This is a genomic window from Streptomyces sp. NPDC029216, assembly GCF_040648015.1.
Lineage (GTDB): Bacteria > Actinomycetota > Actinomycetes > Streptomycetales > Streptomycetaceae > Streptomyces.
Genome location: NZ_JBEZWL010000016.1, coordinates 1 through 92,403, shown reverse-complemented (window position 1 = coordinate 92,403; position 92,403 = coordinate 1). Strand labels below are relative to the sequence as shown.

The 92,403-nt window shown below is 73.7% G+C and carries 82 protein-coding genes and 2 pseudogenes; 36 read left to right on the top strand and 48 right to left on the bottom strand.

The window, feature by feature from the left end; all coding sequences use genetic code 11:
• Window positions 1-1,325 (bottom strand): annotated as a pseudogene (locus tag AB0F18_RS09515) (hypothetical protein); the annotation flags it as partial.
• A 775-nt stretch (window positions 1,326-2,100) separates the two neighbouring features.
• Between AB0F18_RS09515 and AB0F18_RS09510 the strand changes: the two are divergent.
• Window positions 2,101-2,613, top strand: a complete 513-nt coding sequence (locus AB0F18_RS09510) for an SRPBCC family protein (protein ID WP_362056688.1) — start codon at window positions 2,101-2,103, stop codon at window positions 2,611-2,613.
• A 4-nt stretch (window positions 2,614-2,617) separates the two neighbouring features.
• On the opposite strand, the gene AB0F18_RS09505 is transcribed toward AB0F18_RS09510, so the two are convergent.
• Entirely contained in the window at window positions 2,618-3,817 is a 1,200-nt protein-coding gene (locus AB0F18_RS09505) for a PLP-dependent cysteine synthase family protein (protein ID WP_362056686.1), read from the bottom strand.
• A 199-nt stretch (window positions 3,818-4,016) separates the two neighbouring features.
• On the opposite strand from AB0F18_RS09505, the gene AB0F18_RS09500 reads away from it, so the two are divergent.
• Window positions 4,017-4,562, top strand: coding sequence for an ATP-binding protein (locus AB0F18_RS09500; protein ID WP_362056684.1), 546 nt, complete (start codon window positions 4,017-4,019; stop codon window positions 4,560-4,562).
• A gap of 37 nt (window positions 4,563-4,599) precedes the next feature.
• On the opposite strand, the gene AB0F18_RS09495 is transcribed toward AB0F18_RS09500, so the two are convergent.
• Window positions 4,600-5,925: an ROK family protein gene (locus AB0F18_RS09495; protein WP_362056682.1), complete on the bottom strand. Its 1,326-nt coding sequence runs from the start codon at window positions 5,923-5,925 to the stop codon at window positions 4,600-4,602.
• Between the two features lie 41 nt (window positions 5,926-5,966).
• Window positions 5,967-6,623, bottom strand: a complete 657-nt coding sequence (locus AB0F18_RS09490; RefSeq protein ID WP_362056680.1) for an alpha-ketoglutarate-dependent dioxygenase AlkB — start codon at window positions 6,621-6,623, stop codon at window positions 5,967-5,969.
• A gap of 37 nt (window positions 6,624-6,660) precedes the next feature.
• Between AB0F18_RS09490 and AB0F18_RS09485 the strand changes: the two genes are divergently transcribed.
• Window positions 6,661-7,404, top strand: a complete 744-nt coding sequence (locus AB0F18_RS09485; protein WP_362056679.1) for a maleylpyruvate isomerase family mycothiol-dependent enzyme — start codon at window positions 6,661-6,663, stop codon at window positions 7,402-7,404.
• 101 nt (window positions 7,405-7,505) lie between these two features.
• On the opposite strand, the gene AB0F18_RS09480 is transcribed toward AB0F18_RS09485, so the two are convergent.
• From AB0F18_RS09480 to AB0F18_RS09455, 6 genes are all read right to left on the bottom strand, one after another.
• A complete protein-coding gene (locus tag AB0F18_RS09480) occupies window positions 7,506-7,973 on the bottom strand; it encodes a hypothetical protein (protein ID WP_362056677.1) in 468 nt (155 codons plus the stop codon).
• A gap of 2 nt (window positions 7,974-7,975) precedes the next feature.
• Window positions 7,976-8,473, bottom strand: a complete 498-nt coding sequence (locus tag AB0F18_RS09475) for a hypothetical protein (protein WP_362056675.1) — start codon at window positions 8,471-8,473, stop codon at window positions 7,976-7,978.
• Between the two features lie 29 nt (window positions 8,474-8,502).
• Window positions 8,503-9,795, bottom strand: a complete 1,293-nt coding sequence (locus AB0F18_RS09470) for a hypothetical protein (protein WP_362056673.1) — start codon at window positions 9,793-9,795, stop codon at window positions 8,503-8,505.
• A 10-nt stretch (window positions 9,796-9,805) separates the two neighbouring features.
• On the bottom strand, window positions 9,806-10,270 hold the full coding sequence (locus AB0F18_RS09465) for a hypothetical protein (protein ID WP_362056671.1): 465 nt from the start codon (window positions 10,268-10,270) through the stop codon (window positions 9,806-9,808).
• 90 nt (window positions 10,271-10,360) lie between these two features.
• On the bottom strand, window positions 10,361-11,332 hold the full coding sequence (locus AB0F18_RS09460) for a spherulation-specific family 4 protein (protein WP_362056669.1): 972 nt from the start codon (window positions 11,330-11,332) through the stop codon (window positions 10,361-10,363).
• Window positions 11,333-11,520: 188 nt separating this feature from the next.
• On the bottom strand, window positions 11,521-12,219 hold the full coding sequence (locus AB0F18_RS09455; RefSeq protein WP_362056667.1) for a TetR/AcrR family transcriptional regulator: 699 nt from the start codon (window positions 12,217-12,219) through the stop codon (window positions 11,521-11,523).
• Window positions 12,220-12,380: 161 nt separating this feature from the next.
• Between AB0F18_RS09455 and AB0F18_RS09450 the strand changes: the two genes are divergently transcribed.
• The gene (locus AB0F18_RS09450; RefSeq protein WP_362056665.1) at window positions 12,381-12,839 is read left to right on the top strand and encodes a nitroreductase/quinone reductase family protein; all 459 of its coding nucleotides are present in this window, start codon (window positions 12,381-12,383) and stop codon (window positions 12,837-12,839) included.
• A gap of 111 nt (window positions 12,840-12,950) precedes the next feature.
• On the opposite strand, the gene AB0F18_RS09445 is transcribed toward AB0F18_RS09450, so the two are convergent.
• Entirely contained in the window at window positions 12,951-14,141 is a 1,191-nt protein-coding gene (locus tag AB0F18_RS09445; RefSeq protein WP_362056696.1) for a geranylgeranyl reductase family protein, read from the bottom strand.
• Between the two features lie 336 nt (window positions 14,142-14,477).
• Between AB0F18_RS09445 and AB0F18_RS09440 the strand changes: the two genes are divergently transcribed.
• Both AB0F18_RS09440 and AB0F18_RS09435 read left to right on the top strand, forming a co-directional pair.
• Window positions 14,478-15,842, top strand: a complete 1,365-nt coding sequence (locus tag AB0F18_RS09440) for a dipeptidase (protein WP_362056663.1) — start codon at window positions 14,478-14,480, stop codon at window positions 15,840-15,842.
• Between the two features lie 114 nt (window positions 15,843-15,956).
• Window positions 15,957-16,664 carry an MBL fold metallo-hydrolase gene (locus tag AB0F18_RS09435; RefSeq protein WP_362056694.1) on the top strand — a complete coding sequence of 236 codons (708 nt, stop codon included), beginning with the start codon at window positions 15,957-15,959 and terminating at the stop codon, window positions 16,662-16,664.
• Window positions 16,665-16,883: 219 nt separating this feature from the next.
• Here AB0F18_RS09435 and AB0F18_RS09430 read toward each other — a convergent pair whose 3' ends face one another.
• Window positions 16,884-17,921 carry an NUDIX domain-containing protein gene (locus tag AB0F18_RS09430; RefSeq protein ID WP_362056662.1) on the bottom strand — a complete coding sequence of 346 codons (1,038 nt, stop codon included), beginning with the start codon at window positions 17,919-17,921 and terminating at the stop codon, window positions 16,884-16,886.
• 191 nt (window positions 17,922-18,112) lie between these two features.
• Between AB0F18_RS09430 and AB0F18_RS09425 the strand changes: the two genes are divergently transcribed.
• Window positions 18,113-19,102 carry a LacI family DNA-binding transcriptional regulator gene (locus tag AB0F18_RS09425; RefSeq protein ID WP_362056692.1) on the top strand — a complete coding sequence of 330 codons (990 nt, stop codon included), beginning with the start codon at window positions 18,113-18,115 and terminating at the stop codon, window positions 19,100-19,102.
• On the opposite strand, the gene AB0F18_RS09420 is transcribed toward AB0F18_RS09425, so the two are convergent.
• Window positions 19,092-19,286, bottom strand: a complete 195-nt coding sequence (locus AB0F18_RS09420) for a hypothetical protein (protein ID WP_362056660.1) — start codon at window positions 19,284-19,286, stop codon at window positions 19,092-19,094. The two genes, AB0F18_RS09425 and AB0F18_RS09420, sit on opposite strands and share 11 nt — an antisense overlap.
• A 164-nt stretch (window positions 19,287-19,450) precedes the next feature.
• On the opposite strand from AB0F18_RS09420, the gene AB0F18_RS09415 reads away from it, so the two are divergent.
• Window positions 19,451-21,700 (top strand): WD40 repeat domain-containing protein, encoded by a 2,250-nt coding sequence (locus AB0F18_RS09415; protein WP_362056659.1) that lies wholly within the window; start codon window positions 19,451-19,453, stop codon window positions 21,698-21,700.
• Window positions 21,701-21,753: 53 nt separating this feature from the next.
• Here the strand turns inward: AB0F18_RS09415 and AB0F18_RS09410 are convergent, their stop codons facing one another.
• From AB0F18_RS09410 to AB0F18_RS09390, 5 genes are all read right to left on the bottom strand, one after another.
• Window positions 21,754-23,052 (bottom strand): aldolase, encoded by a 1,299-nt coding sequence (locus AB0F18_RS09410; RefSeq protein WP_362056657.1) that lies wholly within the window; start codon window positions 23,050-23,052, stop codon window positions 21,754-21,756.
• Window positions 23,053-23,223: 171 nt separating this feature from the next.
• Window positions 23,224-24,186, bottom strand: coding sequence for an electron transfer flavoprotein subunit alpha/FixB family protein (locus AB0F18_RS09405; RefSeq protein ID WP_362056655.1), 963 nt, complete (start codon window positions 24,184-24,186; stop codon window positions 23,224-23,226).
• 56 nt (window positions 24,187-24,242) lie between these two features.
• Entirely contained in the window at window positions 24,243-25,028 is a 786-nt protein-coding gene (locus AB0F18_RS09400) for an electron transfer flavoprotein subunit beta/FixA family protein (protein WP_362056653.1), read from the bottom strand.
• 214 nt (window positions 25,029-25,242) lie between these two features.
• Window positions 25,243-25,788, bottom strand: coding sequence for a flavin reductase family protein (locus AB0F18_RS09395; RefSeq protein ID WP_362056651.1), 546 nt, complete (start codon window positions 25,786-25,788; stop codon window positions 25,243-25,245).
• A 243-nt stretch (window positions 25,789-26,031) separates the two neighbouring features.
• On the bottom strand, window positions 26,032-26,379 hold the full coding sequence (locus AB0F18_RS09390; RefSeq protein WP_362056649.1) for a thioredoxin family protein: 348 nt from the start codon (window positions 26,377-26,379) through the stop codon (window positions 26,032-26,034).
• Between the two features lie 240 nt (window positions 26,380-26,619).
• Here AB0F18_RS09390 and AB0F18_RS09385 point away from each other — a divergent pair, with 240 nt between their 5' ends.
• On the top strand, window positions 26,620-27,342 hold the full coding sequence (locus tag AB0F18_RS09385) for a lysophospholipid acyltransferase family protein (protein WP_362056648.1): 723 nt from the start codon (window positions 26,620-26,622) through the stop codon (window positions 27,340-27,342).
• A gap of 194 nt (window positions 27,343-27,536) precedes the next feature.
• Here AB0F18_RS09385 and AB0F18_RS09380 read toward each other — a convergent pair whose 3' ends face one another.
• The 5 genes from AB0F18_RS09380 to AB0F18_RS09360 form a co-directional block, all read right to left on the bottom strand.
• A complete protein-coding gene (locus tag AB0F18_RS09380) occupies window positions 27,537-28,136 on the bottom strand; it encodes a transglutaminase family protein (RefSeq protein ID WP_362056646.1) in 600 nt (199 codons plus the stop codon).
• Window positions 28,137-28,219: 83 nt separating this feature from the next.
• The gene (locus tag AB0F18_RS09375; protein WP_362056644.1) at window positions 28,220-29,296 is read right to left on the bottom strand and encodes a low specificity L-threonine aldolase; all 1,077 of its coding nucleotides are present in this window, start codon (window positions 29,294-29,296) and stop codon (window positions 28,220-28,222) included.
• Window positions 29,293-30,054 carry an SDR family oxidoreductase gene (locus tag AB0F18_RS09370; RefSeq protein WP_362056642.1) on the bottom strand — a complete coding sequence of 254 codons (762 nt, stop codon included), beginning with the start codon at window positions 30,052-30,054 and terminating at the stop codon, window positions 29,293-29,295. The genes AB0F18_RS09375 and AB0F18_RS09370 overlap by 4 nt, the downstream gene beginning before the upstream one ends.
• Window positions 30,055-30,080: 26 nt before the next feature.
• Complete coding sequence (locus AB0F18_RS09365; RefSeq protein ID WP_362056640.1) at window positions 30,081-31,487, bottom strand: DUF6421 family protein; 1,407 nt, start codon at window positions 31,485-31,487, stop codon at window positions 30,081-30,083.
• 161 nt (window positions 31,488-31,648) lie between these two features.
• A complete protein-coding gene (locus AB0F18_RS09360) occupies window positions 31,649-32,803 on the bottom strand; it encodes an LLM class flavin-dependent oxidoreductase (RefSeq protein WP_362056638.1) in 1,155 nt (384 codons plus the stop codon).
• Between the two features lie 49 nt (window positions 32,804-32,852).
• Here AB0F18_RS09360 and AB0F18_RS09355 point away from each other — a divergent pair, with 49 nt between their 5' ends.
• The gene (locus tag AB0F18_RS09355; protein ID WP_362056636.1) at window positions 32,853-33,491 is read left to right on the top strand and encodes a PadR family transcriptional regulator; all 639 of its coding nucleotides are present in this window, start codon (window positions 32,853-32,855) and stop codon (window positions 33,489-33,491) included.
• A 191-nt stretch (window positions 33,492-33,682) separates the two neighbouring features.
• Window positions 33,683-34,375, top strand: coding sequence for a glycerophosphodiester phosphodiesterase family protein (locus AB0F18_RS09350; RefSeq protein ID WP_362056634.1), 693 nt, complete (start codon window positions 33,683-33,685; stop codon window positions 34,373-34,375).
• Between the two features lie 57 nt (window positions 34,376-34,432).
• Here the strand turns inward: AB0F18_RS09350 and AB0F18_RS09345 are convergent, their stop codons facing one another.
• Window positions 34,433-34,972, bottom strand: a complete 540-nt coding sequence (locus AB0F18_RS09345; RefSeq protein ID WP_362056632.1) for a GNAT family N-acetyltransferase — start codon at window positions 34,970-34,972, stop codon at window positions 34,433-34,435.
• A gap of 142 nt (window positions 34,973-35,114) precedes the next feature.
• Here AB0F18_RS09345 and AB0F18_RS09340 point away from each other — a divergent pair, with 142 nt between their 5' ends.
• From AB0F18_RS09340 to AB0F18_RS09330, 3 genes are all read left to right on the top strand, one after another.
• On the top strand, window positions 35,115-35,675 hold the full coding sequence (locus AB0F18_RS09340) for a DUF5134 domain-containing protein (RefSeq protein ID WP_362056630.1): 561 nt from the start codon (window positions 35,115-35,117) through the stop codon (window positions 35,673-35,675).
• A gap of 112 nt (window positions 35,676-35,787) precedes the next feature.
• Complete coding sequence (locus tag AB0F18_RS09335; protein WP_362056628.1) at window positions 35,788-36,723, top strand: M56 family metallopeptidase; 936 nt, start codon at window positions 35,788-35,790, stop codon at window positions 36,721-36,723.
• Window positions 36,724-36,849: 126 nt separating this feature from the next.
• Entirely contained in the window at window positions 36,850-37,473 is a 624-nt protein-coding gene (locus tag AB0F18_RS09330) for a helix-turn-helix domain-containing protein (protein ID WP_362056626.1), read from the top strand.
• Between the two features lie 9 nt (window positions 37,474-37,482).
• On the opposite strand, the gene AB0F18_RS09325 is transcribed toward AB0F18_RS09330, so the two are convergent.
• Window positions 37,483-38,970, bottom strand: coding sequence for a hypothetical protein (locus tag AB0F18_RS09325; protein WP_362056624.1), 1,488 nt, complete (start codon window positions 38,968-38,970; stop codon window positions 37,483-37,485).
• 77 nt (window positions 38,971-39,047) lie between these two features.
• On the opposite strand from AB0F18_RS09325, the gene AB0F18_RS09320 reads away from it, so the two are divergent.
• The 3 genes from AB0F18_RS09320 to AB0F18_RS09310 are packed head-to-tail and all read left to right on the top strand — an operon-like array spanning window position 39,048 to window position 41,573.
• Window positions 39,048-39,704, top strand: coding sequence for a DUF305 domain-containing protein (locus AB0F18_RS09320; RefSeq protein ID WP_362056622.1), 657 nt, complete (start codon window positions 39,048-39,050; stop codon window positions 39,702-39,704).
• A 54-nt stretch (window positions 39,705-39,758) separates the two neighbouring features.
• A complete protein-coding gene (locus AB0F18_RS09315; RefSeq protein WP_362056620.1) occupies window positions 39,759-41,117 on the top strand; it encodes an FAD-dependent oxidoreductase in 1,359 nt (452 codons plus the stop codon).
• A gap of 36 nt (window positions 41,118-41,153) precedes the next feature.
• Window positions 41,154-41,573, top strand: a complete 420-nt coding sequence (locus AB0F18_RS09310) for a hypothetical protein (protein WP_362056618.1) — start codon at window positions 41,154-41,156, stop codon at window positions 41,571-41,573.
• 1 nt (window position 41,574) lies between these two features.
• Here the strand turns inward: AB0F18_RS09310 and AB0F18_RS09305 are convergent, their stop codons facing one another.
• The 3 genes from AB0F18_RS09305 to AB0F18_RS09295 all read right to left on the bottom strand — a co-directional run bounded on the left by AB0F18_RS09305 (window position 41,575) and on the right by AB0F18_RS09295 (window position 43,714).
• Window positions 41,575-42,135 (bottom strand): hypothetical protein, encoded by a 561-nt coding sequence (locus AB0F18_RS09305; protein ID WP_362056616.1) that lies wholly within the window; start codon window positions 42,133-42,135, stop codon window positions 41,575-41,577.
• Entirely contained in the window at window positions 42,132-42,491 is a 360-nt protein-coding gene (locus AB0F18_RS09300; RefSeq protein ID WP_362056614.1) for a helix-turn-helix domain-containing protein, read from the bottom strand. Before AB0F18_RS09300 ends, AB0F18_RS09305 begins: the two co-directional genes overlap by 4 nt.
• Before the next feature lie 122 nt (window positions 42,492-42,613).
• Window positions 42,614-43,714, bottom strand: coding sequence for an NADH:flavin oxidoreductase/NADH oxidase (locus AB0F18_RS09295; protein WP_362056612.1), 1,101 nt, complete (start codon window positions 43,712-43,714; stop codon window positions 42,614-42,616).
• Between the two features lie 223 nt (window positions 43,715-43,937).
• Here AB0F18_RS09295 and AB0F18_RS09290 point away from each other — a divergent pair, with 223 nt between their 5' ends.
• From AB0F18_RS09290 to AB0F18_RS09265, 6 genes are all read left to right on the top strand, one after another.
• The gene (locus tag AB0F18_RS09290) at window positions 43,938-45,026 is read left to right on the top strand and encodes an exo-alpha-sialidase (protein WP_362056610.1); all 1,089 of its coding nucleotides are present in this window, start codon (window positions 43,938-43,940) and stop codon (window positions 45,024-45,026) included.
• Between the two features lie 46 nt (window positions 45,027-45,072).
• Window positions 45,073-45,624 carry a GNAT family N-acetyltransferase gene (locus AB0F18_RS09285; RefSeq protein WP_362056608.1) on the top strand — a complete coding sequence of 184 codons (552 nt, stop codon included), beginning with the start codon at window positions 45,073-45,075 and terminating at the stop codon, window positions 45,622-45,624.
• Between the two features lie 82 nt (window positions 45,625-45,706).
• Window positions 45,707-47,206 (top strand): Y4yA family PLP-dependent enzyme, encoded by a 1,500-nt coding sequence (locus tag AB0F18_RS09280; protein ID WP_362056606.1) that lies wholly within the window; start codon window positions 45,707-45,709, stop codon window positions 47,204-47,206.
• The gene (locus AB0F18_RS09275) at window positions 47,203-48,522 is read left to right on the top strand and encodes a pyridoxal-phosphate dependent enzyme (protein WP_362056604.1); all 1,320 of its coding nucleotides are present in this window, start codon (window positions 47,203-47,205) and stop codon (window positions 48,520-48,522) included. Before AB0F18_RS09280 ends, AB0F18_RS09275 begins: the two co-directional genes overlap by 4 nt.
• Before the next feature lies 1 nt (window position 48,523).
• A complete protein-coding gene (locus AB0F18_RS09270; RefSeq protein WP_362056690.1) occupies window positions 48,524-49,723 on the top strand; it encodes an aminotransferase class V-fold PLP-dependent enzyme in 1,200 nt (399 codons plus the stop codon).
• A gap of 60 nt (window positions 49,724-49,783) precedes the next feature.
• Window positions 49,784-50,566, top strand: a complete 783-nt coding sequence (locus AB0F18_RS09265) for a class I SAM-dependent methyltransferase (RefSeq protein WP_362056602.1) — start codon at window positions 49,784-49,786, stop codon at window positions 50,564-50,566.
• Window positions 50,567-50,575: 9 nt separating this feature from the next.
• Here the strand turns inward: AB0F18_RS09265 and AB0F18_RS09260 are convergent, their stop codons facing one another.
• Window positions 50,576-51,253 carry a uracil-DNA glycosylase gene (locus tag AB0F18_RS09260; protein ID WP_362056600.1) on the bottom strand — a complete coding sequence of 226 codons (678 nt, stop codon included), beginning with the start codon at window positions 51,251-51,253 and terminating at the stop codon, window positions 50,576-50,578.
• A 186-nt stretch (window positions 51,254-51,439) separates the two neighbouring features.
• Between AB0F18_RS09260 and AB0F18_RS09255 the strand changes: the two genes are divergently transcribed.
• Entirely contained in the window at window positions 51,440-52,360 is a 921-nt protein-coding gene (locus AB0F18_RS09255) for a hypothetical protein (RefSeq protein WP_362056599.1), read from the top strand.
• Window positions 52,361-52,490: 130 nt separating this feature from the next.
• Here the strand turns inward: AB0F18_RS09255 and AB0F18_RS09250 are convergent, their stop codons facing one another.
• The 3 genes from AB0F18_RS09250 to AB0F18_RS09240 form a co-directional block, all read right to left on the bottom strand.
• A complete protein-coding gene (locus AB0F18_RS09250; RefSeq protein WP_362056597.1) occupies window positions 52,491-53,567 on the bottom strand; it encodes a lactonase family protein in 1,077 nt (358 codons plus the stop codon).
• Between the two features lie 54 nt (window positions 53,568-53,621).
• The gene (locus AB0F18_RS09245) at window positions 53,622-54,761 is read right to left on the bottom strand and encodes a nitric oxide synthase oxygenase (protein WP_362056595.1); all 1,140 of its coding nucleotides are present in this window, start codon (window positions 54,759-54,761) and stop codon (window positions 53,622-53,624) included.
• Window positions 54,762-55,024: 263 nt separating this feature from the next.
• Entirely contained in the window at window positions 55,025-56,530 is a 1,506-nt protein-coding gene (locus AB0F18_RS09240) for an FUSC family protein (RefSeq protein WP_362056593.1), read from the bottom strand.
• 338 nt (window positions 56,531-56,868) lie between these two features.
• Between AB0F18_RS09240 and AB0F18_RS09235 the strand changes: the two genes are divergently transcribed.
• Complete coding sequence (locus AB0F18_RS09235) at window positions 56,869-58,500, top strand: FAD-dependent monooxygenase (protein ID WP_362056591.1); 1,632 nt, start codon at window positions 56,869-56,871, stop codon at window positions 58,498-58,500.
• A gap of 22 nt (window positions 58,501-58,522) precedes the next feature.
• On the opposite strand, the gene AB0F18_RS09230 is transcribed toward AB0F18_RS09235, so the two are convergent.
• From AB0F18_RS09230 to AB0F18_RS09215, 4 genes are all read right to left on the bottom strand, one after another.
• Entirely contained in the window at window positions 58,523-58,945 is a 423-nt protein-coding gene (locus tag AB0F18_RS09230) for a universal stress protein (RefSeq protein ID WP_362056589.1), read from the bottom strand.
• A 10-nt stretch (window positions 58,946-58,955) separates the two neighbouring features.
• Entirely contained in the window at window positions 58,956-60,476 is a 1,521-nt protein-coding gene (locus tag AB0F18_RS09225; protein ID WP_362056587.1) for an APC family permease, read from the bottom strand.
• Between the two features lie 87 nt (window positions 60,477-60,563).
• On the bottom strand, window positions 60,564-61,157 hold the full coding sequence (locus AB0F18_RS09220) for a histidine phosphatase family protein (protein WP_362056585.1): 594 nt from the start codon (window positions 61,155-61,157) through the stop codon (window positions 60,564-60,566).
• A 65-nt stretch (window positions 61,158-61,222) separates the two neighbouring features.
• Window positions 61,223-62,641, bottom strand: a complete 1,419-nt coding sequence (locus AB0F18_RS09215) for a deoxyribodipyrimidine photo-lyase (RefSeq protein ID WP_362056583.1) — start codon at window positions 62,639-62,641, stop codon at window positions 61,223-61,225.
• Window positions 62,642-62,695: 54 nt separating this feature from the next.
• Between AB0F18_RS09215 and AB0F18_RS09210 the strand changes: the two genes are divergently transcribed.
• Window positions 62,696-63,175 carry an Lrp/AsnC family transcriptional regulator gene (locus AB0F18_RS09210; RefSeq protein WP_362056581.1) on the top strand — a complete coding sequence of 160 codons (480 nt, stop codon included), beginning with the start codon at window positions 62,696-62,698 and terminating at the stop codon, window positions 63,173-63,175.
• A gap of 46 nt (window positions 63,176-63,221) precedes the next feature.
• On the top strand, window positions 63,222-63,899 hold the full coding sequence (locus AB0F18_RS09205) for an HAD-IA family hydrolase (RefSeq protein ID WP_362056579.1): 678 nt from the start codon (window positions 63,222-63,224) through the stop codon (window positions 63,897-63,899).
• Between the two features lie 148 nt (window positions 63,900-64,047).
• Here the strand turns inward: AB0F18_RS09205 and AB0F18_RS09200 are convergent, their stop codons facing one another.
• A complete protein-coding gene (locus AB0F18_RS09200) occupies window positions 64,048-65,499 on the bottom strand; it encodes an MFS transporter (RefSeq protein WP_362056577.1) in 1,452 nt (483 codons plus the stop codon).
• Window positions 65,500-65,600: 101 nt separating this feature from the next.
• Between AB0F18_RS09200 and AB0F18_RS09195 the strand changes: the two genes are divergently transcribed.
• Window positions 65,601-66,455, top strand: a complete 855-nt coding sequence (locus tag AB0F18_RS09195) for a helix-turn-helix domain-containing protein (RefSeq protein ID WP_362056575.1) — start codon at window positions 65,601-65,603, stop codon at window positions 66,453-66,455.
• Window positions 66,456-66,476: 21 nt separating this feature from the next.
• Here the strand turns inward: AB0F18_RS09195 and AB0F18_RS09190 are convergent, their stop codons facing one another.
• A complete protein-coding gene (locus AB0F18_RS09190; RefSeq protein WP_362056573.1) occupies window positions 66,477-67,337 on the bottom strand; it encodes a hypothetical protein in 861 nt (286 codons plus the stop codon).
• Window positions 67,334-72,514 (bottom strand): caspase family protein, encoded by a 5,181-nt coding sequence (locus AB0F18_RS09185; RefSeq protein WP_362056571.1) that lies wholly within the window; start codon window positions 72,512-72,514, stop codon window positions 67,334-67,336. Before AB0F18_RS09185 ends, AB0F18_RS09190 begins: the two co-directional genes overlap by 4 nt.
• A gap of 175 nt (window positions 72,515-72,689) precedes the next feature.
• Between AB0F18_RS09185 and AB0F18_RS09180 the strand changes: the two genes are divergently transcribed.
• The gene (locus tag AB0F18_RS09180) at window positions 72,690-73,766 is read left to right on the top strand and encodes an FAD-dependent oxidoreductase (protein WP_362056689.1); all 1,077 of its coding nucleotides are present in this window, start codon (window positions 72,690-72,692) and stop codon (window positions 73,764-73,766) included.
• 106 nt (window positions 73,767-73,872) lie between these two features.
• Here the strand turns inward: AB0F18_RS09180 and mltG are convergent, their stop codons facing one another.
• Both mltG and AB0F18_RS09170 read right to left on the bottom strand, forming a co-directional pair.
• Complete coding sequence (gene mltG, locus AB0F18_RS09175) at window positions 73,873-74,793, bottom strand: endolytic transglycosylase MltG (RefSeq protein WP_362056570.1); 921 nt, start codon at window positions 74,791-74,793, stop codon at window positions 73,873-73,875.
• Between the two features lie 62 nt (window positions 74,794-74,855).
• The gene (locus tag AB0F18_RS09170; RefSeq protein WP_362056568.1) at window positions 74,856-76,733 is read right to left on the bottom strand and encodes an ABC transporter ATP-binding protein; all 1,878 of its coding nucleotides are present in this window, start codon (window positions 76,731-76,733) and stop codon (window positions 74,856-74,858) included.
• Between the two features lie 85 nt (window positions 76,734-76,818).
• Here AB0F18_RS09170 and AB0F18_RS09165 point away from each other — a divergent pair, with 85 nt between their 5' ends.
• The 4 genes from AB0F18_RS09165 to AB0F18_RS09150 all read left to right on the top strand — a co-directional run bounded on the left by AB0F18_RS09165 (window position 76,819) and on the right by AB0F18_RS09150 (window position 84,009).
• Window positions 76,819-77,289 carry a MarR family transcriptional regulator gene (locus AB0F18_RS09165; protein ID WP_362056566.1) on the top strand — a complete coding sequence of 157 codons (471 nt, stop codon included), beginning with the start codon at window positions 76,819-76,821 and terminating at the stop codon, window positions 77,287-77,289.
• Window positions 77,290-77,368: 79 nt separating this feature from the next.
• Window positions 77,369-80,305, top strand: a complete 2,937-nt coding sequence (locus AB0F18_RS09160) for an FAD-binding and (Fe-S)-binding domain-containing protein (RefSeq protein ID WP_362056564.1) — start codon at window positions 77,369-77,371, stop codon at window positions 80,303-80,305.
• Window positions 80,306-80,380: 75 nt separating this feature from the next.
• Window positions 80,381-82,231, top strand: a complete 1,851-nt coding sequence (locus AB0F18_RS09155) for an ABC transporter ATP-binding protein (protein WP_362056562.1) — start codon at window positions 80,381-80,383, stop codon at window positions 82,229-82,231.
• Window positions 82,228-84,009, top strand: a complete 1,782-nt coding sequence (locus tag AB0F18_RS09150; RefSeq protein WP_362056560.1) for an ABC transporter ATP-binding protein — start codon at window positions 82,228-82,230, stop codon at window positions 84,007-84,009. Before AB0F18_RS09155 ends, AB0F18_RS09150 begins: the two co-directional genes overlap by 4 nt.
• 59 nt (window positions 84,010-84,068) lie before the next feature.
• On the opposite strand, the gene AB0F18_RS09145 is transcribed toward AB0F18_RS09150, so the two are convergent.
• On the bottom strand, window positions 84,069-84,860 hold the full coding sequence (locus AB0F18_RS09145) for a metal-dependent hydrolase (RefSeq protein ID WP_362056558.1): 792 nt from the start codon (window positions 84,858-84,860) through the stop codon (window positions 84,069-84,071).
• Window positions 84,861-85,005: 145 nt separating this feature from the next.
• On the opposite strand from AB0F18_RS09145, the gene AB0F18_RS09140 reads away from it, so the two are divergent.
• The 3 genes from AB0F18_RS09140 (at window position 85,006) to AB0F18_RS09130 (ending at window position 88,981) form a co-directional block, all read left to right on the top strand.
• Complete coding sequence (locus AB0F18_RS09140; RefSeq protein WP_362056556.1) at window positions 85,006-87,519, top strand: DUF3516 domain-containing protein; 2,514 nt, start codon at window positions 85,006-85,008, stop codon at window positions 87,517-87,519.
• An 82-nt stretch (window positions 87,520-87,601) separates the two neighbouring features.
• Window positions 87,602-88,504 carry an acyl-CoA thioesterase II gene (locus tag AB0F18_RS09135; RefSeq protein ID WP_362056554.1) on the top strand — a complete coding sequence of 301 codons (903 nt, stop codon included), beginning with the start codon at window positions 87,602-87,604 and terminating at the stop codon, window positions 88,502-88,504.
• 75 nt (window positions 88,505-88,579) lie between these two features.
• Window positions 88,580-88,981, top strand: coding sequence for a YchJ family metal-binding protein (locus tag AB0F18_RS09130; RefSeq protein WP_362056552.1), 402 nt, complete (start codon window positions 88,580-88,582; stop codon window positions 88,979-88,981).
• On the opposite strand, the gene AB0F18_RS09125 is transcribed toward AB0F18_RS09130, so the two are convergent.
• The 6 genes and pseudogenes from AB0F18_RS09125 to AB0F18_RS09100 form a co-directional block, all read right to left on the bottom strand.
• On the bottom strand, window positions 88,945-89,772 hold the full coding sequence (locus AB0F18_RS09125; RefSeq protein ID WP_362056550.1) for a DUF6397 family protein: 828 nt from the start codon (window positions 89,770-89,772) through the stop codon (window positions 88,945-88,947). The genes AB0F18_RS09130 and AB0F18_RS09125 overlap by 37 nt on opposite strands.
• Before the next feature lie 117 nt (window positions 89,773-89,889).
• Window positions 89,890-90,288: a roadblock/LC7 domain-containing protein gene (locus AB0F18_RS09120; protein WP_042809302.1), complete on the bottom strand. Its 399-nt coding sequence runs from the start codon at window positions 90,286-90,288 to the stop codon at window positions 89,890-89,892.
• 288 nt (window positions 90,289-90,576) lie between these two features.
• Window positions 90,577-91,221, bottom strand: coding sequence for an ATP/GTP-binding protein (locus AB0F18_RS09115; protein ID WP_362056548.1), 645 nt, complete (start codon window positions 91,219-91,221; stop codon window positions 90,577-90,579).
• On the bottom strand, window positions 91,221-91,712 hold the full coding sequence (locus tag AB0F18_RS09110; RefSeq protein WP_362056546.1) for a DUF742 domain-containing protein: 492 nt from the start codon (window positions 91,710-91,712) through the stop codon (window positions 91,221-91,223). The genes AB0F18_RS09115 and AB0F18_RS09110 overlap by 1 nt, the downstream gene beginning before the upstream one ends.
• A complete protein-coding gene (locus AB0F18_RS09105; protein WP_362056544.1) occupies window positions 91,709-92,158 on the bottom strand; it encodes a roadblock/LC7 domain-containing protein in 450 nt (149 codons plus the stop codon). The genes AB0F18_RS09110 and AB0F18_RS09105 overlap by 4 nt, the downstream gene beginning before the upstream one ends.
• A pseudogene (locus AB0F18_RS09100) lies at window positions 92,158-92,403 on the bottom strand (sensor histidine kinase); the annotation flags it as partial. The pseudogene AB0F18_RS09100 and the gene AB0F18_RS09105, both read right to left, overlap by 1 nt.

Sequence of the window (92,403 nt, the reverse complement as noted above, 5' to 3'; positions counted from 1 at the left end):
GCCCGTACGGGGGCGTGGTGACCGCCCGCTTCGGCGAGGAGGGCACCGAACTTCCGGTGGGCGCCCCGCTGATCACCGTGGCGGTGGAGGCGGTGTGCGACGAGGGCCAGGGCGAGCACGCAGCCGCCCTGGCCGAGCATGAGCACCCCGAAGGCGAAGTCGCCCGGGAGCCGCCCCGCCGAGGTCCAGCCGGGCCGGGACCAGCCGGCGTAGACGAGGACGGCGGCCAGCAGCGCGAGGGCGCCGACGGGCAGCAGGGTGACGGCGGCCCGGTCGAGCCGGTGGTCGGGCCGCGCCTCGGTGCGGCCGCGCCGGCAGACCACCCACAGCACGGTCACGGCCCCGGCCGCCAGCAGCACCTCCACCGCCCAGCCGGCGACGGCCAGCACGGGACCGGTGGCGTCGGCCCCGCGGTCGTACCGGACGGCGGGAGCGGCGACGGCGACGCCCACGGTGAGCAGCCCGGCGGCAGTATGAGCGGCCCGCAGCCGCGCCACGATCCGCCGCCCATACCAAAACCCGGGCCGCCCAAGCGGCGCGTCCCCATACCCGGGCCCCTGCGGAACGCCAACGCCACGCGGGGCATCGGGATCCTGCGGGCCGCCGGGGCCACGCCGGGTATGGGGGCCCTCCGGGACGCCGGTCCCCTGCGGAACCCCCGGGCCACGCCGGGAGTCGGGGCCGTCCTCGTCGTCCGGCCCCAAGGGGGCGGCACCGCTGCCCCCCGGCGCGGCGGGGTCCTCTGCCCCCGCGGCGCCGGTGGGTGGGGGCTGGGACTCGTAGGCGCTCCAGGTGCGGGCCGACAGGAACCAGAGCAGCCCGGTCAGCGCGGCGGGGACGAGGGCCCCGAGCGCGAGGCGCCGTCCGGGCTGGGCCCACCAGCCGCCGGGCCGCAGGAAACCGAGCCAGGAGCGGGTATCGGTACAGGCACCGACGCCCGCGCACTGCCAGGCGAGGAGGTCGAGGGCCACCTCGCAGGCGGCCGCGACGAGCAGCACGGTGAGGCTGAGGGCGAGGAGCCGCACCAGGAGCCCGTACAGGCGCACCCCGCACGACGGTGGCGCGGCGGGCCGGGCCCAGTGGGCGAGGTTGGCCACCATGAAGGGCAGGAGCAGCAGCCACAGGGCGCGGGCGCCATTGCCGGAGGTGAGCCGGGACCAGCAGTAGGCCTCGGGGACGGGCCGCCCCGCGTACCGCTCGGGGTGCGCCTCGGCATCGGCGTCCTCGGCGCGGCGGAACACGGCGGCGGTGGAGTCGCCCGTCACCCGGACGGGGTGCGGATCGCGGAGCAGCTCACCGGGCCCGGCTCCGGCGACCCCGTGCACGAAGAGTTCGAGCGCGAGCGGAGCCCCCGACGACGGCCCGGCCGCCCCTCCCCGGCACGGCGGCGCCCCACCCGCCAGGGCGGCGTCAAGAACGGCAGGCAGCGGAACCCTTCCCGGCAAGGCAGCGTCGGTAACGGCGCCGGCGCCGGGCACCGGCCCCCTGCCCGGCGGGGCGCCTACGGCAACGGAGGGCACCGACCCCCCACCCGGCCGGGCGGCATCGGGGGCGGTACCGGGCAGCGGTTCCCCTTCCGGCGGGCCGCCGTCGGCAACGGAGGGCAGCGGCCCCCCGCCTGACGGGGCGCCGTCGGCAACGGAGGGCAGCGGTTCCTCGTCCGGCGGGGCGGCGTCGGGGGTGGTGGGGTGGGGCATCGGCGGCCTCCGTGGGAGGGCGGCGGGGCGGGGTCCGCGCCGGGGCGGCCGGGCGGGCCGGTTCCAGGATCCCGCTCGAAGCCGCCGCTGCCCAGGCCCCGTTCGCGTGAAGGCGGTATGCCCGGTCGGCGGGGCGCGATCCCGCACACGGCCCCCGGCGCCGGGCTGCGCAGCGCGCTCCCGCACACGGCACCCCGGTGCGCCGGGCCGCGCAGCGAACCGGCAGCCCCGGTGCGCCGGGTCGCGCAGCGAGCCCGCAGCCCCTCCGCGCCCTCCCGGCGCCCGGGGCCCCCAAGGGCCGTCCAACCTCCGGACCCCTGCGGACATCTGACGGCCAGCCAGCTATCGTGACGCCAGCGCACCGCACGCGCCCGCCACTCGCCACGCCCCAGGGGGTAACGCCATGGCCCGCCGACTCCGCCCCGTGGGGCTGGACTTCCTCGCACACGCGCCGGTGCGTCTGGTCTTCACCGCCAGGGCGGCGGCCGCGCCCGAGCCGCTGTACCGGGCGCTCGCCGAGGAGGTGACGGGCTGGCCGGACTGGTTCGGGGCGGTGTCGCTGGCCCGGCCCGCCCGGGGCGGGGCCGGCCGGGAGGTCAGGCTGCGCGGCGGGGTCCGGTTCCAGGAGACGATCGTGGCCGCGGAGGCCGCGCGGCGCTACGCCTACCGGGTCGACGAGACCAACGCCCCGGGTGCGCGCGCCCTGTTGGAGGAGTGGCTGCTGGCCCCGGCCGCCGGGCCCCGCTCCCCCGGCGACCGCTCCCCCGGCACCCTCGTCCGCTGGACCTTCGCGGCCGACGGCCCGGCCCCCTTCCGGCTGGCGCTGGCGGCCGCCCGCCCGGGGCTCGGCCACTCCTTCCGTACGGCGGTGCGCACGCTCGACGCCCGGCTGGCGGCGGCCCCGAGCCGCAACTGAAGCCTCAGGCCTGCGGCTCGCGCCACTCCCCGGTCTCCAGCAGCGTCTCGATCGTCTTCGTGTACGGCGCGATGTCGAGGCCCTGCGCCGCCAGCCACTCGTCCGAGTAGTACTTGTCGAGGTAGCGGTCGCCCGGGTCGCAGAGCAGGGTCACCACGCTGCCCGTCCGCCCCTCCGCCACCATCTCGGAGACGATCTTCAGCGCGCTCCACAGGCCGGTGCCCGTGGAGCCGCCGGCCTTGCGCCCTATGGCCAGTTCGAGGGCACGGCAGGCGGCGACGCTCGCCGCGTCCGGGACCTTCATCATGCGGTCGATGGCGCCCGGCACGAAGCTCGGCTCCATCCGGGGCCGGCCTATGCCCTCGATGCGGGAGCCGCAGTCGCTGCTCGCGTGCGGGTCGTGGTGCGTCCAGCCGTCGAAGAAGCAGGAGTTCTCCGGGTCCGGGACGCAGATGCGGGTGTCGTGCTGCATGTAGTGGACGTAGCGCGCGATGGTCGCGGAGGTGCCGCCGGTGCCGGCCGTCGCCACGATCCAGGCGGGCTCGGGGTAGCGCTCCAGGCGCAGCTGCTGGTACATCGACTCGGCGATGTTGTTGTTGCCACGCCAGTCGGTGGCCCGCTCCGCGTAGGTGAACTGGTCCATGTAGTGGCCGCCGGTGCGGGCGGCGAGGTCGGCCGACTCCTCGTACATCTTCATCGAGTCGTCCACGAAGTGGCATTCGCCGCCGTGGAATTCGATGAGCCGGCACTTCTCGGGGCTGGTGGTCCGCGGCATGACGGCGATGAACGGGACGCCGATCAGCTTCGCGAAGTAGGCCTCGGAGACGGCGGTGGAGCCGCTGGAGGCCTCGATGACCGGCCGGCCGGGGCGGATCCAGCCGTTGCACAGCGCGTACAGGAACAGCGAGCGGGCGAGGCGGTGCTTCAGGGAGCCCGTCGGGTGCGTGGACTCGTCCTTGAGGTACAGGTCGATGCCCCAGGCCTCGGGCAGCGGGAAGCGCAGCAGGTGCGTGTCGGCGCTGCGGTTGGCGTCAGCCTGGACCTTGCGCACGGCCTCCTTGAGCCAGGCGCGGTAGTCGGCGTCGCTGCGGTCGACGTCGACAGTGGTCGTCACCGCGCTCGCGGTCACTCGTCCGGCCGTACCCGCGGCCGTGCTCACGGCCGTGTTCGAGGCCGGCGTACCGGTGGTGCCGGTGGTGCTCATGCGCCTTGCTCCTTCGTCGGTTCCAGGGCCCCCTCCTTTCGAAATGTACCCCCCTCACCTGCACAAACGGTCACTTTGGGTTTCTATGCGGATCGCTTTCGGTCGCGTTCGGTTGCACGCGGCGCGACGGTGGGTGACCCTTGTGATTGCGTCACCGAGGGTGCAGCACCCGTAACACTGATGTCGGGGAGTCGCAGCCGTGATCACACATTCCCGCAGGCACTGCGTCGTCGAACTGCAGGCCCTTCCCGCGCGGATCGGTCAGGTCCGCAGGATCGTCTCCGCCCAACTGCGCCACTGGCAGCTCGATCCGCTCATAGACCGGGCTGCGCTCGGCGTGACGGAGCTGCTCAGCAACGTCCACCGCCACGCGCAGCCCGACAAGGTCTGCACCGTCGAGATCGAGCTCCGCCTCGGACGGCTCACCGTCTCCGTCCACGACAGCGATCCGCGCCTGCCGGTCCGGCGCGATCCCGGCGGCCTGGAGACGTGCGGGCGCGGGCTGGCGCTCGTGGAGGCCGTGAGCGAGGCGTGGGGGGCGCGCCCCCTGCCGGACGGACCCGGCAAGGTGGTCTGGTTCTCCATGCTGGCCGCCCCCGCCCCGGCGGCGCCGTCGCACACGGTCCGTATCGGCGCGAAGAAGACCGTACGGGAGCCCGCCCGGGCGGTGATCGGCGCCGTGGACGCACAGCCCGTCGTGACGGGCGTGCCGGCGTCGGTCTCGGTCGGCACCAGGCCCGGCTGACGCACCCCGGCCCCGCCGCCACCCGGGGCCGGCCGGTTCAGGCCGCCGCGCCCAGCGTCCCCAGCGGATCGTCGAGCACCGGCTGCCAGGCCAGCTCCGCCGCCCCGACGAGGCTGTTGTGGTCGAGGGTGCACGGCAGGATCGGCACGCCGCCGCTGCGCCCCCACAGGCTCCGGTCCGCGACCACGGCGCGCAGCCGCTCCGGGTCCGCGTACAGCAGCTCGCGGTGGAGCCCGCCGAGGATGATCCGGTCCGGGTTCAGAATGTTGACCAGGCCCGCCAGGCCCAGACCGAGCCGGTCGATGAGCTCCTCGGCGGCCGCTCGTACCGACGGCTGCGCGTACTCGGCGCGCAGCAGCTCACGGGCCTGCTGGAGCAGCGACACCTCGGGGCCGGGCGTACGGCCCGCCGCGGTGAGGAAGGCCAGCGGGTCGGCCTCCACGTCCAGACAGCCCCGGCTGCCGCAGTGGCAGGGGCGCCCCTCGGGGTTGACCGTCAGGTGGCCGACCTCCAGGGCCAGGCCGGAGCTGCCGCTGTGCAGCCGTCCGTCCAGCACCAGCGCGCCGCCGACCCCGCGGTGGCCGGTGGCCACGCACAGCAGGTGCTGCGCGCTGCGGCCCGCGCCGTGGCGGTGCTCGGCGAGGGCCGCGAGGTTCACGTCGTTGCCGGTCAGGGCCGGTCCGTCGATCCCGGCCGCCTTCACGCACTCGGCGAAGATGGTCCGTACGGGAGATCCGGCCGGCCAGGCCAGGTGCAGCGGGTTGAGGGCCGTGCCCTCGGGTTCGGCGACCGCCGACGGCACCGCGAGGCCCGCGCCGATGCAGCGCCGCCCGGACTCGGCGAGCAGCGCCGCGCCCGCGCCGACGACCGCGCCGAGCACCTGCGCCGGGTCGGCGGAGACGGTGACCTTGCCGGGAGCGGTGGCCACGATCCGCCCGCCGAGGCCTACGAGCGCGGCGCGGAACCCGTCCGGGTGCACCTGCGCGGCCAGCGCCACGGGACCGTTCTCGTCGACGGCGAGCCGGTGGGAGGGCCGGCCCTGGGTGCCGCCGGCGCCGCCCGGGCGGGAGTCGACGCGGATCAGGCCGAGGGCCTCCAGCTCGGCGGCCACGGCTCCGGCGGTGGCCCGGGTGACGCCCAGCTCGGCGGTGAGGACCGCGCGCGTCGGGGCCCGGCCGGTGTGGACGAGCTCCAGTGCGGGGCCGAGGGCGCTGCGGCCCCGCTCCAGCTTGCTCTTCGTGGAAGCGGTGGAAGCGGTGGACGCGCCGGGCGTGGTGGAAGCGCTGGATCCGTTGCTTGCCGTGGACGCCGCCGACGCCGTGGTCGCGTCCCCCACCCCCGTCGGGGCCCCGTTGCCGTTCATGCTGCGATCCTCGCATGATCGGGTGGCGCGGAGCGCGCCGCCTATGCTCCGAGGCCGCCGACCCGCAGTGTGATGTTGAGCCGGCCGGTCAGGCCCAGGTCCGGCGGGGCGGTGCCGGGCAGGACCCGGGGCACCCCGTGGTAGGCCAGCCGGCTCGGGCCGCCGAAGACGAACAGGTCCCCGCTGCGCAGTTCCACGTCCCGGTACGGGCGGCCGCGCGAGGCGGTGTTGCCGAAGCGGAAGAGGCAGGAGTCGCCCAGGCTCAGCGACACCACCGGGGCCGGGGAACGCTCCTCGGCGTCCCGGTGCATGCCCATGCGGGAGTCGCCGCCGTAGAAGTTGACCAGGGCGATGTCGTACGCGTCGGCGGGCGGCGGGGGCGTGCCGTAGGCGGCGGTCACGGCCCGCCGGCCCAGCTCGGCGAGCCAGGCGGGCATCGGCTTGACCGGGGCGCCGTCGCCGTCGACGGCAGTGGGCGCGTATCCGTACGGGTACCAGTGCAGCCCCAGGCACACCTGCCGGGCGGTCATCGTGCCGCCGCCGGGGGTGCGGACGGTGCGCAGTCCGGCGGGCGGGCGGGCCCAGGCGCGGCAGGCGTCGAGGAGCTCGCACTGGCGCCGCGGCCCGAGCCAGTCGGGCAGGTGGACGGCGCCGGGTGCGATCTCGGTCCGCTCGCGCGGGAAGAGTTCACCGTCCACGCTTCCATTGTCAGGGGTGGCTGGCACACTCGGGAGCATGAAGATCACCGAGTACGTGGAGATGCTCGCGCGGGAAGGCGAGCTGCTGGCCGACGAGGCCGAACGGGCCGGTACCGACGCCGTGGTGCCCACCTGCCCCGAGTGGCGGGTGGCCGATCTGCTGCGGCACACCGGGGCGGTGCACCGCTGGGCGGCGGGGTACGTGGCGGACGGCCTGCTGGAGCCGGCGCCGTTCCCGCAGGCGCCGGAGCTGGCGGGGGCCGAGCTGCTGGCCTGGTTCCGGGAGGGGCACGCGGAGCTGGTCCGGGTGCTGACGGAGGCGCCGGAGGAGCTGCGCTGCTGGACGTTCCTGCCGACGGCCGCGCCGTCGCCGCTGGCGTTCTGGGCGCGGCGGCAGGCGCACGAGACGACCGTGCACCGCTTCGACGCCCAGTCGGCGCGGGGCGTGGCCTTCGACGCGGTGAGCCCGGAGTTCGCGGAGGACGGGGTGGACGAGCTGCTGACCGGGTTCCACGCCCGGCCGCGCAGCCGGGTGCGCACCGAGCAGCCGAAGCTGGTGCGGGTCCGGGCCGCGGACACGGGCGCGGTGTGGACGGTCCACCTGTCGAAGGAGCCGGCGCGGACGGTGCGCGGGGACACGGACGATCCGGCGGACTGCGAACTGACCGGTGAGGCGTCCTGGCTGTACGCGGCCCTGTGGAACCGCCTCCCGCTGACGGGCCCGGGGGTGACCGGCGACACGACGCTGGCCCGGCTGTGGCAGGAGACGGCGGGCATCTGACGGCGGGCATCCGGGGGCGGGAGCTCCGACGGCGGGGCGTCCGGCCTCCGGCGTCCGGCGTCCGGCGGTGGGGGCCCCGCCGGCCCCCACCCCCCGTCCCATCACAGCCGGAACAGCACTCCGCGCCAGGTCCATCCGGCGCCCAGGACGGCCCTCTGCAGGGGCACCCTCATGTCCCGTGTGCCGAAGCGGAACGTCTCGACCTTCTGCCGGCTGCCGTCCGCCGCCTTCCTGAACTCCCACTGCCGGTACACCGTGTCCGCGGGCCCGCGTCCGTACTGCCGGTTCGCGCCCTCGGACGTCGGCGCCCACCGCTCCTCGAGGACCCGGACGGCGTGCGCCCCGGCGTCCAGGCGCATCCGGGTCCTGAGGGTGACGTCCAGCGCCGGGATGACGCACTCCGCGACCAGATCGGCGCCGCCGTCCTGCGGGGTGGCCTCGCGCACGGTGAACCGTGCGTCGGGTCCGGCGGCCGCGAGCAGCGCGGCCCGGACCTCCTCGGCGGGCCGCGGTGCGACGCCGCTGCGCGGGTGGGCAGTGCCGGTGAGCTTGTCCCTGAGCCGCCCCATCGCTACGCCTCCGTCCCGGTGTCCGGGCGGACCGAGCTCACGAAGTCCTGGAAGTCGCCCAGGACTTCGTCGTGCTGGTCCGCGGTGGCGGTGAGGGCGAGCCGGACGACCGCGCGCCTGCGCGGGTCCGCGACGTCCGCCATGGACAGGTACACCTGGGACTGGACGAGGTCGCGGCGCACGCCGCCGGCGACGGCCGTGAAGGCCAGCCGCTGGATCAGCGCGGGTGCGTCGTCGGAGCCGACCGCCCGGCGGTGGACCACCTCGACCGGTCCGGCCGACCCGGCCAGGCGCCGCACGGACTCGTCGGCGAGCCCCTCCAGGGTCTCCTCCTCGGCCGGGAACCCGCCGTCGACGGTGATGTTGGCGGCGAAGCCGGCGTCCGGATGCGGATGGACCGCGGCGAAGGCCACCGCTTCGGGATCGAGCCCGTCCGGCCTGGCCGGGAGCCAGCCCTCCGGCAAGTCGAACTCGATCGGCACGGGCAGTGCTGCGGGCATTCAGGGCCGTCCTTCCGGGGACATGTGCATCAGTCGAACCAGCCGCCGACCGCGTGGGCCGCGTCGCCCAGCGCGTGGGCGGCGTCGCCGGCCGCTTTGGACACCTTGTGGGGGTCGACGGTGATCTCCAGTCCCACTTTGCCCCCGACGATGGGGGAGGCACCGAACTCGCCGCCGATCTTCCACTTGCCGGTGTCCTTGTCCTTCTTGTACCCCCACCAGCCTTCCGCCCCGGGTCCCGCCCAGCCCTCGGCGTTCGCGCCGACGCCGATCCCGAAGACCTCGGCGCCCGTGGCGACGGTGCCCTTGGCTCCGGCGAACGCCTTGAACCCGGCGGAGACCTCCTCCTTGGTCGCCTTGGCGCTGACGCCCACCTCGGCGCCGGCGAACCCCTCGGCCCGCGCGTAGCGGCCGACGTACTCGCTCTCGGCCCGGCCCTCGGCCAGGGCCCGTACGCCCACGGAGGCCTCGGCCTTGGCGGAGGCGCCCTGGTCGGTGAACCCGTAGTTGGCGGTGGCCCGCCCGCCGCCGTAGATGTCGGCGATCCCGGAGAGCTTCATCCCGTCCACGGTGGTCTGGCCCTGGGCGGTCTCGTGGAAGAGGTCGGCGTAGGCCTTGGCCGAGCCCTCCTTGCCGTACTTGGGGCCGCTGACGCTCGTGCCGGTCTTGCTGTCGGGCTTGGTGCCGACCTGGGTCTCGTCGGGCTTCATGGCCTTGGCCAGGTCGCCCTGGGCCCCGGCGTTGAACCCGTTGAACGTTTCGTCGGCGCCCTTGCCGAAGGCGTCCTTGTTGCTGTCGACGGTCGCCCGCGTCAGGGCGGTGCGGACGCCCTGGTCGAGTTCGGCGACGGCCTTGACGCGGTCGTCGATGTGCTGCTGCCACTTGGTGACGGCCTCGGCGACGGACTTCTGTCCGTCCGGGTCGTGGTGGTAGGCGCTGCGCTCCGCCGGGGTGAGACGGCCGTAGTCGAAGGCGACGCGGCCCTGTTCGGAGACGCTCATGCCGGCGGCCACGGCGTCGTCGCGGGCGCTCTCCAGCTTCTTCTTCAGGTCGGCGAGCTGGGTGTGCGCCTCGCGCAGCAGGCTGGCGACGGCCTTGGCCTGGATCTGTGCGGCGGAGTACTCGTACCGGGTGCCCTTGAAGGTGGTGTGCGCCGTTCCGGCGCTGATGCCGGTCCAGGCGGGGCCCATGGTGATCTGCTGGACGGTGTCGCCGTAGCGGCTCTCGACCTTGGCCAGTTCGGCGGCCATCGCCTCCCACTTGCCGGCGGCCGTCGTCAGCAGGCCCAGGTCCGTGGTCATGACCTCGTGGTAGTTCAGCACCGCGGCCCCCTCACAGGTCGTTCAGCTTCGACTGCGAGGCCAGGAACTGGCTGCGGATGCCGGTGTCGTTGCCGGCGAAGAGGCCCGAGGCGCCGCGCAGGGCGCTCTTCTCCGCCGACAGGCGGCCCATCAGGACCTTCACCTGCTTGTCCCAGGTCTCGGCCACGGTCTTCAGACCGGCTGCCGTCTCCCAGCCCTCGAAGCCCTTCTGGGCGGTGCTGGTGGCGTCGTCCGCGTGCTCCGTGGCCTTCTTGGTGTTGGGCTCCAGCTCGGTCTCTATGGTGCCGGCCGCCTCCTGCTTCTGCTTCGGTGTCGAGGCGAAGTCCCCGGGCCCGCCGCCGAGTCCGGGCACCGGGCCCGGCGCCGGCGGAGCGGACGGCTCGGGCGGCACGTGGTTCAACCGCATGCCGACCTGCTGGTCCGTGCCGGCCTCCGGCCCGCCGTCCGTCTGATCCCGGCCAAAATCGTCCGTCATGTTCACGCCTCCCCCGTCGGAAGGCCCTGATCATATGCATGGCCTCCGCACGCGTCGCAAACACCCGGCGTCCGGCGGGCGGCGGCGGTCCTAGCCGAGGGTGGCGGCGTAGCCGGTCTGGGAGCGGAACTTCCAAGTGGGGGACGTGTCCCAGGGGTTGGGCATCGCCGCGCTGGTCGCGTAGGCGTAGCCGGCGCCGCGGGCGAAGGCGGTCGCGAGGGTGGCGCGCATGGCGGCGGCGTCGGGGACGTCGTGGACGAGGTGCCAGAAGGCCGTGCCGCTCGGGTCGAGTTCGGCTCCGGGGCGGTAGCCGCCGACGGCGTCGAAGACGTTGCCGCCGGGCCAGCCGCCGGAGGTGTACGCCGCGTACGTGCCCTCGTAGGTGACGAAGACGTCGGCGGTACGGTGCCCGGGTTCCAGGTAGCAGTCGGCGGTAGCGGTGCCGGGGTTGTCGACGACGAGTTCGCGGGCGTCCGGGTCCACGGCGTGCACGGTGTCCTGGACGTAGCGGCGCAGGGCGGCGTAGTGGTCACGGGTGGCGTTGCCGGGGCCGCAGTCACGGCTGACGACGTCGAAGAAGATGCCGTCGACGTGGAGCCTGCCGTCGGGGGTCTTCAGGTAGTTGTCCACGGAGGCCCGGACGGCGGCGGGGTCGCGGTTGCCGCGGTCGGTGTGGACGTAGCCGAGGACCTTCGTCCTCTCGCCCGTGGCGGTGGTACCGGCGCGCAGGGCGTCCGCGCGGGCGAGCCAGGCGGAGCCGAACGGGGCGTCGCCGTTGCCGGGGTTGAGGACGACCACGGAGGCGGCGGGGCCGGTGGCGGTGAGCTCCGCCAGGACGGGGTCGCCGGCCCAGACGTAGGCGGGGACGGCGATCTCCAGGCCGCGCACGCCGGGTATGCGGGGTGCGGGGGCGGCGGCGGGGGTGGCCGCGGATCTGGGTCCGGAAGGCGGTCTGGAGGGCGGCTCCGCCGAGGCGGTCACGGCCGGCGCGGGTGCGGCGAGCAGCCCGGTCAGCAGGACGGCGTAGAGGGCCCTCAGAGCGCGGACGGGAGCCAGGGCCATGACGGTTCCTCCGGCGGCGGCAGGGACGACCCGAGGAACAGTAGACGCGCGGCCCGCCGGGGACGGCGGAACCGGCGACATCGGTATGAGGAACAGACAAACGATTCGTCACCTCATCCCGTGAAGCCCTGCCGATCCGCCTGCGGACGCCCCCGACGGACCCCCGCCGGACTCCCGCCGGACCCCCGTCAGACGGCCGGCAGGCCCACCGCGTGCGCGAGTTGGCCGGCCGCGTGTGCGAAGAAGGCGTCGCGTTCCTCCACGACCCGGTTGAACTGGCCGAACAGCTCGAAGGAGACGAGCCCGACGAGCTGCGCCCAGGCGGCGACGAGGGCGGCCGTGACCTCCGGGGGAAGGCCCGTGGCGAAGTCGGCCGTCATCCGGTCGGCCTCGGCGCGCAGCGGAGCGGGGAGCGGCGGCAGGGCGAGGCCGCGGCCCTCGTGGGCGGAGCGGGCGATGCCGATGAGGACGTTGGCGACGCGGGAGGCGGGACCGATCGTGTCCTGGGGCGCGCTGTAGCCGGGGACGGGGGAGCCGTAGATGAGGGCGTACTCGTGCGGGTGCTCCAGCGCCCAGGCGCGCAACGCCTCACAGACGGCGGTCCAGCGGGCGCGGGGCGGGGCTCCGGCGGCCAGGGCGGCTGCCTCGGCCGCCTCGGCGGCGGCGCCCACGCTGTCGTACGCGTCGATGATCAGCGCGGTGAGCAGCTCGTCGCGGCTCGGGAAGTAGCGGTAGAGGGCGGAGGAGACCATCCCGAGCTCGCGGGCGACCGCGCGCAGCGAGAGCTTGGCGGCCCCCTCGGCCGCGAGCCTGCGGCGCGCCTCGTCCTTGATGGCGGCGGTGACCTCGATACGGGCCCGTTCCCTGGCCCCTCGCACGGTGCTCATGCGGATCAGTGTGGCATACACGCGGAGCACTGCACAAAAATCGGAGCAGCGCACATTTTAGAGAGCAGTGCTCTTGTTTTGGCGCACCGCTCCATGCACACTGATCTCAAGCGAGAGCAGTGCTCTCGGAAACGTAGTCCGACACCGCCCCGGAGGCCACCGTGAACGCGCCCACCCCGCACTACATCCAGGCCGGCCGGCTCGAAACCCGCTTCAACTCGCTCTTCGGCAAGCTCGCCCGCCTGGGCATCAGCCTGGCCGGCACGGCGGAGCTGTCGGTGCGCGGCCGCACCTCGGGCACGATGCAGCGCATCCCGGTCAACCCGCACACCTTCGAGGGGGCCCAGTACCTGGTCTCCGCCCGCGGCCACTCCCAGTGGGTCCGCAACATGCGCGTGGCGGGCGGCGGCGAGCTGCGGGTGGGCCGCAAGGTCCGCGCCTTCACCGTCACCGAGCTCACCGATCCGGCGGAGAAGGCGGCCGTGCTGCGCGCCTACCTGGAGAAGTGGGGCTGGGAGGTCAACCGGTTCTTCCAGGGGGTCACCGCGAAGTCCACGGACGCCGAGCTCCGCGCCGCCGCCGGCGACCACCCGGTCTTCCGCATCACGGTGACCGGCTGACCCCCGGCGGACGGCCGCACCTCCCCACGGCGCCGCAGCTCCTACGACGCCCCACCGCCCTGTCGCCCCGCCGCCGTCAGCCCCCCGCCCGCCGTCAGCCCGGGCGCGCCGTCAGCCCCGGGCGCCGCGCGCCTGACGGGCGTCCATCAGGTGCAGCGCCTTGCGCGCCAGCGGGTACGTACGCACCAGGTCGGCCAGGGTCGTCGAGCCGCGGGTGATCCCGGCGAAGGCGTTCCAGGTGGGCCGCAGCCCCGTGATCACACCGTGCATCAGCCCCGGGCGGGACTCGAAGACGGTCAGCATCCGCTTGCCGACGCCCATCTCCACGCCCAGCCCCGCCTTGACCGCGAAGGCGTAGTTCAGTGCCTGGCGCCGCGCGTCCACCGCGTCCTGCGCCTCGGAGATCTTCACTGCCCACTCCCCCGCGAGCCGTCCCGAGCGCAGCGCGAAGGAGATGCCCTCACGGGTCCACGGCTCCAGCAGCCCGGCCGCGTCGCCCGCCACCAGCACCCGGCCGCGCGAGAGCGGCGACCCGGGCTTGCGGCAGCGGGTCAGGTGCCCGGAGGAGACGGCCGGTTCGAAGCCGGCCAGGCCCAGCCGGGCGATGAAGTCGTCCAGGTACCGCTTGGTCGCGGCGCCCTCGCCCTTGGCCGAGATGACCCCGACCGTGAGCGTGTCGCCCTTGGGGAAGACCCATCCGTAGCTGCCCGGGAGCGGTCCCCAGTCGATGAGGACGCGGCCCTTCCAGTCCTCGGCGACGGTCGCCGGCACCGGGATCTCCGCCTCCAGCCCGAGGTCGACCTGGTCCATCTCCACTCCGACGTGGGCGCCGATCCGGCTGGCGCTGCCGTCCGCGCCGACCACGGCCCGGGCCAGTACGGTCCCCCCGTCGGCGAGCACCACGGCGACCGTGCGCCGGTCGGGCACGGCCGCGCCGTGCTGCTCGACCCGGCTGACGGCCGTCCCCGTACGCAGCGTCGCGCCCGCCTTCTCGGCCTCCGCGACCAGCGCCGCGTCGAACTCGGGCCGGTTGATCAGCCCGAACAGCATGCGCTTCGAGCGCCGGGTACGGGTCAGCTTCCCGTCCAGGGAGAAGGTGACGGCATGGATCCGGTCCTTGAGCGGCAGCACGAAGCCCGGCGGGAGGGCGTCGCGCGAGGGGCCGATGATGCCGCCGCCGCAGGTCTTGTACCGGGGCAGTTCGGCCTTCTCCAGCAGCAGGACGCGCCGCCCCGCGGTCGCCGCCGCGTACGCGGCCATCGCCCCGGCCGGTCCCGCGCCGACCACGACGACGTCCCACACCTCGCCGGTGCCGTCGGCCGCCCCGTCCGCCGCCTCCGCGGCCAGGTCCCCGGCCCGCCCGCCGGCCTGGTCCCCGGTCTGGTCCCCGCTCTGGTCCCCGGCCCGGATCCCGTCCTCCGCGCCGCCCCGGCCCGCCTGCTCCGCCGCCGTGCCGGATCCGCCGTCAATGCTGTCGTCGCTGGTCACGATGTGCTGCTGCTCCTGATCACACGTTGCTCCGATGCCGTGAAGATCCTACGGCGCGCGTCCCCCTCGCTCCGCTGTGCGAGGATCGAGCGGACCCCGCCGTACCCGGCGTACACACCTCACAACGTCGCACCCACGAGGAGCGTGCCCATGTCGCAGAATCCGATCGCCGAGACCGTCGCCTCGCTGATGCCCCGCGCCAAGGCGGAGCTGACAGAGCTGGTGGCGTTCCAGTCGGTCGCGGACTGGGCGCAGTTCCCCCGCAGCGAGAGCGAGGGCGCCGCGAACTGGGTGGCCGACGCCCTGCGCGCCGAGGGCTTCCAGGACGTGGCCCTGCTCGACACCCCCGACGGCACCCAGTCGGTGTACGGCTTCCTGCCCGGCCCCGAGGGCGCCCCGACCGTCCTGCTCTACGCGCACTACGACGTGCAGCCGCCGCTGGACGACGCCGCCTGGATCTCCCCCGCCTTCGAGCTGACCGAGCGCAACGGCCGCTGGTACGGGCGCGGCGCGGCGGACTGCAAGGGCGGCTTCATCATGCACCTGCTGGCGCTGCGCGCGCTGAAGGCGAACGGCGGCGTGCCGGTCTCCGTGAAGGTGATCGTGGAGGGCTCGGAGGAGCAGGGCACCGGCGGCCTCCAGCAGTACGCCGAGGCCCACCCGGAGCTGCTGGCCGCCGACACCATCGTCATCGGCGACGCGGGCAACTTCCGCCTCGGCCTGCCGACGGTGACGGCCACCCTGCGCGGAATGACCCTGATCAAGGTGAAGCTCGACACCCTGGGCGGGAACCTGCACTCCGGCATGTTCGGCGGCGTCGCCCCCGACGCGCTGGCCGCGCTGATCCGCGTGCTGGACTCGCTGCGCGCCGCGGACGGTTCGACCACGGTGGACGGCCTGGCCTCGGACGCGGTCTGGGAGGGCCTGCAGTACCCGGAGGCGGACTTCCGCGCCGACGCGAAGGTGCTGGACGGGGTCGAGCTGATCGGTGAGGGCACCATCGCGGACCGGCTGTGGGCCCGTCCAGCCGTCACCGTGCTCGGCATCGACTGCCCGCCGGTGATCGGCGCGACCCCCTCGGTCCACGCGAGCGCCGGCGCGCTGATCAGCCTGCGCGTGCCGCCGGGCGTGGACACCGCCGAGGCCATCAAGCTGCTGGAGGCGCACCTGATCGCGCACACCCCGTGGAAGGCCAAGCTGGAGCTTGAGGTCGTCGGCCAGGGCCAGCCGTTCCAGGCGGACACCACCAGCCCGGCGTACGCGTCGATGGCCGCCGCCCTGCGCGAGGCGTACGACGGCCAGGAGATGCAGATCAGCGGCATGGGCGGGTCGATCCCGCTGTGCAACACCCTGACCTCGCTCTACCCGCAGGCGGAGATGCTGCTGATCGGTCTGAGCGAGCCGGAGGCGCAGATCCACGCGGTGAACGAGAGCGTGTCCCCGGAGGAGCTGGAGCGGCTGTCGGTCGCGGAGGCCCTCTTCCTGGTGAACTACGCGGCGTCCAAGAGCATCTGACGTCCGGTTGGTTGCCGATGTACGCCCAGGGCGCAGTGCGCCCTGGGCGTACTCCGCTCCCGGCGAAGTCGCGTGCGCGGGGCCGATCATGGTGTCTACGTTGGCGGCATGGACATGGATCTCGTCGAAGTACTCCCGAACCGGCTGCACATGCTGCGCTTCCCCATCGGCCAGGCCTACCTCTGGCAGGACCGTGCCGGGGAGGCCCTGACCCTGATCGACTCCGGCCCGGCCGGCGCCGCCGACCTGATCGAGGGGGCGATACGTTCCCTCGGGCTCGCGCCCGAGCGGCTGGAGCGGATCGTCCTGACCCACTGCCACCGCGACCACGTCGGCTCCGCCGGTGAACTCGCCGCCCGCCGGGGCGCGGAGGTTCTGGCCCACCGGCTGGACGCGCCCGTGGTGCGGGGCGAGCAGCCGGTGCCCGAGCCGGTGCTGCTGGAGTGGGAGGTCCCGCTCTACGCCCACGGCATGACGGTCCCCGAGGCCCCGCCGACGCGGGTCGACCGGGAGCTGGAGGAGGGCGAGGTGCTGCCGTTCGGCGGCGGCGCGGTGGTGGTCCACTCCCCCGGGCACACCCCGGGCAGCATCGGCGTCCATCTCCCGGAGCACGGGGTGCTGTTCACCGGGGACTGCGTCGCGGGGGTGGGCGAGGTGATGCTGGGCGTCTTCAACACCGACCGCGCGCAGGCCGTCGCCTCCTTCCAGCGCCTGGCCGCGCTGGCCCCGTCCGTGGCCTGCTTCGGCCACGGGGACCCGCGTACGCAGGACACGGCGCGCGCCCTCACCGAGGCGGCGTCCGCCGCCGAAGCCCTGGCCTGACCGTCGGCCCCGCGGCACCGTCCGGCCCGGCGGGCGGACGGCCGCCTGCGGCGCTGGTCCCCTACCCGCCCTTCCACCGTTCCCCAGGGCTCCGCCCCGGATCCCGCGCCTCAAACGCCGGCGGGGCTGGGATTTCGCGCAGCGAAGTTCCAGCCCGCGCGGCGTTTGAGCGCACCGGGGCCCGGGCGGAGCCCCAGGAAACGGCCCCGCCCGGCAGGGTTACGGCGTCGGCCGCCCCGCCTCCAGGTACAGCGCCCGCCCCCGCTCACGCGCACGCAGCGCCCAGCGGAGGCGTGCGTAGCGCTGCGGCGGCAGCATCCCCTCGGCCTCCCGCTCCGTGACGAAGCGCCAGGCCCGCAGCTCCGGCCCGGGCAGCCTCAGCCGCGCGGTCTCCGCCTCCGACAGCGGGCCCCCGTCGAACAGCAGCCGCAAGCCCCCGTAGGCCGGGGACCGCGGCGGCTCCCAGTCGACGACCAGCAGCTCCGGCACCCGGTCCAGCGTCAGGCCCAGCTCCTCCGCGACCTCCCGTACGCCCGCCCGCCCCGGCGCCTCCCCCGCTTCGACGACCCCGCCCGGGAACTCCCAGCCCGGCTTGTACGTCGGATCCACCAGGAGCACCCGGTCCCGGTCGTCGAAGAGCAGGACCCCCGCCGCCACCGTCTCCCGCGTCGGCTCCGGGGTCTGCACGATGTCGCAGACGGCCGCCGTGTCCGTCCGCACGGCCTCGGCGATCCGCTGCGCCGTCTCCCGTGCGTTCAGGTGCCCGTTGTCGATGACGTGCGCGTCGGCGGTCAGCCACCCCAGCGCCTGCCGGTACGCGGGGATGTGGTCGTAGGCCCACTGCCGGACCCGTACGTCCGCTTCCCCCGGGTCCCCGGGCTCCCGGCGGTTGGCTATGCGCTCGCGCAGGATCGTTTCAGCTGGGGCCAGCAGCACGTGCCGTACCGGGATCCGGCGGGCCGCGAGCCCCCCGAAGATCTCGTCCCGGTACTCCTGCCGCAGCAGCGTCATCGGTACGACGAGCACCCCGCCCAGCTCCGCCAGCATCGCCGCGGCCGCGTCGACGACGAGCCGCCGCCAGCTCGGCAGGTCCTGGTAGTCGTCGACCTCCGCGAGACGTTTGTGCGGCAGGAGCCGCCGCAGCGCGTCCCCGATGAGCTCCGGGTCGTACAGGGTGCTGTCCGGCAGCAGTCCGGCCAGTTCGCGCGCCGTGCTGGTCTTCCCGGCACCGAAAGTGCCGTTGATCCAGACAATCACGTCTACCCCTCTCCCATTGGCTCGCCTCCGAAGCCCCCAGTGGCTTGCCCGCCCCACCCTGCCACGGAAACCCGCTCTCCGGCCGAGTGCATATCCTCAAGGTCAGAGCGCCCCGCCCCGCCTCCGGAGGTTTCCCCGCCGTGCCGCAGAACCGCCCCGCGCCCGAGCCCCGTTACGGCAACCGGCCGACCATGAAGGACGTGGCGGCCCGGGCGGGCGTCGGCCTGAAGACGGTCTCCCGGGTCGTCAACGGCGAGCCGGGGGTGACCCCCGACACCGAACAGCGGGTCCAGGACGCCATCGAGGCGCTCGGCTTCCGCCGCAACGACAGCGCCCGCGTCCTGCGCAAGGGGCGCACCGCGACCGTGGGCCTGGTCCTGGAGGACCTCGCCGACCCCTTCTACGGTCCCCTCAACCGGGCCGTCGAGGAGGTGGCCCGCACCCACGGCGCCCTGCTCATCAACGGCTCCAGCGCCGAGGACCCGGACCGGGAGCGGGAGTTGGCGCTCGCGCTGTGCGCCCGCCGGGTGGACGGGCTGATCGTGATCCCGGCCGGCGACGACCACCGCTATCTGGAGCCGGAGATCCGGGCCGGGGTGGCGACGGTGTTCGTGGACCGGCCGGCGGGCCGGATCGAGGCGGACGTGGTCCTGTCGGACAGCTTCGGCGGCGCCCGGGACGGGGTGGCCCACCTGATCGCGGCAGGGCACCGGCGGATCGGGTTCATCGGTGACCACCCGCGCATCCACACCGCCACCGAACGCCTGCGCGGCTACCGCGAGGCGATGGCGGGTGCGGGCCTGCCGGTGTCCGGGTCCTGGGTCTCCCTCGGCTCGACCGCCCCGGACCGGGTGGCGGCGGCGGCCCGCGCGATGCTGGCGGACCCGGAGCCGGTCACCGCCGTCTTCGCCGGGAACAACCGGGTCACCGTCACCGTCGTACGGGCCCTCGCGGCCCTGTCCCGGCCCGTGGCCCTGGTCGGCTTCGACGACTTCGAACTGGCCGATCTGCTGCGCCCCGGAGTCACGGTGGTCGCCCAGGACCCGGCGGCCCTGGGCCGGGTGGCCACGGACCGCCTCTTCCAGCGCCTGTCGGGCACCGCCCTCCCCCCGTCCCGCATCGTCCTCCCGACCCGCCTGATCGCCCGCGGCTCGGGCGAACTCCCGCCGGTCACCGGATGAGCGACCGCAGCCCGGGCACGGCCCCGCCCGCGGCGGTGAGCCCGGCGAGGACGGCCAGGGCGGGCGGTGCCCCGCCGAGGTAGCCGAGCCCGCCGGTGACGAGGCCCACGAGCAGGGCGCCGAGGAGCACGACGGCGGAGTGCAGGGTCAGGAAGGGCGGATCGGTGTCCGGGGGTGTGGTCATGCCCCGATTGCACGGCCCTCCATGCCCGCGTGCCGCCCCCACCGAACGACCCGGAGCGCCTCCGGACACCGCCGGACACACCGCTGACCGGCGACGTTCCGCCCTGTTCGGGATTGTCCGGCGGAGCGCCCGGCACGGTCCTAACCTGTGCGGTGATGGGGAGCGTGCGTGCATTCAGCGAAGAACTGGAGTCGTTCGCGGCGGACTTGCGCCGGCTGCGGCTCGACCGGGGCAAGCCGTCGTACCGCGAACTGGCCGCCCGTGCGGCGAAGTCCCAGACCGGGATCCGGCTCCCGGTGTCCACCCAGAGCGACGCGTTCCGCGGTGACCGCCTTCCGGGGCTCGACAGCCTCATGGGCCTGATCCGGATCCTGCACGCCTACGACGAGTTCGGCCGGGAGCGGCCCGTCCCGCCGCACAACTCCCCGGAACTGGAACCCTGGCGCCGCCGCTGGCGCGACCTGGCCGCCCTGGACCGCGGCACGCCCGGGCCCGCCCACCCACCGGCGTCCACCCCGGCAGCCGACCCTCCCCCGCCGCCGGTTCCCGGGCGGGCGCCGCTGCCGGCCGGGGTGGCGGAGGACAGTGGTACGGAGTTCACGATCACCGACCGCCTGGTCGGCCACACACGTCTGGTGTGGCGGCTCGCCTTCTCCCCCGACGGCCGCACCCTGGCCTCCGCGGGGAACGACGGGGCCGTACGGCTGTGGCGGACCGGAGACGGCCGGGCCAAGGGCGTACTGGTCAGCGACAGGCCGTACGCGCCCCTGCTCCAGGTGTGCTTCTCCCCGTGCGGGGACCGGGTGGCCGCCCTGTCGGACGACGGCCGGGTGCACCTGTGGGACACCCGCACGTGCGCGCCCGACCCGCTTCCCGGCGGGTACCACCAGTGCAACGGCCTGGGCTTCGCGGCCGGCGGGCACCTGCTCGGCACCGCCGTGGCGGGTGGCGTGTGCCGGGTCGTGGACCTCGACACCGACACGGCGCGCGGTCCCGCCGACGCGCGCTACAGCGGGCAGGCGGACGCGCTCGCCTTCTCGGGGGACGGCCGGCTGCTGGTGGTCGCCGACGGATTCGCCGACGTCCGGCAGTGGGACACGGCCACGGGCGAGGCCGTCGGCGTGGCCCTGGCCGGCCACTGCGACAACGTCGAGGCCTTGGCGTACTCGCCCGACGGCCGTCTGCTGGCCACCGGGAGCCATGACACCACGGTCCGTTTGTGGGACGCGGCCACCGGAAGGCCGGCCGCGCCGCCCCTCTCCGGTCACGACAACGCGGTGAACGCCGTGGCCTTCTCCCCGGACGGATCGCTGCTCGCGACCGCGAGCCGCGACCGGACCGTGCGGCTGTGGGACACCTTCACGGGACGCCCGGCGGGCCCGCCGATGGCCGGTCACACCCTGGCCGTCAACGCGGTCGCCTTCTCCCCTGACGGGCAGGTGCTCGCGACGGCGGGCGACGACAAGACGATCCTGCTGCACCGGCGGCGCCCCGCGCGCGGGCGGGCGGCGTCCGCCGGCGCGGCAGCCGTGGCAGCGGCTCTGCGCGCCCACCGCGTGCTGCCCCTGCCGGCCCGCGAATCAGTCGGTCTCCCCCTGGACCAGGTGCGGTTCTCCCCCGACGGATCGCGGATCTTCGCCCTCGCGGGTACCCGGCACCTGGCCGTCTGGGACCCGGCGGAGCCGGGGCCGGCGCGCGCTCTGGAGGTTCCGCTCCACATGCCCCTCCGGGGGGTGGACTGCCCGGACGACCGGGACCCGGTCGTCTGGGCCTCCCATGGGCTGACCCCGCCGGCCGGCGGCCCCGCCGGAACCGTCCGGCTGTCCCTGGACGACCACATGTCCTACTCCGCGGACGGCCGGCTCGTGGCGGTGACGGACCACAAGGGGCAGGTGTCCGTCCTAGACACCCGGACCTTCACACCGCGCTGCGGGCCCCTGGACGCCGGTGATCCCGGGGCGGGGACCGACGTACGGTTCGCCCCGGACAGCCGGCTGCTGGCGCTTCTCGGCAGGGAGCTGCTGCTGTGGGACACCGAGCAGGCGCGGCCCGTGAGCAGGCGGCGGGCAGCACGGTGCTTCGCCTTCGACGCGTCGGCCCGGCTGCTGGCCGCGGTCGATGCCGAAGGCGGACCGGTCCACCTGTGCGATCCCTGGACGGGCGCGCCGGTGGGACATCCGCTGGACCGCCGCGGAGCCGACGTCGAAGACCTCGCGCTGTCGCCTGACGGCCGGCTGCTGGCCACCGTGGGGGGCGGCGGTCACCTGAAGCTGTGGAACGTCGTGCGCAGGCGCCCCGTGACCGAGGTGCCCGCGAGCGGGGTCACCTCCGTGGCCTTCTCACCGGACGGCACCCTGCTGGCCGGCGCCTGCTCGGACGGCTCCCTGCACCAGTGGCTGGTCGGCGCCCCCTGACGCGCGGCGAGGCCCGCCGGGGAGCCGGACGGACCTCGCGGGGCGGCTCGGGGTCAGGAGGTCGCCGTCAGCGTCGCCGAGCGGCGCGGGATGGCGAAGGCGTCCAGTTCGGCGCGGGTCAGGCCGGTGAGGGCGGTGACCTCCTCGGCGCCGACCGCGCCGCAGTCGAGGCCGCGGACCAGGTAGCCGGCCAGGGCCTTGGCGGTGGCGGGCTCGTCCATCACGTCGCCCTCGATCTTCGCCACGTACGCCTTCAGACGCGCGGCCGCGGCCTCCAGGCCCTCGCGGTAGAAGGTGAACACGGCCGCGTAGCGGGTCGGCAGGTGCGCCGGGTGCATGTCCCAGCCCTGGTAGTAGGCGCGGGCCAGGGCGCGGCGGGTGAGGCCGTAGTGGAGCCGCCAGGCCTCGTGGACCTGCTCGGTGGTGCCGACGGGCTTGACGTTCGTCGAGCCGTCCGAGACGCGTACGCCGGTGCCGGCGGCGGCCACCTGCATGATCGCCTTGGCGTGGTCGGCGGCCGGGTGGTCGCTGGCCTGGTAGGCGGCGGAGACACCGACGCAGGCGCTGTAGTCGAAGGTGCCGTAGTGCAGGCCGGTGGCGCGGCCCTTGGAGGCCTCGATCATCCGGGCGACCGTGGCGGTGCCGTCGGAGGCCAGGATGGACTGGCTGGTCTCGATCTGGATCTCGAAGCCGATCCGGCCCGGGCGCAGGCCGCGGGTGGTCTCGAAGGCTTCCAGCAGCTTGACGAAGGCGCTGACCTGCTCGGCGTACGTGACCTTGGGCAGGGTCAGGACGAGGCCCTCGGGGAGGCCGCCGTGCTCCAGCAGGCCGGAGAGGAAGATGTCGGTGGTGCGGATGCCGCGGTCGCGGACGTTGGACTCCATGCACTTCATGCGGATGCCCATGTACGGGGCGTTCGTGCCGTTGGAGAAGGCCTCCGAGACGAGGCGGGCGGCGCGGGCCGCGGCCTGGTCCTCCTCCTCGTCGGAGCGGACGCCGAAGCCGTCCTCGAAGTCGACGCGGAGGTCCTCGATGGGCTCGGAGGCCAGCTTGGCGCGGACGCGGTCGTAGACCGGGACGGCCAGTGCGTCGGGAATGCCGAGCACCTTCGCGAAGGTGGCGGCGTCCGGGGCGTGCTCGTCCATGGCCGCGAGGGCCTGGTCGCCCCAGGAGCGGATGGTGCCGGCGTCGAAGACGTCACCGGGTACGTAGACGGTGTGGATGGGCTGGCGGGTGCCGGGGTCGCCCGGGTAGTGGCGCGCGAGTTCCGCGTCCACCGGCGCCAGGGAGGCGCTGATGCCCTCGCTGACCGCGCCTGCGAGGCTCGTCGCCACCTTCTCCTGCTGACCCATCGTGCACTCTCCTCTTTTCCGCTTCACGGAAGCCTAGCTCCGCATAGCAGAATTTAGCCACGGGGTTCCGCTCCGTCAATGGTCCCTCCACCGGGTGGGACGAACGACTCGGGGCCGTGCGGTGACAATCACCACACGGCCCCGGAGGCAGAGGAAACGGCAGGTCAGGGATTAGCCCTTGCGCGCCTTGATCTCGCCCGTCAGCTGCGGGACGACCTCGAAGAGGTCGCCGACCACGCCGTAGTCGACGAGGTCGAAGATCGGGGCCTCGGCGTCCTTGTTGATGGCCACGATGGTCTTCGACGTCTGCATGCCGGCCCGGTGCTGGATCGCGCCGGAGATGCCGGTGGCGATGTACAGCTGCGGGGAGACCGACTTGCCGGTCTGGCCGACCTGGTTGGTGTGCGGGTACCAGCCGGCGTCGACGGCGGCACGCGAGGCGCCGACCGCCGCACCGAGGGAGTCCGCGAGCTCCTCGATGAGGTGGAAGTTCTCCGCGCCGTTGACGCCGCGGCCGCCGGAGACGACGATCGCGGCCTCGGTCAGCTCCGGGCGGCCCGTGGACTCGCGCGGGGTGCGGGAGACGACCTTGGTACCGGTGGCCAGGGCGCCGAAGGTGACGGCGAGCGCCTCGACGGCACCGGCGGCCGGGGCGGCCTCGACCGGGGCCGAGTTCGGCTTCACGGTGATGACCGGGGTGCCCTTGGACACGCGGGACTTGGTGGTGAACGACGCGGCGAAGGCGGCCTGGGTCGCGACCGGACCCTCGTCGCCGGCCTCCAGGTCGATGGCGTCGGTGATGATGCCGGAGCCGATGCGCACGGCGAGGCGCGCGGCGATCTCCTTGCCCTCCGCGGAGGACGGGACGAGCACGGCGGCCGGGGAGACGGCGTCGTACGCGGCCTGCAGCGCGTCGACCTTCGGGACGACGAGGTACTCGGCGAACTCGGGAGCGTCGGCGGTGAGGACCTTGACGGCACCGTGCTCGGCGAGCACGGCGGCGGTGGCCTCGGCACCGGCGCCCAGGGCGACGGCGACGGGCTCGCCGACGCGGCGGGCCAGCGTCAGCAGCTCAAGGGTGGGCTTGCGGACGGCACCGTCCACGTGGTCGACGTAGACGAGAACTTCAGCCATGGGACTGCTCTCCTGCTTTACGAGGTGTCTGGGGGCTACTGGGGAGGCCGGAGCCCCTAGATGAACTTCTGGCCGGCCAGGAACTCGGCCAGCTGCTTGCCGCCCTCGCCCTCGTCCTTGACGACGGTGCCGGCGGTACGGGCCGGGCGCTGCGCCGCGGACTCGACCACGGTGTAGGCGCCCTCAAGGCCCACCTCGTCGGCGTCCAGGTCCAGGTCGGACAGGTCCCAGGACTCCACCGGCTTCTTCTTGGCCGCCATGATGCCCTTGAAGGACGGGTAGCGGGCCTCGCCCGACTGGTCCGTCACCGAGACGAGCGCCGGGAGGGAGGCCTCCAGCTGCTCGCTCGCGGAGTCGCCGTCGCGGCGGCCCGTGACGGTGCCGTCCTCGACCTTGACCTCGGAGAGCAGGGTGACCTGCGGGACGCCCAGGCGCTCGGCCAGGATCGCCGGGAGGACACCCATGGTGCCGTCGGTCGAGGCCATACCCGTGATGACCAGGTCGTAGCCGGCCTTCTCGACCGCCTTCGCCAGCACCAGCGAGGTGCCGATCACGTCGGTGCCGTGCAGGTCGTCGTCCTCGACGTGGATGGCCTTGTCGGCGCCCATCGACAGCGCCTTGCGCAGCGCGTCCTTGGCGTCCTCGGGGCCCACCGTCAGGACGGTGATCTCGGCGTCGTCGGCCTCGTCGGCGATCTGGAGCGCCTGCTCGACGGCGTACTCGTCGAGCTCCGACAGCAGACCGTCGACGTCGTCGCGGTCGACCGTCAGGTCATCGGCGAAGTGCCGGTCGCCGGTGGCGTCGGGCACGTACTTCACACAGACAACGATCCTCAGGCTCACGCCGGCTCTCCTACCGCATCGTCTTTTACTGATACCGCTACTGATACCGCCTTGTGCAGGCAGCATAGGCGCCTTCCGGCGCGGATCCCGGTCGGGGCGGCCCCCGCTCCGAAGGGAATGTTACTCGTCAGTACACAGTGGGTCCTCCCAGGTTGCAAGGCCACTGAACTGTGATCTGGCCAACGCCGCCCGAACCCGCCCCAGCAGGGACGATTCAGTCGCGCAACGCGTTGAAGCGACCCTGGTGGTACAGCAGGGGCCGGCCCTCCCCCTCGGGGTCCCCCGCCACCGCCTCCGCGATGATCACACGGTGCGCCCCCGCGGGCACCCTCGCCACGACCCGGCACACCAGCCACGCCAGCACCCCGCCGAGCAGCGGCACGCCGTGCGGGCCCGGGGCCCACTCGGTGTCCGGTCCGAACCGGTCGGCCCCGCTGCGCGCGAAGAGCCCGGCCAGCTCCCGCTGGTGCTCGCCGAGTATGTGGACGCCGAGGTACTCGCCGTCGCGCACGGCGGGCCAGCTGGAGGCCCCGGTGCCGATGGTGAACGAGAGCATCGGCGGGTCGGCGGAGACGGAGTTGAGCGAGGTGGCGGTGAAGCCCGCCGGGCGGCCCCCGCTCTCCGCGGTGATCACCGCGACCCCGGCGGCGTGCCGGCGGAAGACGGAGCGGAGCAGCTCGGGCGAACCGGGAACCGGGCCGGGGCCGTCGGCGGCGGTGAGGGATGCGGGCGAGGCCGAGGGGGCCGTGGTGGCCGTCATGGAGGGCCTTCCTTCTGCCGCGGGGATCGCGGGAGGGCGGTCGGGGATCGGGGGTCGGGGGCGTTCAGCGATCCCAACAGCGCGCACTCGCGCACCGGGCGAGGTCCACGTGGACCCGCCCGTAAAGCAGGAGTTCATACCGCATGCCGCCAGCCTGGCGATCTCACGTGTACACAGTCAAGCCGCAGCGGGCAGATGTCAGGCGCGTCACGCTGTGTGCGGGGGCGCGTACCGGCGCACCGGTCACACGGCCGCACCCAGGGCGGCGATCACATCGGCCTTGCGCGGCATCCCCGCGGCCCGCCGGACGATCCGGCCGGTGCCGTCCAGGACGAACACGGTCGGGGTCTTCTCCACGCCCAGGGCGCGCACGAGTCCGAGGTTCCGCTCGGCGTCGATCTCGATGTGCGCGACCCCGTCCACCATTTCGGCGACCTCGGCGAGGATCCTGCGGGTGGCCCGGCAGGGCTGGCAGAAGGCGCTGGAGAACTGCACCAGGCTGGCCCGCTCCCCCGGCTCCCGGCCCAGTTCGGCGGCGCCGAGGCGCCCCGGTCCGGCCGCCGTTCCGGAGGCCTCCTCGTGCTCGGGCACGCCACGCTCCTGTCTACCCTGTCCCCATGTACGCACCACCCCGGCCGGGGCCGGAAGGTTCTCCCTGTCCGAGCGCCGGCCGCGCGCGGGACATTCCCCGCGTGACGAGGATCTCCCCGGCCGCGGGCGCCCGGACTGGCCACCGCGCCGCGTTTGGGGCACCATCCCCATGGTCGCGTACCTACGCTTCCGTAACTTCCGGCCGGGAGCACCTCCCCAGGCAGAAAGCGGGGTCTCCCCATGGCTGAGCTCGTCTACCCCCCGGTGATCGGCGCCGCGCACACGCTGTTCCGCGCGCTCGACATCCGCATCGACATGAAGGGCACCGAGAACATCCCGCGCAAGGGCGGGGCGGTCCTCGTGTCGAACCACATCGGCTACCTCGACTTCATCTTCGCCGGTCTGACGGCGCGCCCGCAGAAGCGGCTGGTGCGCTTCATGGCCAAGGAGTCGGTGTTCCGGCACAAGGTGTCGGGTCCGCTGATGCGCGCGATGAAGCACATCCCGGTGGACCGGCAGCAGGGTGAGTCCGCGTACCAGCACGCGCTGGACTCGCTGCGGTCGGGCGAGATCATCGGGGTCTTCCCGGAGGCGACGATCTCCCAGTCGTTCACCCTCAAGAGCTTCAAGTCGGGTGCCGCGCGCATGGCGCAGGAGGCCGGGGTGCCGCTGATCCCGGTGGCGCTGTGGGGCACGCAGCGGCTGTGGACCAAGGGCCGGCCGAAGAACCTCAAGCGCAGCCACATCCCGGTGACCATGCGGGTCGGCGAGCCGATCGAGGCGCCGAAGGACCAGTACGCGGGCGCCATCACGCGCCGGCTGCGCGAGCGCGTGCAGGAGCTGCTGGACGCGGCGCAGGCCGCGTACCCGGCCAAGCCGCAGGGTACCGAGGACTCCTGGTGGCTCCCGGCCCACCTGGGCGGTACCGCGCCGACGGCGGCGCAGGTCAAGGAAGCGGGCTGATCCGCCGCCCTCCTCCGACCGGCCCGTTTCCTGGGCCGCACATCGAGTGACCGAACGCGGAGGGGGTTCGCCGGCCTTCGCGGCGGCGGGGGTGTGCGACGGGCCGCTGCTGCTCGGGATCGCCGTGCTGCAGCTCGCGGCCGCCGCGCTGCACCTGCTGGTGGCGGGGCACGGGCGGGGGGCCGGGGACCGGGCTACAGGGAGGTCGGCAGGTTCCGCCACAGCTCCGGCCGGTCGGCGGACTCCTGAAGGGCCCTGAGCGCGGCGGGGTGCGGATCGGCGTACAGCTCGGGGTAGTCCCGCTCGCCGAGTTCCGGGCGTACGGGGAAGGCCAGCTGCTCGCGGTCGAGGCTGAACCGCGCGTCGACGCCGGGCTTGTTGCCGCGCGGGTCCACCCGGGACCAGCGCTCGGCGCCGGGCAGCCGCAGGGCCACCAGGCCGTGGACGGCCGGATTCGAGCCGTCGTCGTCGGCGAGCAGCTGGTAGCAGAGCCCCGCGGGGGTGCCCTGGGCGCGCAGCAGGGCGACGAGGGCGTGGGACTTGGCGTAGCAGATGCCGTTGCGGGTGTTCAGCACGTCGGAGGCGCGCCAGGAGACGCGCGGGTCGCCGGAGTCGGCGGAGTGCGGGATGGTGTCGCGGACGAACTCGAAGGCGGCTGCGGCGTATGAATATGCATCGCTGGTGGCGGTCCAGAGGGCGTCGGCGGTCTCCTGTACCAGGGGATGCCAGTGGTCGATGGCCTCACTGGAGGCCAAATAGGCGTGAATATCCGGGTTCTGTTGGATCAGTTGCATGATCCGCAGCATAGGCATGCCGCCGACCGCAGATCAATGGATTTGCGGTCGGCGGCATAAATATTCAGTTCTTGGGGAGGTGGCTATCGGGCCAGCTCCTCCTTGAGCGCCTGGAGGAAGCCGTCCACGTCCTCTTCCCGGGTGTCGAAGCTGCACATCCAGCGGACGTCGCCGGCGGCCTCGTCCCAGAAGTAGAACCGGTAGCGCTCCTGGAGCCTGCGCGTGACCTCGTGCGGCAGCCGCGCGAACACCGCGTTCGCCTGCACCGGGTAGAGGATCTCCACCCCGTCGGTCTCGCGCACGCCCGCCGCGAGCCGCTGCGCCATCGCGTTGCCGTGGCGGGCGTTGCGCAGCCACAGGTCCTTGGCGAGCAGCGCTTCCAGCTGCACCGAGACGAACCGCATCTTCGAGGCGAGCTGCATCGACATCTTGCGGATGTGCTTCATCTGCCGGACCGCGTCCGGGTTGAGCACCACCACGGCCTCGCCGAACATCATGCCGTTCTTGGTGCCGCCGTAGGACAGCACGTCCACCCCCACCGCGTTGGTGAAGGTGCGCATCGGCACGTCGAGCGAGGCCGCGGCGTTGGCTATGCGGGCGCCGTCGAGGTGCACCTTCATGCCCAGGGAGTGCGCGTGCTCGCAGATCGCCCTGATCTCGTCCGGGGTGTAGACCGTGCCGAGCTCGGTGTTCTGGGTGATCGAGACGACCTGGGGCATGGCCCGGTGCTCGTCCTCGAAGCCCCAGGCCTCCTGGTCGATCAGCTCGGGGGTGAGCTTCCCGTCCGGGGTGGGCACGGACAGCAGCTTGATGCCGGCCATCCGCTCGGGCGCGCCGCCCTCGTCCACGTTGATGTGGGCGCTCTTGGCGCAGATCACCGCGCCCCACCGGTCGGTCATGGCCTGCAGGGCGACGACATTGGCACCCGTGCCGTTGAAGACCGGGAAGGCTTCGGCGTAAGGACCGAAGTGACTGCGGAACACCCTCTGGAGGTGCTCGGTGTAGTCGTCCTCGCCGTACGAGACCTGGTGGCCTTCGTTGGCGAGGGCGACGGCCGCGAGCACCTCCGGGTGGACCCCCGCGTAGTTGTCGCTGGCGAAACCGCGCACGGCCGGATCGTGGTGGCGGCGGGCGTCGGTCTTGCCGTATTCGGTTCTCACGGTTGCGGAGTGAGCCACAGACGCTGTCCGTTCACATCGGAGGCGGGCCGCTCCCACACGCCGGCGATGGCCTCGGCCAGCTCCTTGACGTCGGTGAAGCCCGCGAACTTCGCATTGGGGCGCTCGGCGCGCATCGCGTCGTGCACCAGTGCCTTGATCACCAGGATCGCAGCCGCGGCGACCGGCCCCTCCTCGCCCCCGGCCTTGCGGAAGGAGTCCGCCATGGCCAGGGTCCAGGCCTCGGCGGCCGCCTTGCCCGCGTTGTACGCGGCGTTGTTGGCGACCGGCTTGTGCGCGCCGGACTGGCTGATCAGGACGTAGCGGCCGCGGCCGCTGCGCACCAGGGCGTCGTGGAAGGCGAGCGAAGTGTGCTGGACCGTACGGATCAGGAGCTTCTCCAGGAGGTCCCAGTCCGCGAGGTCCACGTCCGTGAAGGTCTTGCTCCCGCGCCAGCCGCCGACGAGGTGGACCAGGCCGTCGATCCGGCCGAACTCCTTCTCGGTGCGCTCGGCCCAGGCCTTGGTGGCCTCCAGGTCGAGCAGGTCGACGGTGTCGCCGATGACGGTGGCGCCCCCGTGGGCGTAGCGGGCCGCGTCCACGGACTCCGCGAGGCGGGCGGCGTCGGCGTCGGCCGCCACCACGGTGGCGCCCGCTTCGGCCAGGCGGAGCAGGGCGGCGTGGCCGGCGGGCCCGCCGGCGCCGGCCACGGCCACCACCGCTCCGTGCAGCGGGCCGTTGCCGTTCGCGGAGCCGTTCATCTGTGCAGCCTCCTGAGGGCGAGTGCTCACGCGGCGACCCGCGAGGCGTCGTCGGCGTTCCGGGGCGTGATGCCCTTGGTCGAGGCGATCACGCCCTTGAGCTTCTTGGCGAGGGCCTCGTAGAACATGCTGAGCGGAAACTCGTCCGGAAGCACGTCGTCCACGAGCTTCCGCGGCGGCTGCGTCAGGTCGAGGGCGTCGGGGCCCTTGGCCCACTTGGAGCCCGGGTGCGGGGCCAGGTAGGTGGAGACCAGCTCGTAGGCCTTGAACCAGTGGACCAGCTTCGGGCGGTCGATGCCCGCGCGGTACAGCTCCTCGATCTCGGCGCACAGCTGGTTGGTGACCTGCGGGGCCCGCATCCAGTCGATCTTCAGCTTGTTGTCCGTCCAGCGCACGACGTCGTGCTTGTGGAGGTAGGCGAAGAGCAGCTGACCGCCGAGGCCGTCGTAGTTGCGGTTGCGGTCGCCGGAGACCGGGAAGCGGAACATCCGGTCGAAGAGGACGGCGTACTGCACGTCGCGCCCGTGCTCGTTGCCCTCGGACTCCAGCTTCACGGCCTCCTTGAAGGCGGTGAGGTCGCAGCGCAGCTCTTCCAGGCCGTACATCCAGAACGGCTGGCGCTGCTTGATCATGAAGGGGTCGAACGGCAGGTCGCCGTGGCTGTGGGTGCGGTCGTGGACCATGTCCCACAGGACGAAGGCCTTCTCGCAGCGCTCCTGGTCCTCGACCATGCGGGCGATGTCCTCGGGCAGCTCGATGCCCAGGATGTCGACGGCGGCCTCGGTGACCTTGCGGTAGCGGGCGGCCTCGCGGTCGCAGAAGATGCCGCCCCAGGTGAAGCGCTCGGGGGCCTCGCGGACGGCGATGGTCTCCGGGAAGAGCACGGCGGAGTTGGTGTCGTAGCCCGGCGTGAAGTCCTCGAAGGTGATGCCGAGGAAGAGCGGGTTGTCGTACCGGGTGCGCTCCAGCTCGGAGAGCCACTCGGGCCACACCATCTTCAGCACGACGGCCTCGAGGTTGCGGTCCGGGTTGCCGTTCTGGGTGTACATCGGGAAGACGACGAGGTGCTGGAGACCGTCCTCGCGCTGGGCGGCCGGGTGGAAGGCCAGCAGGGAGTCGAGGAAGTCCGGCACCCGGAAGCCGTCCGCGGCCCACTTGCGCAGGTCGGCGACGAGCGCCTTGTGGTACTCGGCGGCGTGCGGCAGCAGCGGGGACAGGGTCTCGACCCCGGCCACGACGCGGTCGACGACGGCCTCGACCTCGAAGCGGGCGGGGACGCCCTCGGCCTCGAAGTCGATCGAGCCGTCCTTGGCCTGCCAGGGGCGGATCTCCTCCACGGCGGCCTTGAGCTCGGGCCACGCCGGGTGGTCCACCACCCGCGCCCCGGCGGTTATCACGGTCCCGCCGATGCCCGGCACAAGAGTTTCCGTCATGTCACTTCCTCCACAGGAGAACCTCGCGTTAAGACAGCGTATGCATGCGAGGCTCTCCCGCTCAAGAGGAAACTCGGGAAATCTTTCTGTAACACCCCCCACTCCACCGGAAGTCTTCCCGTGACTCACGGTGGAATCCACCACTCCGCCTAGTAATCGGCCTAGCATCCGGCCTCATCACAAGAGGGCGCGTTCACCCCTCCCCGGAAGTGCGGGATGACCTTCTCCCCCCACTGGCGCAGGGTCTCCAGACAGGCCTCCTGCGGCACGGTGCCCATCTGGACCAGGCACATCACCTCGTCGGCGCCGGCCTCCCGCAGCCGCTCCACGTACGCGATGGCCTCGCCGGCGCTCCCGTAGGCGTGGTCGGCGTGGAAGGTGGCCGTGGAGGTGGGCCGTACGGGGATGTCCTGCTCGTGCAGCCGGGCCACGACCTGCTCGGCGGCCCGGCGCAGCTCCGCCGCCTCGTCGGCCCCTTCCACCACGGCCTCGTCCGGGACGCCCGCGCCGCCGTACCAGTGCCCGATGGACTGCGCGAAGAACCGCTGCCCGCGGACGCCGATGCGGCGGGCCTCCTCGGGGTCGTCGAGCACGATGGTGGGGCAGAGCACGGAGAAGTGGTCGTTGACGGCGGTCGAGACGAACCGGCTGCCGTCGCGCTCCGCGCGCGCCGCGTCGTAGACGGCCCGCATCCCGGCGATGGACTCCGGCCCGGCGAAACCCATGACCAGGGCCCCGATGCCCAGCTCGGCGGCCTTCACCAGGGTCTCGGCGCGGCTGCACGCGAGGAACAGCGGCGGGTGCGGGGTCTGCGCCGGGCGCGGCAGGATCGGGTGCGGGTCGATGTCGATCAGTTCACCGTGGTACTCCAGCTCCTCCTCCCGCCAGGCCTTCCCGATGATCCGCAGCGCCTCCTCCACCTCGGCCTCGGCGCGGTCGCGGTCCACCCCGCACAGAGAGGTCTCCTGGAGCGTGCCCCCGCGCCCCGCGCCCAGGTCCAGGCGGCCGCCGGACAGCAGGTCGAGCATGGCCGCGCGTTCGGCCACCCGCACCGGATGGTTGAACCCGAAGGGCATGCACACGACGCCGTGCCCGATGCGTATGGTGTTCGTCCTGGCCGCGACGAAGCTCAGGAAGACCTCGGGTGCGCTCATGTGGGCGTACCACTTCAGCGAGTGGTGCTCGACGGCCCAGATCCGGTCGAATCCCATGCGTTCGGCGAACACCGCCTGCTCGACGCAGTCGCGGATGACCTGGTGCTCCCGCTCCACGGTGGGGTCGGCCAGCTGAGCCTCGAAGATCACGGAGAATTTCACGATGCCTCCAGAGATGCGTCCCGTGCCCGGTCTTGCTTCGATTAGAAATATGACTAGTAGTCATATCGCGAAGAAGCAAGACCTCCCGCCGACCGCGTGGGCGGTCCTGGGCCTGCTGTCCTTCCCCGGCGAGCGCACCGGGTACGAGCTCAAGAAGTGGGCGGACTCCTCCCTCCGCTTCTTCTACTGGTCGCCCGCGATCAGCCAGATCTACGCCGAACTGCGCAGGCTGGAGGAGCTCGGATACGCGTCCTCCGCGCGCTCGGGGCCGGAGGAGGCCCGCGCCAAGCGCCGTTACGCCATCACCGGCGCGGGCCGCGAGGCCCTCGCCGGCTGGGCGTCGGACACCGCGGAGGCGGGGCCGCCGGTGCTCAAGCACGGGCTGCTGCTGCGGATCTGGCTCGGACACCTGTCGGAACCCGAGCGGCTGCGCGCGATGGTGGCGGACCACCTGGAGCGCACCCGGGGCGAACTGGCCGCCGTACGGGAGGCCATGGCGCACGCAGCGGACGTACCGGAATGGGCCTTCCCCGCCCTGGCGCTGCGCTGGAGCGAGCGCCAGCACCTGGCCGAGCTGGAGCTGGGCGAGGCCCTGCTGGAGGACCTCGCGGAGGCCGCGAGGCGGGCCGGGACCGGCCCCGCGCGGGCGGGGCGTCAAGCCGGCGGGGACGCGCCCACGCCCGGGTGACGCGGCGGGGCGGCCCGGGCCCGCCGCACGGCTCACGGCCCCGGCGGGAAACGGGCGGACGGCTTCCGCGAGCCCCCTGCACGCCCGGTCCCAACGCACGCGGCGCGCACTAGCATGCGTCCTCACCGGGCGCGGCCGGTCGGGACACCGCGACCGCGCCGGGAGCCGCCGTCGACGGAAGCGAGAGAACCTTGACTTTCCTCACCATCGGTCACCGCGGGGTCATGGGTGTGGAACCGGAGAACACCCTGCGGTCGTTCATCCGAGCGGAACGCTGCGGGATGGACGTCATCGCGCTGGACGTCCGCCTCAGCAAGGACGGCGCCCTCGCCGTCCTGCACGACGCCGAGGTGGACCGCACCACGGACGGCGCGGGCGCCGTCGCCGACCTGACCCTCGCCGAGCTGCGCGAACTGGATGCCGGCCAGGGTGAACGCGTACCGGTCCTGGAGGAGGTCCTGGACGCCGTCCGGACGCCGCTCCAGGTGTCGGTCCAGGACCCGGCCGCCGCCGGGGCGCTGGTGGAGCTGCTCGTGCGCCGCGACCTGGCTGCCCGGGTGGAGGTGGCCTCGGGCGATGCGGAGGTGCTGGCCGGGGTCGCGCGCCGGGTCCCCGGGGTCCGGACGGCGCTGCGCGTGGATCGGCCCGGCGCCGACCCCGCGGAACTGGTGGCGCTCGCGCGGTCCGCGGGGGCCGCCACGGTCGCGGTCGACATCCGCCGGCTCAGCCTGGAGACGGTGGAGGCGGCGCACGCGGCCGGGCTGCGGGTGACCGGCTGGACGGTCAACACCCTGGACCGGCTCCGGCTGGCGCGCGCCCTCCAACTGGACGGCGCGGCCACGGACTTCCCGGAGATCCGCAGCACCGGCCGGTTCACGGCCTGAGCGCCTCCCGCCGCGCTCCGACGGCCGTGACCGCGGCTGCAGCTGCGGCTGCGGCCGTCAGAGCGCCTTGACCAGCAGCTCGAAGGCCAGGTCGTCGCGGAGCGGGATGCCGAAGCGCTCGTCGCCGTAGGGGAAGGGGCTCAGCTCGCCGGTGCGCCGGTAGCCGCGGCGCACGTAGTAGGCGATGAGCTCTTCCCGTACGTTCACCACGGTCATCCGCATCTCCGCGACCTTCCAGTCCTCGCGGGCGCGGCGCTCGGCCTCGGCCATGACCTCCTTGCCGAGGCCGGCGCCCTGGAGCCCGGGGCGTACGGCGAACATGCCGAAGTAGGCGTGGTCCCCGCGGTGTTCGAGCTGGCAGCAGGCGACGAGCTCGCCCGCGCGCTCGACGACGAGGAGGGTGCTGTCCGGGTCCGCGATGATCGCGCCGACCCCGTTCGGGTCGGTGCGCTGGCCGTCCAGGTAGTCGGCCTCGGTCGTCCAGCCGGCCCGGCTGGCGTCCCCGCGGTAGGCGGACTCGACGAGGGCCACCAGGGCCGGCACGTCCTCCTCCACGGCGCTGCGGAAGCTCAGGGCGGCGGGCTGGGCGGTGGACATCGGGCGCTCCGTTCACTGCGGCGGCAGATCAGCGGCATATGACATGCCGCGGGGGTCGCAGAGAGCGTAACCCGGGCCCGCGTGAAGGGGGTGTGAGCAGGGCATCCCTTCCCGTGACGCCGACGAACCGGGAGGTTCCGCCGTGCACGGATCCGCCACGCCCCTGTCCGCCTCCGCCGCCTCCGCGTGGCTGCTGGTCCTGCTCTGCGCCGTCAGCGGTGCGTACTGTCTGCTGCGGGCGCGCAGAACGGACCGCCGGGCGCGGGGCATGGCCGCGGGCGAGGCGGTGATGGGCTTCGGGATGGCGGCGATGGCCGTGCCTTCGGGGACCGGGCCGTGGGGGCCGCAGATCCTCCTGGCCGTCTGCTGCGGGGCCTCGGTGCACGCGCTGTGGCTGCTGCGCGGCGGGGTGCACCACGCGCACCACCTGGTGGGCACGCTGGCGATGGCGTACATGGCGCTGTCCATGGCCGCCGGGCACGCGCACGGCCGGGCGGCGGGGCTGCCGGTGGTGACCGGGGCCCTGCTCCTGTACTACGCCGGGTACGTGCTCCTCGGCGGGGCCCGGCTGGTGACGGCCGGGGGCGGGGCGCTGCCCGTCGCGGTGGGCGGCGGCGCGGGCACGGGATCGGCCGGGGAGCTGGTGCGGGCCTGCCGACTGGCCATGGGGACGGGGATGTTGGCGATGCTGCTGACCATGTGACGGGCCGCCGGACCGCGGCTCCTGGGGTGCGGTGCGCGCCGGAACGTGTCCTGCGTCACCAATGCCCCCGGCCCGTACCCGTAGGTAGCCCGGCGCTCATAGTCTGGCGGACATGATGGTCCCCGCCGCCCTTCTGTTGCTCGGCGCACTGACCGCGTTCCTCGCGCCCCGGCTCCTGGCCCGCGCCCAGTGGCCCGAGCGAGAACCCGTGGTCGCGCTGTGGGTGTGGCAGTGCGTGGTGGGGGCGGTGCTGCTGTGTCTGGCGCTGTCGATGCTGCTGAGCGCGGCCGCCGCCTGGCAGGCGGTACGGGGGCGGCTGTTCGCCGCGGCCCCGCACGGGGTGGCGGACGCGTACGGGCTGGGTGCGGCGGGCGGGGCCTGGGCCGTCGGTACCGCGCTCGCGCTGGCCTGCGGGGGGCTGTGGACCGGGGCGATGCTGACGCGGGAGGTGCTGCGGGCGCGGGCACGGCGGCGGGCCCGGGGGGCCGAACTGCGGCTGCGGGCCCCGCTGCTGCCCGGTGAGGACCCGTCGGCGGCGCGGCTCGTGGTGCTGGAGGGTCCGCGTCCGGAGGCCTGGTGGCAGCCGGGGCCGGCGCCCCGGCTGGTGGTGACGACGGCCGCGCTGGGCCGGCTCAAGGGCAGCCAGCTGGACGCGGTGCTGGCGCACGAGCAGGGACACGTGGCGGCCCGGCACGACTGGCTGCTGCACTGCTCGCGGGCGCTGTCGCAGGGGTTCCCGCAGGTGCCGGTGTTCGCGGCGTTCGAGGCGGAGATGGACCGGCTGGTGGAGCTGGCCGCCGACGACGTGGCCTCGCGCCGCTACGGGCGGCTGACGATCGCGCTGGCGCTGGTCGGGCTGAACGAGGACCGGGGCGTCTTCGGCCCCGCCTCCGCGCAGGCGCACGTGCCCGAGCGGGTGCGGCGGCTGCTGTCGGCCACGCCCCGGCTGTCGGCGGGGCGCAGGCTGAGGCTCACGGCGCTGGCCACCCTGCTGCCGGCGGTGCCGCTGGTGGTGGCTTTCGTGCCGGGCCTCAGCGCGCTGGCGTAGCGGGTCCGTGGAAGGTTCGGGCCGTGGCCGCGGGCGTGCCTGCCCGGGGCGATCCCCCGCGTCGCCCCGAGCAGACGGCTGCGCGCTGAGTATATTGGCCCGAAGCCAGTCAACGCAGGAGTAAGCATGTCCCCGCGCAGCGCATCGGTCAATGAAGAATTGCGCAGACGTTCCCGGGAGCGGCTGCTGCAGGCCACGGTCGAACTGGTTGCCGAACGCGGCTACGAGGCCACCAAGCTCGGCGACATCGCCGACCGGGCGGGCGCGGCCCGCGGCCTGGTCTCGTACTACTTCCCCGGCAAGCGCCAGCTCCTCCAGTCGGCGGTGCACCGGCTGATGCACCTGACCCTGGAGGAGGCCCTGGAGCGCGAGCCCCGTACGGACGACGGCCGGGAGCGGCTGGCCCGGGCGATCGACGCGATCCTGGGGCTGGCCCGCGACCAGCCCCGGCTGATGCGCACGCACATGGCCGGGATCCTCCAGGCGGAGGGGTTCATCCAGTGCCCGGAGCAGCAGCGGCTGGCGCAGCTGCTCCGGGACACCGTCACGCGGTACGGCTCGGCGGACGTGGACACCGACTACCCGATGCTGCGGGCGCTGCTGATGGGGGCGGTGGTGGCGGTCCTGCTGCCGGGGGCGCCGATGCCGGCGGCCCGGCTGCGGTCCGAGCTGTTCCAGCGGTACGGGCTGGAGTGGGAGCGGGGGTTCCCGCCGGACGGGGGGCCGCCCGGCGGAACGTTTCCCCTGTGAGGGGTCCGGTCAGTGGTACTCGGGCTGGCTCTGCACGTTGAGCCGGTCCATCCACACCCGCTTGGCGCTGTCGGTGCGCCGGTCGTCGAGCCGGAGCACGTCGAGGCCCTTGACGATGTCGTTCGAGTAGATGTGCCCGTTGTAGTAGTACGCCGACCAGGATCCGCCCAGGCCGAGCCGGTCGGTGGTCAGCGGGCCGCGCTCGAAGTAGCCGATCTCCCTGGGGCTGGCGGAGTCGGTGAAGTCCCATACCGAGACCCCGCCCTGGTACCAGGCCTGGACCATGATGTCGCGGCCGCCGCCGACCGGGACCAGCGAGCCGTTGTGGGCCACGCAGTTCTCGGTGTCGGCCTGGTGGCGCGGGATCTTGAAGTAGCCCCGGAAGACCAGTTTGCGCTGGTCGCCGCGGCCGGTGATGTCGTAGATCCCGTCGGCGCCCCGGTTGGGGCCGGTGGCCTCGTTGCAGGTGGCGGCGCCGCCACCGCCCAGCTCGTCGGTGAACACCACCTTGTCGGCCCGCTCGTTGAAGGTCGCCGAGTGCCAGAACGCGAAGTTCACGTTGTCCTGGACCCGGTCGATGACCCTCGGCTGCTCGGGGTCGCTGATGTCGAAGAGGATGCCGTCGCCCATGCAGGCGCCGGCCGCCAGGTCCTCGGACGGCAGCACGGTGATGTCGTGACAGCCGGTGGTCTTGGAGACCCCGGGGTTGGCGGGCGCGCCCGGGTTGCCGCCGTCCGGGAAGAGCACCGGGAAGCCGACGACGGCCGCCTGGGTCGGGGCCTTCCTGGGGACCTTGACCACCGAGATGCCGTCGTGCGGGGGCTGGCAGTCGGGGAAGGCCTCGCTGGGCGAGTACGAGGAGACGTACAGGTAGATGTCGCGGCCGCCCGGCACCAGCGTGTGGGTGTGCGATCCGCAGGCCGTCTCGACGGACTTGATGTACTTGGGGTTCTTCTTGTCCTTGATGTCGAAGATCTTGATGCCCTCCCAGGAGGACTTCTCCGTGGCGGGCTGCGAGACGCTGTTGCAGGAGTCGTCGCTGCGCGAGGAGTCGGTGGACAGGAAGAGCAGGTCGCCGGAGACCGAGACGTCGTTCTGGCCGCCGGGGCAGAGGACCTGCGTGACGACCTTCGGGGCCTTGGGGTCGGCGATGTCGTAGATCGTGAAGCCGTCGTAGTTCCCGGCGTAGGCGTAGTCGCCCTGGAACGCCAGGTCGGAGTTGACGCCCTTGAGGCTCGCGTCGGGGATGTTGGCCAGGGGCTTGATGTTGGCGCTGTGCACGATCTCGTCCTGGCCGGGGATCTCCCCGGGGGCGAGTTCGCGGTCCGGCGCGGCGGCGGCGCTCTGCCGGGAGCCCGCGCCCGGGGACGAGTCGCCGGGGTCGGGGCTGGCTGCCGCCGGTCCGGCGGCGGCGAGGAGCGTAGTGAGGAGTCCGGCGGCCGCCAGGGCCGCCCCCAGACTCCGGTGGCGCACTCTGACGGTGTGCAGCAAGGTCACTGTGCCTCCCGTGGGGGTCCTGCGCTCCGTTCCCGGTGGGGAAGCGGAACCTGGACCCCGGCAGTATCTTCCTTTCCATGGACATGGCAAACGCGTTACTCGGCCGATTCCTGGGGGCGGCGCTGGCCGCCTCGCTCCTCCTCCCGCTGACCGGCTGCACGGCCGGAGGCGACGGCCCGCGCGGGGCCGGCGACGGCCCGCCGGTGGTGGTCGCCCCGGGCAAGCCGGGCGAGAAGTCCCGCACCCTCTCCCCCGAGCAGGCCGCGAAACAACGGCCCGACGACAGCCCCAACGCCGCCGACCAGACGTACGTACGGCGCATGATCGAACACCACCGGCAGGCCCTGACCATGAGCGCCCTGGCCCCCGACAGGGCGTCGGCGGACGGGGTCAAACGCCTCGCCGAGCGGATCGCGGCCGCGCAGGGTCCCGAGATCGGCGCCATGGAGAAGTGGCGGGCCCGCTACCCGCAGCCGGGCGGCGACACCGGCGGGCACGACCACGGCGCGATGCCCGGCATGGCCACGGAGCAGCAGCTGCGGGAGCTGACGGACGCCCGCGGCGCGGACTTCGACCGGCTCTTCCTCAGACTGATGACCGCCCACCACGAAGGGGCGGTGACGATGGCGGGCGAGGCCCTCGCCCAGGGGAACAACGGTGCCGTCGAGGAGATGGCGAACGAGGTCGTGGCCGTCCAGACCGCCGAGATCCACCGGATGCGCGCGATGGGCTGACGGGCGCGGTGGCCGGTGGCATGCTGGGGAGCACCTGCGGGAGGGAGTTCCGCCGTGCTTCGTGTCGCCGTCGTCGGTTCGGGCCCCAGCGGGGTCTACGCCGCCCAGACACTGGTCGAGCAACGTGAGGTCCCGGGTGTACGGGTCGACGTGCTGGACCGGCTGCCGGCTCCGTACGGCCTCGTCCGGTACGGGGTGGCCCCCGACCACGAGAAGATCAAATCGCTGACCGGAAACCTGCGCTCCGTCCTGGAGGACGAGCGGATCCGGTTCCTCGGGAACGTGGAGGTGGGCGCCGGGCCGCTGTCCCCCGCCCGGATGCTGGAGCTGTACCACGCGGTGGTGTACTGCGTCGGGGCCGCGCGGGACCGGATGCTCGGGATCCCCGGCGAGGAGCTGGACGGGGTGCACTCCGCGACGGCCTTCGTGTCCTGGTACAGCGGGCACCCGGACGCGGGCTCCTTCGACCTGGGCGGGGTGCGCTCCGCGGTGGTGGTCGGGGCGGGCAACGTCGCGGTGGACGTGACCCGGATCCTGGCCCGGGGCGTACCGGAGCTGGAGCCCACCGACATGCCCCAGCCGGCGCTGGGCGCACTGGCGGCCAGCGGGGTGCGGGAGGTGTCGATGGTGGCCCGGCGGGGCCCCTCGCAGGCCAAGTTCACCACCAAGGAACTCCGCGAGCTGGGCACCCTCCCCGGGGTGGCCATCCGCGTGGACCCGGCGGAGCTGGCCCTCGACCCGGCGTACGCCGACCCGGCCGCGGCGGCGGCCCTGCCGGCGGTGGCCCGGCGCAACCTGGAGGCGCTGCGCGGCTGGGCCGAAGGCCCGGAACCGGGCGGCGACGGGCAGCGGGGCATCGCCCTGCGCTTCTACCTGCGCCCGGTGGAGGTGCTGGGCGGCCCGGACGGCCGGGTCCGCGGGATGCGCTTCGAGCGGACCGCTCCGGACGGCCGGGGCGGGGTGACCGGGACGGGCGCGTACGAGGACGTGGAGGCGCAGCTGGTGCTGCGCTCGGTGGGCTACCTGGGCGTGCCCCTGCCGGGCCTGCCCTTCGACCCCGCCACGGGGACCGTGCCTCACGCGGCGGGGCGGGTGGTGCGCGCGGGGCGCGCCTCGGTGGGCGAATACGTGGCGGGCTGGATCAAGCGCGGCCCGACCGGGGTGATCGGCACCAACCGCCCCTGCGCCAAGGAAACGGTCTCCTCCCTGCTCCAGGACGCCGGTGCGCTGGCCCGCCGCGAACGCCCCGGCGACCCCCTGGACGCCCTGCGGGCGGCGGGCCTGCGGCCGGTGGAATGGCCGGGCTGGCTGTCGATCGAGGCGGCCGAGGCGGAACTGGGCCGCTCCCTGGGCCGCCGCTCGGTCAAGATCCCCGACTGGGCGGGCCTCCACGCGGCGGCAGGCCTCGCGTAGGGTGACCGGTTCCGTTACCGGTCAAGGGAGTTGGGAATGCGAAAGGCGTTACGGCGAGGCGGGTCCGGGGCCCTGGCGGCGCTCGCCTGCGGGGCGCTGCTGGCGGGCTGCACCCAGAAGGCCGAGGTGACGCCGGGGCCGAAGCCCCCCACCGGCCCGACGGCCACGCCGACGGCCGCGCCACCGGAGGCCGCCGGGCTCGCGGAGCGCTACCGGGCGGCGGGCGGCGACCCGGACGTCTACGGCATCCAGCGGGAGACGGGCCCCGACGGTGTACCCCGCCTGATCGTCCGCACGCGCAACGCGGACGAGGGCGACGCCGTGTTCAGGAAGCAGCACGCCTCGATCGCCTCCTACCTGACCGCCAAGGAGGGCGTCCCGCTCACCGGCGGCTACCTGATCGACGTCTTCGGCCCCGACGGCCGGCTCCTGCACCGTATGGACACCCGTCCCTGACTCAGGTCGTCAGGGCGGCACGCGCCCGGAGCGCGGCCGCCTCTTCCGCTGTCACGGGGACTTGGATGCGGTACACGTCGCCGACCCGGAGCGTGTCCGGAGTGCTGTGTTCGCCGTAGGTGCCGATCACCGAAACGGCCACCCGGGACTCGGGCTGCCAGTACCGGCGGTAGTACGGCGTGTTCGCCTCGTACTCGGGGATCTCCACCAGGGGGACCCCGCGCCGTTCCAGCAGGCGCCGCAGCTTGTCGAACCGGAGCCGGGGCGTGAACCGGCCGTACCGGGTGCGCAGGGCACCGTCCACGAGGGCGCGGTTGCGGTGTGCGAGCCGGTGCACCTGGATGCTGATGTGGTGCCCCTCCCACGGTTCACCGGCGTGGGAGCGCTGCCAGTGGAACTCCACGAGCCCGTAGTCGCGCCACAGGATGCCGCGGCTGCCGTTCTCCCCGCAGTCCGCGCCGAACACCTCGGCGACGCGCTCGGGAGAGTCGGTAGGGCCCAGGCCGAGCACGGTCCCGGTGGTGACGGCGTCCACGTAGAACGCCAGGGAGTACGGGGTCATGCCTGGCGCTCCCCGTGCTGCCGCACCTCCTGGGCGGCGGCCGCCGTGAGGAGGGTGTCGAGGAGGCCGGGGAAGAGGGACTGGAGGTCCTCGCGGCGCAGGCCGTTCATCTTGGCCGTGCCGCGGTAGGTCTGGCGTACGACGCCGCTCTCGCGCAGGACGCGGAAGTGGTGGGTCGTCGTGGATTTGGTGACCGGCAGGACGAAGTCCGAGCAGGCCAGTTCGACCTCGCGGTCCGCGAGCTCGCGGACGATGGAGAGCCGGAGCGGGTCGGAGAGGGCGTGCAGCACCCCCTCCAGGCGGATCTCGTCCGGTTCGGGGTGGGCGAGGGCACGGGGCGCGTCACGTTCCGTCATGTCCTGCTCCACTCTTTCGGGTTCCGGCGACCGGGGTGCGGGCCGGGTTCCATCGTACGAGAACCTTCGTACGAATGGTTCGCGTGCGGCGCGGAGCGGGGGCGCCCCGCGCCGCACGCGGTTCACCAGGCGCGCTGGTACTGGCCGGGCACCACGGGCTCCGCACCCAGCTCGGCGGCGGCGCGGCGGGCCCAGTACGGGTCGCGCAGCAGCTCACGGCCGAGGAGGACGGCGTCGGCCTCGCCGTTGGCCAGGATCTTCTCGGCCTGCTCAGGCTCGGTGATCAGGCCGACCGCGGCGACCGGCAGCCCGGTCTCCTCCTTGACCCGGGCGGCGAAGGGCACCTGGTAGCCGGGGCCGGTCGGGATCTTCACGCGCGGGGCGAGCCCGCCGGTGGAGACGTCGAGCAGGTCCACGCCGTGCTCCTGCAGCAGGCCGGCCAGGCGGACCGTGTCGTCGGCGGTCCAGCCGTCCCCCTCCAGCCAGTCGGTCGCGGAGATCCGGAAGAACAACGGGAGCTCCTCGGGCCACACCGCCCGTACGGCGTCCACCACTTCGAGGGCGAAGCGGGTGCGGTTCTCGAAGGAGCCGCCGTAGGAGTCGGTGCGCCGGTTGCTGTGCGGGGAGAGGAACTCCCCGATGAGGTAGCCGTGGGCGCCGTGGATCTCGACGACCTCGTAGCCGGCGGCGAGGGCGCGCTGGGCGGCGGCCGCGAACTGGCCCGTGATCGTGTGGATCTCCTCGACGGTGAGCGCGTGCGGCACCGGGTGGCCCTCGTCGAAGGCCACGGCGCTGGGGGCGCTGGGCTGCCAGCCGTGCGCGTCGGGGCCCACCGGGCCGCCGCCCTTCCAGGGCTGGTCGGTGGAGGCCTTGCGGCCGGCGTGGCCGATCTGGATGCCGGGGACGGCGCCCTGCGACTTGACGAAGGCGGTGATCCGGCGGAGGGCCTTGACCTGGGTGTCGTTCCAGATGCCGAGGTCGTGGGGGCTGATCCGGCCCTCCGGGGAGACGGCGGTGGCCTCCTGGATGACCAGGCCGGTCCCGCCGGTGGCGCGGGCCGCGTAGTGGGCGAAGTGCCACTCCTGGGCCACGCCGGCGTTCGGGCCGAAGGCCTCGGCGCTGTACTGGCACATCGGCGCCATCCAGATCCGGTTCGGGATGGTCACCGAGCGGAGGGTGTAGGGCTGGAAAAGGGCGGCGAAGGCAGCGGGTGCGGCACTCATGGGGTTCTCCAGATGTCACCGGACGCGCACCGGGATCGGCGCGGCGCTAAGTACGAGAAACACCGTACTACGAAATCTCTCGTAGTACGAGACCTCCCGTACAAGCTGTCCGGCCACGCCGCGCGCGGTCTTCGGCCCCGCCTCGGTGGGCGCTGTCAGTGGCTGGGTGCAGACTGACTGGAAAGCTGCCGTAACAGGACAAGGACGTCCGGAGGTGTCGGCCATGACCGACGTGCTACTGCTCGCGGGGACCCGCAAGGGGCTGTTCATCGGACGGCGCCGGGACGCCGGCCCCTGGGAGTTCGACGGGCCGCATTTCAACGCGCAGGCCGTCTCGGCGGTCGCCATCGACATGCGCGGCCCGGCGCCCCGGCTGCTGGTCGGCGGGGACAGCTCGCACTGGGGGCCGTCCGTCTTCAGCTCCGACGACCTCGGCGCCACTTGGCAGGAGCCCGCCGCGCCCGCCGTGAGGTTCCCGAAGGACACCGGCGCCTCCCTGGAGCGGGTCTGGCAGCTGCACCCGGCCGGCGCGGAGGCCCCCGGCGTGGTCTACGCGGGGACGGAGCCGGCCGCGCTGTTCCGCTCGGAGGACCGGGGCGAGTCCTTCGAGCTGGTCAGGCCGCTGTGGGAGCATCCGACCCGCTCCGCGTGGATGCCGGGGGGCGGCGGCGAGGGGCTGCACACGGTGATCACGGACCCGGCCGACCCGGCCGCGGTGACGGTGGCGGTCTCCACCGCCGGGGTGTTCCGCACCCGGGACGGCGGCGCGAGCTGGGAGCCGTCCAACCACGGGGTCTCGGCGGTGTTCCTGCCCGACCCCCACCCCGAGTTCGGCCAATGCGTCCACAAGATCGCCCAGGACGCCGGGGACCCGGACCGGCTCTACCTCCAGAACCACTGGGGGGTCTACCGCAGCGACGACGCGGGCGCCGAGTGGACCGACATCGGCTCCGGCCTGCCCTCCGACTTCGGCTTCGCCGTCGCCGCCCACCCCCACCGCCCGGACACCGCCTACGTCTTCCCGCTCAACGCCGACGCCGACCGGGTCCCGGCCGGGCACCGCTGCCGCGTCTTCCGCACCCGCGACGCCGGCGCCACCTGGGAGCCGCTGACGAAGGGGCTGCCGGCCGGTGACCACTACGGCACGGTGCTGCGGGACGCCCTGTGCACGGACGACGCCGACCCGGCGGGCATCTACTTCGGCAACCGCAACGGCGAGCTGTACGCCAGCCACGACGACGGCGACAGCTGGCAGCTGCTGGCCGAGCACCTGCCGGACGTCCTCTGCGTACGGGCCGCCGTACTGAGCTGACCCGACCTCCCGCCCGGTCGCCGCCGCGTCTGGGAAGCTGACGGGCATGAACGCCCAAGCGCCCCCGGAACTGCGGCAGTCGACCCGGCCCGAGGAGGTCACCCCGCGCCTCAGGGAGGAACTCGTCGACTGCTGGGAGGCGGTGGTCAACTCCGGCGGCGCGGTCATCGCCGCCGAGTTCCCGCTGCCTCCCGTGAGCCGCTCCCACGTCGCCCCCGTCGTCGAGGGGCTCGTCCGCTCCCTCGACCCCCGGCGCAGCCGGCTGCTCGTCGCCACCCTCGGCGGCTCGCTCGCCGGCTGGCTCGTCCTGCGCCGCGACACCCACCCGCTCGTCGCGCACCGCGGCACGGTCAACCACGTCCAGACCCTGCCCCGGCTGCGGGGCCGCGGGATCGCCACCGCCCTGATGGACCGGGTCCCCGGTATCGCCCGGGACGAGATGGGCCTGGAGCGCCTGGCCATCGCCGTCCGGGGCGGCCTCGGGCTGGAGGACTTCTACGGGAGGCTGGGCTGGGCCGAAGTCGGCCGGTGGCCGGGCGCGTTGCGGGTCGCGCCCGGCGACGACCGGGACGAGATCCTGATGAGCCTGGTCCTCTGACAAAAATGCCCCGCGGGGGTTACGGTCTTATGACCGTTTGCCGACACCGGTACGCATTCCTCGGCGGAGAGGAACAGCTGGGATGAGCAACGACTCCTTGTACGGCGACCCTTCACACAGCGACCCCCTGTACCTGGAACCGAGGCTGGCGCCGCGCACGGCGGACCTCCTGCGGTCACCGGCGCTCCTGCACACCCTCGTCGACGCCCTCGGATCCCCCCTCAACGTCATCCTGCCCGACCAGATCGCCGACAACGTCCGCGGCTTCCGCGCGGTGTTCGCCCGCCACCAGCTCACCGGACGCGTCTACTTCGCGCACAAGGCGAACCGCTCCAGCGCCCTGGTCCGGCGGCTCACCACCGCCGGCGCGGCCCTGGACGCCGCCTCGCTCGGGGAGTTGCAGCACGCCCTGGGATCCGGGTTCGCCGGAACGGACCTCATGGCGACCGGCCCCAAGGACCCCGAGTTCCTCTGGCTCGCCGCGCGCAGCGGGGCCCTGGTCAACGCCGACGGCCCCGGGGAGCTGGAACAGGCGGCGGCCCTGGTGCGCGCGTACGGACTGCCGCGCCTGCGCGTCCTGGTGCGGCTGTCCGGGTTCGAGGCGACCGGCGCCCGGCGGCTCTCGCGCCGCAGCCGCTTCGGCACCTCGGTGAAGTCCCTGCACGGCCTGCTCGACGTCCTCGACCGCCACCGCCGTGAACTGGAGCCCGTCGGCGTCGGCTACCACCTGGACACCACCAGCGTGGAGGAGAAGGCGGTGGCGCTGGAGGGCTGCCTGCACGCGATGGAAGAGCTACAGGTCCGGGGCCACCGGCCGCGGGCCGTCGACGTCGGCGGCGGCTTCGGCGTGAACTACCTCGCCCACGCCGCCCAGTGGGAGCGCTACACCACCGAGCTCACCCGCGCCGTCCTGGGCGTCCGGCCGCCCCTGACCTGGGGCGGCCACGGCTACGGCCTGCGCGCCGAGAACGGCACCCTCCGGGGCGCCCTCGGCCTCTACCCGGCACACCGGCCCTCCGCCGGCGCCGGGTACCTCGACGAACTCCTCTCGCATCCGGCACCGGGCCTGGGCCGCCCCCTGGGCACCCTGCTCCTGGAGGGTCTCTACGACCTCTACGCCGAGCCCGGCCGAGCCCTGGCCGACCAGTGCGGGATCACCCTGGGCCGGGTCCTGGAGGTCCGGACCGGCGACACCGGGGAGACCCTCGTCCGGCTCGCGATGAACGCCGGCGACGTCAGCCTGGAGGACCACGGGGTCCTGATGGACCCGGTGGTCGTGCCGCGCACCCCTGACCCGGCCGGCGCGGCGGCCCCGGTGGCCGTGCACCTCATGGGCAACCTCTGCCTGGAATCGGACCTGATCACCCGCCGGACCGTGTTCCTGCCCCGGCCGCCGCGCCCCGGCGACCTCCTGGCCTTCGCCAACACCGCCGGGTACTGCATGGACTTCGGCGCCACCCGCGCCCAGGGGCAGGCCGTCGCACGCAAGGTCGCCGTCCACCGCGAGGACGGCGGCGACTGGCGCTGGTGCCTGGACGAGCAGTACTGGCCGCTCACACGTACGGGGGACGCACAGGGATGAGGTACGACAGCATCACCGAGGCCATCGGCGGGACACCGCTGGTCCGTATCGACCCGGCCGTCCACGGCCTGCGCCACATCGACCTCTACGCCAAGCTGGAGATGCTCAACCCCTTCGGCTCGCTGAAGGACCGGGCCGCCTGGAACATGACACGCGGCGAGCTCGCCGGCGCCGCCGACCGCGGCGAGACGATCGTGGAGCTGTCCAGCGGGAACACGGCCAAGGCCCTGGCCCTCATCGCCGGACTGCACGGGCTGCCGTTCAAGAGCGTCACCAACCGGATGCGCATCCCCGAGGTCAAGGACCTGCTCCTGCTGCTCGGCGCCGAGATCGAGGAGCTTCCCGGCCGCAGCGAATGCCTCGACCCCACCGACGAGGACGACCCGCTGACCCTCTTCCACCGGCAGCTGAACCTGCCAGGCAGCGCCCACCTGCACACGGACCAGTACTTCAACGCCCTCAACACCGAGGCGCACGCCTCCGGAACCGGCCCGGAGATCATCGCGGACCTGGACGGCCGGGCCCCCGACTGGTTCGTGGCCTGTGTCGGCACGGCCGGATCGTCCACCGGGGTGGCGCGGGCGCTGCGCGCGCACGACCCGGGGGTGCGCGTGGTCGGACTGGTCGGGCAGAAGTCGGACTTCATCCCGGGCATCCGCACCATCGACGAGGTGCAGGAGGTCGGCATCTTCGACCCGGCCACCTACGACACCCTGGAGCCGGTGTCCTCCGACGAGGCCATCGAGGGGATGCTGACGCTGCTGCGCCGCTGCGGCCTGCTCGCCGGGCCCACCGGCGGGGCCGCGTACTTCGGCGCGGTCCGTCATCTGCGCGCGCTGGACGACGGGCTGACGGAGCGCCGGACGGCGGTGTTCATCGTCTGCGACCGGGTGGAGAGCTACATCGGCTACATCCGCCGGCGACGCCCGGACCTGCTGGGTCTGCCCCCCGTCAGGAACTCGGTCGCCACCCTGACGGCGGCCGAGGCGGCCTCGGCCGCCGTGATCGGCGTCGACGAGGCCCGCAAGTGGATCGCGGAGCGGCATCCGCTGGTGGTGGACCTGCGCGGCCCGTTCGCGTACGCCGCGCTGCACATCGAGGACTCGGTGAACATCGTCGACGAGCTCTTCGAGGAACTCGTCCGCGGCGGCCTGCCGTTCGGCAGGAGCCGGCCGGTCCTGCTGGCCTGCCCGGTCGGCGAGAAGTCGGCCCGGTACGCCGCCCTGCTGACCCGCATGGGCCACCCCGACGTGCGCAGCCTGGCCGGCGGGATCATCGCCTGGCGGGACGCCGGCGCCCCCCTGGTGCGTGACTGACATGGCCGCCCCCGCCACCGAGCTGGCGGCGCTGGCCGACTGGCAGCGGCCGCTGCGCGCCCAGTTCCCGATCGTCCGGGACAACCCGGGCCTGGCCTACCTGGACAGCGCCGCCACCTCCCAGAAGCCGCAGCCCGTCCTGGACGCCGTACAGAAGTACCTGACCACCTCCAACGCCAACGCGGCCCGCGGCTCCTACCCGTGGGCCAACACCACGACGGCGCTGGTGGAGGACGCCCGGGAGCGGGTCAAGCGCTTCCTGGGCGATCCCGACCCGGAGCGCTCCTCGGTCCACTTCACCAGCGGGACCACGGAGGGGCTGCGGACCCTCGCGCGGGACTGGCTGCCGGCCCTCCTCGTCGACGGGGACGAGATCGTCGTCCCGTTCGCCGACCACCAGGCGAACCTGTCGCCGTGGCTGGAGGCGCGGGACCAGCTGGCCCGCCAGGGGGTGCGCGTCCGGGTCCGGGAGCTGCCGTACCAGGCGAGCTCCGGGGACTACGATCCGCGGGCGCTCGCGGCGGTCACCGGGCCCCGGACCCGTTTCGTGGCCGCCACCCACGTGCACCACGTGTACGGCGTCGACATGAACGTGCACCGGATCCGGCAGGTGGTGGGGCCGCAGGTGCCGATCTGTCTGGACGCGGCGCAGAGCATCGGCCACCTGCCGGTCTCGGTGGCCGGCCTCGACGTCGACTTCGTGGTGTTCTCCGGGCACAAGGCGATGGCCCTGCCCGGCTCGGGCGCGGTCTGGGCGCGGGGGCTGCGCGGCCCCCGGTTCCGGCCCGGCGGCTGGAGCGGCACCCCCAACACGGCCGGGATCGCGAGCCTGGCGGCGGCCCTGGACTGGCTGGACGCCGCGGGCACCGGCCGGATCGAACGGTGGACGGTGGCACTGACCGCGCTGCTGACCGACGGGCTGGACCGGATGGACGCCTACGAGGTGCTCGGCTGCCGGACCAGCCTCGCGGCCGGGTCGCGGGTCCAGCGGCGCCGCAGCCTGGTCACCTTCCGGCACCGGGGAATCGACTCCCGGGATCTCGGATTCATCCTTTTCAGCCACGGTTTCATGGTGCGGACGGACGGCCACTGCCAGGCCGGACGCGGTGCGAAGGAGGGTTCGGTGCGCGTCAGCCTGCACGTCCACAACACCCCCGAGGAGGTGGAAGCGCTCCTCGCCGCCCTCGCCAGTCTGCAATGATTTCCATGAGCGGAATATGGCTTCGGTGACGGAGGCAGTGCGAGCGGCATGGGCGCGGGCATGGGTACGGGTACGGATGCGGGCACGGGCGTGAGTACGGGGACGGCGGCGCGCTGGGTGGAGCGCTGGGAACGACAGCAGCGGCTGTACGCGGTCGACCGGGAGGAGAGGTTCGCGGTCATCGCCGACCTCGTCGAGCACGTCGCGGGCGGCCGGCCCGCCCCGCTGGTGCTCGACCTGGGCAGCGGACCGGGATGCCTGGCCGCGCGGCTCGCCGCCCGCCTGCCGGGCGCCGAGGTGCTCGCGGTCGACGCGGATCCGCTCCTGCTGGAACTCGGCAGCGCCCACTACGGCCGCGCCCTGCGCTACGTCAACACGCTGATCGGCGAGCCCGGCTGGCTCGGCCGGCTGGGCCTGGACCGCCCCGCGGACGCGGTGGTCTCGACGACCGCCCTGCACTACCTGGGCGAGCGGACCCTGCGGCGGGTCTACGGGGAGCTCGCCGGGCTGCTGCGGCCCGGCGGGATCCTGGTCAACGGCGACCACATCAGCCCGGACTCGGCGAAGGTGTCGGAACTCGCGCGGGACGTCGGGCGCCGGCACGCCGAACGCAACGCGGTCTGCGGGCACGAGGAGGACTGGGAGTCCTGGTGGTCGGGCGCGGCCGGCGATCCGGAGCTGGCCCCGCTGCTCGCTCGCGGCGGCGAGGCCGGGCGGGCCCCCTGCGAGGGCAACGACCTCACCGTGTCCGGCCACGTCGCGCTGCTGCGCGACGCGGGCTTCGCGGACGTGGGGGTCGTCTGGCAGGTCGGCCCGAGCCATGTGCTGGCCGCCGTCCGCTGACCCCCGGTGTCAGGGAAGACGCCAGTCGACGGGCTCGGAGCCCTGCCGGACGAGCAGCTCGTTGGCCCGGCTGAAGGGGCGCGAGCCGAAGAAGCCGCGGTCGGCTGACATGGGCGAGGGGTGCGCCGACTCGATCGCGGGGAGGCTGCCGAGCAGCGGCCGCAGGTTGCGGGCGTCGCGGCCCCAGAGGATGGACACCAGCGGCTTGCCGCGGGCGGCGAGCGCCCGGATGGCCTGCTCGGTGACCTCTTCCCAGCCCTTGCCCCGGTGCCCGCCCGGCTTGCGCGGCGCGGTCGTCAGAGCCCTGTTGAGCAGCAGCACGCCCTGCCTCGTCCACGGGGTCAGGTCCCCGTTGGAGGGGCGGGGCAGGCCCAGGTCGGTGTGCATCTCGCGGAAGATGTTCTCCAGGCTGCCCGGCACCGGGTTCACCTCGGGCGCGACCGCGAAGCTCAGCCCGACGGCATGGCCGGGCGTCGGGTAGGGGTCCTGCCCGACGATCAGTACGCGGACGTCGTCGAAGGGCTGCTGGAAGGCGCGCAGGACGTTCGCCCCGGAGGGCAGGTAGGTCCGGCCGGCCGCTATCTCCGCGCGGAGGAAGTCCCCCATGCCCGCGATGCGGTCCGCGGCGGGTTCCAGGGCCTTCGCCCAGCCCGCTTCGACAATTTCGTTCAAGGGTCGTGGTGCCACGCTGCGTCACTCTACTGGGTCACACTGACAGGCCGTTACCGCTACGTTCCGTCGACTGGCGCTCGCCGTCCGTCAGTTGATCTGGTTGAAGCGTGTATGACATTCAACGGATAAATGAGGACAGATGCCACCTGACGAGGCCCTGCCCGAACACCTGGTTCCGATAAGCCAGTAGCATGCGGCGCCATGAGCTCCCCCACTGGGCCCGCAAACGGCCTGCCCGTACGAATGCCGCGACCCCGCCAGACCGGACGGCACCGCCGGCCCGAGCCCGCGGTGGCGCCCGAGGGCGCACCCGCGCTGGTGCTCGCCGTGCCCGGTGCCCCCTCGGCCGCCTCCCGGGGGCTCGCCGAGGAGATCATCAGCATCGGCCGCTCCGAGCTGCCCGGCCTGGACGCCCGGATCGGCTACCTGGAGGGCGAGGACACCGAGGAGAGCGAGTTCCCCTCGCTGTCCGGCGTGCTGACCGCCGTCGCCGAGGAGCGGACCACGCGCGCCGAGTTCGCCCGCGCCGCCGGCCACGAGGTGCCCGCGCCGACCGGCCCGGACGCCGTGGTCGTGCCCCTGCTGGCCGGTCCGGACGCGGACCTGCTGCGCCGGGTGCGCCAGGCGCTGATGGACTCCTCCGCCGCCGCCGAGCTGGCCGACGTACTCGGCCCGCACCCGCTGCTGGCCGAGGGCCTGCACGTGCGCCTCTCGGAGGCCGGCCTGGCCCGCGCCGACCGGGCCCGGCTGTTCACCGTGGCCACCGCGGCCGACGGCATCATCCTGGCCACCACCGGCGGCGAGGAGGCCGTCCAGGCCGCCGGGATCACCGGCATGCTGCTGGCCGCCCGGCTCGCGGTGCCCGTGATGGCCGCCGCGCTGGACCAGGAGGGCTCCGTGGCCGCGGTCGCCGCCGAGCTGCGCGGCGCGGGCGCCGTCCAGCTGGCGCTGGCGCCCTACCTGATCGGCCCGGAGGCGGCCGACGGGCTGCTGGACACGGCCTGCAAGGAGGCCGACTGCGCCGCCGCCGAGGTGCTCGGCGCCTACCCGGCGCTCGGCAAGCTGGCCGTCGCCCAGTACAGCGCCGCCCTGGGCATCCAGCTGGGCGCGCCCGCCCAGTAAAGACGTACAAGGAGGGCCCGCCCGGGGAATGCCCCTGGGCGGGCCCTCTCCTGCCTGCCCGACGAGGACCTCGGCCATCCATTGAGCAACCCGGACGGCGAGCAGCCAACTCCGCGAAAGCGGCGCCGGTTCAGGCGCAAAAGCAGAGGACCACGCAGGAGGCCGCCGGGGCGGCCATCGAGCCGGCCCGGGCCGGGCGGCCGGTGTGCGGGTCCACGTCGAACCAGGTGACGTCCCCCGAGCGCTCGTTGGCCGCGTAGAGGCGGCGCCCCGCCGGGTCCGCGACGAGGTCGCGCGGCCAGTGGCCGCCGCAGCCGACGCTGCCGGTGAGCCGCGGCTCCTCGGGGCCGTCGGCGAGCGAGAAGGTGACCAGGGTGTCGGCCCCGCGCACCGCCGCCCAGAGGAAGCGGCCGTCGGGCGAGGCGGTGATCGCCGAGGGGTAGGCCCGTACGCACTCGGGGACGCCCGCCGGGGCGACCGCGAGCTCGCCGAGCGGGTCGAGGAGCCCCGCGTCCGCGTTCCAGCGGCAGACGGTCAGCAGCGGCTCCAGCTCGTGCAGGACGTAGACCGCGCCGCCCGCCGGGTGGAAGGCCAGGTGGCGCGGCCCGGATCCGGGGCGCAGCGCGGTGTGCGCGTGCGGGCGGAGCTCCCCGGTGGCCGGGTCGAGCGCGCAGACCCGTACCGCGTCGGTGCCGAGGTCCACGCCGAGCACCCAGCGGCCGGCGGGGTCCGCCAGCACCTGGTGGGCGTGCGGGCCCTCCTGGCGCTCGGGGTCGGGGCCGGAGCCCTCGTACGCGAGGACCGAGGCGGGTCCCGAGACGGCGCCGTCGGCGGCGAGCGGCAGGCTGCTGACGCCGCCCGAGGTGTAGTTGGCGGTCAGCAGCCGGCGCCCGGCCAGGCCGAGGTGGGTGGGGCCGGAGCCCGCGACGGGGACGGGGGCGCCGAGCGGGGCGAGCCCGTCGGCGGTGGTGCGGAAGGCTCCCACCGCACCCCGTTGCGCCTCGCTCACCGCGTACAGCACGCCGGTGCCCGGGTCGAGGGCGAGGTACGAGGGGTCCGGCAGGGAGTCCTCCGCCGAGAGCGGGGTCAGCGCCCCGGTGGCCGGATCCACGGCCGCGGTGATGACACCGCGGCCGCCCCCCGAGGTGAACGAGCCGATGTAGGCCCGGTGTCCGCCGCCGTGGTCCGTGCTGTGCGCGCCGCCCACCGGTGCCCCTCTCCGCCGTCCCGGATCCGTTCCGAGCCGACCGTAACAGAAGGTCTAGACCAAGTCCCGCCCCCAGGCCCGTTCCTGCGCGCCGTCGTGGTGGACGTACGCGGTCGCGCTCGGCCGGTCCTCGTAGGTCCGGTGGAAGACGGGGGTGGCGGAGCCGGAGATCGGCGGGACGATCCAGGACCAGTCCGCGCCCACCTGACGGCCCTTGCGCTCCTCGCGCTCCAGGTGCGAGAGGAAGCGGCGGGACTCGGTGTGGTGGTCGGCGATGGTGACCCCGGCCCGGTCGAAGGAGTCCAGCACGGCCCGGTTGAGCTCGACCAGGGCCCGGTCCTTCCAGAGCGAGCGGTCGCTGGAGACGTCCAGGCCGAGCCTGCGGGCCACGGCCGGCAGGAGGTTGTAGCGGTCGGTGTCAGCGAGGTTGCGGGCGCCGATCTCGGTGCCCATGTACCAGCCGTTGAACGGGGCCGCCGTGTAGTGGATGCCGCCGACCTCCAGGCACATGTTGGAAATGGCCGGAACGGCGTGCCAGCGCAGGGCCCAGTCCGACCAGTCGTCCCGCTCGTCGGGGTGACGGATCGGCACCTCCAGTACGGCGTCGGCGGGGGTGTCGAACCAGCGGGGCTTGTCGTCGACCCCCTGGACCACCAGCGGGAGGAGGTCGAAGGGGGTGCCCTGGCCGCCGGACCAGCCGAGCCGCAGCAGGGCCTCGGTGAGCGGTCTGTTGCGGGCGTCCCCGACGGTTATCGACGGGTGGTCCCCGTAGCCGGCGTAGCGCACGAGCTGTTCGCTCCAGATCAGCGGGCCCGGCCGGCCCGGGGCGTCCGGGGCGAAGACCGTGATCGTGGGGCGGACCCGGCCGCCGTTGGTCGCCTCGCGCAGGTGCTCGAAGCACTCGGCGGCGATGTCCTCGGCGTCCGTCAGCCCGCGCCGGTCGCGGACGCGCAGCGAGTTCCAGTAGAGCCGGCCTATGCAGCGGTTGCTGTTGCGCCAGGCCACCCGGGCCCCGTGGACCAGCTCCTCCGGGGTGTGGCGGTAGGTGCCGGTCTCCGCGAGCTCGGCCCGTACGGCGGCGAGGCGCGCGCGCAGATCACCGGCCTGCGGATTCTCCCGGTGGAAGAGCCGGATGAACTCCTCGGCTTCCTCCCACACCTGAGCGTCGCTCGAGTGCTTCTGCAGAATTTCCATTCCGGGCGGTTACCCCCTGTCCGGACAGATCCACCCTGTACATGCCAGATGAATGTGCAATGAACAATCACCCGTTGTACATGCGGCAGGTCAGTGCCGTGCGCCTGGCGCCCACGGAACACTCCTCCGAGTGATCTTCAAGCGTTGGCCTGCGGTGGGGCGGCGGCGCGTACCATCCCCGGCATTCCGGGAGTTGGGGCGTCGACCGGGCCGACCGCCCCCCGACCGTACCGCCGCCCGCCCCGCGCGCGGGGGTGGTTGCCTCAGGCCGTGATGACCAGCGGGGCGCGGGGGTCGGTGCGCAGCGGGGTGGCGAGGGCGGCCAGGGCCGTTTCGAGGCCGTGCAGGTGGGCCAGGGCCGGTTCGGCTCCGGCGGGGCCGGCCGGGGTGGCGGGGGCGGCGTGCTCCGGTGCGCCCTGCGGGGCGGTGAGCGCCTCCACGGCGGCCTCGACGCGCCAGCAGGCGGCGGCGAGCCGGGCGTCGTGGGAGGCCTGCGGGTCGGCGGCGACGGAGACGAGCCCGCGCACCTCGCGGGCGCAGTCGTCGAGCAGGGCCAGGACCTGGCGGGCGCGGGCCTTGCGGGCGCGCAGCGGGCTCAGCGGGTGGACCAGGGGCGCGAGCGCCATCCGCACCCGGGCCAGGAGCAGTTCCAGCTCGGCGGCGTGCGGGGCGGGGTCGGCCTCGGGGTCGCCCGCGAGGCGGTCGAGGGAGGCGGCGGTGGAGGCCCGTACGCAGTGCAGGGCGCGCTGGATCCAGGCGTCGTTGGCGGCGTGCGTGGTGACCGGCAGGATCAGGGTGACGCCGAGGGCCGCGCCCAGCGCGCCGACGGCGGTCTCCTCGAAGCGCAGGAGCAGCAGGCCGGGGTGGAGCACGCCGAGGAGCCCGTAGAGCAGCCCGGCCATGACGGTGACGAAGAACATCATCCAGGAGTACGAGGGGGCGGCCGTGTAGAAGATGCCGAAGACGCAGACGGCGACCAGGGCTGCGGTGGGCGCGGGGGCCCCGTGCAGCGGTACGGCGATCAGCAGGCCGGCCGCGATGCCGGTGACGGTGCCCAGGACCCGGCGGAAGCCGCGGACCAGGGTCTCGCCGCGCGAGGCGGTGTTGACGAAGATCCACCAGGCGGTGCCGACGGCCCAGTACCAGCGGTCCTCGGAGAGGACCTGGCCGATGGCGAGGGCGAAGCCGCAGGCGGCGGTGGCCTGGAAGGCCTGGCGGGTGGTGGGCCGGGCGAGGCCGGTGCCGGGCAGCGGCGGCGGGGCCGCGGCCGGGGGCGTACGGCGTTCGAGGGGCCACAGCGCGAACCGCACGGCCCCGGCCGACAGGAGCGCCAGCGCGACGGCGGCGAACAGCTCGGGCAACTGGGCGGGACGGGCGTGCAGGAACTGGGTGACGAAGAACATCATGAACGCGAAGATGCCGAGGGCGTGCCCGCGCGCCCCCCAGCGGCGGGCGTAGACCCCGGCGAAGACCACGGCCAGCCAGGCCGCGTCCCGGACCGGCGGCATGCCGTGCAGGGAGGTGGCCAGCACCAGGACGGGGAAGCCGGCGACGGGCAGCAGGGCGGTGGTCACCCGCTGGGCGCGGACGTCCGCGTCGAGGACCGTGAACAGCGCGAGCAGCGCCGCAAGCCCGCCGGTGATGGAGGCGGCGAGCGAGAGCCCCGCCAGTTCCGCCACGGCGACGGCGAGCCCCGTGCCGATCACCGCGCGCGTCGAGTTCCTGAGTCTGGTGCGCCCCGGATCCGGAGCCGTGAACATCCTCTTCATGGCGGTGTGCCGCCCCCCTCGCAGTGGTGCGCGCCGGGCCGGTGTCCGCCCGGGGGTGGTGGGCGGCGTACGGGCACGGCGAAGGCGCCGCGCTCCGGTCCGGCGTCGTTGCCGGCCGGCGCTGCGCGGCGCCGAAAGTACATGGATACGACACAGATAAGCATCCCCAGGGGCATTGGCTCAAGGCGGGCTCCCGCCGCTGGGCCATTGGTACCGGTCCGCCCGTACATTTCCGGCCAGGAGCGGGCCAACGGATCTGCTGCGCGCCGGGCGCCGCGCGGCGGTCTTCCGCGGTGGCCCGGTGGCGGGGCGGCCGCGGCCGTGGACACGATGGACGTATGAACGGCGCGGCGGTGGACGTGCTCGTCGTGGGCGCGGGCCCGGTGGGGCTGACGGCGGCGGTGGAACTGCGCCGGCGGGGGGTGGACTGCCGGATCGTGGACCGGCTCCCGGCCCGGCTGCCGTACGCGAAGGCCGTGGGCATCCAGCCACGGACGCTGGAGCTGTGGGACCGGATGGGGCTGGTCTCGGACGCGCTGGACGCGGCGGTCCCGCTGCGCGGGCAGCTGCTCTACGTCGACGGCGAGGAGCGGGAACCGCTGCGGATGGAGCTGCCGCCCGAGGTGCCGTACGGGTTCGCGGCGCTGCCGCAGTACGAGACGGAGCGGATCCTGGAGGACTTCCTGGCCCGGTTCGGCACCGGGATCGAGCGGAGCACGGAACTGGTGTCGTTCACGCAGGACGACGACGGGGTGAATGTCCTGCTGACGGGACCGGGCGGCGAGGAGGAGCTGCGGACCCGGTACCTGGTGGGCTGCGACGGGGCGCACAGCACCGTCCGCAAGGGGCTCGGGCTCCGCTTCGAGGGCGGGGCCTTCCCCGAGGAGTACATGCTGGCCGACGTGGAGGTCGGCTGGGACCTGCCGTACGGGTACACCGTGCGGGCCGTGCACCACGACGCCGACGGGAAGGTCGACGACGTGCTGGTCTGCATCCCGCTGCCCGGGCCGGGCCGGTACCGGATGTCCATGCTGGTGCCCCCGGAGCTCTCCGCGGCCGCCGCGCCGGCGGCCGGCGACGGGGTGGCGCACGGGCTGGAGGGCGCCCGGGCCCCCGCGCTCGCCGACGTCCAGGCGGTGCTGGACCGGATGTCGCCGCGGCCGGTGACCGCCTCGGCCCTGCGCTGGTCCTCGGTGTTCCGGATCAGCCACCGGCTGGTGGACCGGTACTCCGACGGCCGGGTCTTCGTCGCCGGGGACGCGGCGCACATCCATCCGCCGACCGGCGCGCAGGGGATGAACACCGGCATCCAGGACGCCTGGAACCTGGCCTGGAAGCTCGCCCTCGCCGTCGGCGGCTCCGCGCACCCGCGGCTGCTGGCCAGCTACGACGCCGAGCGCCGGCCGGTCGGCGAGGAGGTCGTCGGGCGGACGGTGCGCCACGCCCGCCGGACGGCCGGGGCGGCCGGCGGGGAGACGACCGCGGTGCTGCGCGAGGCCCAGCTGCTGGTGGGCTACCCCGACAGTCCGGTGGTACGGCCCCCGGACCCCGGGGACGCCCACGGCACCGGGCCGGGGCCCGGCGACCGGGCCCCCGACTGCGGCGGGCTGGCCGGGGACGTCCCCGCCTATCCGCTGCGGCTCCACGACCTGCTGAGGGACCGCGAGCACGTGCTGCTGGTGTACACCGACGGCGCGTGGGACTCGTTCGTTCCCGGACTCGCCGCACTGACGGGCGGGTCGCCGGCGGGGCGGCTCACGGCGTACGCGGTCCTCACCGAGGGCGGGACCGCGCCCGCCGGGGCCACGCCGATGCCGGTGTACCGCGACGGGCGGGGCGAGTTCGCCCTGCGCTACGGGGTGCGGGAGCCGACGGCCTTCGTGGTGCGCCCGGACGGCTATCTGGGGGCGCGGCTGTGCCCGCCGTCCGCCGAGGGGCTGGCCGAGTACCTCGCGGGGGTCTTCGCGTAGCCGCACGGTCTGCGGTGTCCTGCTAGCCGGTCTCCTCGGTCGGGACGCAGAGCACCGGGACCGGGGAGAGGTGCAGGAGCTTGTGCGGGGTCGAGCCGAGCAGGGCCCCGCGGATGGGGCTGTCGCCCCAGGTGCCGACGATGATGACCCGGGCGTGGTGGTGTTCGGCGGCGGCGAGCAGGGCCTGGGCCGGTTTGTCGTCCATCACCTCGACCGCCGAGGGCACCCCGGCCTCGTCCGCGGCCTCGACGGCCCGGGCGAGCGCGCTGCGGCCCGCCTGGAGGACGGCCTCGCGGTGGGCGCGGTACTCCTCCCCGGCGGCGCCGGGCGCGGCCGCACCGTAGACGAGGACCAGCGGTTCCCCGAAGGCGGTGGCCACTTCGAGGGCGACGCGCAGGGCCCGCTCGGCGCCGGGGGACTCGTCGTACCCGAGGACTACGGACATCCGGGACTCCTCAGCTCTTCCCGCCGCGGACGAGGGCCGGGTCGACCACTCCCCGGCGCTCCTGCCAGAACCTGCCGTCGCGGATCCGCCAGAAGCACATCAGGAGCACGCCGACGACGGCGATGCCGATCCCGATGACCAGGGGCGGGCCGAGACCGAACCAGGAGGTCCCGCCGGCCGAGTTCCCCGGGTCGGACATGTCGTGGACGGACTCCACGAGGAGCCAGGCCAGCAGCCCGGCGCCGACCAGGGGGCCGACACCGATGAGCAGGAAGTTGTGGACGTTCTCCAGCAGGTGGCGGCGGTAGTAGACGGCGCAGGCCAGGCCGGTGAGCGCGTAGTAGAAGGCGATGAGCAGCGAGAGGGCGGTCAGGGAGTCGAGCAGGGCGTTCTCGCTGATCTGGTTGACGGCGAGGTACCAGGCGATGGCGATGACGGCCACCCACCAGGTGCTGACGTCGGGGGTGTGGAAGCGGTGGTGGATGTGCGCGAGGTGCGGGGGCAGGGCGTGCCGGCGGGCCATGGACAGGGCGGTGCGGGAGGCCGGGATGATCGTCGTCTGGGTGGAGGCGAGGGCGGAGGTGCAGACGGCGAGGAGCACCATCCAGTCCCAGCCGCCCATCACCTCGTGCGCGAGGACGGCGAAGATCGCCTCTTCCTCGCCGGCGTTCTCGGCGAGGAACTTCGTCCCGGCGTAGGCGACGATGGCGAAGCCGACGGACAGGTACGTGACCAGCAGGACCAGGGTGGACCAGATGCCGGCCTTGCCGGGCGCGGTCGCGGAGTCCTCGACCTCCTCGGTGAGGTTCACGGCGGATTCCCAGCCCCAGTAGATGAACACGCCGAGCAGCAGGCCGCCGGTGAGCGCGCTGCCGCCGGCGCCGAAGGGGTTGAGCCAGGTCATGGACGGGTGGACGGAGCCGAGGGTGCTGGTGCCGGCGTAGACGCGGTAGATGGCGACGACGGCGAAGACCAGGAGGAAGAGGACCTGGGCCAGGATGAGGACGTCCTGGAAGTGCGCCGACAGTTCGGTGCCGATGACGCAGATCGCGGTCATCGCGAGGATCACCACGACGGTGAGGGTCTGGCGGACCACGGTGTTGTCGGCCCAGCCGTCGAGGCCGACGGCGAGCAGCCCGAAGTGGACGGCGACGTCGGCGAGGGAGCCGATGACGAGGACTCCGGTCATGGTGATGGCCCAGCCGCCGAGCCAGCCCGCCCAGGGCCCCATGGCGCGGGTCACCCACGAGAAGGTGGTGCCGCAGTCCTGGTCGACCTTGTTGAGGTAGTAGAAGGCGGCGGCGATGAGCAGCATCGGCACGAAGGAGGCCAGCATCACGCCCGGGGCGTAGATGCCGGCGATGGCGACGATCGGGCCGATGACGGCGGCCAGGGAGTAGGCCGGCGAGGTGGAGTTCAGGCCGATCACGAGCGCGTCGAGGAAGCCGATCGCGTTGGCCTGGAGGGTGTCCTCGCCGGAGGCGGCGTCGGGGAGGGTGCCCTCCGGTCGGCCGTGGTCGCCCTGGTCCATGTACGCATCGTCACGCGCGCGGCGGTGCCGCGCGAGGCGGCGCGGGTCGTCCGGGTGGCGGCCCCGCTCGCCCCGGCGCCGCCGGTTTCAGGGGCGGACGTTCCAGCCCGCCACCACCGGGAGGCCGTGTTCCGTGGACAGGACGCTGACCGTTCCGGTGCGCAGCAGGAAGAGCCGGCCGTCCGTCGGGGGCAGGCCGAGGTAGCGGGCGGTGAGGACGCGCAGGAAGTGGCCGTGGGCGACGAGCACGACATCGCCCTTGTCGGCGCGCAGCACCTCGCCGGCCCGGGCCAGGACCCGGTCGGCGCGGGCCCCGACCTGGGCGGCGCTCTCCCCGGGGTGGTGGGCGTCGCCCTGCGGGACCCCGTCGGTCCACAGCGACCAGTCGGGCCGGGTGCGCTGGATCTCGGCGGTGGTGATGCCCTCGTAGCCGCCGTAGTCCCACTCGTGGAGGTCCGGCTCGGGCACCCCGTCGGTCAGCCCGGCGAGTTCGGCCGTGGCCACCGCCCGGCTCAGCGGGCTGGTCAGCACCAGGGCGGGGTGCCGGTCGCGGAAGTAGGGGGCCAGCGAGAGGGCCTCGTCGGCGCCGCGCGCGGTCAGCGGGACGTCGGTGAGTCCCGTGTGCCGCCCGTTGGCGCTCCACGCCGTCTCCCCGTGCCTCACCAGCAGAAGATCACTCATGCCCCGGACCCTATGGGGAGCGGCTCGCGCCCGGCACGTCAGGGCGGTGGAGCGGCGCGCACGTGTCACTGTCGGGCCTCGTGGAAGCGGGCCTGGGCGTCGGAGAGGTCCACCACCGGGTCGGGGTAGTCGTAGCGGGCCCGCTCCTCGGCGGGCAGCCGCCAGGGTTCGTGGACCCGGGGCGCGGGCAGGCCGGCCAGTTCGGGTACCCAGCGGTGGACGTAGCGGCCCCGGGGGTCGTACCTGAAGGCCTGGCGGACGGGGTTGAGGACCCGGTTGGGGCGGGTGTCGGTGCCGGTTCCGGCCACCCACTGCCAGTTGAGCTGGTTGTTCGCCACGTCCCCGTCCACGAGGAGGTCGAGGAAGTGCCGGGCTCCGGTGCGCCAGTCCACGTAGAGGGTCTTGGTGAGGAAGCAGGCGGTCAGCAGCCGGCCCCGGTTGTGCATCCAGCCCTCGTGGCGCAGCTGGCGCATGGCCGCGTCGACCACCGGGTAGCCGGTGCGGCCGTCCTTCCAGGCCTGGACCTCCTCCTCGGCGGCGGACCCGGTGCGCCAGCGGTCGTGGCGGGGGCGGTAGTCCTCGGCGGCGGCCGCGGGGCGGGCGGCGAGGACCTGGTGGTGGAAGTCGCGCCAGCACAGCTGCCGGACGAAAGCCTCGGCGCCGGGGCCGCCGGCGGCGCGGGCGCGCTGGACGGCCTCGACGGGGGAGAGGGTGCCGAAGTGCAGGTGCGGGGAGAGCCGGGAGGTGGCGTCGGCGGCCAGGTCGTCGTGGGTGTCCTCGTACCGGGCGACGCCCGAGCGCAGCCAGCGGGTCAGCAGCCGACGGGCTTCGGCCTCGCCGCCGGGCGCCAGGCCCGGGGAGGTCCCGGTGACGGCGGAGCGGCGGGGCGGCTCCTCGGACCCGATGGACTCGGGGACGCGGACGGCGCGCGGGGCGGCGAGCGCCTCGCGCGGGGGCAGCGCGCTCCAGCGGCGCAGGTACGGGGTGAAGACGGCGAAGTGGTCGGAGCCCGAGCCACGGGGGAGGACCGCGCCGGGGGCCACCGCGGTGATCACCCCGTCGTGCGCGTGCAGGGCGCACCCCTGCGCCCGCAGGGCCTCGCGCAGGCGGCGTTCGCGGGACTGGGCGTAGCCGCTGACCCCGGCGGCGAGGTGGACCTCGTCGGCGTCGGTCTCCCGGGCGAGGGCGCAGACCTCGTCGACGACGTCCCCGGAGCGCAGGACGAGGCGGCCGCCGCGCTCGCGCAGTCCGGCGTCGAGGTCGGCGAGGCAGTCGGCGAGGAAGGCCAGCCGGTTGGGCGCGGCGAAGCCGGAGCGTTCGACGGCCCGGTCCCGGACGAAGAGCGGGACCACCCGGTCGCAGGAGGCGAGCGCGGAGCGCAGCGGCGGGTGGTCGTGCAGGCGCAGGTCGCCGGTGTACAGGACGACGGCGGTCTTCTCGGTCTTGGCGGTCTTGGCGGTCTTCAAGGCGCTGGTCTCCCCCATCCGATCCGAACCATGGGCAATCCGGGCTGAACGGACCATTGGTACAGTCCTGACATGGCGGTGGACGAGCTCGACACCCGGATCCTGCGCCTGCTGATCGAGCAGCCGCGCACCAGTGTCCGCGAGTACGCCCGGATCCTCGGCGTGGCGCGCGGAACCCTCCAGGCCCGGCTGGACCGGCTGGAGCGCACGGGGGTGATCACCGGAACGGGCCCCTCCCTCTCCCCCGCCGCACTCGGGCACCCGGTGCTGGCCTTCGTGCACATCGAGGTCACCCAGGGGCACCTGGACGAGGTGGGCGACGCCCTGGCCGCCGTACCGGAGATCATCGAGGCCTTCTCGATCACCGGAGGAGGGGACCTGCTGACGCGGGTGGCCGCCCGGGACAACGCCCATCTGGAGGACGTGATCCAGCGGCTGATCCGGCTCCCGGGAGTCGTCCGCACCCGGACCGAGGTGGCCCTGCGGGAGCGGGTCGCGCACCGGCTGCTGCCGCTGGTCGAGTCCGTGGGACGGGCCGTGCGCAAACCCTGACAGGATGGGCTGGGCAGCGACACGACCGGCAGGACGGGCACAACGGATGATCTCCGTCATATTCGATCTCGACGGCACCCTCGTGGACAGCGAGCCGAACTACTACGAGTCCGGACGCCTCACCCTGCAGCGCCACGGGGTCCCCGACTTCGACTGGGAGCAGCACTCCCGGTTCATCGGCATCGGCACCCTGGAGACGCTGGAGATCCTCAAGGAGCGGCACGGGCTGCGGGCGCCGGTGGAGCAGCTGCTGGCGGAGCAGAACGCCGCCTATCTGGAGCTGGCCCGCACCCGTACGGAGGCCTTCCCGGAGATGCGCAGGTTCGTGGAACGGCTGCACGCCCGGGGCGTTCCGATGGCGGTGGCATCGGGGTCCTCCCGGGAGGCGATCGACGCCGTACTGGAGGGCACCGGGCTGGCCGCGCTGCTGACCACGGCGGTCTCCGCCGAGGAGGTCGAACGGGGCAAGCCCGCCCCTGACGTGTTCCTGGAGGCGGCCCGCCGGCTCGGCGCCGTCCCCGCCTCCTGCGTGGTGGTCGAGGACGCGGCGCCGGGGGCGCTGGCGGCCCGCGCCGCCGGGATGCACTGCCTGGCCGTGCCGTACGTGGCGGAGAGCGCCGCCGACCCGGCCTTCGCCGGCGCGGGCCTGCTCTTCGCGGGCGGGCAGGCGGAGTTCGGCGCGGCCGAGGCCGAGGCCTGGCTGGAGTCCCTGCGGGCCGGGTGACCGGGGGCGGGAACGGGGCCGGGTGACCGGGGGCGGGTGACCCGCCCCCGGGGTGACCAGGGGCGGGTGACCAGGGGCGGGTGACCAGCCCGCATCGGGTGACCAGCCCGCGGCGGGTCACCGCGAGCAGCCGCCCTGGAGCGCGGACTCAGCGCATGACGCGCGGCAGGCGCAGGCTGAGCAGGACCGCAAGGGCGATCAGCCCGAGCTGCACCAGCAGGGTCACCGCCAGGGCGTCCCGCATGCCCAGCGCGGCCGCCAGGGCGAGGAAGAGGCTGCCGACGGTCGCCACGCCCAGGGCGAGCGAGGACTGCTGCGTGGTGACCATGACCCCGCTGCCCACCCCGGCCCGGTCCGCCGGCACGTCCGAGAGCATCAGCCGCATCAGCACGGGCAGCTGGAGGCCCTGCCCCAGGCCCGCGATGGCGACCCCGGGGGCGAGGGCCGCGAGGCCCAGGCCGGGCCAGCCGCGCCAGACGGTCACCAGCAGCAGGCCGATGCCCACGGCCTGGATGATCCCGCCGGCGGTGACCACCCGGCTGCCGAAGCGCCCGACCAGCCGGGGACCGGCGAGCGAGGCGGCGAAGAAGGCCAGGGCCATCGGCACCAGGGCGAGCCCCGCCGACACCGGGCCCATGCGCAGCCCCTGCTGGAGCGCGACGGCCACGACGAACATGAAGCCGCTGAAGCCGATCGAGAACGGCAGCAGCATCGCCAGCCCGCGCCGCAGCGACACCAGGCGCAGCAGGCTCGGCGGCACCAGCGGGGTCCGCCCGAGGCGGTCGGCGCGGCGCTCGGTCAGGTAGAAGGCCACGGCGGCGAGCGGGGAGACGGCCAGCGACACCCACGTCCACAGCGGCCAGCCGGCCGCCCGGCCCTCCGTCAGCGGGAGCAGCAGGGACACCAGCGTCAGCCCCAGCAGCAGCGTTCCGGGTACGTCCACCGACGCCGGGCGGTCGGAGCGGGTCTCCGGGACGGCCCGGACGGCGAGCACCAGCCCGAGGAGCACCACCGGCACGTTGACCAGGAACACCGAGCGCCAGCCGGAGCCGGCCACGTCGGCGGCGACCAGGACCCCGCCGAGGATCTGGCCGGCGACCATCGACAGCCCGGCGGTGGCCCCGTACAGGCTCATCGCGCGGGCCCGGCGCGGCCCCTCGGTCGTGGCCTGGATGGTGGCGAGCACCTGGGGCAGCATCAGCGCCGCCGCGGCCCCCTGGGCCACCCGCGCGCCGACCAGGGTCCAGGCGGTGGGGGCCAGGCCGCAGGCGAGGGAGGTGGCGCCGAAGGCGGCCATGCCGATCAGGAACAGCCGGCGTCGGCCGGCCGTGTCGCCGAGGCGGCCGCCCAGCACCAGCAGCACCGAGTAGGCGACGCCGTAACCGCCGACGACCAGTTCCAGCATGGCCGGGCCGGCGGCGAGGTCGGTGTCGATGGCGGGCAGCGCCACGTTGACGATGAAGAAGTCGATCAGCGGGAGGGCCGCGCCCAGCAGCACGGTGAACAGGCCGAGCGGCGAGATTCCGGCGGGCTGGTGGGCCCGGGCCGGGGAGGTGGGGGTGGAGGTACGGGGCGGCGTTCGTACGGTCGTTTCGGTCACGGAAGAAACGATCCTCCCCCACTCAGCCTGGTACCAGAGTCTCCTTATCCTGGTACCAGGAGTACCTGGAAACCGGCTGGGCGATGCGGCACGCTGGACCCATGACCACTGTGGCCCCCCAGAGCGACCTGCGCCGGCACGAGCTGGCCGACTTCCTGCGCAGCCGCCGCGAGCGGATCACCCCGGAACAGGTCGGGCTGACGCGCGGCCGCCGCAGGCGCACCCCCGGACTGCGCCGCGAGGAGGTCGCCCAGCTCTCCGCCGTCGGCGTCACCTGGTACACCTGGCTGGAGCAGGCCCGCGAGATCCAGGTGTCCCCCCAGGTCCTGGACGCCCTGGCGCGCGCCCTGCTGCTGGACTCCAGCGAGCGCACGCACCTGTTCGCCCTCGCGGGAAGCACCGATCCCGCGCCGGACACCCGCTGCCCGAGCGTGACCCCGGCGCTGCGGGCCATGCTCGACCAGCTGGACCCGATCCCGGCGTGCGTACAGAACAGCCGGTACGACATCCTCGCGTACAACGCCACGTACGGACGGCTCCTGTGCGACCTGGACCGGCTGCCGCGGGAGGACCGCAACTGCATGTGGCTGGCCTTCACCAACCCCGACTGGCGGGCGTCCCTGGCCGACATGCCGGACGTGAACCGCCTGATGGCGGCCAAGTTCCGGGCTTCGATGGCCGGACACCTGGCAGAACCGGCCTGGAAGACCCTGCTGGCCCGGCTGGAGGCGGCCTCGCCGGAGTTCCGCGAGATCTGGGCGCGGCACGAGGTGGTCGGCATGGGCGGCAACGTGAAGTACATCCGCAACGCCCATGTGGGCCTGCTCCGCCTGGAACACACCAACCTGTGGCTGGGCCCGGCGGCCGGCCCCCGCCTGACGACGTTCGTCCCCCTGGACGAGGAAACCCGCCTCCGCCTGGAACAACTCCGAGCCCTGTCCCCGGCGGCGGTCTGATCTGGGCAGCCGGATCCCCGATCAGGCCCCGGGCCCGGCCAGGCCCGCCGCGATGGCCCGGCCGCTCTCGACGGCCGTCAGGTAGGGCCGTACGTCGTGCGCCTTGGCCCCGTTGTGGATCGGCAGGTCTCGGATCCGGTCCCCGAACAGCGGCCGGAGCTCCTTGGCCAGCGCCACGAGGTCACCCCTGTCGGCGATGTTGACCCACTGCCGCACCGGCGCGGGCCAGCGGGCTCGTCCGGCGTGCGGCGGCGGCCGAAGCCGGTCGAAGACGAGATGGCGGACGCCGAGCGGGGAGCCCAGGGTCACGAGCGTGACGTCGGGACGGTCGGGGCCCGCGCACAGGGCCTCGTAGGCGACGACCGAGCCGAGGGAGTGCGCGACGACCACCCGGGTCGCTTCGGTGAGCGTACGCTCGAACCGCTCCCGGATCGCGTCCCTGACCTGCTGCTCGGTGAAGTAGCGACGGACCTGCCGGGCGGCGCCGATCATCAGCCGCTCCCCCATGCCGGCGAAGAACGCGGAGTGGCTGAGCGCGTCCAGGGCCCGCTGCACGGGACGCACGGTCCGCAGCCGGGTCCGGTCCCCCGGGCCGGGCAGCCGGGGGTCGAGCTGGGCGGCGTACTCCCACCACTGGAGCAGGAGTTCACGCTCGGTGCCCTCCTCGACGTCGGAGGCGTCGAGCTCGGGGGTGCCGAGGCCGCGGTGGCCGGCCTTGCGGAAGAGGTCGCCGTAGAAGGCCATGGCGACCTCCTCGCGCGCAGGCTTCTCCCCACCGGCGAGGACGAGCCCGTCGCAGAGCGCGGGGTACCACTCGGCGAGCAGCGACTCGGGGCCCACGGTCTCCTGCGCGATACCGTGCACGAACACGATCCGGCTCACGGCCGCACCTCCGTCAGGGTCAGGGCGACGACGCCCATGTCGGTGGCCACGCAGATATGGCCTTCGCGGTCGATGGAGAAACCGTTGATGCTGCTGCCGATGTTGATCTCGGACGTCCAGCTGAGAGTGTTCATACGGCCGACACGCAGCAGGCCGTGCCGGTCGGCGGCCGCGAGGACCGCAACGCCCCGGATTTCGGCGAAGTGGATGTCGCTGACGGCGGAGGCGAACGGCGGGAACTCCCCCACCGTGGCGCGGCCGGCGTCCAGCCGACGGACGGCAATCCGTCCGTCGCCCGATCCGACGACGGCGAGCTCGGCTCCGTCGAGTCGCAGGAGTTCCAGGGCGGTCGCGCCGAGCGCGAATCCCGTCATCACCTCGCCCAGGGGCCGGCCCGTCTCCGGGCTCCACAGCCGGACGGTGCCGTCGTACGAGGCACTCGCCAAGGTGTGGACGCCGCCGACGACCAGATCGCGCACCGCCATCACGCTGGACGTGTGCCCCTCCATCGGCTTGCAGGCCGCGGTCCGGTCACGCAGGTCCCAGGCTTCCAACGTGTTGTCGCTGGTGGCCCATACCACGATCGGCCGGTCTCCGAACTGGACCGTGTGGGTGGCGACCACGGTGCCGGGCCGTTTCAGCAGCCGGCGACGGGCCGCGAGGTCCCATACCTCGACCGAGTCCCAGGTGCTGCGCACCACCACCGGATGTCCGTCCAGCAGGCTGGTGGACGCGTCGTAGAGGAGGCCCTCGGAGGTGAGCTGGGGTGCCACCTGGCTGCCGTCGGCCAGGTCGTGCTGGCGGATGGCTCCCGAACCGCTGCTCCCCGTCACGACCAGCGGCCGTCCGTCCTGTCCTTCGACGATGTCGGCGAACAGCAGGCCCCTGGCAGTACCGCACAGCGGTTCGCCGACCGTGTGCATCCCGCCCAGGTCCCAGACGGTGACCTCCGAGAACCCGACGGTGAGGACGACCACGGCCCCGTCCACCCGGCCGAAGATCGGAGCGGAGTAGGTGTTCGCCGGCCCAAGGAGCCAGTCCGGTTCGGGGAGCGGCTTTGACGGGTCGTACCGAACGGCACGCCAGACTCCCACCTGCTGCCCTCCGCTGACGGCCACCACGGATTCGGCGCCCAGCCGTCCGAGCGTCGCACCGTAGGCCGTTCCGTTCCGCGCCGGGAACGGACCGGCCACGAGGTCACCGCTGATGATCTCGCAGACCTGGAGGCCGTTGGCCTGTCCTTTGGCGAGCACCACGGCCTGTCCGTGGTGGAAGGCCACCCCCTCCACCGAGGTGTAGCGGGCAAGGCCCTTCACGTCCCGGTGCCCGAGCAGGCGGGTTCGGAGCCCGCCGCCCTCCCTCGTGACCCGCCACACATAGGCGTGGGCCAGGTCGGTCGCGACGGCGACCTCCAGCTCTCCGCCCACACCCCGTACGGCCAGATGTTCGACATTCCCCACATGGCCCGCGAGCGGGCGGCCGACAGGCGTTCCCGATTCCACGTCCCAGATCCGGACGGTGCCGTCCCCGCTGCCGCTGACCAGGACGTGCCTGCCTGCCAGTTCGCCGAACGCGGCGCAGGCGACCGCGTTCGTGTGACCCGTCAGCTCGGCGCTCTCGGTACCGCCGCCCATCGGTTGCCACAGGCGGACCTTGGTGTCCGATCCGCCGGTCGCCACGGTCAGCCGGCCCTGGATCACCGTGGCCGCGACCGCTGCCACATCCCCGGTATGGCCTTCCAAGGGCGGGCCCAACTGCTCGCGGGTGCGCAGATCCCACACCCGGGCCGTACCGTCGGCGCTTCCGGTGACGACGAAGGGTCTGCCGCCCGCTTCGCAGAACGCGGTGGCGGACACCGACCGGGTGTGCCCCTCGTCCGGCCGGTCTGCCGCCAGGTCCCACACGCGTGCCGTGTGGTCGGCGCCCGTGGTGATGGCCAGAGCGGTCTCGCCGCGGACCGCGAGGGCCGCGGCGGTCATGGCCTCCAGATGGCCACGCATCGGCCGGCCCAGCTGACGCTGCGCGCGCAGGTCCCAGAGCCGGGCGCTCTTGCGGCCGCCCGTCAGTACGACCGGGCGGCCGGCGAACTCGCCCGTCACCGCCGAGAGCACGCCGCCGAGCGAATCATCGGTGTGCGCCTCGACCGGCTCTCCCACCTGACGGCGGTCGGCGAGGTCCCAGCAGCTGAGCATGCCGGTCGAATCCCCCACCAGGGCGAGCGAACGCCCGTCCAGTTCCACTGCGCGCACGGTCTGCACGACGCCGGCGGGACCGACCAGCGGATTGCCGTCGCGCCGGGCGTCCCCTCCGTCCAGAACCCCTTCGAGGTCCCACACGTACACGGTTTTGTCCTCGCCACCGGTGAGGGCGATGGCACGGCCGTCGAAACGGCCGAGGTCCACGCTGCGGACCGACCGCCGGTGCGCGACGAGCTCAGCGCCCAGTTGGCTCCGGCCCTCGAGATCCCACAGGCGGGCGGTGCCGTCCGCGCTCCCGGTCAGCACCACCGCCTTGCCCCGCACCTCACCGATGGCTATCGACAGGATCCGGTTCGTGTGGCCGGTGAGCGGCTCCCCGTACTCCTGGCCGGCCGAGAGGTCCCAGACACGGACGGTGCCGTCGTCACCACCGGTGAGGGCGACTGTGAAGTCGCCCAGGTCGCCGATGGCGAGTGCGTTGACGGTGATCCCGACGGAGAGCGGGGCGCCGATCCGGCGCTGGGTCGTCAGGTCCCACACCTGTGCCGTGGTGTCCTCGCTGCCGGTGACCGCGATCGGCCGGCCGTCCAGGGCACCCACGGCGACGCAGCCCACAGGGCGGTCGTGGCCGCCCAGCAGGCGGTGGGCGCCGCTGGTGGACCACCAGGCCCAGTCGGCGGACCACGGGCGGGCCACGGCGAGTTCGCCGACCCGGCCGGCCAGGCGCTCGGCCTGGCAGCGGCGGGCCGACAGCTGGAGGTCGGCGGCCCGGTCCCCGAGCGGGGTCTCGGGGGTGAGGCGGTGTGCGATCTGCTCGTAGGCGCCGCGGACCCCGGGGGCTCCATCGCCTTCCATGGCTGCGAACGCCCTCAGGAGCGTGAGCGGTTCGCTGGCCAGCAGGAAGCCGGGGTCTTCCATGAGTTCCGCCAGTCGTCCGGCCGCGACGGCGTGGGTGGCCAGGTGCTGGCGTACGTAGGGCAGCGCGGCGAACCAGTCCGGCTGGTCCGGTGCTGCCCGGGGCACGAGCCGGGCGAGGGCGTCGACGACCGCGTGCTGGATTTCGCGTGCGCTGCGGGCGGCGGTCGCACGCAGATGTTCGGCGAGTGCCTTGTGGTACAGGCGGTACGCGGAGCGCCGGTCGTCGTCCACGACTTCCGCGATGTAGGCCGCCGCCACGTCGAGGACCCAGCTGACGTCCTCCTCGGAGCAGGGGATGCCCCAGATCGCGGAGCTGAGCTCGGTCCACACCCTGCCGCGCGGCAGACCCTTGCCCTCGGAGAACGCCAGAGCGAGCAGCATGCGGCGCACCCGGGGCTCATCGGGTCCGAAGCGGGCCAGGTAGTCGTCGAAGGCATCGCCGACCTCGCTGGGGAGGTTGTCCTCCCAGCCCGGTCGGCCGATGTCCACCGGCGCCTCGTCGGAGCGCAGGGTACGGGCCGTCATACGTGCGTAGAGGTAGACCCCGGCGGCCTTGTCGGCCACCCCGCGGGCGACGGTCCAGGCCAGTTCGGAGCGGCCCCGGTAGGGGGTGCGGACCTCGGCCTCCTCGGCTGCCAGCAGGACGCGGGCGACGTAGGCGCTGACGTCCTCGGTTCCGGCCCGGTACTCCTCCTTGTCGAGGTCCAGGCAGGTGAAGGTGGGGCCGAGGGGGGTCACTAGTTCGCGGCGGGTGCCCACCAGGAGGCGCACGCCTTGGATCTCCGCCATGGGGCGCAGCAGTTCGCGGGTGATGCGGCGGGGTTCGCCGTGTCCTCCGGCGTCGGCGGCCGTGTCGGATCCGGCTTCGTCGACGGCGTCGACGACGATGACCAGCGGGGGCCCTTGGCGGCCGCGCCGGGTGAGTTCTTGGAGCAGGGCGGCCACTCCGTCCACCGGGGTGCCGAGGGCCGACGCGATCCGCTCGACGATCTCTTCGAGGCGTTTGTGGCGGGCGTGGACGGCGGCGGTGACGCAGCCTTCGGGGACCAGGGTGCGCGGGTCGACGTCACTCAGGTCGAGACGGGCCCGGTAGGCGGGATCGGAGAGGGCCACGATCCGGCCGAGGACGGCGGATTTGCCGCAGCCGGGTACGCCGGTGACGACGCGGCCCCGGCCGTCGTCCTCGGGGGCCGTCAGCCAGGCCGCCAGTTCTGCGAGCACGTTGACCCGGCCGCTGAAGTAGAGGCCCTGTTCCGATTCGAACTCCACCCCCCGCGAGCGGGGGCCGAAGTGCTCGGCGAGCTCCCGCGCGGCCACGCGGGCCTGCACCTCCAGGTCGGTACCGGCCGGAGGTAACTCCTCCCGGTAGCCGGAGTTGGGGAGGAAGGGGGCGACGACGGTGCCGAGCGCGTGGGCCAGTTCGGCGCGCTGGCCACGCCCGACGGCGTCGAAGCGCTCGTTGATGGCGTCCACCAGCCCGCTGAGGTCGAGATACTGCTGGCGCTGTCCGGTCCGCCCGGTCGTGGTCTCGATCGCGCCGCCCAGTACGGAGACGAAGGCCCCGTCGATGGCCTCTTCCTTGCGCCGGGCGGAGGCGAGGAACCAGAGGCCGGCAGAGGCCTCGGCCGCGACCCCCTGGTAGACGATCGTCTTCAGCGCGGTGGCCGAGGCCTCGGCCGTGCCCGCTCCGGCCGAGCAGGTGTCGAGGATCAGCAGGAGGTGGCGCATCCCGCCCTTGCAGAGGATACGGACCAGGTCCTCGGTGGCGAGGGCCGTGGCGGCCAGCGCGGTGTCCAGGGAGTCCCAGCACAGCAGGTAGTGCCGGTCGCGTTCCTCGACGACGCCGTGACCGGCGAAGTAGACCACCACGACGTCGTCGTCCGCGAGGTCGGCGTAGGCGGACCAGTTGCTCAGCTTCTGGCGCAGCTGTTCGGCCCCGTCGAACTCGCCCAGTCCGGACAGGGCGCGGTCGTAGCCGAAGCCCTCGAAGAGCCGCGCCATGGCGGCTATGTCCGAGGAGACCGAGCCCAGCTGGTCCTCCGGGGGGAGGTGACGGTACACACCGGTGCCCATCCCGATGAAGAAGCGCCGCCCCACCAAACCGCCCCCTGTGCCGGACGTCCGTCACCTTGCCGCAGGCAGCCGACTCTAGCGACGCACACCCGCCGCACGCAGGCCTTCGGATCATCCGGGAAGATTCCACGACCCGTCGCAAGTTAGTAGAACCGTGAACGAAATGGTGCGGGACGCGGTGGACGTGGACGTGGTGGTCGTGGGGGCCGGGCAGGCCGGGCTTTCCAGTGCCTACCACCTGGCCCGGGCCGGCATCGGGCACGTGGTGCTCGACCACTCCCCCCGTCCGGGCGGGGCCTGGCAGTTCCGCTGGCCCTCGCTCACCTACGGCAAGGTGCACGGGATGCACGCGCTGCCCGGTATGGAGCTCGTCGGCGCCGATCCGCTACGGCCGTCGTCCGAGGTGATCGGGGAGTACTTCGCCGCCTACGAGGAGCGGTTCGGGCTGCGCGTGCGGCGGCCGGTGGACGTGACGGCCGTGCGCGAGGGCGGTGGCGGGCGGCTGGTGGTGGAGTCCGCGGCCGGGAGCTGGTCGGCACGGGCGCTGGTCAACGCCACCGGGACCTGGGACCGGCCGTTCTGGCCGCGCTACCCGGGACAGGAGCTGTTCCGGGGACGTCAGCTGCACACCGCGAACTACCCCGGGCCCGCGGAGTTCGCCGGGGCACGGGTGATCGTGGTGGGCGGGGGCACCTCTGCGGTGCAGCACCTGCTGGAGGTCTCCGAGGTGGCGGCGGGGACCACCTGGGTCACCCGCAGGCCCCCCGTGTTCCGCGCGGGGGGCTTCGGCGAGGCCGAGGGCCGGGCGGCGGTGGCACTGGTGGAGGAGCGGGTGCGCCGGGGGCTGCCCCCGCGGAGCGTGGTCAGCGTGACCGGGCTGCCGTTGAACGAGGCCGTGCGGGCGGGGCTGGAGTCCGGGGTGCTGGGCCGGCTGCCGGTCTTCGAACGGATCACCCCGTCGGGGGCCGTCTGGGCGGACGGGCGGCAGGTGGAGGCGGACGTGATCCTCTGGGCCACCGGTTTCCGGCCCGCCGTCGACCACCTGGCCCCGCTGCGGCTGCGCGAGCCGGGCGGCGGGATCCGGATCGAGGGGACCAGGGCGGTACGGAACGAGCGGGTCCACCTGGTCGGCTACGGGCCTTCGGCCTCGACCATCGGCGCGAACCGGGCGGGCGGGGCCGCCGTCCGGGAGATCCGCCGGCTGCTGGCCCGCGGGCCGGCGGTGTCAGCCCTGCGCTGACATGGGCGGGCCGTCGACCGGGAACTCCCGGTCGGCGGCGCCGGCCTCGCGCCTCGCCCCCGTACAGGACCGTCGATCGTAGGGCGGGGAGCGGCTGGGACGCCTGCTATTTCGGCCGGGCGGCCGGGGTGGCGGCCCGGGGCGGCGGGCCGGCCTGGGCGCGGGCGCTCGTACCGGGCGGGGTGGCGGCCGCCGTGCCGGTCGCCGCCGCGCGGAGCCGGTTGAACTCCGCCACGTGCTTCTTGTGTTCCTCGTAGCCGGCCGAGAAGCGGGTGTCGCCGGGCTTCACGGTGACGAAGAACAGCCAGTCGCCGGGGGACGGCGCGACCGCCGCCGCCATGGCCTGGAGGCCGGGGCTGTCGATGGGCGTGGGCGGCAGGCCCTGGCGCTCGTAGGTGTTGAACGGGTGGTCGATGCGGGTGTCGCTGAGCTTGGTATCCACGGTGGTGCGGTTCAGCGCGTAGTTGAGGGTGGAGTCCATCTGGAGCGGCATCGACTTCGCGAGCCGGTTGTGGACCACCCGGGCCACCTTGCCCATGTCGGCCGGGTTGTCGGCCTCCGCCTCGATGATGCTGGCCAGGGTGGCCGTCTGGTACGGGGTCATGCCGTGTGCCCGGCCGCCGTCGGCGACCGCCTTGGTGGCGAGCTTCTGGTTGGCCGTCCGGACCATGGTCGCGAGCAGGCCGGCCGGGGTGGACTTCGAGGTCACCGGGTACGTCGCCGGGAAGAGGTAGCCCTCCGGGTTGCCCTTCGCCTCCGGCGGCAGGGCCAGGCCGGCCGTGGCGACGGAGGATGCGGTGGTGCCCGCGGGGAGTTTCAGCTCCCGGTCGATGGCCGCGTAGACCTGCGGGGCGCGCCATCCTTCGGGGATCAGCAGCTGGCGCGGCTTCTCGGGCGCTTCCGTGCGGGGCAGCAGGGGGACGAGGACCGCCGCCCCGATCCCGAGCAGTGTGGCGAACAGGAGCACGAGGCGGCCTCGGCGGGTGAGCCGGGAGCGGCGCTGCGGCGGCTGGTACGCATGAGGCATACCGGCACGCTAGCGCTCATATCGGCAGGTTCCCGGCATCACACCCCGCCCCGGTCATACGATCACACGTTCACCGGAGTCGGTGTGGCGTCCGTGTCGCGGCCCGGCTCCCGCCCGGGCGGCGTCTGCGCGGCGTCCCGGTCCCGGCGGACCAGTGCGGCGTAACGGCCGCCGGCCCCGAGCAGCTCCTCGTGCGTACCGCGCTCGGCTATGCGGCCGGCATCCAGGACCACGATCTGGTCGGCGTCCCGGATGGTGGAGAGGCGGTGCGCGATGGTGATGGTGGTGCGGCCCCGCGAGAGGTTGTCGATGGCCCGCTGCACGGCGTGCTCCGTGCGGGTGTCCAGGGCGCTGGTGGCCTCGTCCAGGATGAGCACCGGCGGGTCGCGCAGGATGGTGCGCGCGATGGCCAGGCGCTGCTTCTCGCCTCCGGAGAAGCGGTAGCCGCGCTCGCCGACCAGGGTGTCGTACCCGTCGGGCAGGGAGTCGATGTGGTCATGGATCTGCGCAGCGCGGGCCGCCTCGACTATCTCCTCGTCGGTGGCGTCCGGCTTGGCGAAACGCAGGTTGTCGGCGACCGAGGCGTGGAAGAGGTAGGTCTCCTGGGAGACCACGCCGATGGAACGGGCCAGCGAGTCGAAGTCCAGGTCGCGTACGTCGACCCCGTCGAGGGCGACCCGGCCGCCGGTGACGTCGTAGAGCCGGGGCACCAGGTAGCTGAGCGTGCTCTTGCCGGAGCCGGTCGGGCCGACCACGGCGAGGGAGCCGCCCGCCGGGACGGTGATGTCGATGCCCGTGAGCGTGGGCCCGGTCTTGGCCTCGTACGCGAAGTGCACGTCTTCCAGGCGGATCTCGCCCTTCGCGCGGCCCAGCCGGACCGGGTCCTCCCGCTCGGTGATGTCCACCGGCAGGTCGAGGTACTCGAAGATGCGGGCGAAGAGGGCGAGCGAGGTCTGCATCTGCACGCCGGTCGACAGCAGGCTCACGGCGGGCCGGAACAGCCCCTGCTGGAGGGTGACGAAGGCGACGAGGGTGCCGACGGAGAGCGAGGGGGCACCGGTCTGCAGGGCTATGCCGGCGGCCCAGTAGATGAGCGCCGGCATGGCCGCCATCACGATGCCGATGGTGGACATCCGCCAGCGGCCGGCCATGCTGGAGCGTACTTCGAGGCCGACCAGCTTCTCGGACTCCTCCGCGAAGGCGGCGGTGAGGGACTCCGAGCGGCCCATGGTGCGGCCGAGCAGGATGCCGCTGACCGAGAGGGACTCGGTGACGGTGGCGGCCATCGCGGCCATCTGCTTCTGCCGCTTGGTGGTGATCCTCTTGCGCTCGCGGCCCACGCGGCGGCTGATCCACACGAAGAGGGGCAGCAGGAGCAGGGAGACGAGGGTGAGCCGCCAGTCGAGCGCGAGCATCGCGACGACGGAGGCGACGACGGCGGTCAGGTTCGACACGAGCGAGGTCGCGGTCGAGGTGACGGTCGCCTGCATGCCGCCGATGTCGTTGGCTATGCGGGACTGCACCTCGCCGGTCCGGGTGCGGGTGAAGAAAGCCAGCGGCATCCGCTGGAGCTGGGCGTAGACGGCCGTGCGCAGGTCGTGCATGACGCGCTGGCCGACGGTGGTGGAGATCAGCGTCTGGAGTACGCCGAACACGCTGTTCACGACGGCCGTGAGGATCATGCCGAGCGCCAGCAGGCTGAGCAGCCCGGTCCGGCCCTGGGGGATCGCGACGTCGAGGATCTCCCTGAGCAGGAACGGCGAGGCGACGGCGACCAGCGAGGAGGCGCCGACCAGCGCCCCGACGACGGCGAGCCGGCCGCGGTAGGGCCGGAACAGGCCGAGGATGCGGCGCAGCTCGCGCGGCCGGTCGGCGGGGGCCGGCCGGCTCGGGTCGAGGGCTTCGTTCGATGGGGTCCACTTCGGTTCGTCGCTGCGCATGGGCCTCCTTCCGCCGGGACTCCGATGAGCCTAGCTCATTGTTACCTATACTCACAATGAATCTGGTCCTGCTACTGTTCCCAGTATGAGTACCGGTTCCGAGACCGACACCCGCGATTCGACCGACGGCGTCCTCGCCGAGCAGCTGCTGCGTCTCACGCGCCGGCTCCACCGCATCCAGAAGCGCCACATGGAGCCGCTCGGGATCACCCCGGCCCAGGGCCGGCTGCTGCGCATCGTGGCGCACTACGCGGGGGGCCAGCCGCCCCGAATGGCCGACCTGGCCACGCGTCTTGAAGTCGTGCCCCGTGCCGTGACCACCCTCGTCGACGGCCTGGAGGCGGTCGGCTGCGTGCGCCGCGCTCCCGACCCCGCCAACCGGCGCGTGATCCGGATCGAGCTCACCGAAACCGGCCGCGCCACGCTGCGCCGTCTGCGCAACGCGCGAACCGACGCGGCAGAGGAGATCCTGGCTCCGTTGACCGCCGAACAGCGCGAGGTGCTCGGCGGCCTGCTCAACGCGCTCGCGGACGTCCCGGCGGAGCGCCGCTGCTGAAACGGTCCCTCGGACGGGCGCCGCGGGCGGCGGGCCGGACGTCCGGACGCCGGGCGCCCGGACGGACAAGGGGTCGCACATGCCGCTGCTCGAACCGAAGCCGGGCGCCCTGCGCCCGCGCCAACCCGGCGCCCCCGCCCCCGACCGGGTCCCGGACCGGATGGCCTCCGGCACCCCGCGGACCCTGCGCGAGGAACTGACCGGCCTCCTCGGCGCCGAGAAGGTGCTCTGGAAGGTCTCCGACCTGGTCCGCTACGCCACCGACGCCTCCCCGTACCGGTTCGTCCCCCAGGTCGTGGTGATCGCCGAGGACATCGACGACATCTCCGCCGTCCTCTCGTACGCCCACGGCCGCCAACGCGAGGTGGTCTTCCGCGCCGCCGGGACCTCGCTGAACGGCCAGGCCCAGGGCGAGGACATCCTGGTCGACGTACGCCGCCACTGGCGGGGCGTCGAGGTCCTCGACGACGGCCGGCGCGCCCGCATCCGGCCCGGCACCACCGTGTTCCGGGCCAACGCCGCCCTCGCCCGGTACGGCCGGATCCTCGGCCCCGACCCGGCCAGCGCCGTCGCCTGCACCCTCGGCGGGGTCGTCGCGAACAACTCCTCCGGCATGACGGCCGGCACCACGAGGAACTCGTACCGCACGCTGTCCTCCCTCACCCTGGTCCTGCCGACCGGCACCGTCGTCGACACCGCCGACCCGCTCGCCGACGAGGAACTGGCCCGCGCCGAACCGGCCCTGTGCCGGGGGCTGATGGAGCTCAAGCGGGAGATCGAGGCCGACCCGGCGCTGGTCGCACGGATCCGCGCCAAGTACGAGATCAAGAACACCACCGGTTACCGGCTCGACGCCTACCTGGACGGCACCACCCCCGTCGAGATCCTGCGCGGCCTGATGGTCGGCTCGGAGGGCACCCTGGGTTTCATCGCCGAGGTCGTCTTCGACACCCTCCCCCTCGACCGCGAGCTCACCAGCGCGCTGCTGTTCTTCCCGTCCCTGCCCGCCGCGGCCGCCGCCGTCCCCCTGTTCAACGAGGCCGGGGCCCTCGCCGTGGAGCTGATGGACGGCAACACCCTGCGCGCCTCGGTCAGCGTCGCGGGGGTGCCCGCAGACTGGGCCGGGCTGCCCAGGGACACGGCCGCGCTGCTGGTGGAGTTCCGCGCCCCGGACGCCGCCGGGCGCGCCGAGTACGAGCGCCGGGCGGCCGCCGTCCTGCCCTCGCTGGAGCTGGTCGCGCCGGTCGCCTCCGTCACCAACGCCTTCACCTCCGACCCGGCCGTCATCGCCGGCTACTGGAAGGCCCGCAAGGCCTTCGTCACCGCCGTCGGCGGGGCCAGGCCCCCCGGGACCACCCTGATCACCGAGGACTTCGCCGTACCGCCGTCACGGCTGGCCGAGGCCTGCGAGGTGCTCCTGTCCCTCCAGGCCGAGCACGGCTTCGACGCGGCCGTCGCCGGGCACGCGGCCCACGGCAACCTGCACTTCCTGCTGGCCTTCGACGCGGCCCGGCCCGCGGACGTGGACCGGTACGCGGCCTTCATGGAGGCCTTCTGCCGGCTCACGGTGGAGCGGTTCGACGGCTCGCTGAAGGCCGAGCACTCCACCGGCCGCAACATGGCCCCCTTCCTGGAGCTGGAGTGGGGACCCCGGGCCACCGACCTGATGTGGCGCACCAAGCGGCTGGTCGACCCGGAGGGCATCCTCGCCCCGCGGATCCTCCTCGACCGTGATCCGCGGGCCCACCTGCGCGGATTGAAGACGATCCCGCGGGTGGAGGACGCGGCCGACCCGTGCATCGAGTGCGGGTTCTGCGAACCGGTCTGCCCCAGCGAGGACCTGACGACCACTCCGCGCCAGCGGATCGTGCTGCGCCGCGAGATGATGCGCCAGCAGCCCGGCTCCCCGGTCCTCGACGGGCTGCTCGACGCCTACGGGTACGACGCCGTCGACACCTGCGCCGGCGACTCCGCCTGCAAGCTCGCCTGTCCGGTCGGCATCGACACCGGCGCGTTGATGCGGGACTTCCGCCACCGGCGGCACGGCCCGCGCGAGGAGCGCGCCGCTGCCCTGGCCGCCCGGCGGTTCCGTACCGTGGAGGCCGCCGCCCGGCTGGCCGTGGCCACCGCCGGCCAGGTCGCCGGCCGGTTCGGGGACCGGCTGCCGGCCGCCGTCACCCGGGCCGCGCGCAGGGCCGTACGCCCCGGCCTGGTGCCGGAGTGGCTGCCGCAGATCCCCGGCGCCGCCGCGCGCGGGCTCCCCCCGACCCGGCGGGTGGGCGCGGCCGCCGTGTACTACCCGGCCTGCGTCAACCGGATCTTCGGCGGTCCCGCGGACGACCCCGGGCCCTCCCTGCCGGAGGCCGTGGTGGCCCTTGCGGAGCGGGCGGGCCGGCCGGTGTGGATCCCGCGCGACGTGCACGGCACCTGCTGCGCGACGATCTGGCACTCCAAGGGCTACGAGGCGGGGAACCGGCTGATGGCCGACCGGATCACGGAGGCCGCCTGGGGCTGGACGGCCGGAGGGCGGCTGCCGCTGGTGGTCGACGCCTCCTCCTGCGCCCTGGGCCTCGCCCGCGAGGTGGTCCCGTACCTCAGCGAGGACAACCGGGCCCTGCACGCGGAGCTGCGGATCGTGGACTCCGTCGTCTGGGCGGCGGAGGAACTCCTGCCGCATCTGGAGATCCGGCGCACGGTCGGGTCGGCGGTCCTCCATCCCACCTGCTCCATGCGGCACTTGGGGGACGAGGAGCAGCTGCGGACGGTGGCTGCCGCCTGCGCGGACGAGGTGGTGGTCCCGGACGACGCGGGCTGCTGCGCCTTCGCCGGCGACCGGGGGATGCTGCACCCGGAGCTGACGGCCTCGGCGACGGAGCGGGAGGCGGCGGAGGTGACAGCCCGGCACTTCGACGCGCACCTGTCGGCGAACCGGATGTGCGAGGTGGGCATGGAACGGGCCACCGGCCGCGCCTACCAGTCGGTCCTGCTCGCGCTGGAGCGCGCCACCCGGCCCTGAAAATCGATTGCCCGGGACGCGTCCGGAAGGCGAACCTTGCGTGGTTTGGACTCACCGAGCCGTCTTTGGGGCGTCATGCAGATCAGCGACCTTCCGTATCCGGACCCCGGGGTACCCGACGCCCGCTCAGGTCCGCGTTTCCTGTGGTGGCTGGGCCGGGGCCAACTCGGCGGGCAGCTGCGCAGCCTGGCCTGGGGACTGCTGCACTTCTGCGGGGTCGCCGGGCTGCCGTACGCGGTGGGCCTGGGCGTCGAGGCGGCCGTCGACCGCGACGGCCGCCGGCTGCTGCTGGTCGGCGGGCTGCTCCTGCTGGTCGGCGCCGCCATCGCGGTCGGCGACGCCATGCTCCACCGCACCGCCGTCACCAACTGGATCACCGCCGCCGCGCGGGTGCAGCAGCTGCTCGCCCGCAAGACCGCCGAACTGGGCTCCGCGCTGACCCGCCGGGTCGCGGCGGGCGAGGTGGTGGCCGTGTCGACGGGTGACGTGGAGAAGATCGGCTGGTTCGTCGAGGCGGTCTCCCGCTTCCTCGCCGCCGCGTTCTCCGTCGTCGTCATCTGCGTCGGCCTGCTGTTCTACGCGCCCTCGATCGGCGTGGTCGTCGCGGTGGGCGTCCCCGTGCTCGCGCTGTCCGTGCTGCCGCTTCTGCCGCGGGCCACCCGGCGCGCGGACGTCCAGCGCGAGAAGGCGGGCAAGGCCACCGAGCTGGCCTCCGACACCGTGGCGGGCCTGCGGGTGCTGCGCGGCATCGGCGGCGAGGAGCTGTTCCTGGACCGCTACCGCGACGCCTCGCAGGAGGTCCGCAAGGCGGCGGTGCACAGTGCCCGGATGTGGGCGCTGATCTCCGCGATCCAGGTACTGCTGCCGGGCGCCCTGCTGGTCACCGTGGTCTGGTACGGCTCGGTGCTCGTGCTGGACGGCCGGCTGGCGGTCGGCGAGCTCGTCGCCGCGTTCAGCGCGGTGGCCACGATGCTCTACCCGCTGCGGCACTTCGAGGAGATCGCGATGGCGTACTCCTTCTCGCGGCCCTCCGCCCAGCGGGCGGCCCGGGTGCTGTCGCTGACGCGGACGGACGACGGGGCGGATCAGGCCGCCGCCGCGAAGGCGGTGGAGGTCCCGGCTCCGGGCGGGAACCTGTACGACCCCGCGACGGGGCTGCTGGCCCCGGCCGGCCGGTTCACGGCGGTCGTGTGCGGGGACCCCGACCTGGCGGGCCGGCTCGCGGAGCGGCTGGGCGGGCACGCCGTGCACGCCGGTGACGCGGACGGCGCCCCGCCGTCGGTGCTGCTCGGCGGGGTCGCGCTGGACGGCCTCGCGCTGGACGCGGCGCGCGGGCTGGTCCTCGTACAGGACAAGGATCCGGTACTGCTGTCCGGGACCCTGCGCGAGCTGTTCGACGTACCGGCGTCGGGTGCCGTCGCGGCCCCGGCGGCACTGGCGGCGGCGCAGTGCGGGGACGTCCTGGACGCGCTGCTCCAGGCCGCTCCCGAGGGGGTGGACGACGCGATGGACGCCCGGATCACCGAGCGCGGCCGGTCCCTGTCCGGCGGGCAGCGCCAGCGGCTGGCACTGGCCCGGTCCCTGGTCACCGACCCGGAGGTGCTGGTGCTGGACGAGCCGACCTCGGCGGTGGACGCGCACACCGAGGCGCGGATCGCCGACGGGATCGCCGCCCTGCGCACCGGACGCACCACCGTGGTGCTGGCGTCCTCGCCGCTGCTGCTGGACCGCGCCGACCGGGTCGTCCTGGTGGACGGGGGCCGGGCCGTGGCGGCGGGCACCCACCGCGGGCTGCTGCGCGACGAGCCCCGCTACCGGGCGGTCGTCACCCGGGAGACGGACGAGGAACAGCGGCGGGCCGGGGAACTCGCCGGACTCACCGGGGAACTCACAGAGGAACTCACAGAGATCGAGGAATCCGCATGATCGGCGTGGCGCCGCCGGAATACGATCCGGCGGCCCCCGAGACGGCCGCGACCCTGCCCGTGGGCACGTCGGCGACCGTACGGGGCTATGTGCGCGGCCTGCTGCGGCGGCACCGGCGGGCCTTCACGGCGCTGGTGACGGTCAACGCGGTCGCGGTGGTCGCCTCCATGGTGGGCCCGTACCTGCTGGGGCGGGTCGTGGACGAACTGGCGGCGGGGGCGCGCGAGCTGCATCTGGGGCGCGTGGCACTGCTGTTCGCGCTGGCGCTCGCCGTCCAGACCTGCTTCGTGCGGCTGGTCCGGCTGCGCGGGGCGGTGCTCGGCGAGGAGATGCTGGCCGACCTGCGCGAGGACTTCCTGGTGCGTTCGGTGGGCCTGCCTCCGGGGGTCCTGGAGCGGGCCGGTACCGGTGACCTGCTGTCGCGGATCACCACCGACGTGGACCGGCTGGCCAACGCGATGCGCGAGGCGGTGCCCCAGCTGGCGATCGGCGTGGTCTGGGCGGGGCTGCTGTACGGCGCGCTCGCGGTCACGGCGCCGCAGCTGGCGCTGGCCGCGCTGGTGGCGCTGCCGGTGCTGGTCGTCGGCTGCCGCTGGTACTTCCGGCGGGCCCCCTCGGCGTACCGCTCGGAGGCCGCCGGGTACGCGGCGGTCGCGGCGGTGCTGACGGAGACCGTGGACGCCGGGCGCACGGTCGAGGCGCACCGCCTGGGCGGGCGCCGGATCGCGCTGTCGGAGCGGCGGATCAGGGAGTGGACGGCCTGGGAGCGCTACACCCTGTTCCTGCGGACGGTGCTCTTCCCGGTCGTCAACGTCACCTACGTGACCATCCTGGGTGCGGTGCTGGTCATCGGCGGGTACTGCGTGCTGCGCGGCTGGATGTCGGTGGGCCAGCTGACCACGGGCGCGCTGCTGGCGCAGATGATGGTCGACCCGATCGGTCTGATCCTGCGCTGGTACGACGAGCTCCAGGTCGCCCAGGTGTCCCTGGCGCGGCTGGTCGGGGTGCACGAGATCGAGCCGGACGCGGGTGACCGCGCGGTGGCCCCGGAGGGCCGGGACGTCCGGGCGGACGAGGTCCGGTTCGGCTACCGGGAGGGCGTGGACGTCCTGCACCGGGTGTCGATGTCCGTGCCGCCGGGCACCCGGATGGCGCTGGTCGGGCCTTCGGGCGCGGGCAAGTCCACCCTGGGCCGGCTGCTGGCGGGCGTCTACGCGCCGCGGACCGGTGAGGTCACGCTCGGCGGGGCGCGGCTGTCGCGGATGCCGGCGGAACGGGTGCGCGAGCACGTGGCGCTGGTCAACCAGGAACACCACGTGTTCGTGGGCTCCCTGCGGGACAACCTGCGGCTGGCCCGGACGGGCGCCGAGGACGCCGAACTGTGGGCGGCGCTGGGCGCGGTGGACGCCGACGGCTGGGCGCGGGCCCTGGAGGCGGGGCTGGACACCGAGGTGGGCTCGGGCGGCAGCACGCTGACTCCGGCGCAGGCGCAGCAGATCGCGCTGGCCCGTCTGGTACTGGCGGACCCGCACACGCTGGTGCTGGACGAGGCGACGTCGCTGCTGGATCCGCGGGCGGCCCGGCACCTGGAGCGGTCGCTGGCGCGGGTGCTGGACGGCCGTACGGTCATCGCGATCGCCCACCGGCTGCACACCGCGCACGACGCGGACGTGATCGCGGTGGTCGAGGGCGGCCGGATCAGCGAGATCGGCTCGCACGAGGAGCTGGTGGCGGCGGACGGGGCGTACGCGGCCCTGTGGCGGTCCTGGCACGGGTGACGTCCGGGGCGCCGGGCGGTGGCCCGCCCGGCGCGGCCGGTGGCCGCAGGGCGCTCCGGTCAGATGAAGCCGAGCGCCGAGGCTCCGCCGACGCCGCCCAGGAGCATGAACACCGGCATGAGGACCTTGAGCTCCACCCAGCTGCCCGCGCGGAAGCGCATCGCCTTGGGCGGGCCGACCGCGTACCAGCGCTTCCCCTTGATCGGCAGGGGCCACAGGATCGGGCAGCCGGACACGGTCAGCGCGTCCCCGATGTCGTGGACGAGGGCGCCGAGCAGGATGGGCAGGCCGAGCCAGAGGTACTCCTGGCCGGGGCCGGTGAACAGCCAGCCGGCGCCATTGCCCGGCTCGTCGAGCACCCCGGCCAGGATCCAGGCGCTGGTCGCGCCGAGCAGCCAGACCAGGACGTCGCTGGACATCCGCGCCGCCCGCCACAGCAGACCCTCGACGGCCAGCACCAGATGGACGAAGAGGAGCGCCAGCACCCCCCAGCGGTCGAAGCTCACCGCGAGCGCGGAGGAGCCCGCGCCTATGAGGACCGCCCACAGCCAGGTGTGGGTCAGGGTGCGGTGGCCCCCGCTGCGGCGGGCGTCGCGCGGTGAGCGGGTGGCCTTGTAGACGGCGTAGGAGATCTTGTCGACCACCTCGCACAGGCCGCGGGACAGCGGCCCGAAGGCACGGGAGATCGTCGCCGACTTGTGGTCGAGGTCGGGGGCGAGGGCCGCTCCGGCGCAGATCAGGGCGCCGACGACCAGTACGGGCCAGGGCATCGGGTGTCCGGCGGCCGCGGTCGCGGCGCCCACCCCCAGCCAGGCCGCCGCTCCGGACAGCGAATGCGCCGGACCCATCATGCTCGTTTCCCGCCCCGGTCCTGTCGTGGTGGGGCCCCGTCGCTGGGTTCTGTCGGGCCGCCTCGACGGCCCAGCGTACCCGCGATGATCTTCTTTCCGTCCGCCGGTTCCCTCTTCCGGCGGGAAGCCAGGCAAGATGGGGGGCGTGACCCTCATTGATCAGCTCCCGCCGACCGCCGACCCCGACGCCCTCTTCGAGGCTTTCTCCTCGTGGGCGGAGGACCAGGGCATCACCCTGTACCCGGCGCAGGAGGAGGCGCTGATCGAGGTCGTCTCCGGCGCGAACGTCATCCTGTCGACCCCGACCGGCTCGGGCAAGAGCCTCGTCGCGGCGGGCGCCCACTTCACCGCGCTGGCCCAGGACAAGGTCACCTTCTACACCGCCCCGATCAAGGCGCTGGTGTCGGAGAAGTTCTTCGACCTGTGCAAGCTCTTCGGCACCGAGAACGTCGGCATGCTGACCGGCGACGCCTCCGTGAACGCGGACGCCCCGGTGATCTGCTGCACCGCCGAGGTGCTGGCCTCCATCGCCCTGCGCGACGGAAAGTACGCCGACATCGGCCAGGTCGTGATGGACGAGTTCCACTTCTACGCGGAGCCGGACCGTGGCTGGGCCTGGCAGATCCCGCTGCTGGAGCTGCCGCAGGCGCAGTTCGTCCTGATGTCGGCGACGCTCGGCGACGTGAAGCGGTTCGAGGAGGACCTGACGCGGCGCACCGGCCGCCCGACCTCGGTGGTCCGCTCCGCGACGCGGCCCGTGCCGCTCTCGTACGAGTACGTGACCACGCCGATCACCGACACCATCACCGAGCTGCTGGAGACCCGGCAGGCGCCGGTCTACATCGTGCACTTCACCCAGGCCCAGGCGGTCGAGCGGGCGCAGTCGCTGATGAGCATCAACATGTGCACCCGCGAGGAGAAGGACAAGATCGCGGAGCTGATCGGCAACTTCCGCTTCACCACGAAGTTCGGCCAGAACCTCTCGCGCTACGTCCGCCACGGGATCGGCGTGCACCACGCGGGCATGCTGCCCAAGTACCGGCGCCTGGTCGAGAAGCTGGCCCAGGCCGGTCTGCTGAAGGTCATCTGCGGTACCGACACCCTCGGCGTGGGCGTCAACGTCCCGATCCGCACGGTGCTGTTCACCGCGCTCACCAAGTACGACGGCAACCGCGTCCGCACGCTGCGCGCCCGTGAGTTCCACCAGATCGCCGGCCGCGCGGGCCGCGCGGGCTTCGACACGGCCGGGTTCGTGGTCGCGCAGGCGCCCGAGCACGTCATCGAGAACGAGAAGGCCCTCGCGAAGGCCGGTGACGACCCGAAGAAGCGCCGCAAGGTGGTGCGCAAGAAGGCTCCGGAGGGCTTCGTCGCCTGGTCGGACAGCACCTTCGAGAAGCTGATCGCCGCCGACCCGGAGCCGCTGACCTCCCGCTTCAAGGTCACCAACATCATGCTGCTGTCGGTGATCGCCCGCCCGGGCGACGCCTTCCGGGCGATGCGCAGCCTCCTGGAGGACAACCACGAGCCGCGCAAGGCCCAGCTGCGGCACATCCGGCGGGCCATCGCCATCTACCGGTCGCTGCTGGACGGCGGCGTCGTGGAGAAGCTCGACACCCCGGACGCCGAGGGCCGCACCATCCGGCTCACCGTCGACCTCCAGCAGGACTTCGCGCTGAACCAGCCGCTGTCCACCTTCGCGCTGGCCTCCTTCGACCTGCTGGACCCGGAGTCCCCCTCCTACGCCCTGGACATGGTCTCGGTCGTCGAGTCCACGCTGGACGACCCGCGCCAGATCCTGGCGGCCCAGCAGAACAAGGAGCGCGGCATCGCGGTCGGCGCGATGAAGGCCGACGGGATCGAGTACGAGGAGCGGATGGAGCGGCTCCAGGAGGTCACGTACCCCAAGCCCCTGGAAGAGCTGCTGGTCCACGCCTACGACGTGTACAGCAAGAGCCACCCGTGGGTCCGCGACCACCCCGTCTCCCCGAAGTCGATCATCCGCGACATGTACGAGCGGGCGATGACCTTCACCGAGTTCACCTCCTTCTACGAGCTGGCCCGCACCGAGGGCATCGTGCTGCGCTACCTGGCGAGCGCCTACAAGGCCCTCGACCACACCATCCCCGACGACCTGAAGTCCGAGGACCTGGAGGACCTGATCGCCTGGCTGGGCGAGCTGGTCCGCCAGGTCGACTCCAGCCTGCTCGACGAGTGGGAGCAGCTGGCGAACCCGGAGGTGGAGACGGCGGAGCAGGCCCAGGAGAAGGCCGACCAGGTCAAGCCGGTCACGGCCAACGCGCGCGCCTTCCGCGTGCTGGTCCGCAACGCGATGTTCCGGAGGGTCGAGCTGGCGGCCCTGGACCGGGTCGACGAGCTGGGCGAGCTGGACGCCGGCTCCGGCTGGGACGCCGACGCCTGGGGCGAGGCCATGGACGGGTACTGGGACGAGTACGAGGACCTGGGCACCGGCCCCGACGCCCGCGGCCCCAAGCTCCTGCAGATCGAGGAAGACCCGGCGCACGGCCTGTGGCGCGTCCGCCAGACCTTCGCCGACCCGAACGGCGACCATGGCTGGGGCATCAGCGCCGAGGTCGACCTCGCCGCGTCCGACGAGGAGGGCCGGGCCGTCATCCGGGTCACCTCGGTCGGCGAGCTCTGACCTGCCCCAGCAAGCCACCACCGGCCCGGGCGGACCCGCCCGGGCCGCCGGATCCGCCGGACACGACAGTGGAGAGCCCGTGATGACGAACCCCGCCGAGAGACTGGTCGACCTGCTCGACCTGGAGCAGATCGAGGTCAACATCTTCCGGGGGGCCAGCCCCCAGGAGTCCCTCCAGCGGGTGTTCGGCGGGCAGGTCGCCGGCCAGGCCCTGGTGGCGGCCGGCCGGACCACCGAGAGCGACCGCCCGGTCCACTCCCTCCACGCGTACTTCCTGCGCCCGGGGATCCCCGGGGTCCCGATCGTGTACCAGGTGGAACGGGTGCGGGACGGGCGCTCCTTCACCACGCGCCGGGTCACCGCCGTCCAGCAGGGCAAGACCATCTTCAACCTGACCGCCTCCTTCCATCACCCGGAGGAGGGCAGCATCGAGCACCAGCTGCCTCCCCGCCTCGACTTCCCTCACCCGGACTCGCTCCCGAAGGTCGTGGACGAGATCCGCGAGCACCTGGGCGCGCTGCCCGAGGCCCTGGAGCGGATGGCCCGCCGCCAGCCCTTCGACATCCGGTACGTGGACCGGCTCCGCTGGACTCCCGAGGAGCTCAAGGACGCCGACCCCCGCAGCGCGGTGTGGATGCGGGCGGTCGGCCCGCTGGGCGACGACCCGCTCGTGCACACCTGCGCCCTCACCTACGCCAGTGACATGACCCTCCTCGACGCCGTGCGCATCCCCGTGGAGCCGTTGTGGGGCATGCGCGGTTTCGACATGGCCTCGCTCGACCACGCCATGTGGTTCCACCGGCCGTTCCGGGCGGACGAGTGGTTCCTGTACGACCAGGAGGCGCCCATCGCCCACGGCGGCCGGGGCCTGGCCCGCGGCCGCATCTACGACCTGGAGGGCAGGTTGCTGGTCTCCGTGGTCCAGGAAGGCCTCTTCCGCCCGTACCCGGCCGAGAAGGCCAGGCCGGCCGTGTCCCCGCAGTAGACCCCGCCCGCCCCCGGCGGAGCCGGCCCCTCCCACCCCTCCTCACCCCGTCCGTCCCGAGAACTGAGCGCACCCATGACCACCCCGGCCCTCCCCTGCCCCTGCGGGCTGCCCGCCGCCTACCCGGCCTGCTGCGGCCGCTTCCACTCCGGCGCCCAGCAGGCACCCACCGCCGAGCTGCTGATGCGCTCCCGCTTCAGCGCCTTCGCGGTCGGCGACACCGCCTACCTGATGCGGTCCTGGCACCCCTCGACCCGGCCGGGCCGGCTCGACCTCGACCCGGACCAGCGCTGGGAGCGGCTGGAGATCCTCGCCACCGAGCGCGGCGGGATCTTCGAGACCGAGGGGTCGGTGGAATTCCGCGCCCACTACCGCGAGGGCGGGCACAGGGGCTCCCTGCACGAGCACAGCGCCTTCTCCCGGGAGGGCGGCGCCTGGGTCTACGTCGGCCCCCTCTCCCCCGTCGAGTTCGACTGACCCCGAGCCCCAGTCAGGGCGAACTCCAGGCTGGCGCGGTACCGGGCGACCTCCTCCGGCGGCTCCGCCAGCAGCAGCCCGCCTGCCACCGCGGCGGCCGCCGGGACCTGCGGGTGGCCGTAGGGCGGGGGCGGCGCGAGCGCGGCGAGCACGATCCGCTCCGCCGGGTCGGGGACGGCGGCCAGCACCTCCGCCTCGGGGAGCACGCCGGCCAGCACGGCCGCCCGCTCCCAGGGGTCGGCGGTCCATCTCAGCAGCAGTCCCACATGCCGCTCCCGCCACTTGCGCGGCCGAAGGTCCGCCCCGGCCGCCATCAGCTCCCGGTCCTGAGGGGGCGCGGCCCCGCTCAGCATCGCCGGCTCCCGGGCGGCGAACTCCCGTAGCTCCGCCGCCAGATAGAGCCAGACGAGGGCCCGGTAGCGGTTGACCCGGTAGCCGACGGGAACGAGGTGCCCGCAGCGGGCGAGGCGGGTGAACCGGCTCGGGCCGGTGCCCAGCACCCGCGCCCCGTGGTCCGCGCCGGCCACCGTCTCGACCTGCTCCCGCAGCGCCTCCGGGAACCCCGGCGCCGCCTTGACGCGCTCCAGCTCGGCCCGCGTGAACCGGGCGGCGCCGCCCGCCGCCCGGGAGCCCCGGCGCACCAGGCCCAGCTGGACGGCCCGGGCGAACTCGCCCCTCGCCAGGCCCAGTTCAGCTGCAGCCCGGGCCCCGCCGAGCAGGGCCTGCGGCCGCCGCGCGTCCGCCCGTAGAGCCGCCCCGACGGGCGCGCGCTCGATCAGTTCCACCTTCATCACGATCCTCCCCCACGACTGGCGACCACCCATGGCGATCACTCTGTGTGAAGACCGTAACTCAGCGCTACGACACCGTGGGCGGCCTGTGGAAAACCCTCCCGGACCGCCGCCCGCTCACCCCCCGGTGATCCGCCGCTCCGCGACGCCCAGGTGCTCTCCCACCCGGTTGACCAGCAGCGTCATCTCGTACGCGACCTGCACGATGTCCGCCTCGGCGGCGCTCAGCGCGCACAGGCTGCTGCCCGAGCCCGCCGCCACGACGAAGAGGAAGCCCTCGTCGTACTCGACCATCGTCTGGCGCACCTCACCCGCCCTGAAGTGCCGCCCGGAGCCCTTCGCCAGGCTCTGCAACCCCGCCGCCACGGCGGCGAGGTGCTCGGCGTCCTCCCGGGCCAGCCCCGCGCTCGCCGCCGTCACCAGCCCGTCGTTCGACAGCACCACCGCGTGGCGGACCTGCGGGACCCTCCGCGTCAAGTCGTCCAGCAACCAGTCGAGCTGCTTGTCCAGTGCCATTTCCAGCCCCTCCCCGTTGACCCGGCCGACGTGGCCGCGCCCCTCCCCGCGTGGTCGTGCCGCAAGCCTTCCCCACCAGGGGCTTTCCGGCAAGGAGCAGGGACGCCTGGCACGGAAGATGACTCAAGAGGAATGGCGGGCGTCGTCTCCCGCTCCGCCCGCGCCGCGCAGCCGTCCACGGTCCGCGAGGACGGAAGCCCGCACATCGCCCATCCGGTTCGTTCCCGACGCCGGTTCCTCCGTGCCCGACACCGGCGGGAACACCGTCAAGAGGCGGAATCCGGACCCTCACACCGAACCCGCCTGGGGGCCCACCGACTCCAGCAGCCGGGCGGTGTGCACCCGCCCCGCGTACTCGACCAGCCTGATCAGCACCTCCTTCCCCGAGTCCTTGTCCCGCGCGTCGCACAGCACCACCGGCGTCCCCTGTTCCAGGTCCAGTGCCCGCGACACCTCGTTCGCCCCGTAACGCCGGGGGTCGGTGAAGCAGTTGACGGCGACCACGAAGGGGATCCGCCGGTGCTCGAAGTAGTCGACCGCCGGAAAGCAGTCCTCCAGCCGCCGGGTGTCGGCGAGCACCACCGCCCCGAGCGCGCCCTGGGAGAGCTCGTCCCACAGGAACCAGAAGCGGTCCTGGCCGGGCGTCCCGAACAGGTACAGCGACAGCCCGGCCCTGATGGTGATCCGCCCGAAGTCCATGGCCACGGTGGTCGTGGTCTTCCGGTCCACCCCGCCGGTGTCGTCGACCAGTTCGCCCGCCTCGCTCAGCAGCTCCTCCGTCCGCAGCGGACGGATCTCGCTGACCGCTCCGACCAGCGTCGTCTTGCCCACCCCGAACCCGCCGGCCACCAGGATCTTCAGCGCGAGGGCGGCCAGCTCCTCGTCGCTCCCCGGGCCCCCCGTCTCCGCCGGCCCGTTGTCGTGCAGTCCCATCACAGCGCTCGCAATCCCTCGATGACTTCCCGCAGAATCCGCTCGTCCGGCAGCTGGGCGGGCGGTACCGGGCGGCTGACCCTGACGTGCCCCGCCTCCAGCAGGTCCCCCAGCAGCACCCGCACCACACCCACCGGAAGGTCGGCCTCGGCCGCGAGCTCCGCGACCGACTGGGTCTCGGAACGGCAGAGCCCGAGCAGGGCCCGGTGTTCGGGACCCAGCAGCGCCTCGTCCCCCGCCCCGCCGGCGCCGGGGTCGACGACGACCAGGGCGATGAGGTCGAAGCGGACCCCGTGGGGTCCCGGTTTCGTCCGCCCCCCGGTCATGGCGTACGGGCGGACGAGCGGGCCGGCGTCGGCGTCGTACCACCGGCCGTCCTCCGGGCCACCGTCCGCACGGCCACCGTCCGCAAGAGCGTCCGCACGGCCGTCGTGCCGGCCGTCCGCAAGGCTGTCGTGCCGGCCGTCCGCGGGCCGGGCCGCCGCTCTCATCCGGCGGCCGGCGGGTGGTGCGCCGCGAACCGGGGCGGGGTGTACAGGTGCTCGCCGACCCGCTTGACCAGCCGGGCCATCTCGTACGCGATCAGGCCGATGTCCGCTCCGGCCGTGCTGAGGACGGCGAGGCAGGAGCCGTCCCCGGCCGCCGCGACGAAGAGGAACCCCTCGTCCATCTCCACCAGCGTCTGGCGCACGCCCCCGGCGTGGAAGTGCCGGCCCGCGCCCTTGGCGAGGCTGTGGAATCCGGAGGCCACCGCGGCCAGGTGCTCGGCGTCCTCACGGCCCAGCCCGCTGGAGGAGCCGACCGCGAGCCCGTCGTTGGACAGCACCACCGCGTGCCGGACCTCGCGGACCCGCATCACCAGTTCGTCGAGCAGCCAGTCCGGTTCACCGGTCCGGCGGGCGCCGTCGAGGGCGGCGGTCCTGTGGTGTTCGATCATCATCCTTCTCCTTCACTGCCTGCGTGGGGGGAGTCGTCCCGGGAGCCGCGCGCCCAGCCGTCCCGGTAGGCGGCCATCCGGTCCCGGGCCTGTTCCGGGCTGCGGCCGAGAGGCTCCTCGGGGCGCCGTGCCCCGGCCGGGGCCTTCTCGACGGGGGCCTCGCGCAGCTGCGGGACCAGGCTGGCCTGGCGCACCCGGCGCGGGAGTTCGGTCACCGAGGCGGCGGGCCCGGGTGCGGGCCCGGC

What these genes read in the sequence shown, in the direction of transcription:
- AB0F18_RS09425 (WP_362056692.1), top strand. Translation starts at nt 18,113, where the DNA reads ATGAAGGACGTGGCGGCCCGGGCGGGCGTCGGCCTGAAGACGGTCTCC.
- AB0F18_RS09505 (WP_362056686.1), bottom strand. Translation starts at nt 3,817, where the DNA reads ATGAGCACCACCGGCACCACCGGTACGCCGGCCTCGAACACGGCCGTG.
- AB0F18_RS09410 (WP_362056657.1), bottom strand. Translation starts at nt 23,052, where the DNA reads ATGGGTCAGCAGGAGAAGGTGGCGACGAGCCTCGCAGGCGCGGTCAGC.
- AB0F18_RS09170 (WP_362056568.1), bottom strand. Translation starts at nt 76,733, where the DNA reads ATGCGCAGCGACGAACCGAAGTGGACCCCATCGAACGAAGCCCTCGAC.
- AB0F18_RS09225 (WP_362056587.1), bottom strand. Translation starts at nt 60,476, where the DNA reads ATGGACCAGGGCGACCACGGCCGACCGGAGGGCACCCTCCCCGACGCC.
- AB0F18_RS09405 (WP_362056655.1), bottom strand. Translation starts at nt 24,186, where the DNA reads ATGGCTGAAGTTCTCGTCTACGTCGACCACGTGGACGGTGCCGTCCGC.
- AB0F18_RS09485 (WP_362056679.1), top strand. Translation starts at nt 6,661, where the DNA reads ATGAAGATCACCGAGTACGTGGAGATGCTCGCGCGGGAAGGCGAGCTG.
- AB0F18_RS09370 (WP_362056642.1), bottom strand. Translation starts at nt 30,054, where the DNA reads ATGAACGGCTCCGCGAACGGCAACGGCCCGCTGCACGGAGCGGTGGTG.
- AB0F18_RS09330 (WP_362056626.1), top strand. Translation starts at nt 36,850, where the DNA reads ATGTCCCCGCGCAGCGCATCGGTCAATGAAGAATTGCGCAGACGTTCC.
- AB0F18_RS09125 (WP_362056550.1), bottom strand. Translation starts at nt 89,772, where the DNA reads ATGAAGGTGGAACTGATCGAGCGCGCGCCCGTCGGGGCGGCTCTACGG.
- AB0F18_RS09240 (WP_362056593.1), bottom strand. Translation starts at nt 56,530, where the DNA reads ATGAAGAGGATGTTCACGGCTCCGGATCCGGGGCGCACCAGACTCAGG.
- AB0F18_RS09220 (WP_362056585.1), bottom strand. Translation starts at nt 61,157, where the DNA reads ATGAGTGATCTTCTGCTGGTGAGGCACGGGGAGACGGCGTGGAGCGCC.
- AB0F18_RS09165 (WP_362056566.1), top strand. Translation starts at nt 76,819, where the DNA reads ATGAGTACCGGTTCCGAGACCGACACCCGCGATTCGACCGACGGCGTC.
- AB0F18_RS09355 (WP_362056636.1), top strand. Translation starts at nt 32,853, where the DNA reads ATGACTAGTAGTCATATCGCGAAGAAGCAAGACCTCCCGCCGACCGCG.
- AB0F18_RS09310 (WP_362056618.1), top strand. Translation starts at nt 41,154, where the DNA reads ATGCGAAAGGCGTTACGGCGAGGCGGGTCCGGGGCCCTGGCGGCGCTC.
- AB0F18_RS09265 (WP_362056602.1), top strand. Translation starts at nt 49,784, where the DNA reads ATGGGTACGGGTACGGATGCGGGCACGGGCGTGAGTACGGGGACGGCG.
- AB0F18_RS09435 (WP_362056694.1), top strand. Translation starts at nt 15,957, where the DNA reads ATGGATCTCGTCGAAGTACTCCCGAACCGGCTGCACATGCTGCGCTTC.
- AB0F18_RS09235 (WP_362056591.1), top strand. Translation starts at nt 56,869, where the DNA reads ATGAACGGCGCGGCGGTGGACGTGCTCGTCGTGGGCGCGGGCCCGGTG.
- AB0F18_RS09420 (WP_362056660.1), bottom strand. Translation starts at nt 19,286, where the DNA reads ATGACCACACCCCCGGACACCGATCCGCCCTTCCTGACCCTGCACTCC.
- mltG (WP_362056570.1), bottom strand. Translation starts at nt 74,793, where the DNA reads ATGCCTCATGCGTACCAGCCGCCGCAGCGCCGCTCCCGGCTCACCCGC.
- AB0F18_RS09320 (WP_362056622.1), top strand. Translation starts at nt 39,048, where the DNA reads ATGGACATGGCAAACGCGTTACTCGGCCGATTCCTGGGGGCGGCGCTG.
- AB0F18_RS09495 (WP_362056682.1), bottom strand. Translation starts at nt 5,925, where the DNA reads ATGAACGGCAACGGGGCCCCGACGGGGGTGGGGGACGCGACCACGGCG.
- AB0F18_RS09105 (WP_362056544.1), bottom strand. Translation starts at nt 92,158, where the DNA reads ATGATCGAACACCACAGGACCGCCGCCCTCGACGGCGCCCGCCGGACC.
- AB0F18_RS09335 (WP_362056628.1), top strand. Translation starts at nt 35,788, where the DNA reads ATGATGGTCCCCGCCGCCCTTCTGTTGCTCGGCGCACTGACCGCGTTC.
- AB0F18_RS09130 (WP_362056552.1), top strand. Translation starts at nt 88,580, where the DNA reads ATGACCACCCCGGCCCTCCCCTGCCCCTGCGGGCTGCCCGCCGCCTAC.
- AB0F18_RS09460 (WP_362056669.1), bottom strand. Translation starts at nt 11,332, where the DNA reads ATGGCCCTGGCTCCCGTCCGCGCTCTGAGGGCCCTCTACGCCGTCCTG.
- AB0F18_RS09115 (WP_362056548.1), bottom strand. Translation starts at nt 91,221, where the DNA reads ATGGGACTGCACGACAACGGGCCGGCGGAGACGGGGGGCCCGGGGAGC.
- AB0F18_RS09345 (WP_362056632.1), bottom strand. Translation starts at nt 34,972, where the DNA reads ATGTCCACCGCCCAGCCCGCCGCCCTGAGCTTCCGCAGCGCCGTGGAG.
- AB0F18_RS09385 (WP_362056648.1), top strand. Translation starts at nt 26,620, where the DNA reads ATGGCTGAGCTCGTCTACCCCCCGGTGATCGGCGCCGCGCACACGCTG.
- AB0F18_RS09245 (WP_362056595.1), bottom strand. Translation starts at nt 54,761, where the DNA reads ATGGAAATTCTGCAGAAGCACTCGAGCGACGCTCAGGTGTGGGAGGAA.
- AB0F18_RS09475 (WP_362056675.1), bottom strand. Translation starts at nt 8,473, where the DNA reads ATGCCCGCAGCACTGCCCGTGCCGATCGAGTTCGACTTGCCGGAGGGC.
- AB0F18_RS09145 (WP_362056558.1), bottom strand. Translation starts at nt 84,860, where the DNA reads ATGATGGGTCCGGCGCATTCGCTGTCCGGAGCGGCGGCCTGGCTGGGG.
- AB0F18_RS09510 (WP_362056688.1), top strand. Translation starts at nt 2,101, where the DNA reads ATGGCCCGCCGACTCCGCCCCGTGGGGCTGGACTTCCTCGCACACGCG.
- AB0F18_RS09285 (WP_362056608.1), top strand. Translation starts at nt 45,073, where the DNA reads ATGAACGCCCAAGCGCCCCCGGAACTGCGGCAGTCGACCCGGCCCGAG.
- AB0F18_RS09290 (WP_362056610.1), top strand. Translation starts at nt 43,938, where the DNA reads ATGACCGACGTGCTACTGCTCGCGGGGACCCGCAAGGGGCTGTTCATC.
- AB0F18_RS09280 (WP_362056606.1), top strand. Translation starts at nt 45,707, where the DNA reads ATGAGCAACGACTCCTTGTACGGCGACCCTTCACACAGCGACCCCCTG.
- AB0F18_RS09275 (WP_362056604.1), top strand. Translation starts at nt 47,203, where the DNA reads ATGAGGTACGACAGCATCACCGAGGCCATCGGCGGGACACCGCTGGTC.
- AB0F18_RS09480 (WP_362056677.1), bottom strand. Translation starts at nt 7,973, where the DNA reads ATGGGGCGGCTCAGGGACAAGCTCACCGGCACTGCCCACCCGCGCAGC.
- AB0F18_RS09465 (WP_362056671.1), bottom strand. Translation starts at nt 10,270, where the DNA reads ATGACGGACGATTTTGGCCGGGATCAGACGGACGGCGGGCCGGAGGCC.
- AB0F18_RS09270 (WP_362056690.1), top strand. Translation starts at nt 48,524, where the DNA reads ATGGCCGCCCCCGCCACCGAGCTGGCGGCGCTGGCCGACTGGCAGCGG.
- AB0F18_RS09440 (WP_362056663.1), top strand. Translation starts at nt 14,478, where the DNA reads ATGTCGCAGAATCCGATCGCCGAGACCGTCGCCTCGCTGATGCCCCGC.
- AB0F18_RS09195 (WP_362056575.1), top strand. Translation starts at nt 65,601, where the DNA reads ATGACCACTGTGGCCCCCCAGAGCGACCTGCGCCGGCACGAGCTGGCC.
- AB0F18_RS09160 (WP_362056564.1), top strand. Translation starts at nt 77,369, where the DNA reads ATGCCGCTGCTCGAACCGAAGCCGGGCGCCCTGCGCCCGCGCCAACCC.
- AB0F18_RS09205 (WP_362056579.1), top strand. Translation starts at nt 63,222, where the DNA reads ATGATCTCCGTCATATTCGATCTCGACGGCACCCTCGTGGACAGCGAG.
- AB0F18_RS09230 (WP_362056589.1), bottom strand. Translation starts at nt 58,945, where the DNA reads ATGTCCGTAGTCCTCGGGTACGACGAGTCCCCCGGCGCCGAGCGGGCC.
- AB0F18_RS09155 (WP_362056562.1), top strand. Translation starts at nt 80,381, where the DNA reads ATGCAGATCAGCGACCTTCCGTATCCGGACCCCGGGGTACCCGACGCC.
- AB0F18_RS09120 (WP_042809302.1), bottom strand. Translation starts at nt 90,288, where the DNA reads ATGGCACTGGACAAGCAGCTCGACTGGTTGCTGGACGACTTGACGCGG.
- AB0F18_RS09215 (WP_362056583.1), bottom strand. Translation starts at nt 62,641, where the DNA reads ATGGGGGAGACCAGCGCCTTGAAGACCGCCAAGACCGCCAAGACCGAG.
- AB0F18_RS09365 (WP_362056640.1), bottom strand. Translation starts at nt 31,487, where the DNA reads ATGACGGAAACTCTTGTGCCGGGCATCGGCGGGACCGTGATAACCGCC.
- AB0F18_RS09295 (WP_362056612.1), bottom strand. Translation starts at nt 43,714, where the DNA reads ATGAGTGCCGCACCCGCTGCCTTCGCCGCCCTTTTCCAGCCCTACACC.
- AB0F18_RS09110 (WP_362056546.1), bottom strand. Translation starts at nt 91,712, where the DNA reads ATGAGAGCGGCGGCCCGGCCCGCGGACGGCCGGCACGACAGCCTTGCG.
- AB0F18_RS09255 (WP_362056599.1), top strand. Translation starts at nt 51,440, where the DNA reads ATGAGCTCCCCCACTGGGCCCGCAAACGGCCTGCCCGTACGAATGCCG.
- AB0F18_RS09380 (WP_362056646.1), bottom strand. Translation starts at nt 28,136, where the DNA reads ATGCAACTGATCCAACAGAACCCGGATATTCACGCCTATTTGGCCTCC.
- AB0F18_RS09150 (WP_362056560.1), top strand. Translation starts at nt 82,228, where the DNA reads ATGATCGGCGTGGCGCCGCCGGAATACGATCCGGCGGCCCCCGAGACG.
- AB0F18_RS09395 (WP_362056651.1), bottom strand. Translation starts at nt 25,788, where the DNA reads ATGACGGCCACCACGGCCCCCTCGGCCTCGCCCGCATCCCTCACCGCC.
- AB0F18_RS09210 (WP_362056581.1), top strand. Translation starts at nt 62,696, where the DNA reads ATGGCGGTGGACGAGCTCGACACCCGGATCCTGCGCCTGCTGATCGAG.
- AB0F18_RS09135 (WP_362056554.1), top strand. Translation starts at nt 87,602, where the DNA reads ATGACGAACCCCGCCGAGAGACTGGTCGACCTGCTCGACCTGGAGCAG.
- AB0F18_RS09300 (WP_362056614.1), bottom strand. Translation starts at nt 42,491, where the DNA reads ATGACGGAACGTGACGCGCCCCGTGCCCTCGCCCACCCCGAACCGGAC.
- AB0F18_RS09305 (WP_362056616.1), bottom strand. Translation starts at nt 42,135, where the DNA reads ATGACCCCGTACTCCCTGGCGTTCTACGTGGACGCCGTCACCACCGGG.
- AB0F18_RS09455 (WP_362056667.1), bottom strand. Translation starts at nt 12,219, where the DNA reads ATGAGCACCGTGCGAGGGGCCAGGGAACGGGCCCGTATCGAGGTCACC.
- AB0F18_RS09180 (WP_362056689.1), top strand. Translation starts at nt 72,690, where the DNA reads ATGGTGCGGGACGCGGTGGACGTGGACGTGGTGGTCGTGGGGGCCGGG.